The following is an 84,178-nucleotide window of genomic DNA, read 5'->3' on the forward strand; positions in this document are numbered from 1 at the left end:
GGCGGCGATGCCCCGCGCGCCCGTATTCGTGTCGGAATCCAACTGTCGCAACACCATTGCTCCCCTTTGTCGAACCGTTTCGGAGTTCGATGCGGAGACTAATGGAGGGTAGTGTGCGGAGGATATCGAAAATTGCTATGGCACAGCACTTTCAGCTGTTCACCGTCGCTTTTCTGATGTCCGGTCCGGACATCGGAGATGGCGATTGATCCGGCCTGACACTCCAGGTCCCGAAGTCGGTCGCCACCATGGGCTCAGGCCGTGGCAATTTGCCGCTACAGGTCGCCGCTGACCTGGGCGGAAAGTCTGTTGAGCTCGGCAAGGTGCCCGTTCAGTGCCCGCTTGCCCTTCGCGGTCAGACCCAGCCATGTCTGCGGACGGGAGCGCAGCACCTTTTTCACCACGCGCACGTAGCCCGCGTCGCGCAGTATCTTCACTTGTTTGCTCAGCACGGAGTCGCTGACATCGAGTACATCGCGGGCCGTCGCAAATTCGACCAGGTCTGCGCCCGCGAGAATCGCGCACAGTCGCAGCCGGTTCGGGGGGTGGATGATCTCATCGAACACGGCTGGACGGGCATCCTGGCTTGCCATGATGGAAAGTCTAGTCCTGGCCTTACATCATGACAAACGAGTGGTTCACACGGTTCGCGCCAGTGCTCTGGCGCGGCGTTCCTCGACCGCCGAACCCGATTCGCGACGAGCCATTCTCCGGAGCACGATCGGGGCGACGGCCAGACCGAGCACGGCCCACGCGGCCAGCGCCCCGAACGTCTCCGCCGTTCGCCACGACTCGCCGAGCTCGTGCACGACAGCGCTGTCCGGGAGTATCGCCGAGCGCAGGCCGAGCCCGATCCAGTAGACCGGGAAAGCCTCGCCGACGACCTGGAGCCAGCCGGGCAGCACCGAGAGCGGGAAGAAGATCCCCGACAGCGAGGAAATGCCCATAGTCACGAGCATGATCACGCCGAGGCTGCGGGGACTGCTCACCAGCGACCCGATGATCGCGCCCAACGGCAGCGTGGCCACCAGGCCGAGCGCGGCGACGAGGATGAGTGTCGCCCAAGCCCCGGGCGTGTTCAGCGCGAGCCCGCGGAGAAAGGCGAGCGCTGGCACCAACATGCCGAGTGCGCCGATGAGTGCGCTGCCGGATGACACCAGGACCTTGCCGATGAGATACGCGGGCATGCCGCCCGGCAAGGTCTTGGCTCGCAACAGGGTGCCGTCCTCCCGCTCGACCGCGAGGGCCTGCGCGATGCCGCTCATGCCGGTGGTGCCAAACGTCAAAGCCAGCAGGCCCGGCAGGATGAACGCGCCGACGGATCCGCCGGTGCTCTCGCCGGTCCGATCGCGCAGCATGAAAATGACGACGACCAGGATCGCGATCATGAGCACCTGATTCAGCAGATCGCGTCGTCTGCCGAAGGTGAATCCCAGTTCGATCCGGCCGCGTCGAAATCCATTGCGCAGCACGGAGCGCCATGTCTTCATCGGGTCGACCCTTCCGCCGTTTGTTCAATTTCAACTTCGGGAGCCGATGCCCGCACCAAGGCGAGATAGGTGTCCTCGAGATCGGCCTTGCGGATCGCGAGATCGGTGATCGCACCGCCGTGCGTCGTCAGCAGGTTGCGCACGAATTCCGTACTGTCCGAGGTCTTCTCGGAATGGTGTCGATCTTCGAACGTCCAGCTCACCTCGTCGAGGGCGGCGATTTTCCTGGCCAGCTCCACGGCGGCCCCGTCTGCGACGATGCGTCCGCCGACAAGGATGACCACGCGATGGGCCAGCTTCTCCGCCTCGTCCAGATCATGCGTGGTCAGTAGAACTGTGGTGTCCGACAGCGTCAATCCGCGGATCAGATTGTGGAATTCGCGCCGCGCTTCGGGGTCGAACCCCGTGGTCGGCTCGTCGAGGAACAGAACCTCGGGGTTGCCGACCAGGCCGATGGCGACATCGAGCCGTCGTCGCTGACCGCCGGAGAGGGTGGAGATCTGTTTGCCCGCATGGGCTTGCAATCCGACGGCTTCGATCAGTTCGTCGACATCGCGAGGCCGGGTGCGCTGTTCGGTGGAGTAGTCGCGGTAGTGGTCGCCCATATGTGCCAGCAGGTCACGGACCTGCCACTTGCCGTGGTCGCGCCAGGACTGTAGGACGATACCGATCCGTGCCCGCCACAGATTGTCGGCCCGGGCGGGATCGACGCCGAGCACCTCGACTTCGCCCGCTGAACGCAGCCGGAATCCTTCGAGAATCTCGATGGTCGTGGACTTTCCCGCCCCGTTGGGCCCGAGCAGTGCGAGCACTTCGCCGCGTCGCGCTTCGAAATCCACTCCTTGCAGCACATCTGTTGTGCCATAGCGCATTCGCAGCCCGCGGACCCGCAGTGTGACATCTGCGTGTATCGATTCGTCGTCCATCACTGTTGTTCCCCCGATTGCCTGACCGACTGTGAGCATTGGCATTCCATCGATGCGAGCACTGGCCGCCCCCCACTTTCCATTATGGAAAACGTAGCGTCAATTTTCTAACTTGGCAAGTGATGGATTGCCAACAAGCTCAGTGTCATTCGTGGCTTCCGAGACGAAGTGGCGCTTCCCTGGATGCTGCATCAGCGTGACTTCTTGGAACTCGAGCCCCGCTACGCTCCCCGTAGCCGCCAGTACTCGCGCGGATGATCCGAACAGCTCGTCCATTGCGACCGCCATATCGTCGCGCGTGACCGCCCGTAGTCGTTCCGGCAGCCGCAGCAGCCAGTTCGGCTCTCGCCCCGCGGCGGCGGTGAGTCGGACCGCGTCCGCCAGTCGGCTCGGCGAATCGAAACAGCCGAGCAGTTGACCACCGCAGTACGCGGCGGCCAGGTCGATATCAGGCGTGCCAGGCGGTTCGTCGAGTGCACGCCGTACCTCCGCCGCGGTCAGCGCGACTACGGCGTCGAGTTCAGCCCGGGAAGTCTTCGCCTTCAGGAACATTCGCGGCCGCCCGAGGAAGACATCGCGCCCTGGAGTCACCCACGCTCCGCTCACCTCGCTCATGCGCTCGGCGAATCGGATGCCGGCGACCGCGATCGCGAGGTACCGGGCCGGGCTACCGGTATTCTGCGCCGGTTCGCTCCAACTCCAGGCAAGCTCGATCCCGGGATGGGGGTTCGCGGCGATGATCACGTCGTCGGCGCGCCAGGGGGCGAACCTCCATGCCGGTTCCGCCCATGAACTCAAGGCTGTATGTGCCTGCTGGAGAAGGTAGTCCGGATCGAGATCGCCGACAGCGACCAGAACCGAGCCACGCGGTGACGGCCGCGACTGCTGCGCGGCGATCGACCAGTGGTGACGCAGCACCGCGTCTGGGCCGGATCCGAGAGGCGACGCAGGCGGCGGAACACATTCTGATACAGCCGCGGCCATATTGCTCAGCAGGTCGTCCAGTCCTGCGGCGGCGGCGGCCGAGATGTCGAGCCATTCGCTGTCGCTGGTCATCCGCATCCCGGTGTGGGTGGGCCCGACCGCCGCACCGTACGGGCAGCGCAATCGCACCTCGATGACGGGAGCCCTGTCATCGCGGATGGCGATCACTCGAAGTCCGTTGTCCAGCAGCGTTTCCGCGTATCCGGCGAAGGTGGGATCGGGCTGGAGGATCGGTGCGGGCAGCGGCCTGCTTTCGCGGCGAACCGCTGGCTCGGGCTCGCGGCACGGTGACTCCGAACTCCTTGCGATGGCCACGGCCGAGGCAGTGGGGTCGCTATCAGGTCCGTGCTCGATGACCACCACCGCCTTCGACGAGTTGCCGAGGTGTTGCGCCGCGCGGGCGATGTCTTCCGCGGCCAGCGTCGCGATCATGCCGGGTAGCCCGTCCAGGAGCCTGGCGTCATCGAACAGCAATTCGAACCTGCCCAGAGCCCGTGCGCGATCCTGCAGATCGGCGTGCCGACGGTGATGCTCGAGGATCAGATCGGCAAGGGCGCGCGGGAGCACCTCCGCCACCTGCGATGCGCAGGACAGCAACGACCAGTAGCGCTCCGCCATGTTCCGCAGCACATCCGGTTCCGTCATGCCGACCACGATGAAAACGTCCGGGTCACGGGCGTCGAACGGTCCGAACAGTCCGCACCCGGCGTCAACGGCGATCGGCGCTGTGGCACGGACGATCTCGGCGAGCGCCAGATGTCCCAGGTAGGCGGTGGTCGAGATGCCTGGGTCGGGCAGGCGGTACCCCAGCGCGACCGCGGGTGCGGTGACATCCGGCCTGGTCCGTCGCAGCCAGCGGTCGGCCTCCTGGTCCGGCTCGGCGAGGTTCGCAATCGCGGCGATGGGCCTTGGGGGTATGTCGCCGAAATGGCGCTCGATCATGGCCAGTACCGATTGCGGCCGGACTCCACCGACGACGGTCAGCACGGCGTTGTTCGGCGCGTAGTAATCGCGGTGGAAGTCTTCGAAGTCGCCGAACGGCACCGCGCGCAGGTCCTCGATACGTCCATAACCATTGTGGGCGTTGGCGTATGAGCGATACAGCGCCGCGGGCAACAGCGGCCACCGGAGACCGCCGTACGGCGGATCCGATATCGCCTCGCGGATCTCCTGCTCGATGCCATCCAACTGAACGGCCAGCGCCGACGGCGTGAATACGGGGGCGCGCATCCGATCGGCCTCGGCGAACAGCGCGCGCTCGAGCATGGCGACCGGCGTCACCTGGAAGAAGTCGGTGTAGTCCTGATGGGTGGTACCGCCGGATGAGCCACCGAACGGCACGATGTGGTCATAGAAGGAGCCCTCCGGCAGATTCTCGCTGCCTCGGAACATCAGATGCTCGAACAGGTGCGCGAAGCCCTCCCGAGCCGGTGGCTCGGAACGGAATCCCACGCCGTAGTGCACGGCGGTCGCCACGCGTGGGATACGGGCCGTGCTGTCGATGACTACCCGAAGCCCGTTGGAAAGTGTACGGCGAATCGGGCCGGGCCCTTGCTCTGAATTCAACTGCGACAACGCTTTTCGTCCCTCCCCCCGGATCCTGCGGTGACCGGGCGGAGTCTATCCATCGGCCTCGGTGCGGTACAACCGAACACCCGGCTCTACGGGATCTCGCACCTGGTCACGGCGTTGGTCTCGGGTGTCCGGAGCGGACACCGAGACGAACGGGAACCACTCACATGAAGCGCAGCAGGACCGCGGCGGCGATGAGTCCCACCACCACCCAGATCGTGATCTGCTTGGCGCGGGAGTCGCCCTTCAGCCAGGCGCGCACCCGGATCAGCCGCCGCTCCGCCCAGACCTGCGCGGGTATCGCGCGATCGAATTCGAGGGCGAGCAGCCGGAGGCTCACGATCAGTAATGGCAAACCGAGCTCAGGTGCCCAGAACAGGGCGACCGCGGCGACACCAAGTGCGATGCCGCCGACGACGACCAGGGCTCGGATCGGCACGGAACGGTTGTGGTGCCGCTCGCGTCGCTCGAGAACCCGGCGTCGGACGTCGTCTACGGTAGGAACTGCGGTCGAGTCGGTGTTCATGTCTGATCATCCCCCGGTCGGTAGGTCGATTGTGATCGGATCTCTAATACTGTTGCGGCCGAAGACCTTCGGCAATTTCGGTGATTCGCCTCAGCTTGGCGAGGTGACCGTCCAGCGCGGCGCGTCCGGACACGGTGAGTTCGAGCCAGGTGCGAACACGGGAACCCTTTGGCAGCTTGCTGATAGTTACATATCCGGCTTCGTCTAGAACCTTGATCTGCTTGCTGAGAACCGAGTCGCTGACGCTCATGGCGTCGCGCACGATGCGGAACTCCACGGCGTCGGCCGCGGCGAGGATGGCGCAAATCTGTAGCCGGTTGGCCGGATGTATGACCTCGTCGAAGACCGGCTCGACAGTCATCAGCTCTGTGCGCTCCGTGTCAGCGCTTTGTCGGCGGCCAATCCTGTCGCGAGAGTGAGTAGAAAGGCCACGACCGCACAGGCGATTGGGGCCAAGCGCAGGTCCATTCCCCAGCGCAGGACGATGGTCGCGGCGGCCAGTACGCCGAGCAGGGCCACATAAATACTCAGCAGCCTGCGTGCGGTCGGGGTAGCGATATAGCGGTCGAATGCGACACCGCTGACGCGGCGGACGATCAGGGACAGGGCGGTCGGAATGAGGCCGATACCGAAGATGACGCCGAAGGGGATGAACTCCCGCGGCAGGCCGGCCGAGGCGAACGCGCCGGCCACCGACAGCCCTGTGGCCGGGTGGTACCACGCTGGGGCGATGAGGCGCCCGGTCATTCGCTGGCGTGCCTGGGCGACCCCGTCCAGTGCCGATCGAGCGACGTCCGGTGTGAGGGAGGAGGATTCGTTACTTTCCATGTCGTCAAGCCTAACATTCACTTTCTAAGATGGAAAGTGGTTTGGCGGATTCGGAGCTCCTACCAGCGGCGCTCCGGCTCACAGATCGATCAGAAACTTGATGTAGTGCAACCGCCGCACGGCGGTGTCGACGCTCCAGTCGACGTAGGCGGTGAAGTCGTGGACGTGCAACAGCATCCGCAAGGCGGCCAGCACGGACCAGTCCCGGCCGAGGTCTCGGCCGTACCCGTCGAACAGCGCATCCAGCAGGAGTTCCCACGATGTCGGGTCCTGTTCGGTCAGGTGCCACCGGAACTCCACCAGCTCACCGACGATCCAGCCCATATCCAGATACCAGGGCGCGGCACAGACGTCCTCCCCGGTCAGCAGGAACGTCGCAGTGGCGTCTGTGCCACGGATCACCGATCCAAGCCCTGCCGCACCGTGTGAACACACCAGCGAATCCGTATGCAACTTGAGGCACCAGTCGCGTACCAGTGCCAGCCGGTCGCCGAGAATCTGCTCCAGCAGGGGCGCCGCGTGTGCTGCCACCGGAGAGCTCGCCCGGCCCGAGAGCCAGTCGTTCAGCCTCGATACCCCCCGCGCCGGGGCGCTCTCTTCGGGGCAGGGGTGTTCATGGATCGCCCGCAGTAGCCGACCGACGCCCCGCAGTTGCTCGGCGAGTTCCCTGTCGGGCCCGCCGCGCAGGATCGATCCCGCCACCGACTCATGCCCGTCGGCGCGGTAATTGCGCTCGTGCGCACCGCCTTCGCCGAGCACAAGCCGTGCACCGTCGAGTGCCGGGACCTCCCTCAGCGAAATTCCGCGCGTCTCGGAAGCGAATGGCACGGGGGCCAGCGGCCCAGGTCGTCGGGTCCACCGGTAACCGTCGTGCTCGCGGACGATGGTTGTCCGTAGCAGGCCGGTGCCATACTCCCGAACCAGGTTCGGTGTGGTCACGGCATGCCCCGGTCCGCCCGCGACGACAGCACCTGCCGCGCAATGGAATACGTGTTCACTCGGCTGATCCTGCTGCGGTCGGAGAGAATTCGAGCAGTGACCGAACCGGCGTGACCGGACCCTCGAACGTCACACGCAGTCCAGCCGCGGCGCCCAACGCCTTCAACTCCGTCACCGTGCGTACCGGGGTCGGCATCGTCGCACGGATCCACAACCGCTGACCGGCGCCCGGCAGCACGAGATTCACATCCGCGACCAGCACCTTGCCCTGCGGCCCTGCGGCCTCGGCGCAGCGCCGCAGAATCGCGATAGCGTCCTCGTCACCCCAATCGGCCAGGATGGCCGACAGCAGGTACACGTCCGCACCGGACGGCAGGGGATCGAAGAAGCTGCCGACAACCGCTTCGCATCTGTCGTTCAGGCCGTTGGCGGCGAAGGTATCGGCGGCGACTGTCGCGGCATTCTTCAGATCGAGCAGCGTCCCTTGCAGGTGGGTATGGTGCTTGGCCAGCTCGGTCAAGATCACGCCGGTATTGCCGCCCACATCCACGACATGCCGCACGGCGCTCCAGTCGTAGTCGTTGACGATCATCGCCGTATCCCAGCCGAGTGCGTCCAAACCGTCGTACCGTCTTGGCGTGAACGCATCCTGGAACGAGGGATCCTCATTGACGCTGTCCCAATACGACTGCCCGAATACCGATGCGTGACAAGGCTCGCCGGTTCGGATCGTGTGCAGGACATTGATCAGCGCTGCGTCCGATCGGCCGATCAGGCCGTCCATGGTCAACGAACTTCGCACCAACGCCGGATGTTCATCGCGCAGCGCTTGCCCCAGCTCGGTCAGCGCGAAACCCTCGATCGTGTTGCCACTCAGCACATCCAGTTCGACCAGGTAGTCGAGCAACAGCTCCATGACATCCGGCCGTGAATTCGTTCGCGACGCCAGCGCCGCGGGGGTGGCCGTTCCCGCCGCGATATGGTCGGCGATTCGGAGTGTCGCCGCCGCGCGCAGCGCGGACGGACGCACCATGTCCGCCATGTCGATCAGCTGCCGTGCTGATTTCAGCCCAGTCACCTCTGTCACCTCTGTCACTAGTTGTTCGGCCGGAGCCGTGTGCGGAGGCTCGACTCCGCACACGGCTCGCGGTGATCAGCAGCCGCCGTCGACGGTTTCGGAAATGAGCTGTCCGGATACCCAGCTGATGGACGCCGAGGCGCAGGGGGCCGATGTTGCCGGTGCGTCGGTGCTCGCCGGCGACTCGAGTTCTGCGGCGGAGCTGTAGGTTCGGTAGCTTGCCAGCAGTTCGGTGATGACCAGGGACTTCTTCATGTGGGTTACTCCTTGCTGAGGCCGGTTAGCGGGCCTGTTGGTAAGAATCCAGCCGGGTTACGTAGCGGTTGATACCGCGCAGTACACCGTGCTGTCGCCGAGGGTGTGTGCGGGGGCTCGACCCCGCACACACCCCTGAGTGGTCAGCAGCCGCCGTCGACGGTTTCGGAAATGAGCTGACCTGTCACCCAGCTTGCGGATATGGCACCGCATGGGGCCGAGGTTGCCGGTGCGTCGGTCCTCGTCGGCGACTCGAGTTCTGCGGCGGAGCTGTAGGTTTGGTAGCTTGCCAGCAGTTCGGTGATGGCCAGGGACTTCCTCATGTCAGCAGGTCAGTTCGTAGGAAATGCCGGTGGTGAGCGAAACGGCTCCGCCCGCGCACTCCGGCGAGCTCGCGGCGCTGGTGATAACGCTGACGGCACAGATGGCGGTCGTGGCAGGAGCGTCGGACGCCATCGCGATGTTCAACTCGCTCGGGGTGGCGTAGGACCTGTAGTTGGCCATCAGGTTCAGGATCGAAGCGCTCTTGGACATGGTGGTTCTCCTCATTGTGAGTGGTTGTCCGAGGTGGCGGCGGAACGTGTTGGCGCAACCCTTTTCACCTCAGAGTGTCTCGTTCGCCAGGATCGGCGGCGAGTTCGGATCGCGGGGCCTGACGATGGTCAGTGAACCGGTCCCGCAATTGATCTGTCGGTGATCTCGAATCAGGTGAGCATCCACGGTGAGGTGAATCGCTGCCGGATGCTCTCCGGCAAGTTTGCTATAAATCCCGCTCTGCATCTCGATCAACAACAAGGCAAAGCCTACAAACGGGATCGCGCGGGTGACAACACCGAATACATTCCTGCGCACGCCAATTGGCTGGTCGAAACCCCTATTCAGGTGTCCGGACCGGACACTCGAGCTTCTTTCCAATTCGGAAAGCGAATCTGGAGCTTTCCAATCTGGCAAGTTACGAATTCCCTCCGTAAACAAGCGGACCGGGCAATCGACGATTGTCCGGTCCGCTTATCCGCCGTGTCAGCCGGCAGGTCTCAGCACTCTGGTGGCATCACAACCGGTGGCGGCTGCATCTGGCAGATTGTCGGAAAGCCTTCGGCGTGGGGCTTTTCGCCGCCGCCGTCGGCAGAGGATGCCAACATGGCTACACCGGCGACTGCTAAGGTGCTGAGGGCTACGGCAATGCGTCGTGCGATGGTTATTGCGGACATGATGCCTTTCATTGTCGGATTTCGACAGAAACAACCTGTCGGAGCCGTGTAGTGCCGGCCACTACCGACATCAAGGTGTCGCGCGCGCGGTGTCCGTTGCAAGGCCAGAGCGGTGAATGTCCTGGCACGAGCAGCTGATTCGGTGTCCGGAGCGGACATGAATTGAGGTGCGGTGGCCTGCGGAGTTCGCCGCGGCGCGACAATCCTCGCTACTTCGATGGGGCGATGTCCGGATACCGTTTGCACAGAACCACAGAAATACTTCGCCTGGCAACAGATCTCGAAATCCATCCGCCTGGCATCCCGGTAGAAAGGATCAATCAGATGAATTCACGGATTGTTTCGGAGCTGCTGTCCGGCTACCGGACCTACGGGCCAGCTGCCGATCTGGCCGATGTGACGACGGTGGACATCCCTGCGACGACGACGGCATGCGGTGTCAGTGTGCTCACCGTGTCGATCACTGTGACCGGCACCTACGAGAACAACTGCTGATCACCCATGTTGGGGTCGGGTCACCAGGACACCGGCGGCAGCTCCGAGGACGCCGTGGTCGCCGGTCCGCCGGAACTGGGCATCTCTCGAATGCTGCTCGTGATAACGGGTTCCGCGTCGGCGACCGCCATGCCGTTCTGGGTGACCTGGCTCCGGGAGACCTATCCCGAGTTGCAGATCACCATCGTCGTAACGCGGATGGCGCAGCGGTTCGTGACCAGACAGGCGCTGGCCCTACGGATTCATGACGATGTCCTGATCGACGAATGGCCCGCGGACGCCGTGACCGCACGCCACGTCGAGCTGTGCGAATGGGCGCAAGCCATCCTGGTTTATCCCGCCACCATGCAGTTCATCGCGCGGCTTGCGCTCGGTATGGCCGACAGTCCGGCCTTGCTTGCCGCGCAATGTAGTTCGGCGCCGATCGCGATCGCGCCCGCACTGCCACCGGGCGGGCTCGACAGCGCGGCGCTGCGCAGGCATTGGGCCACGCTGGCGGAACGGGACAATATCGTCCTGATGCCGCCGCGCGAAGGTAAGAGTTTGACGACCGGTCGCATGGACGGATGGGTGCCTACGGCACTGCCCGATGTGCTGCGGAGACTGGAGGCTTGCCGTCACGAGCTCGATAAGCGGGAACGCGCGGTGGGACTGAACACGATCGACTGGAGGGCACTGTGAACGACACCCTCGTCGACGAATACGGCACGGGTCTGCTGCGTACCGTGATCAGCGCGGATCAGGACGGGTACGTCTGGCGGCGTACTCCCGGGTTGTGGGCGCCGGCCCCCTTCGCGTCGATCGAACACAGCGGGCTCGCATTGGGGGAAATCGAGAATGCGCGAATGGTTTTCGGTGGCACGGGGGACTCGCGGATCTACCGTGGGGTGCGCGACCATCGCTCGGCTGCGAGCCTATTGGCGGAGCCCGCGACACCCACGGAGCTGAGGTCGGCGTTGCGGGGCACCGGTGCGCTGCTGCGAGCCATGCACGAAAACCCAGCGCCGACCTCGGACCCACCCAAAGCGGTTGTCCGGCTGCGGCACTGGCTGTCCGGTCGGGCTCGAACCCCACGAGCGGCCTATGCGGAACAGCGGTTGTCCGGTGCGCTCGGGGCTGCTCGGATGGTGTTGCTGAATTCGTGGTGCGTGGACCTGCTCACGGCCTCCGAGATGGTCTTGTCCCATGGTGCGCCTGGGCTGGGTGTGATCGTGCCGGATGCCGAGCGGGATGGTGTGGACCTGTTGTCGGGTGAGGACTTCGGGGGTGCGCCCTGGTATTTCGATGTGGGCTGGTTGCTCGGGGAACTGTGCGAAATGCACCTGGCGGAACTCATCGATGCCGACAGTTTCGGCGCCTTGCACGATGCCCTGATCGAGGGCTACGGCCGGGATCTCGATGTGGACTGGAATCGTATGGTGGTGCTGCGCATCCTGCTGCGCCTGCACGATTCGATTGCCTATGTCGGGTGGAATCCGGGCCGGTTCGCCCAGACGGCGGGGTTGCTACGTTATCTCATCGACCGTTCGGTTCTCTGAATCACACCAGATTCTGGTATCCAACGCGGGGATGCTGTCCGAACCGGACACCCGAATTGTGCGCCCTAGCAGCGGAAAAGTCCGATCTATATCGCAGGAAATTGCGTCACTATGAGGTTCTGTCTAGCTTGTTTCCATACCCCTGAATAGGGGTTGAATGGAATGTCCGTGCTTCCCCCTATAGCAGAATGGGATAGATATATGCGATACAAGAATGGCCTTCTCGCGGATGCCGTAAACGAAGGATTTACGAATGTCGGCCCCGGCCTGATGGCGCAGAATGATCAATTTCCGTCGATGACGCTGACTACCTTCGTCACGATGACGGGAGTGACCATCGAAGGCCAGATCGTCACGAGCTATATCGGATAACGACGACCGCTGCTGCAGGCCTGACCGCGTACGAAAGGAGAGAAAATGTCGATCGAATCTGCGCACCGACAGGCGAAGCGAGTGCGTCGGATTGCCGCGATCGGACAGATCTCGAGCTGCGCGGAAGGGCTGCGCAGGAACGGTAGCCGCCGACATCGCGAACTGCTCGACAGCAGGGCGAGTATTGCCACCGCGATGCGTGGTCCGATTTCGGGCAGGGTCGGCGCGCTGATCGAGAATCCGCGCACCCCGGTCGTCTTGGATGTGACCGGTTTGCTGTGCGGCTGCGCGTCGTTGGTCGCGTCCGGGAATCCACGGGTACGGACGGCTACGGCGGTCGTCCAGTTGCTCGGCACCGCGGTCGCGCGGCGGCGGAATGTGTACGGGTGGGACGGCGCGGATCAGATGCAGCAGGTCATCACCCTGTATGACGCGATATCAGGGGTTGTTCCCGATATGCGTGCCCGAGATGATCTGTTCTTGCGATCGATCAATGCGCAGGCGGCCCTCGCATACTGCGCTTCGGGTCTGATCAAATTGGTTTCCGACGACTGGCGGTCCGGACGAGCATTCGGTCTGGTGATGCGAACGTCCGCGTACGGAAGTGCGGATGTATCCCGGATCGTCGAGCGTAGACCCGCCATCGGATTTCTGATGTGCTGGTTCACCATCGTATGGGAGACCGCGTTTCCGATAATCTATCTGCTGCCCGCGCCCGCCGCACGGATAGCGCTGCGGTTCACGAAACTGTTTCACCTGGCGACGGCGCATTTCATGGGGATACCTAGATTCTTCTGGGCCTTCACGGCGACGCATCCCGCCGTCGAATACCTGACCGCTCTCGATACTCGCGACCACACGGAAGCGATCTGATATGGCGGTGGACCGGCTGGCCCTGGGCGCCTTCGGACTATTGACCGCGACGTCGTCGGTCGTGGCGGCCGCACGACGCGGCAGCGCTCGCTCGGCTCGCCGTTCGGGAACGGCCGGAAATTCACTGTTCCCGACACACGATGGCGTCGTCGAATACCGGTATCTGCGCGCGCGTGGCACGGCAACCGCGACGGTGGTCTGCGAGAACGGTCTCTGCGCACCACTGGAGGGCTGGGATTGGCTGGCCACCGAGCTTGCCGGTACGTGCAACGTGCTGGTTTATCATCGCGCGGGCTACGGTGCCACGAGAACTCGGCACGAACCCGGCGAGATCATCGAAGCAATTCTGCGCGAGCGGGAGGCCTCCGATCCGCGGATCGTCTATGTCGGTCATTCGCTGGGCGGGTTGATCGCGGTGGACGCGGTGACCCGGTTCCCTTGGCTTCGCAACAGGGTTCGGCAACTGGTCTTGATCGACAGCACGGACGCGGCCGAGTTGGCGGTGATGTTCGATTCGCCGGAGCGGCGCGGCAAGGTCGAGCAGTCGTTCTTACTCGAGTACCTCGGCGGCATCCTCGGGACGCTGGCGATCGCCAATCCTTTTCTGCGGGAGGTCGATTACCGTGCCGGTGTGCAAAGGGCGTTCGGGGATTTCTCGATCGATACGCGCAACATCCGAAACGCTCAGCGCGAGCTGCGCCGATATGCCGCCAGTGCCGATGCCGCGACGCATCCACTGCCCTGTCGAGTACAGGTTGTCGCCGCGGAGTACGGGCCTGACGGACCGGATGCGCATCGTCGCTCCCAAGAATCACTGGCCGGTCGGCTCGGTGCGCCGATGAGTGTGGTGCTCGGATCGGCGCACCGGTCGATCATCGGCAGACAGGAGCACGCGTCGCAGGTGGCGGCGCTGATAAGGGACGGGGCTCGGCAATCATGACCACTCGCCGTGACAAGCTCCGGACAGTGCTGGCGACCAGTGTCGTTGCGACACATATCTTGCTGACGTTGATCGAGAACCTGCCCGATCGGCACCGCGTGCTCGCGAGGTTCGGGAATCGCCTCCCACACGCCCCGGACTGGCGGTTCTTCGGTCCGAATCCCGGTGTCGAAGACTTTCACCTGATGTACCGGCTCGCCGGTGACGATTCGACCACCGAGTGGAAAGAAATCGATCTGAGCTGCCGACGGCCGTGGCATGCGATGCTGTGGAATCCGGGCACCCGCCCGTCGAAGGCGCTCTTCGACGCGATTCAGAACGTCAGGCGAGCCGCGCATGAGTCGAATGGTGACTTCGGCAGGGTCCTCGAGGCCCCCGGCTATCGACTACTGGAAGCCTCTGTCGAGTCCGTAGTGGAACCGGCCGCGGGCGAACCCGCCGCTCGTTCCCAGTTCATGCTGCTCACGACGCGGCCGGAGCCCGAGGTGTCGACCCTCCAGGTAGTGCTCGTTTCGGAGGTCTCATCGGGCGCCGCTGCCGCGCGAGGATAGATCCGGTTGCGGCGCTGCGGATCCTGCCCGGCAGGATGGTGTGGTGGCCGAAGTGATCGATATCGTCGACCCCGCTGATCCGCGGGTCGATGACTTTCGTGACCTCAAGTCCGCTGACCGGCGGCCGGACCTGCCGGGACGCAAGGGGCTGGTGATTGCCGAGGGAGTTGTCGTGGTGCAGCGGATGCTCGCCTCGCGGTTTCGGCCCGATGCGTTGCTCGGGGTGGACAAGCGGCGCGAAGATCTTGTGGATGATCTCGACGGTGTCGACGTGCCGTATTACCGGGCCAGCGCCGACGTGATGGCCGAGGTGGTTGGGTTTCATCTCAATCGGGGCGTACTCGCGGTGGCGCGACGGCCTGCCGAGCTGACCGTGGCCGAGGTGCTCGAGGGCGCTCGGACGGTCGCGGTGCTGGAGGGGATCAACGATCACGAGAACCTCGGGTCGATGTTCCGCAATGCGGCAGGGCTGGGTGCCGAGGCGATTCTGTTCGGGGATCGCTGCGCCGACCCGCTGTATCGGCGGGCGGTGCGAGTATCGATGGGTCACGTACTCCGGGTGCCGTTCGCGCAACTTCCACAATGGCCGGGCGGACTGGATATGCTGCGAGACAAGGGGTTCCAGATCATCGCACTGACGCCGAGCCCAGCGGCGGTGAATTTGGCGACGGCGATGACCGGGGAGCGGGTGGCCTTGCTGTTGGGCGCGGAAGGGCCGGGGCTGACCGAGGAAGCCATGCGGGCCACCGATATCCGGGCCAGAATTCCGATGTCGCCCGGTACCGACTCGTTGAATGTCGCCACCGCGGCGGCCATGGCGTTCTATGAACGGGTGCGGACATCGTGAACGAGGGGTGGTCGTGAACTACTTGCCGAACGGGGCGTATCGGCCCTATCCGCCTTACCAGGACCCGACGCCGTGGGCCGCCGGGCTCACTGTCGCGGGCATGGTCGCGCTGCTGACGGCGGTCGCGGTGTATTCGTTCGGCCAGGCGTTGGCGCAGGTGCATCCGATACTCTCGGTCGTCGTAAACCTTGTCGCGGCAGGCGGAGCCACACCGACAGCCTGGCGCTGGCGTTTCGCTCCGGTGACCCGCTGGGTGCTCGCGGGCGCAGCGGCAGGTGTGCTGCTCGGCTGGCTGGCGCTGCTGCTCATGAGCCTGGCTGGGTAAAGCTCGTCAGGAGACGCGGTCGTGGCCACGCAGCCAACCGAACAGACCGCGCCGTGGCCTTGCCTCGAGGTCCGATTCACTGTCCTCGGGTACCAGGGTGGCCGGATCCGGTGCCTGACCCTTCGGATACAGGGTGAACCCGCACACCGAGATATCGCCGGGAACCAGCACGCCTTCGGTCGCCGGAGCGCGATAGTGGAATCCGAGCCATTGGTGATTGGCGGCATCGGCGAACTCGGGCGGATCGAACGGCAGGGTCTGCGGATTCGGCAGATCGCCCGGGCACCACAGCACCGGGTGTTCGCCCGCCCAATAGGGCCGCTCCCACACCAGCGGCAGGCCATCGTCCTCGAGGATGTTCACTCGCGTCGAACTGAACGCGCGACGGAACTCGCCACGTTCCCAGTGCGCGAACGCACCCCAGCCGTGCGCGGTGTCGAACGCGACGAGATAGGTGTGTTCCGACGCCAGCGGCCGGACGAGCAGTTCGGGCAACGCCGTCGGATGCACCAACGCCGCCTGGGTCGAACACACCACGGTGACACCGGGATAGCAGCCGATGTACACCTCGTCGAGGTCCGGACCCCCGCAACCGCCGAGTGTGCCGACCATGATCGGCAAGACATCGTGATCGGCGTGCAGCTGCTTGGCAAGGGCGAGCGCCGCATCCGGGTCGGGGTCGTGGTTGGCGCGGAGCACCGCCAACGGATCGGGTGCGTCGACGTACCAGAGGGAAGAAGCTTTGGACAGCATTTCCGGCACCTCCCGATAGTTGCACGAGCCAGTTCCGCGAACTTCTAGCAACTCTCGGTGATTTCGAAAACTTTCGTCACCGCGAACCGCCCAACGCCGACAAACCACTCGACGCACACCGAAAATCTACTCGCTCTTGGCCGAGAAGTGCGCAGCTTCCGCCTGCGAACACGCCAGCGGCCCAAGAAATTCGCCACAAATAGTATCCAGCAACCTCTGTGGTCGCGCTGGCAAACATGGTGAAGGTGCCGGAAACCGTCCCGATTGCGTGAAAACTAGCCGCCGAGACCGCATTCGGCAGGTGTCCGACAAATGCGCGAGGCGCATCGAACGTATGTATCAGGCGACTGCGAAAAGGGCTATGTGGCTGGACAACTCAGTGGCCGCCACGCTCAGTGACCGGAGCTGCGGACACCGAGCAGCACGTCTTCCCAGGACGGCATCGGGGCCTTGCCGCGCTTGGTCCGGTTGGACTTCGCGGGGGCTGCCTTGCCGTTGTTGGGCTTGGGGCTCTCCTCGGTGGACGCCGCGGGCGCCTTCGGAGCGGCCGGTGTCGTGGGCGCGGCGGGCGTGGACGGGGCGAGCGTGGACGGGGCGGTGCCCACGCTCGGCGCGGGGCTATCCGTGGTCGAACCACCACCGGCGGCGGGCGCCGCACCGGTTGCTGCTGCGGCGGCTGCCGCGGTGGCACCGGCGGCAGGGATGGCGTTGGTGTTCGCGGCGGCCGGAATCGCGTTGGTGCCGGTGGTAGCCGGAATCGCGGCGCTGCCGCCGCCCGCGACGACCGAACGCTGGTCGTAGTACTCGTCGAGCATCGGCTGGCTCTGCCTGGTCGCGGTGCGCGCGGCGGGGGGCGTGGATTCCCGAGCGGGGCGGGTCTCCACGGGGCGGGCTTCGGCAGGCCGAGGCTCCACCGGCGCCTCGGGCGCGGCAGGCGCCTCGAGCTCGGCCTGTGGCGGCAGGATCGTGGCCAGGCCGCGTAGCGCGCGGCCGAAGTCGGGATCGATCAGATCGGAGGCGGGGTCGTCCAGGGGCGACACCGAGCCGCCGTGCGCGTCGGGCTGGTAGCGCCAATGCGCGGTGATGTCGGAACGGCCGTTCTGCCACTGGAGTTGGGCAACCCAGAAGCCCTTCTCGTCTTTCCAGGCATCCCATTCGGCGCCCTCGATATTATGTCCGCGCTCAGCGAAGGCGGCGGTGACGATATCGATCAGGGTTTCCACGGCGGGGCCGTCGGCACGGACCGGATGTGCCTTCTGGGCAAGTTCGGCGGCGCGGGCCCGCTCCAGCAGCACGGGATAAGCGAAACGCTCGACCCGGCTCGCCGGCATCCCGGACTCTTCGGTGACTTGGTCGACGGAGGCTCCGGCACGGATGCGAGCTTGAATATCGCGAGGACGCATAGTTGCTTCCATTTCGATCTCAATCTGGCCGAATCGGGCAAGGTCGCCGCGGGCCGCGGCTCGAAGCTTGTCGTCGGCGGGCAGCCGGTACTTGTTGCCGGTCTCGGTGTCGATGCACACGATGTGCGTGGAGTCGGGCGTCACCCCGATCACTCGAAGCTCACGCACCGTTACCTCCTTATCGCGTCGGCTCGCGACACCGCCCACTTTCCGAAACAGTAGTGCACTACTGATGATCTCGGGGCAAGACACGCGGGGCGGAAATCGGGCAATAACCCGCCATACCCCGCTAATCTGCTCTGTTCGATTCGCCGCGCCTTCCGGCGCGGCGTGTCGAGTGTGGCGTGTCGCGGACCTCAGCCCAGTTTTTCGACGACGTAGTCGATGCTACGTGTCAATTGGCTGACGTCTTCCGGGTCGATAGCGGGGAACATGCCGACGCGCAGCTGGTTGCGCCCGAGCTTGCGGTAGGGCTCGGTGTCGACGATCCCGTTGGCGCGCAGCACCTTCGCGACGGCAGCGGCATCGACCGAGTCGGCGAGATCGATGGTACCGACGACCTGTGAGCGGTGCGCGGGGTCTGCGACGTACGGCGTGGCGTACTCGCTCGACTCGGCCCACGAGTACAGCCGCGAAGACGAATCCAGGGTCCGCTTGACCGCCCAGTCCAGGCCGCCGTTGCTGTTGAGCCACTCGATCTGGTTGGCGAACAGCAGCAGGGTGCCGAGCGCGGGGGTGTTGTAGGTCTGGTCCTTTGTGCTGTTGTCGATCGCGATAGGCAGCGAAAGGAATTCGGGCGTCCAGCGACCCGAGGCCTTGATTTCCTCGACACGGGCAAGCGCGGCCGGGCTCATCAGCGCGACCCAGAGGCCACCGTCGGAGGCGAAGCACTTCTGCGGCGCGAAGTAGTAGACGTCGGAGTCGGAGATGTTCACCGGCAGACCGCCGGCGCCGGAGGTGGCGTCGATGGCGATGAGCGCGTTCTGCGATCCGGCGGGGCGCTGCACCGGGATGGCGACACCGGTGGAGGTTTCGTTGTGCGCCCAGCCGATCAGGTCGACCGACGCGTCCGACACGGGCTCCGGGGCGCTGCCCGGCTCGGCCGAGATAACGATCGGGTCTCCGATGAACGGGTTGCCCTTGGCCACCGAGGCGAACTTCGAGCTGAACTCACCGTTGGTCAGGTGCAGCGAACGCTCGCGAATGAGGCCGAACGCGGCGGCATCCCAGAATGCGGTGGTGCCACCGTTACCGAGCACGACCTCATAGCCATCGGGCAGCGCGAACAGGTCGCGCAGTCCGCCGCGCACCCGCGCGACCACATCTTTGACCGGTTTCTGCCGGTGACTGGTTCCGAACACCGAGGCGCCCACGTCGACAAGGGACTGCAACTGCTCGGGCCGCACCTTGGAGGGGCCACAGCCGAATCGTCCGTCGGCGGGCTTGAGATCGTCGGGAATCGTCGGGAACGCAGTGGTCATGGCACACAGGGTAGTCGGTGGTATTGCTGTGTCGCTGACCACACTCCAGCTAACGTTGACGCCCATGAACATGGCGTCGGCTAACTCGGGGTGGCGACTGCGCAGTGGGCGGCCACGCAATTTCGGACTACGCGCCGGATCGATGTCGGATGCGCAGCGGCGGGAGCTGCTGATCCGGGGAACCTTCGGCTCGGCAACGATCTTGGGCGTGCGGCCGCGACGCCAGGAGCCCGGGCATGTGTTCTGGGTACGGGTGCAGATCGAAGGTGCGTTGCCCTACGAGACCAGGGTGTGCCAGCGCGTGCGCGAGGACGACCTGGAATGGATGCAGCCCGCCGATGTCGTCTGCTGTCGGGTCGATCCCGGCGATCGCGACCGATTGGTGCTGTACGTGCCGGATATCGAGGAGGCCGGCCGGGTGAGCATCTCGAAGATCCTGTCCGACGGCCGACGCGCCGACGCCACCGTGCTGGCCGCAGCACCGGTCGCGGCCGACTACGGCGGCCGAGACGACCCGGTGCTGCGCCTGGACATGGAGTTGCGCGCGTGGGACGAGCCGAAACCCTGGCACGTGCGCCTTGTCCAGCCTGTTCCCTTGGCCGCCATCAGCCTTGTCGACCTGGGGCAGCACCTGGAGGTCGCCTTCTTCACCGTCGACCACGGCGAATCGGTAGCCGTCGACTGGGCCGCTTCTCTCGGCGAGGATTAGCGCGCTGCGGTGGGCCTAGCGCGCTATGGCGGACAAGGGGGCTGTGACGGACCTAGGGGGCTGTGGCTGAGGGGGTTGTGGCGGGCGCGACTCGGCTAAGTGCGTAGCGGGTGACGGCGATGAGGGCGTTCTTCGCCGATTCGCGGTCGCGGGCGTCGATCATCATGACCGGGACCTCGTCGGGCACCGACAGGGCGTCGCGGATGGCCGCTTCCGGGAATCGCGGTGCGCCGTCGAACTCGTTCACCGCGACCAGGAAGGGCAGGCCCAGCTCCTCGAAGTAGTCGACCGCCGAGAAGCTCTCGTCGACGCGGCGGGCGTCGACGAGCACTATCGCGCCGATCGCACCGAGGCTGAGGTCGTCCCACATGAACCAGAATCGGTGCTGGCCTGGAGTGCCGAACAGGTAGAGCACCAGGTCGTCGGCCAGGCTGATGCGCCCGAAATCCATTGCCACGGTAGTGGTCTTTTTGTCGGGAACCGGCGATGTGTCGTCCACCTCGGAACTGAGGTCGGTGATCACCGCCTCGGTGCGCAGCGGCACGATATCGGACACCGCGCCTACCAGCGTGGTCTTGCCGACACCGAACTCGCCCGCAATCACGATCTTGGCCGAGACGGCGCGGGTGCTGGACGAGGGGACTACGGATTCGGGTGCGGTCATCGAATGTCCTCGGCTGCGAATGGTTTCGACGAACGAGTAGTCCGGCCGTCGCGTACTCCACGGTCATAGTTATTGAGGCCGGCCCGGATCGACGCTGGATCGGGACGGCTGTCGTTATCGTGCTCCTGTGCAACGGATGTCGGCTCCGCACCGCCCGGCACCAGCTGATTCCCCGGCTCCCGCAGTGGCAGGCCGGACCTGGTGCGCACGGTAACCGGCTGATCCGCGGCCCGCTGCGCGGCCGACCACCCTTCGTCCGCCGCCGAGTTCCAACTCGCCGGCGCCTGGTCCTGATTGGTCTCCGGATCGGAGAGCCATGCCGAAATCATGCCTGCGAAAATCGGGGTCGCCAACTCTCGCCTTGCGGCTGCGGGTTTCGCGGCAGCGGAGGCAGTTCCAGGTGTTGGAGGATTCATATTCACAGGCGCGGGAAATGCCTGGTCACCGGTGCGTCCCGTGTTCGCGGGTTGCGAAGCAGAGGGCGTCGGCGGTTGATCGACGTCGGGTGTCGTGGGTGAAGAAGCTGTAGACATCGAGGTTTGATCGTTGCGGGATGCCTTGGGCTCGGCGGGCGAAGTGATCGGAGCTGCTGCCTGTTCAGGCGCGGCGTTCATGGGTGTCGAGGTCTTCGCTGCCCGGTTGGTAGTTGTGGTGTTCGTCGGTAGTGATGGGGCCGACGATGGTGCGGTTTTCGTTGCCGGCGAAGTCGTGGGCGCGGCGTTACCCGCTGCGGGTGCGGGGCGTGTGGTCGGTGTCGCAGTCGCAGCGGCGGCCTGATCCGCGGCCTCCGCCAGCGCTGAGGAGATCGGTGTGGTGGCGCGATCCGCGGGCGGTACTGCCGGTGCGGACGGTGGCGAGGCCGGGCCCGGCTCGTCGGCGTTCGATACCGGCTTCGTCGGGGTGGCTCGAAAGAACTTCGCCGTCTGGGCAACCCGGTATCGCCGGGTGTCCATCTCGGCGAGATTCGGGGCGGGCCTGGTGGGGGAGGGCTTGTTCGGCGTGGTCGAGGGAGCTGCGGTCGGTACCGACTGTGCCGCCGTGCCCGGTGGTGCTTGCCTCCCCGTGCCCGGTGGTGTCGATTGCGCCGCCGTGTCTGGTGTCGATGGCGTAGTGGTGCCCGATGGTGTTTGCGTCGCTGTGCTCGGTGGTGTCGATGGCGTAGTGGTGCCCGGTGGTGTTGATGGCGTCGCTGTGCTCGGTGGTGTCGATGGTGTGGTGGTGCCCGATGGTGTTTGCGTCGCTGTGCTCGGTGGTTGTGCCGATTGCGCGGCTGTGCTCGGTGGTGTCGGATGCGCGGCCGTGTCCGGTGGTGTGGGTCGCGTCGCTGTGGTCGTAGGTGTCGGGCGCGTCGCTGTGCTCGGTGGCGTTGTCGGCGCCGATGTGGACTTTGCCGCCGTGACCGGTGCGGTCGGGCCCAATGTGGCGGTCGCGGTGCCCTGGCGGTTTTCTCCCGTTTTGCGGCCGCGTCTGCGGTTGGTACCCGGAACTCGTTTGGGCAGGCCATAGCTGGTAATCGCGGGTGCGGGTCGCGGCGTCTCGGCCGACGGTTCGGCAGCAGGAAGCGGCGCGAGCGGTTGTTGGCCTATCGCGCCCGCACGCGGTTTCGAGGGTCTGGACGATCCCGGCATCGGGCCCATCGGCTTGCTCTGTACCGCTCGGTTGCCCGACTGCGGCATCGGTGCGCGCGGTGGATGCAGGGTGTCCCGGTGGACCTGAAGGACCGGTTGCCCGCTTGCCCGAGTGTCTTGGTCCGGTGGCGGCACCGCCATCAGTGGTGCGGGAATATGCAGGCTCGCGGTGATGCCGGGGTTCAGCGCGCGGTCCTGGGTGCGACGCAGCCGCACGGTGATGCCGTGGCGCTCGGCAAGCCTGCCGACCACGAACAGGCCCATCTGCCTTGTCGTCGCCAGCGTGGCCGTCGCCAATGTCGCCAGCCTGCGATTGATCTCGTCGAGTTCGCCCGCCACGATGCCGATGCCCTGGTCGATGACCTCGATCAGCAGGCCGCCCTCGGAGGTCCTGCTGTAGGCGAAGGAGACTTCACTCTCGGGCGGCGAAGCGCGCAGCGCGTTCTCCATCAACTCGGCGATCAGGTGCACCAGATCGGTCGCCGCGGTGCCGGTGACCCAACCGTCGGGTGCCGCACCGGTTTTGACCCGCTGGTAGTCCTCGACCTCGGATCCCGCGGCGCGCAAAATGTCGCGCACCTCGACCGGCCCCGACCGATCGACGCGCGATTTCGTGCCGGCGAGCACCAGCAGGTTGGCGCTGTTGCGCCGCATGCGAGCGGCCAGGTGATCGAGTCGGAACAGCTGGTCGAGTCGGTCCGGATCCTTCTCCTCGAACTCCAGCGCGTCGATCATGCTGAGCTGACGATCGACCAGGGTCTGGTTGCGCCGGGCCATCGTTTCGAACATGTCGTTGACCTGGTCACGCAGCTGTTGTTGCTGGGCAGCGAGTTTGAGTGCCTGCACGTGCAGCCGGTCGACCGTGCGGGCGATCTCACCGATTTCCTCGCCGGTATGCACCGGCACCGGATTGACAACGATGTGTTCCAGCTGGGCGCCGAGGCTGATGCGCTCGACCTCGTCGGGTAGGTCGCGATCGGCGAGCGCGGCCGCGCCCGCGCGTAGTCGGCGCAACGGCCGCAGCAGCGATCGGGCGACGAGTAGACCGAATACCGACGCCGCGATCAGGGTGCCGAGCACCACCACGGACGCTTTGATCGCCGCGGTTCGGGAGGCATCGACCACCTGGTCGACGTCGGCGAAAATGCGGTCGACGGTGTCGCTCGCGAGCTTGGTGTATACGTCGCGGGTCCCGAGTGAGAGCCGGCGCACGTCGGCCACATTCACTTTTCCTGTGTCGATCGCCTCGTCGATCGACTCTTTCAGGAGGACGTTGTTGGGGCGTACTACCCGGTCGAGTTCGGGTTTGGCGGCGGGGAAGTCGCGTTCGACTGTGTTCGTCATCGTCAGGAAGGAGCCCTGAATGGTATTGAAGTCGTTGACCTTCGACGAATCCTGGATCGCTGACATCGCGACCATCAGCCAGTTGAAGCCCTCGAGCTTGCCGAGCAACAGGTCGAACAACTGGGTCTTGCCGGTGACGACCGAACTGATCTGAATCGGCGTGAGCAGCTTGTCGACGGTGCCGACCGCCTCACGGGCGACCATATCGTTCAATCCGACCGCTTTCATCGGATCGCCGCCACCACCCTTGCCGCCCGCGCGGATGACCTCGCTCGTCGCGATCATCTCGCGCAGGGAGGTATTGACCGTCGCGTCGATCCCTTTGCGCCCGGACCGTACGGTGGCCTCGGTGATCGCGGTGGACAGTTCGACCAGGTCCTGGTCGGTGGTCATGCCGTAGACCTGTCCGCCTGCGACGGTCGATGCCGCCGACTCGAGCGCGGTGATCGCGGGAATGTCGGAGATCCGGTCGGCCGCTTCGGTGTAGTTGGAGTAGTCGTTGAAGAACACCGTCAACCGGAGACTGCCGAGCAGCATGGCCGCGGCAAGTGGGACGGCCACGGCCGCAGTGACCTTCCAGCGAACGCGCCACTGCTCGAGGTTCCGCAACCGAGCGCGCGCGATCACCGTTTGCGCCACCCTCATACCGCCTTCCGCTCGAACCGCACTGATCCGGTCACCTCGCCACTCGGCGAAATATCCGATGAACAGCAGCGATCCGCCATACAAATACCGCAGGACATCGTGGGTCTTCAAATCCCGCGCGCGGACGGACGAAGGTCCGGCCACCGCCTATCAATACCCAGACATAGCCCCATTTCAACCCTGCGCGTGGAAGGACGAACGTCCGTTCACCGCCTGACCGATGCGGGCATGGCCGACCTCGATACAGCGTCAGCATCGGTACCCTACTGGCTGAATGCCCGCAGTTCCCAGATTTGGCCGGATCGTAATTGCGAAGCGCGCAACGAGTCAGAGGCGCCGAAGCCGGAGCCCGCCGAGTGCAAGGTGAGCAGCATGCATTCCCAACGGTGGTGTCCATGGTGGAACTCGATTGCGCGGTAGGCGTATTACGCTCTCGTCAGCGCATCCCAGGATGCTGCGCGAGCCGAACATCATGGCGGGCAACAAATCCCGCCGCGACATTCGGCTCGCGGATTTACCTTGTCCAGTTTCGCGCGGTCCAACCGCGCTCGAATCGGAAGCAGGCGTGGCCGAATCAGGAGTGCGCGACAGTCGCCCAGCCCTCGACGTCCTCGGGGCGGCGCGGCTCGGGACCGGTGTAGATGGCGGCCGGACGGACGAGCTTGCCGAGCTGCTTCTGCTCCAGGATGTGTGCACACCAGCCCGCGGTACGGCCACAGGTGAACATCGCGGGCATCATGTGCGCGGGCACCTCGGCGAAGTCGAGGATGACCGCGGCCCAGAACTCGACGTTGGTCTCGATGGCGCGGTCGGGGCGGCGTTCGCGCAACTCTGCGAGCGCGGCCTGCTCGAGCTCGGCGGCGACCTCGTAGCGCGGGGCCGCGAGCCGCTTCGCGGTGGCACGCAGCACGCGGGCACGCGGGTCCTCGGCCCGGTAGACCCGGTGGCCGAAGCCCATCAGCTTTTCCTTGCGGTCCAGGATGCCCTTGACCAAAGCCCGTGCGTCACCGGACTTTTCGACCGCTTCGATCATGGGAAGCACGCGTGCGGGTGCGCCGCCGTGCAGCGGGCCGGACATCGCGCCGATCGCGCCGGACAGCGAGGCCGCGACGTCGGCGCCGGTGGAGGCGATCACGCGCGCGGTGAAGGTGGAGGCGTTCATACCGTGCTCGGCGGCGGAAACCCAGTAGGCGTCGATGGCCTCGGTGTGCTTGGGGTCCGGGTCACCCTTCCAGCGCGTCATGAACCGCTCGGTGACGGTGTTGCACTCGTCGATCTTCCGCTGCGGCACCGCGGGCTGGTAGATGCCGCGCGCGGACTGCGCCACATAGGACAGCGCCATCACCGAGGCGCGCGCCAGGTTCTCGCGAGCGGTTTCGTCGTCGATGTCCAGCAGCGGCTCGTAGCCCCAGATCGGGGCGAGCATCGCGAGGCCGGCCTGCACGTCGACGCGCACGTCGCCGGTGTGCACCGGTAGCGGGAACGGCTCGGCAGGGGGCAGGCTGCGGCCGAAGTGGCCGTCGACGAGCAGTGCCCACACGTCCCCGAAGGTCACCCGTCCGAGGACGAGGTCCTCGATGTCGACGCCGCGGTAGCGCAGCGCGCCGCCGTCCTTGTCGGGCTCGGCGATATCGGTGGTGAAAGCCACCACACCCTCGAGGCCGCTGACGAAGTCGCTCGGTACGGTGGCCTGCCCACCGGGAACCGCGGGGCTGGTAGTCATGTTGTGACTCTCCTTGCACATCGGGTCGCATGTTCGCGGGGCAAGGGGATGTGATTCACCCAGCACATGCCGATCACGAAAACCTTAGCTCGTTGCTACCGCGGAGTAACGTCTGGCCCATGCGTGACCTGGACAATTCATCTGCCGGTCAGGAAACGGCCGAAGACCCTGCAGCCACGGCTGCCGCGGTGGCTCGAGCGGTGACGGATCCGGCCGTCCTGCGGGCGGCGACCGATCTCGCGGCGATGCGCGTCGAGTACGGCGGCACCCCGTTCGGCAGTGGTGAAGACACGGACCTGGACGAAACCTGGTTGGCCGGCGGTTGGGAACCGTTGCTGCGCCACTGGATCGAACAGGCCACCGCCGTCGGCATCGCCGAACCGAATGCGATGGTGCTCGCCACCGTGGCATTGACCGACGCGGGTCCGCGCCCGGTCGCAAGGACGGTGCTGTGTAAAGGCCTGTCACCCGACGGCGTCACCTTCTATACGAACTACGACTCGGCGAAGGGCACCCAGCTCGCCGCGGACCCGTTCGCCGCGGCCACGTTCGTCTGGCCCGCGCTCGGCAGGCAGGTCCATGTGCGCGGCGCTGTCGAGCTGGTGCCCGCCGAGACGACCGCTGTCTACTGGCGCTCGCGTCCGCGCGATTCCCAGCTCGGCGCCTGGGCCTCTCGGCAATCGAGGCCGATCGGGTCGCGGGCCGAACTGGATCGGATCCTGGCCGAGGCCACCGCACGCTTCGCCGATGTCGACGAGATTCCGGTGCCGCCGCACTGGGGTGGCTACCTGCTTCGGCCGGACGAAGTGGAGTTCTGGCAGGGCAGGCGCAGCAGGTTGCACAACCGAATCCGGGTCAGCGTCGAGAGCGACGGCATGAAGGTGCAACGCCTGCAACCGTGAACGAGTGCCGAATATCGAGTCGAGCCATCCGCGTTCGACTCGATACGCTCACGCCGGTGAAGCTGCTCGCCGACACCACCCCGCTGAAGTATCCGGACTATCGGCGACTGTGGTCGACCAACGTCGTCACCGTTGTCGGTTCGCAGCTGGCCGTGGTGGCCGTGCCGCAGCAGATCTATCAGATCACCGGCAGCTCGGGCTATGTCGGATTGGCCGGGCTGTTCGGCCTGGTGCCGTTGATCGTGTTCGGGTTGTGGGGCGGTGCGCTCGCCGACGTGATGGATCGGCGCAAGCTGCTGCTCATCACCAACGCGGGCACCGGACTGACCGCGCTCGCCTTCTGGGGGCAGGCCGCCGCCGGGCTGGACAACGTGTGGGTGGTGCTCGCGCTTTTCGCCATGCAGCAGGCCTTTTTCGCGGTGAACCAGCCGACACGCAGTGCGACCATTCCCCGGCTGCTGCCACCGGAACAGCTCGCCGCGGCCAACTCGCTGAGCATGACCGTCCAGCAGGTCGGCGCCATCGCGGGGCCGGTGCTCGCGGGCGCGCTGATCCCGATTGTCGGCCTGTCCACGTTGTATCTGATCGATGCCGTCGCCCTGCTTGCCACGGTGTGGGCGGTGTGGAAGCTGCCCGCGTTCCCGCCGACCGGAACCGCGCGTAAGGCCGGATTCCGAACGGTCCTGGACGGTTTCGCCTATCTGGCAACACAGCGGATCCTGCTCGCCTCCTTCGCGGTGGACGTGATCGCGATGGTATTCGGCATGCCGAGGGCGCTGTTCCCGCAGATCGCGCAGGAAACCTTCGGTGATCCGGCGACCGGCGGTGTCGCGCTCGGCCTGCTGTTCGCGTCGATGTCGGTCGGTGCGGTGCTCGGCGGGGTCTTCTCGGGCTGGATCCCGCGCATCCGGCGCCAGGGTCTTGCCGTGATCATCTGCATCGCGCTGTGGGGTATCGCGATGGTCGGGTTCGGCCTTGCCATCGGGTTCGCGGGGCACGGTCTCGGTCTCGGGCTCGCACTGTGGCTCGCGCTGGCCTGCTCGGCCTTCGGCGGCGCGGTGGACATGATCTCGGCGGCGCTACGGGTGACGATGCTGCAAACCGTTGCCACCGACGAGATGCGCGGCAGGTTGCAGGGCGTCTTCATCGTCATTGTCGCTGGTGGCCCGCGTATCGGTGATGTTGCCCACGGTTTCGCCGCTGCGAGCCTGGGTACCGCTGTCGCTGCGGCGGGTGGTGGTGTGCTGGTTGTTGTCGGCGTGGTGCTCGCCGCCCTCGTTTTCCCGGCGTTCATCCGTTACCGAGTGGGCAGGTCGCACTCCGTGTCGGTCCCCGTGGCCAGCGAATGAGTGATCGGCGCCGCACCGAAAACCTCACTCGATGACAACACGTTTGTGAGCTCACCCGGTGGGCACCCTCGTTCCCGGGCAGTGTGAGCAGCGACTAGCGTCTAGTTGAGAGCTCCGCCGTGCTGACGCACCCCGATGCCGACGGTCCTAGCCTGAGAGGGATCCTTCCGTGCCCGAAAAACACATCAACGACGCCAAGCCGGTGCTGAGCTACCCGGGTGGCGAGTACGCCATGACGGTTGCCGAAGCCAAAGAGGGCAATGACGGCATCGACCTCGGCAAAATGCTGGCGAGCACTGGATACGTCACCTACGACCCCGGTTTCATGAACACCGCGCCGACCAAATCGGCGATCACCTACATCGACGGCGAAGCGGGCATCCTGCGCTACCGCGGCTACCCGATCGACCAGCTCGCGGGTACGTCGACCTTCATCGAGGTCAGCTATCTGCTGATCTACGGCGAGTTGCCGACCCAGGCGCAGCTGGACGATTTCACCGATCGCATCCGCCGCCACACGCTGCTGCACGAGGACCTCAAGCGGTTCTTCGACGGCTTCCCGCGCAACGCGCACCCGATGCCGGTGCTGTCCTCCGCGGTGAACGCGCTGTCGGCCTACTACCAGGATTCGCTGGACCCGCGCGACCCCGAGCAGGTCGAGCTATCCACCATCCGACTACTGGCGAAACTGCCGACCATCGCGGCCTACTCGTACAAGAAGTCGGTAGGCCAGCCGTTCCTCTACCCGGACAACTCGCTGAGCCTGGTCGAGAACTTCCTGCGCATGACCTTCGGCTTCCCGGCCGAGCCCTATGAAGTCGACCCCGAGGTCGCCGCCGCGCTGGACATGCTGTTGATCCTGCACGCCGACCATGAGCAGAACTGCTCTACCTCGACCGTGCGCCTGGTCGGCTCGTCGGACGCCAACCTGTTCACCTCGGTGTCCGGCGGCATCAACGCGCTGTGGGGCCCGCTGCACGGCGGCGCCAATCAGGCCGTGCTGGAGATGCTCGACGACATCAAGACCCAGGGCGGCGACGTCAAGGAGTTCATCCGCAAGGTCAAGAACAAGGAAGACGGCGTGAAGCTCATGGGCTTCGGGCACCGTGTCTACCGCAACTATGACCCACGCGCCTCGATCGCCAAGAAGCACGCCGACTCCATCCTGAGCAAGCTCGGCGGCGACGACGAACTGTTCGACATCGCGAAGGCGCTCGAAGAGGCCGCGCTGACCGACGAGTACTTCATCTCGCGTCAGCTGTACCCGAACGTCGACTTCTACACCGGCGTCATCTATAAGGCCATGGGCTTCCCGACCCGCATGTTCACCGTGCTGTTCGCCATGGGCAGGCTGCCGGGCTGGATCGCGCACTGGCGCGAAATGCACAGCGAGCCACTGAAGATCGGGCGCCCGCGTCAGATCTACACCGGCTACGGCGCTCGTGACTACCACGAGATCAACAACCGCTGAGCGACCGCTGGCGACTGCTTTCAGGTCGCTCGCAATAACACTGCTGTTGTTACTCTTACCAACCATCACCTATCGAAGGGGATAGCCGAATGACCAAGCCGGAGATCGAGTTCCAGGCGGGCCCAGCGCCCACCGAACTGGTGATCAAGGACATCATCGAGGGCGAGGGCACCGAAGCTGTGCCCGGCGGCAACGTCGAGGTCCATTACGTCGGTGTCGAATTCGAATCCGGCGAGGAGTTCGACTCGTCCTGGAAGCGTGGCGAGTCCATCACCTTCCCGCTGCGCGGCCTGATCCAGGGCTGGCAGGAGGGCATCCCGGGCATGAAGGTCGGCGGCCGCCGACAGCTCACCATCCCCCCGGAGCTGGCATACGGCCCCGCCGGTGGCGGTCACCACCTCTCGGGTAAGACGCTGGTCTTCGTCATCGACCTGCTGAACGCCAGCTAAGTAAAACCGTACTCGCGGCCCGTGTTCCACTTCGGTGGACACGGGCCGCAGTCGTCGCGGGCGCCTGCGAGCGCAGGTCACTCGCGGACGATTTCCACCGGATCGGTGAGGGCCAGTGCGAGGGCGGCCTGTTGGCTGGTGCTGCGCTGCGGGAGTGCGGCCATGGCTTTGTCGGTTTGGGTGCCGAGGTTGCCGACGATCTGCTGGAGGCCGGTCACACCTGCGGTCATTTGGCTTATGGCGCTTGTCAATTGAGCGCCGCCCTGGTCGGCCAGCTGAGGTAGGCCCTCGGCGAGTTTCGCGCCCTCGTTCAATTGGGCGCTCGCGCCTTTCAACCGGTCGACCACGGTGCGCACCAGGGTGCCGAGATCGGTGTTCGGGTCAACGGCACCGCCTACCAGGGTGCCGAGACCGGTCAGCTGGGTACCGGCCTGACCGGAAATACCGCGCAGGGCTTCGAGTTTCCCGATGATATCGGCCAACTGGGGATCGCCTGCGAAGGGCAGTCCACGCAGCAGCGGGAGGATTTGGTCGAGGCCGCCGCTCACGGTGTTCGCGGTCTGCTCGACCTGGGCGATGGTGACTCCGGTCGAATCCAGTGCCGAGGCAAGCTGATCCGCCTGCGCCGCCGCACCGTCGACCGTCGAGTTCAGCGTCGCGATCGCCGAAGTCAGTTGCGCGGAGCCCTCTTTGGCGAAGCTGAGGAAGCCGAGCAGCTGGTCGGCTCCTGAGCTGAATTGGTCGGCGCCCGCGGCGGCCGCGTTCACCCCGGCGTTGAGCAGCTGCGTCGTGAACTGCACCGACGAGAGTTGGGTACGCGCTTGTGCGACGGCGGACAGCGCCGCGTCGACACCCGCCGCGCCGATCCGGTGCGTCACCTCCATCACCGCGCCGTTCACCAGCTGTGAGTCCGCGCCGGTGTGCGTGGCGACGGTGACCTTGGCGCGCTGCGGTTGCGCACCGGCCAGCGTGCCCATGGAAGTGGTGAGATCGGCGGGCAGTGTGATCACCGCGGCGTAGTCGTCGAGGTCCGCCTCGCCAGGCTTGGCCGCGGTCCACTCGTAGCCGCCCGCCTGTTCGAGGGCCTGCACGACGCGCGCACCGGTCGGCCCGGAGTCGGCGTTGACGAGGGCGATACCACTCGGTGCGTCGCCCGACCGTGAACATGCCGTGATGCCACTCCCGATCGCACCCGCTCCGACAATCCCGACAACGAGAAGTGCCCAACGGGCGCGTTTTCCAATCACATCCGCAGAGCCTATGACGCCGAAATGGCGCAACGGCTCGGGCTTCTCTGTGGGTTCACTAAGGAGAACCAGCTGCTCGGCCGCCGCCACCCGTCGGTGTCAAAGATGTCCTGTCGCCGGTGCGGCCGTGCAGGCTAGTGGGCCGTGCGGTTCGGCAGGTGCAGGACAAGGCGGATGCCGCCGAGCGTGCCATTGTCGAAATATGCTTGGCCGCCGTGTAATTGGGCCTGCTGGGCAACCAGGGCGAGGCCGAGGCCGGAGCCGCCTTTGCTGGCTTGGCTGCCGCGGACGAAGCGGTCGAATACCGCGGCGCGTTCGTCCGTCGGGATGCCGCGACCGTTGTCGTCGACGGAGATCACGATGTGCCCGTCCGGTGCGCGGTGTGCGGAAACCAGCGCCTCTGTGGCGCCGCCGTGGGTCGACGAGTTCTTCAGTGCGTTGTCGACGGCGAGGCGCAGTCCGGCGGGCAGGCCGCGGGTCACCAATTCGGCATCGGTGTCTATACGCACGGTCAGGCCGGGGAAATGGCGCATGGCGTCGTGCGCGGCCTGGTCGCACAGGTCGCCGACATCGGTGGCGACATGGTCGCGCTCGTTGGTGAGATCGCCGGTGGCCAGGCGTTCCAGCGCGGCAAGGGTGGTTTCCACCCGGCCCTGGCTGCGCGCGAGATCGGTGAGGATCTCGACGCGCTGAGCCTCGTCCAGGTCGAGGGTGCGCAGTACCTCGAGATCGGTGCGCATCGCGGTGAGCGGGGTGCGCAGTTCGTGAGCGGAGACGGCGGCGAAATCACGGGCGGTCTCGAGCGCGGCGGCGGTCTCGCCCTGCGCCTGGTCGACGCGGTGCAGCATGGTGTTCACCGCCTCGGCGAGCTCCTCGGCCTCCCGCACCCCAGAGCCGTCGACCGGAGACTGCGGGTTGTCTGGATCGGGCCGGCCGCTGCGGGTGCCGACCTGGCGGGTGAGGTCGGTGATCGGCCGCACCGCGCGCCCCGCGAGCAACCAGCCGAGCGCGCCCGCCGCGGCAATGGCCAGCAGCGCGCCCGCCAGCACCCAGCGTTGTTGCTCGGAAGTTGCGCGAGCCGCCTCGGCGGCCGGGATACCGAGCGCGACCGTTCGCCCTGGCGGCTGGTTCTCGCTCGTGGTGAGCATCCGGTAGCGGACCCCGCCCACCGTGGTGGTGCGGAAGCCCGTTGATAGATCGGGCAATTGGGTCGGGCCGCTGGCCGTGACGACGCCGTTGTCGCGAACCGTGACCGTCAGGTTGTTGTTCAACCCCGAAATGGTGACGAACCCGGCCGCGAGCTCTGGATTGAGCAGGACGATGCGCGAGACAATGGTGATCTGCTGATCGATCTGCTGCACATTGTTGCGCTCGATCGCGCGCACGCTGATGAGACTCAGTATGGACACGATGATGACCGCGCCGGCCGCCGCGGCGCCGGCCACCCGGGTGCGCAGCGAAAATGACCGGCGGCGACGCTTTTTCGTTGCGGCGACCGATTCATCGAGCGCCGCAGAGGGTTTCGCTGTCTCTGGATCGGGCCGAGTCACCTGGTACCCGAATTCATTTGGGTGTCCGCAACACGAACCCGACACCGCGAATCGTGTGCAGCAATCGGGGTGTGTCGTCCACCTCGAGCTTGCGACGTAGATATCCGACGAAGACATCGACCACATTGGTGTCGGCGGCAAAGTCGTAGCCCCACACCAATTCCAGCAACCGCTCGCGGCTCAGCACCACGCCCGCGTTCCTCGCCAGCGTGGCGAGCAACTCGAATTCCCTTTTGGTGAGCTCGATTTCGTTCCCGTGCAGTAATGCGCGATAACCCGCGACATCGATCTCCAGCGGTCCGACCGTCACCGCGCCGGGGGTGACCGGTGCGGGCGTGTCGGCACGACGGCGAAGCAGCGCCTTGATCCGCGCCACCAATTCCGCGAGTACGAACGGCTTGACCAGGTAGTCGTCGGCACCGGACTCCAGCCCGGAGATCCGGTCGTCGACCGAGGCGCGCGCACTCAGTACGCAGATGGGCACCTCGTTGCCGAGCGCGCGCAGCGCGGTCACCACACCGGCGCCGTCGAGCACCGGCATGTTCATATCGAGCACGATCGCGTCGGGTGCATGCTCGGTCACGCTGCGCAGTGCCGCGGCGCCGTCCCTGGCGACGAGCACCAGGAATCCGGACAGCCGCAGCCCGCGCTCGACCGAGGTGAGCACATCCTCATCGTCGTCGACAACAAGCACGGTCGGGGTCGTTCGCTCGCTCGTCACGTCATTCATTCTGCTCTCCCGCCTCTCCGAGTCTTCAGGTGTCGGCGGGAGTGCGCGCAGATTGCCAGTTAGTAGCTGTGGCAGGACTCGGCGACCTGGCGGATCGTTTCGCTCAGACCGGAGGCGCGCGGATCGTTCTGTGCGTCCTTGGCCGCGCCCGGGTTCTCGTCGATGGCGCGCTGGAATTCCACGCGGCGCTGTTCGACCGGCTGATCGAACTTGCGCTGCAACTCGGCCTTCTGGCTCGGATTCGAGTCGAGCATCGAGGCAAGCTGGGGTGCCTTGGCATGCAGCGCGGCATCGACCTGGGCGAAGGAACAGTCGGAGGTCAGCAGTGGCGCGGCCAGGTCGGTCATGGGGTCGGCCGAGGCGGCGGTCGGGGCGAGGAACATGGTGACGGTCGCAAGTCCGCCTGCGGCGAGGACGGCGTAGGCCGGCCGACTGCGCAAAACCTTCATAAATGTGCCTCCAGATCGTCGAGGGGGGGCGCCGATTATCTCGACGCTGTCTCGAGGCTATTGCCCTCGGTTGGCATCTGTGTAAACAAACTCTGAGGAACCTCTGAGTGGGACAACTGATTTCGTGAGGACATGGGTAACTCATCGGGTGCCGGCTCACCCAGCCGGCACTTCACCGCTGGTCGCCGACGTGGCTATCGCAGCGCCTAAGCCTGGCCTGAAGATTCGGGGAGGTGAGGGAGCTTCGCGTCGGCGATCTGGCGTTGCAGGGCGTCGAGTACCGACGGGTCCTCGATGGTCGAGGGGATCTCGTAGGCGTCGCCGGCGGTGATCTGCCGGATCGTCTTGCGCAGGATTTTGCCCGATCTGGTTTTCGGCAGCGCGGTGACCACCACGGCATCGTTCAGGGTGGCGATGGTACCGATCTGCTCGCGTACTCGTGCGATCAGTTCGTCGCGCAGCTGCGCGGGATCGATCTCGACGCCGGACTTGAGCACCACGTAGGCGATCGGCCGCTGGCCCTTGAGTTCGTCGGGAAGCCCGATCACCGCGCATTCGGCGATCGCGTAATGCCCCGCGATGGCGGCTTCGATGCTGCCCGCCGATAGACGGTGCCCGGCCATATTGATCACATCGTCGCTGCGGCCGAGGACGAAGAGGTAGCCGTCGTCGTCGAAATATCCGGAGTCGCCGGTCAGGTAGTGCCCGGGGAAGGCCGACATATAGGACCTGACGAAGCGGTCCTCGTCGCGCCACAGTCCGGTCAGGGTGCCGGGCGGCATGGGTAGCCCGATGACGATATTGCCCTCGGTACCGGGCGCGACAGGATTGCCCTCCGCGTCGAGCACGCGCAGCCGGAATCCCGGCACCGGCACCGACGCCGAGCCCGCCTTGATCGGAAGTTGCTGCAAGCCGAGCAGGTTCGCACAGATCGGCCAGCCCGTCTCGGTCTGCCACCAGTGGTCGACGACGGGGCAGTCCGGCCGATCGGCGAGCAGGACGTCGGTGGCCCATTCGTAGGTCGCCGGATCCAACCGCTCGCCCGCGCAGAACAGCGCCCGCAGCGAGGACAGGTCGTAGTCGTGGGCCAGCGCGGCGTCGGGATCGGCTTTGCGAATGGCGCGCAGCGCGGTCGGCGCGGTGAACAACACGCGGACCTTGTGCTCGGCCACCACTCGCCAGTAAGCACCCGCATCCGGGGTGCCGACCGGTTTGCCTTCGTAAAGGAGGGTTGTCGCGCCGACCAGCAGCGGTGCGTAGACGATGTAGGAGTGCCCGACGACCCAACCGACGTCGGAGGCGGCCCACATCACTTGGCCAGGTCCGACGTCGTAGATATTGCGCATGGACCAGGCCAGGGCAACCGCATGACCGCCGTTGTCCCTGACAACGCCCTTCGGCTTCCCGGTGGTGCCCGAGGTGTAAAGGATGTAGAGCGGATCGGTGGCGTCCACCGGTACCGGATCCGCTAACGGTGCGTCGCGCACGGCGTCTTCCCAATCGAGCCACTGCGCCGCGACCGTCTGCGCCGAGCTCGGTAGTGATTCGGTCGCGGCCTGCGGCGCGGGGAAGTGGATTGTCGGGAATTGCGCGCGCTGCTTCACGATCACGTTGCGCGGCGCAACGCTCTCGGCAAGATCCAAGGCGTGCAATACGATCGGCGGATAGTCGACCCGGCGGCCCGGCTCGAGACCGCCGGAAGCAGTGACGATCAACACAGGTTCGGCGTCGTCGATGCGTGCCGCGAGCTCGGGTGCCGCGAAGCCGCCGAACACCACCGAGTGCACAGCGCCGATGCGTGCGCAGGCGAGCATCGCGATCACCGCTTCGGGGATCATCGGCAGGTAGATGATGACGCGGTCGCCCTTGGTGACACCGAGTCGGGCCATGGCACCGGCGAAGCGGGAAACCTCTTCGAGGAGTTCGGCATAGGTGAAAACGCCTCTGGCGCCGGTCATAGCGGAGTCGTATATTAGAGCGGGTCGATTCGCCCCGCCCTCCTCGATCGCGGTGTCTCCGTGCACATGTCGGTCGAGAGCATTGAAGGAGGTATTGAGGCGAGCATCGGGGAACCACCTGGTCACGGGGCGTGCCATGGTGTCGACGATCTGGGTCGGCGCGACCTCCCAATCGATCGCCGTCGCCGCGCTGCTCCAGAACACGGCCGGATCGACCAGGCTTGTTTGATATACGGGCCGATATTCGTGCTTCGCGTGCGTACCCGTCGCCCGACCGCCGCCCCCCATCGAATCGCCATGCGATGCTGTACTCAAGTGACTCCCTAGCCTCGCCTCGATGCCCGCCTCGATAGATCAGCACGATTGTGGCAGACTTCACGCGACGCCCGGGTGGGTGCCGCGACCTCTGGTTATGCCTGGAACGGGCTGGTCAAGGCCCGTAGCCCTACTCGGAGTCACCCAAGAAGTTATTGATCCGTTAGAATCCGATGTCACTTATTTGGGCAGTCGTAGACGCGATTTCTCGGCCAGCCGCAGTTCCTCGGCCAGCTCTGCCCGTCGAGCCAGCATGCGATTGTGGAGGTTCGCTGATGGCACGTGGTTGGGGCCAGTTTGGAAAGTGAGTGGGAGATGCGTGACGCCGCTAGGTCCGGCAGAAAGCGCTGGGCGCTCGGCAACTGGGACCTGCGCTGGAAGGTTACGGCTGTTTTAGCTGTGCCGCTTGCAGTCGCGGTCGGCCTCGGCGTGTCCAGGATTGCTTCCGAGTTCGCTGAAGCGAACCGGCTCGCCAGTGCTGCCGAAAACATCGGTGCCATCCCGGCGGTAACTGCGCTCAGTGCGCAGACGGCGACGACGGCCAGCTCGCAGATGGTCGCTCTGTTTCCTGGTGCGCCGTCGATCGTGTCGGACAAGAACCTCGCCGACCTCGACGCCGCGATCGGCAATGCCGAAGCTGCCAGCAGCAAGCTGAGCGCCGTCCCCGGTGCCCGCGCGTCACTGGACAGCATGCTCACCCAGGCCAAAGCCGTTCGTGCGCAAGGCAAGGTCGCCACGACCCAGTCGGGTCCCGAGATCATCGCGATTATCGACCGGGTCCGCAACGACAGCGTGCACATCGTCGAGTCCACGGTCGGCCAGGTCAGCGACCCTGCCATCGATCTGGCGAAGCTACGTCTGGTCGACTCGCTCAATACCCGCGCCACGCTCGTCGGTGAGGTCGCCGCGTTCCCCGAAATCCTGCGCAACCCGCAGGCCGGCGTGCAGAGCTTCCTCACGGCGGCGAACACCGAGCGCTCGCTGCTCAACGTGCTCGCGCACCGATTCCCCGACGGTGATACCTCGATCGCTGACGTTCGAGTAGGCATCGACACCCGGATCGGTCTGCTGAGCAGCCCGCAGGCACAGGCCGGTCAGATCCCGATCAGCGACGTGAAGAATTCGCTCTCCGCCAGCCTGGATGTCTATGAGCGCATCGTCGGCAAGGCGACCAAGGACATCGACGCTGCGATGAATTCGCTGGTGTCGACGGCAAATGCCGACGCGTGGACTTACACCGCGGTCGTCATCGCCACCATCCTCGCCGCGCTGGTGCTCGCGGTGTTCGTCGCGCGCTCGATGATCGTGCCGCTGCACCGGCTGCGTCTCGCTGCGCTGCGGGTGGCCGAGAGTGATCTGCCGCACGAAGTCGCTCAGCTGCGAAATGGTGCTTCCCCCGAGGACGTGCCGCTGGAGCCGATGCCGGTGCGCAGCACCGAGGAGATCGGCCAGCTTGCCCGCGCCGTCGACGATATCCATGGTCAGGCACTGCGTCTGGCCAGCGATCAGGCGCAGATGCGTTCTCAGGTCAACGACATGTTCGAGACGCTGGCCCGCCGATCCAAGTCCCTGGTCGACCATCAGCTCACGCTGATCGAGGCGATGGAGTACGACGAGAAGGATCCACGACTGCTGGAGAACCTGTTCCGGCTGGACCATCTCGCCGCCCGTATGCGTCGTAACGGCGACAACCTGCTGATTCTGGCCGGTACCAAACAACGCCGCGCCAAGTCCGCTCCCGTCGAGATCGCCGACGTGCTTCGTGCCGCGATCTCCGAGGTCGAGGACTACGAACGCGTCAAGCTCGGTGCGACGCCGCGCGGTTCGCTGATCGAGCCCGCCGCCTCCGATATGGCGCACCTGTTCGCCGAGCTGCTCGACAACGCACTGCGCGCCTCGCCGCCGGAGACCGACGTGAAGTTCACCTTCGCGCAGGCCCACGACCAGGGCATGCTCATCGAGGTGGCCGACCGAGGTATCGGTATGCCGCCGTCGGAGATGGCCGATATCAACCGCAGGCTGGAGCAGACCGCCGAGCCGGGCCCCGATACCGCAAGGCACATGGGTCTTTTCGTGGTCGGCAGGTTGGCCGAGCGGCACGGACTCACCGTGCGATTGCGGCCGACCTTCGACACCGCGCGTGACCCGGGCGTCACCGTGATCGTGCATGTTCCCGTCGGACTCATCGTCATCGGACAGGGACAGAAGTCCGCCTTGCCGACGCAGGCCGCGCCCCAGGTGTCGGCCGGTCCGGGACAGCGGCAGACTCCGTCAGCGATGCAGATGCGGGGGATCACCAGGACTCCCGGTGGCAACGTGATGGTCACCGTCGATCCCGGTGTGAGCGGCCCGATTCCGGTGAGCAGCCCGGCCCCCGCGCCGTCGGCACCGGCTCCGGCCGGTGGTGGCTTGCCACAGCGGTCGCCGGGAACGTCGATCCCCGCTGGGACCGGCCCGAACTCGGCGCAGGGTGGTGCTTCCCTACGCCCCGCGCCAGGCCAGCAAGGGCAACCGCCGACGGGCCCGCAGCGCGGCAAGCTCGCCGCCGCGAACCTGCCCAAGCGCAACCTGAGCCCCGGTAGTCCGCCGCCTCGTCAGCTCGGTGGCGCCGAGCAGACCGTGACGGGTCTGCCGCCGCGCGATCCGAACTCCGGCGAGCTGCCGTTGCGTCAGCCGGGCGCCAATGCCGCGCCATCGCCGAACGCCGCAGGTGGTTTGCCGAAGCGTCAGCCCGGTTCCAACGGTCTGCCGCAACGCGACTCGGGCACGGGCGGTCCGCCGCAGCGTGAGCCGGGTGCCGGTGGTCTGCCACAGCGTCAGTCGGGTGTGAGCGGTGTGCCACCACGTGAACCTGGTTCTGGCGGGTTGCCGCAGCGTGATTCGGGCATTGGTGGGTTGCCGCAGCGTGACTCGAATACGGGTGGTTTGCCGCAGCGTGATTCGGGGATCGGTGGGTTGCCGCAGCGTGACTCGAGCACGGGTGGTTTGCCGCAGCGTGATTCGGGGATCGGTGGGTTGCCGCAGCGTGACTCGAGCACGGGTGGTTTGCCGCAGCGTGATTCGGGGATCGGTGGGTTGCCGCAGCGTGACTCGAATACGGGTGGTTTGCCGCAGCGTGATTCGGGCATTGGTGGTTTGCCGCAGCGTGACTCGAGCACCGGTGGTCTCCCGCAGCGTGAGCCGGGTGCCGGTGGTCTGCCACAGCGTCAGTCGGGTCTGAGTGGTGTACCGCCGCGTGAACCCGGTTCGGGTGGTTTGCCGCAGCGTGATTCAGGTTCTATCGGTGTGCCGCCGCGCGAGCCCGCCCCGGGTGGTCTGCCGCAGCGACCGTCCGGCCCGAACGGTCTTCCGCAGCGTGAACCCGGTTCCAACGGTCTACCGCAACGGGATTCCTCGCCGAGTGATCTGTCGCAGCGTGACCCGAACACCGGTGGTTTGCCGCAGCGTGATCCCGGTGTGGGTGGTCTGCCACAGCGTCAGCCCGCGGCAACGAATCTGCCGCAGCGTGATGCGCTGAGCGGTCTGCCGCAACGCCAGCCCGGCTCGCAGGTGCCGCCCGGTCTGCCGCAGCGCGATGCGGGCAGCGCGCTGCCGCAGCGTGAATCGGCGTCCGGACTCGGTCTGCCGCAGCGGGGCACCCCGCAGTCCCCGCCGAGCGGCGAACAGCCCGCGCTCACCGATCCCGGTGCACCGCTGGCGGGCCGTGACCCCGGTCGGCACAGCTTCAAGGCTGATCCCGCCAAGGCGGCGTCGTTCTTCCAGACCAGGCTGCAGCCAGCGGCCGAAACCAACTCGCCCATGGACAGCCCGATCTTCGCCGAAATGATGTCGGCGTGGCTGACGGATCCGAACCCGGATCGGTCCCAGGTGGCCGCTTCCTTCGAATCACCGGGAGACGAGGGATGGCAGGCGGCACAGCGAGCGAGCGAGGCGCAAGCCGAAACAAAGACCGCCGCCGGGTTGCCCCAACGCAATCCGGGCGGAAGGCTGGTCCCCGGCGCCGTCAATGGCGCCGCGGATCGGGCGGCCCGTCGCGATCCAGAAACGATCAGGACCAGCTTGAGTCGTCACCAGCAAGGCGTCCGGGATGGCCGCGCATTGAAGGCAACGAACCTAACCGGAGATAAAGGAGACCGATGAACCCCGATCTAGGTGGTACGAATCGTCAGCTGGATTGGCTGGTTTCGAACTTCGCCAACGAGGTTCCTGGCGTAGCTCATGCCGTCCTGGTCTCGGCTGACGGCCTACTCATGGCCGCGAGTGCCCAGCTGCCCGTCGACCGCGCCGAACAGCTCTCGGCCGTTACCGCCGGGCTTGCCAGCCTCTCGGTCGGCGTCTCGAACCTATTCGAGGGCGGCACCGTTTTGCAGTCGGTGGTCGAGATGGAGCACGGCTACCTGCTACTCATGGCAGTCGGCGACGGCTCCTACCTCGCGGTGCTGACCAACACTTCCTGCGATATCGGCCAGGTGGGATACGAAATGGCCTTGTTGGTCGAGCGTGTGGGGCAGACAGTTCAGGCCACACCACGCGTCACGATGGGTTCCTGATGGTGGGATGGACATAGACGATCACCGCGTGGGTAGCTCCGAGCCCAGCCTCGTACGCCCGTACTCGCTGACTGCGGGCCGAACCAGGCCCGCAGTCGAGCTGGCGTTGGAAGCTCTCGTGGCATCGCACCCGGTCGCCCTCGAGCGGCAGTTCGAACTGACCAACATCGAAACGTCCATCGTGGAGTTGTGCAGAGAATCGCCGTCCGTCGCCGAGGTAGCAGCGCGGTTGGGCATCCCGATCGGGGTGGCCAGGGTGCTGGTGGCCGACCTTATAGAGGCCGGGCATGTCCGAGTCTCGGCGACTTTGAAAGACGATTCCAGCGACGATGAACGTCGCGAGCTGATCGAAAGGGTTCTCAGTGGACTCCGGCGTATTTGATTCGACGGCGCAGGTCGACACCCGTACCAGCAAGCCGACTTCGGCGAAAATCGTCGTCGCGGGTGGTTTCGGTGTCGGCAAGACCACGATGGTCGGTGCTGTCTCGGAGATCGTTCCGCTGCGCACCGAAGCATTGGTGACCAATGCCAGTACCGGAATCGACAACCTGACGGGCGTTCCGATGAAGTCCACCACTACGGTGGCCATGGACTTCGGCCGGATCAGCCTTGCCGACGACCTGGTGCTTTACCTGTTCGGTACGCCGGGCCAGTACCGATTCTGGTTCATGTGGGACGACCTGATCCGCGGCGCCATCGGTGCCGTGGTGCTCGTCGACACCCGCAGACTGGAAGACAGCTTCGCGGCCGTCGACTACTTCGAAGCGCGCAACCTACCGTTCTTGGTGGCGCTCAACGAATTCGACGACGCACCGCGCTACCCGATCGAGGACATCCGCCAGGCACTCGCGGTGCCTGCGGATGTACCGATCCTGTCGATCGACGCACGGCGGCGTGAGCCTGCCAAGCACGCGTTGGTTTCGCTGACCGAGTACGCCCTGCGCAAGGTGATGCAGGGTTACTGAGTTGCTCGCGCGGCGCGCGTCGAATCATGACCGGGTAGTTATTCTGCCTCGGTGAGGATTTCGGCGCGCGAACTGCTCGGGCAATTACTCGACCCCGACTCGTTTGTCAGCTGGGACCGGTCACCCGTCGTGGTGGCCGCCACCCAGCAGTATGACGAGGATCTGCGCAAGGCGGCGCTGGCGGCGGGCACCGATGAGTCGGTGCTCACCGGCGAGGGACTGTTGCGTGGTCGCAGGGTGGCCGTAATCGCCTGTGAGTTCGGGTTTTTGGCTGGCTCGATCGGAGTCGCCGCCGCCGAACGGATCGTCTCTGCGGTCGAACGCGCCACCGAGGCCGGCCTGCCGTTGGTGGCCTCGCCGACCTCCGGGGGCACCCGGATGCAGGAGGGCACTGTCGCTTTCGTGCAGATGGTGAAGATCGCGGGGGCAGTCGCCACACACAAAACCGCGGGCCATCCCTATTTGGTATATCTGCGCGATCCGACCATGGGCGGGGTGTTCGCCTCCTGGGGTTCGCTGGGGCACATGACTTTCGCCGAACCCGGAGCGTTGATCGGATTTCTCGGCCCCCGGGTCTACAAAGCGTTGTACGGCAAGGACTTTCCCGAGGGTGTGCAAACCGCGGAGAACCTGTACCGCAGTGGTGTCATCGACGGGGTAGTGCCGGTTTCGGTCTTCCGCCGAATTGCCCACCGCGCCTTGAGTGTACTGAGTGGCGTACCGGATCCCGTTGCGGTGGAATCGGGTTCGGCCGCGCCGTTCGGCGGCGACGGTGCTGCTGTGGAAGACGCAGCCGCCGCTGATCACGCAGCTGTGCCGGAGCGAGCGGCCGAAGTCTCGGCGTGGGAGTCGGTGACCATCTCACGCCGCACCGGACGCCCCGGCCTGCGCGATCTGTTGCGCCATGTGACACAACGGGTTCCGCTCAGCGGTACCGGTCAGGGTGAATCCGATCGCACCATCGTGCACGCGCTGGCCAGGTTCCGGGGCAGGCCGTGCGTGGTGTTCGGGCATGACCGCTCCGGCCAGCAGGGCGAGCACACCATGGGACCCGCCGCACTGCGCGAGGCCAGGCGCAGCATGGCGCTCGCTCAGGAGTTGGGGCTGCCGCTGGTCCTGGTGATCGACACCGTCGGCGCGGCGTTGTCCAAGGAGGCGGAGGAGCGTGGGCTGGCTCCCGAGATCGCCCGCTGCATAGCCGATTTGGTGACCTTGGACACGCCGACCATCTCGGTGCTGCTCGGTCAGGGCACCGGCGGCGGCGCGTTGGCGCTACTGCCCGCCGACCGAGTCCTCGCCGCGACGCACGGCTGGCTGGCGCCGTTGCCGCCGGAGGGTGCGAGCGCGATCGTCTACCGCGATACCGAGCACGCGCCGGAGCTGGCCGGTTCGCAACGAATCCGCGCCGCCGACTTGTGCGCGGACGGCATCGTGGATCGCATCGTGCCGGAACTGCCCGACGCCGCCGACGAGCCCGTCGACTTCGCGCGCCGGATGGTCGCCGCCATCGCCGAAGAGCTCACCGACCTATCGGCCCGACCGCTCGCGGAGCTTCGCGAATCGCGCCACCTCCGCTACCGCAGGCTCGGCCTACCTGGGAATTGAGGCCGCGATCGAACCCGAATTGTCGGGTGTAAATCCCGGCCCGACCAGCGAATTGTGAGTCAACACGCTGCGTGGAGTCGTTGACGACTCGCGGCAGCACTTCTACCTTCGAGAGGTGACCTTCAGAAGCGAGACCAGCGCCACCCCTTCGATCGTGCTGAACGACGGCAACGTGATCCCGCAGCTCGGCTTCGGAGTGTTCCAAGTGCCACCCGATGACGTCGCCCCGGTGGTCACCGCAGCGTTGGAGGTCGGCTACCGCAGCATCGACACCGCCGCCATCTACGGCAACGAGGAGGGCACCGGCCGCGCCATCCGTGAGTTCGGCCTGCCGCGCGACGAGGTCTATGTGACCACGAAGCTGTGGAACGCCGAGCAGGGTTACGACTCCACGCTGCGCGCCTTCGACGCGAGCATGGAGCGGCTCGGGCTGGATTACCTGGATCTTTACCTGATCCACTGGCCCGCCGCCAAGGCCGACCGCTTCGTCGACACCTTCCGCGCCTTCCAGGCATTGAAGGCGCAGGGCCGCATCCGTTCGATCGGCGTATCGAACTTCACCATTCCCGACCTGGAGCGTCTCATCAGCGAGACCGGCGAAATTCCGGTGGTCAACCAGATCGAACTGCACCCACGCCTCACCCAGAGCGAGCTGCGCGCCTTCCACGACAACAACGCCATCGCCACCGAGGCATGGAGCCCGCTCGGCCAAGGCACCCTCCTCGACGACCACACCATTGTCTCCATCGCCGACGAGGTCGGCCGCTCCTCCGCGCAGGTCATCATCCGCTGGCACCTGCAACGCGGCACCATCGTCATCCCGAAGTCCGTCACCCCGGCCCGCATCGCCGCGAACTTCGACGTCTTCGCCTTCGAACTCACCCCCGAGCAAATGGACGCGATCAACGACCTCGACAAGGGCGCCCGCCTCGGCCCCGACCCCGCGACCTTCACCGTCGGTTTGGACTAGTCCGACGCCCCGCGGCAGTGTGTTCGAACCGCACCGGCTAACCGGGATGGCAGCCGGGGACCACCGGTACACCGGCGAATCGGTCGGCGAGATAGTTCATCGCACCGGCCGCCTCGCCGATGGCAGTCGGGTTGTGGCTCGGCAGCAGGGAATGCACGGAGGTGATGTCGGCGCCCTGGGTGCAGTATCGGCCGAGTAGGTCGGTGAAGCCTGCGACGGGGACTACTTCGTCGGTTGTGCTGTGGTAGAGGTACATCGGGACCGAAGGTGCGCTGGCGCCCAGCTCCTCGGGGGCGGTAGCTGCTCGGAAGTTCGGGTGGGAGAACAGGCTTGGTTCGGTGGTGTAGTCCTCGACGCGGGCGTTGCTGTACTTCACGACCAGATCCCAACCGCACGCGGCCGAGTCCTCGGCCAGCGCTGTACGACCGCGGTCGTTGAGCATCTCCACGATTCCGGCGTTCGGGTTGTTCTTCGCGACCGCGAGCAGGACCAGCATCGCGAGACCAGCTTGGGTGGTGCCGTCTGCACCCTGGGCGATGGCGGGCCAGTTCGAGGGGACGCCGCCCGCGGTGATTCCGGCGAGCCGGACGTCGGGCGCGTAGTCGGGTTGCATCTGCGCGGCCCATAGGGTGGCGTACGCACCACCCGAATAGCCCCATGCCCCAATGGGACTTGTGGGCCCGAGGCCGCCGGGGGCGAGGGCGCGGGCGGCTCGGATGCCGTCGAGGACGCCGCGTCCCGAGTTCACCCCGTCCAGGAATCGGGACTGTGGGCCCTCGTAGTCGGTGGTCACCACCGCCCAGCCGCGGCGCAGCGCCTCGGCCATGAAGGGGGTGTCGATCCAAGTATTGATGCCGCCGATCTCCCATCCGCCGCGCAGAGCGTAGGACGGCGCGCAACGGGTTCCGAGGCTGTCCTCGGCGACCTGATAGGACAGCAGCGGCCGCTCCCCGGGCCCGAACCACGGCAGGTTCGGCACCATCACGCTGGCCATTCCGGGCACCGGCCGGTCGCTGGCGTCGTTGGTCCGGTACTGGACCTGCCACGCCGAAACCGGAAGGGGTAGGCCGTAGAGCGCGATCTGCCGCGATCGCGTGATCGCACCGTCCGGATAGACGGCGAGGTCGGCCGGCGCCGCGTAGAACGGATCGTTGTCCGGTCGGGGCACTTCGGCTCGCGCGGTGGGAGACAACGTCATCGAGGCCAGCACCACGACCGCGATGGCAGCAAGCAGCGTTGCCGGTCCGGTAGTACCCGACCTTCCTTTAAGGAGTTTCATCCGGGGCCTCCAGTGTTCCACGCGGCGCGACGCAATGGTGGCCGGATACGCGTCGGCTCCGACCCCGTCCGGCCCCGGGGGCACCAACGGTACTGCCGAATAGCAGGCCCTGCAACGGTCACCACAGGGCAGACCCACCGCCGCAGGTGTCCTGGCCTTCTCTGTTTACAGTTGGTCGAAAGTGCTGTCCGCACAATCGAATAGCAAGCGCGACCGAATCGCCGCCAGGGCCGGGCCCGGATGGTGATCGGTGTATCGAGGATGGAGTTGAGCCGACCATGCGACACGGCAATGGACTGGACATTCCCGAAGGACTCGCCGATGTGTGTGCGCCGCACCGCATGGCCGTCATCGTCTACGACATGCAGGTCGGTGTGCTGAGCCAACTACCGGACAGCAAGGAGATCATCGAGCGGGTCGCGCGGGTGGTCGAGGCGGCGCGCAGGGGCGGGTATCCCGTGATCTTCCTGCGGCACTTCTTCCTGCCACGCAGGCTGAGTGGAACCTTCGCGCTGCGGATGGCTATGACCTGGCAGCAGGCGGATTCGGTCGACGACCTGAAGTTCATCCTGCAGCGCGATACTCCGGCCTTCGAGCTGGTTCCCGAGCTCCGTCCGACCGCGGACGAGGTGGTGTTCGACAAAACGTCGATGTCGGCGTTCGAGGGCACACCACTCGCCGCCGTGCTGCGCGATCTCGGTATCGGCGCCTACGCGATCGTCGGGGTCGCGCTGGAAATCGGCATCGCACCGACGGTCACCCATTCGACCGATCTCGGTTTCGTGCCGATTGTCGTCAGCGATGCCTGCGGCGGTCGCGACAAGGACGCGATGACGCGGGCCTACGACGACTTCGAGTTCCAGGGCCACGCCATGGTCACCGATACCGCGTCGCTCATAACGCTGTTGGCGGGCGCGCAGTAGTCAGGTAGTCGTCGACCGGGGAGCTTCCCGGTCGACGACCGCCCGGCCCGATCACCCGTCTTTGCGCACCGCCTTCTTGGCGGCATCCTGTGCGCTGTCGACCTGCCCGACGAACTTGCCGCCGGTCTTCTCATCGACCAGGTCGCCCGCCTTGTCGATGACCGTATCCACCTTGTCCGCGTTCTTCTGGGCCAGGTCCATCGCCTTGTTCGCCAGGTTCTTGAAATCCACAGGTACTCCTCCTTCGCGAGCCGACACAGTGTCGAGCCGATACAGCGGATCAACCGTACCCAGCGCTATGCGAATTTCACGGACATGACGGTGCTCCACCGGGTCGGTCCGACAGGCCCAACCAGGCCGGGTGCCAGAGTCGGCCGGTCTCGGTCCAGTTCATGAACCGCACGGTGCCTGTGAGTTTCGGACTCACCCAGACCGCTTCCTTGCGCTCCTCGGCGGTCAGTTCGTTGTCGAAGGGGCTGGTCTTGCGTTCCAGCTCGGACAGACGGGCCGCGAGTCGCTTCATGTCGGATTCGTTGAAGCCGGTGCCGACCCGGCCCACGTAGTACAACCTGTCCTCGTGCGGGATACCGACCAGCAGCGATTTGAAATCCCTTGCCTCGCTGCGCCGCCAGCCGCCGATCACCACCCGCTGGGTGCGCCAATTGCGCTCCTTCACCCAGGAGTGCCCGCGCTTTCCCGGTAGGTACACGGAGTCCTTCCGCTTGGCGATCACGCCCTCCAGCCCCTGCTCCTGGCTGTAGCGCAGCGCGTCGGCGCCGGGACCGTCCAGCCGCGGCGGGACCAGCATCGAGGGCGCGTTCGCCGCGAGTGCCTCCAGTACCCGACGGCGATCCGAATAGCGTTTGCGGACAAGGGAAGTGCCGTCGAGATACAGCACGTCGAAGGCGACGAAGACGGCCCGCGCCGCGTCGGCCCGCAGCAGTCCGAGATTGGCGACTCCGTGATCGTCGAACACCACGGCTTCACCATCGAGTACCACGCTGTGGCCCGCCAGGTCCGTGGCCAGCGCGGCAATCCCCGGGTACCGGTTCGTCACCACATTGCCCGCTCGACTGTGCAAAGTGAGTGTGCCGGAGTCGATTTCGGCGATCAGCCGGAAGCCGTCCCATTTGGTCTCGAAACACCACTCGGCGGCGTCGAGGTCGGCGACCTCACCCTGGGTTGCCAGCATCGGCTCGAGACCGCGTGGAAACGGTGCGGCCCCGCTCGACCGCTGTGGCACCGCGGCGGCGGTCGACCGCGCTCCGTCGTCGACAGTGCCATGGTTGGACCCGCCGTCCTGGGCCCGAGGTGACTGCTCTCGCATCAGATGCATCAGCCACTGATTGCCGTTGGTCTGGATAAGGGCGTATCGCCCCTGTAGCTTGCTGCCGTGGAATGCGACGATCACCTCGTCGTCGCGCCATTTCTCGGTCTCGTAGGTGCCGGAATCCCAGATCGTCATTTCCCCCGCGCCGTACTGGCCCTTCGGGATCGCGCCGTGGAAGTCCAGGTATTCCAGCGGATGGTCCTCGGTGTGCACGGCGAGGCGGTTGTGCTGCGTCGAGGTAGGTGGCCCCTTCGGCACGGCCCACGACACCAGCACCCCGTCGCGTTCGAGCCGCACATCCCAATGCAGCCGCCGCGCATGATGCTCCTGAACGACGAACCGGTCACCGGTGCCCGCGCCCGCCACCTCGGCGGGCACCGGCTCCGGCGTACGTGCTGGGTCGCGCATGGACCGGTACTTCGTGAGCGCGTCGGTGCTCGGGTGTGTTGTCTGGAGCGACCTGTCAACAGTCACGTCGAGCTCGGCAAGTAAGTCACCGTCGTCCCGCCAGCGCGCGAGAACTTCATCGAAACGCAAGTGCCGCAGTTTCTTTCGATTCTCGATCTCTGCCCAGCTTCGCGGTGCGGCCGCATTGGGGTGGGTCCTGCCGCGCATCGAGTAGGGCGCGACGGTGGTCTTCGATGGGTTGTTCTGGCTCCAGTCCAGAAAGACCTTGCCGGTGCGCACCGCTTTGGCCATGGTCGCGGTCACCAGATCCGGGTGCAGCTGTTCGAGATTCGTGGCCACCTGCTTGGCCACCGTCGACGCGCCACCGGAACTCAACTCGCGGTCCAGCGGCACATAGATGTGAATTCCCTTGCTACCACTGGTCACCGGGAATGCGTGCAGCCCGATGCCCTCGACCATATCGCGGACCGCGAGCGCGACCCTGGCGCACTCGTCGAGCCCGGCGCCGGGTCCTGGGTCGAGGTCGAAGACCAGTCGGGTCGCGGGGCCGACCTCGTCACCGTCGAAACGCCATTGCGGCACATGGACTTCCAGCGCCGCCTGCTGCCCGAGCCAGGCCAGGCCCGCCTCCGAATCGATCACCGGATACACCACGTTGCGTTCGGAATGTTCGATGGCGTGCCGCTCCAGCCACGATGGAGCGTGTGCGGCAAGGTTTTTCTCGAAGAATGATGGCTCGTCGACCCCGTTGGGCCAGCGCTTCCGAGTGACGGGGCGGCCCTCGATGTGTGGCAGCATGGCCGGTGCGATCGCCGCGTAGTAGGCGATGACCTCGCCTTTGGTGGTCCCGGTTGCCGGGTACAGCACTTTGTCGAGGTTGCTCAGCTCAACCTCGATGCTCGGTAGGCCCGAGCTGTCACCGAACTTGCGGCGGGTCGCCATGGACGAATTTTAATGGCGGGGACCGACAACAACAGGCCCCCGCCGCACATCAGGCCTGCGGGCCGGGCTTTCCCGGCTGCTCCGGCGGGACCACCTTCTTGGCGGCCTCCTTGCCCTTCTCGATCTTGTCCGTGTACTTGCCCTTGGTCTTGTTGTCGATGAAGTCACCGGTTTTGTCGACCGCGTCGTTGATCTTGTCGGCGTTCTTGGCCGCCGCGTCCTTGCCCTTGCCGACCAGGCCCTTCAGGGTGTCCACGAGACTCATGCCACCGTTCCTTTCTGTTGCCTAACCGAGGTGTTCAACCGATATCTTCCCACCACGAATCCCGTGCGGGGCGGCCATCGGGATCTACCCGCTGCCCCGGCATCGGCACCGCGATCGCAGTGCCGGCCGCCCGTGCCGCCTCGACCATCCTGCGCACCGGCTCCGACCATCCGTGGAAGGCAAGATTGAAGGTCGCCCAGTGGATGGGAACGAGCATGCCGTGGCCGGGGTCGCCGACGCACAGATCGCCGTGCGCGCGCACCGCTTCCTCCGGGTTCATATGCACATCCGGCCACCGATCGTCATACGCGCCGATCGGCAGCAGCGTCAGATCGAACGGACCGAGCGCGGCACCGGCCTCGGCGAATGCCTTGGTGTAGCCGGTATCTCCGCCGAAGTACGCCCTGCGGGTCGGTCCGACGATCGACCAGGAGGCCCAGAGCGTGGTGTTGCGCACGAGACCACGGCCGGAGAAATGCCGCGCCTCGGTACAGGTGATCACCAGATCGGTGCCGTCGCGCTCACGACCGAGGGCGGCGAGGGAAATCGAACCGCCCCAATCCAATTCGATGATGCGATGCTCGGGGACACCCCAGTGGCGCAGGTGCGCGCCGATGCCGATCGGCACCAGGAACGGTGCCGCCTGGCTGAGGACGAGCTCTCGGACTGTCGCCTTGTCCAGATGGTCGTAGTGGTCGTGCGAGATGATCACCGCGTCCACCGGTGGCAGCTCCGACAGCGGTGTCGGTACCGGATGCATTCGTGTGGGGCCGACCATGGACGACGGCGAAACCCGTTCGCTCCATACGGGATCGGTGAGAATCCGGTAGCCGTCCACCTCGACGAGCGCGGAGGCGTGCCCGTACCAGGTGACCGCGATATCGGCCGCCTCCGCGGGCACCTCGGGGGTCTCCAGCGGGATCACCCCGCGAGGCTGACCGGCGTTACGCCGGGTCAGCGCGGAGTACAGCAGCGAAAGCGCCGAACCCGCGATGATCTGACTGCTCGCTTCGGTGTTGTGGAACTGGCGATCGCGGTAGCTGGCCGCACCGGAGGCGTAGGGCTGGATGGCCGACATCGAGGCGCCGATCGCGGACGGGATATCCCAGACCGCGCGCACCACCCATGCGACTCCGAGTACGCCCGCCGCTGCGCCGAGGATCTTCTTCACGTTCATATCATCGTCCAACGAACTTCGCGGAGCGCTTTTCTTGCCTGGCCAAGCGGCCCTCCTTGGCATCTGAGCTTGTCCACGCGGCCTCGAGGGCCGCGCGCTGTAAATGGTTATCGGGGTCGCGGGTGCCGTCGTCGTTGAGCACCAGCTTCATGTGGCGCAGCGACAGCGGCGCCAGCTCGGCGATCGATTTCGCCCATGCCTGGGCGTCGGCGAGCGTGCCGAGCTTGTTGGCGAAGCCGAAGGAGTAGGCGTCGGCGGCCGATACCCGTTCCGCGCCGAGCAGGATGGTGCGGGCTGGCCCACCGCCGATCAGCGTCGCCAGTCGCCGGACGGTCCAGCGGTCCACCGTGATGCCGAGTTTGGCGGCGGGGATCGCGATGTAGGCGTCCGGTTCGAGCACGCGAAGGTCGGAGGCAAGTGCTATCTGCACGCCCGCGCCGAGGGCGCCGCCGTTGATCGCGGCGATGACCGGCACCGGAACGGACTCGATGGTGTGCAGCATGTCCATCAGACCGCCGAGGAAATCATCGGAGTAGACGCCGGACAGATCCGCGCCCGCGCTGAAGATCGGACCCTGTCCGGTCAGCACGATGACCCTTGCGTCCTGTGCCGCCGTCCGCACGGCGTCGCGCAACTGTGTGACCAGTTCGATGTTGAGCGCATTGCGGCGCTCCTCGCGCTGCAATTCGATGGTGACAACGTCGCCATCGCGGCTGACTCCGAGCATGCATTCTCCCCAACTGACCGGTTCGAGTGGTTACAGTCAACTCTGCCACAGTCGGCGGCACAGACCGAGCAGGCACTGGCTTGGGGAAGCGATACGATCTGCGGCTGTGCCGACTGATTTCGATATCCTGGTGATCGGTGCCGGTCAGGCGGGGTTGTCGGCCGGTTATCACCTACAGCGTCTCGGATTGCGTCCGGAGCGAGACTTTCTGATCGTGGATCACGCGCCGAGGCCCGGCGGCGCCTGGCAGTTTCGCTGGCCGTCGCTCACGCTGACCACGGTTAACCGGGTGCACGACCTGCCGGGTATGTCCTTCGCCGAGACGCTGCCGGAGGGATCGGAGTCCGCGCCTGCGGCCACTGCGGTGCCGCGCTACTACGAGCTCTACGAAAAGCGTTTCGATCTGCGGGTTCGACGGCAGGTGTCGGTGGAAGTCGTGTGCGATCGGGGCATGGACGGCGCTCGAGAGGGTGCGCGAATTCTCAACGCCGAGACCGACTCGGCCGGGATGATTCGGGTGCGCGGGCTGATCAACGGCACCGGAACCTGGGAGCGCCCGTTCATCCCGCGATACCCGGGCGCGCAGACCTTCGCTGGGCGGCAGCTGCACACCCGCGAGTATCACAGCGCCGATGAATTCGCGGGCAAGCATGTCGTGGTGGTCGGCGGTGGCATCTCGGGCGTGCAGTTGCTCGACGAGATTTCCCAGGTCACGACGACCACCTGGGTCACGAGGTCGGAACCGGTGTTTCGGGAAGCACCCTTCGCGGAGGAGGACGGCCGCACGGCCGTCGCCATGGTGGAGGACCGGGTGCGGCGCGGTCTGCCACCGGGCTCGGTGGTCTCGGTGACCGGATTGCGGCTCGATGACCGGCTGCGTGCCGCGCAGGCCAGAGGTGTCTTGGAGCGGCACCCGATGTTCGTGAGCATCGAATCGAACGGTGTGCGCTGGGCCGACGGATCGTTCCAGCACGCGGAGGTCATCCTGTGGGCCACTGGATTCCGCAGTGCACTCGATCATCTCGCGCCGCTGCGCCTGCGCGGTCCAGGCGGCGGCATCACCATGACCGGACGCCTCGCCACCCAGGTCGCGAACGATCCACGCGTGCACCTGATCGGCTACGGCCCATCGGCGAGCACCATCGGCGCGAACCGTGCGGGTCGCGCGGCCGCCGTCGAGCTCACCGGGCACCTGGGTCTGCCCGCGCCGGGCAGTCCGGCAGGCAGCTGAAATGACAAGGCGCGCACCGAACTCGAACGAGTCGGTGCGCGCCTTCGCCGTGATTTTTCGAGCTAGCGAACGGATGTCGCAGGCTTGGCGAACTTCGTGGTTCCCGGCGGCGCGGTCAGCGTGCTGACCAGGTCGATGCCCGCGATCACCAGGGCTGGTCCGCCGACCACGATGGTGCCGATGATGCCACCGATCGCAGCCCCCGCGATGACGCTGGCGATCACCGTCGGTCCACCGACGATGCCGGTCAGCCCGACCAGGGCGCCGATCACGGTGCCGACGAAACCGCCTATCGCCGTGGCGATTCCGAACTGTGCCAAGAAGGTGTCCTGTGCCTCCTGGTTCTCGGTGGTCGACGCGATCGCGGTCAGCGGCGCCGGGCGGGCCTGTGCGTAGTCCTTGACCACGGTCAGCTCGAGCACTCGTCCCTCGTCGTGCACCGCGTGCGGCATCGGGAACTCGAGTCCGTCCTGCCGGAACGACAGCGGCAGCGTGACCACCGTGTTGCCCGTCGTGTCCTTGATATCGACCGAGTTGCCGGTCACCTCGAATGCCCCCTCGGTAAGCGTGGTGACGACCTTGTCGCCCACCAGCTTTGTCGCGTACCCGATGTCGGGTGCGGGTGCGGCCGCCGGTTGCGCGTGGGAGGTGCCCGCGCCGACCGCGACTGCGGCGACGATCGGGATTGCGGCCGCAGTGATCTTGCGGAGAATCATTGGGGTTGTTCCAATCTTCATCAGGTTTCAAGCCCTACCCAACACCACGCACGCCGAATTTCTTTCCCCCGAACGCGCGTGCAGAGACTTGATGTGATCTAGAAAACAGATACTGCGAAGATCACCGTACCGTGCACGAGATGGTTTCGAACCATATTTTAAGGGTAATCATTTCTGTTTCATGTCACGAATTCCGTTATAGCGCTCAGCTATACGGCCAGGCGTGACCGACGGCACGTTAGTGCAATACATTGATCGCCCTCGCGATGACCAACGCCGCCAGGACGAGCGAAATCGCCGACTGGGCCATCATCATCGTCTTCGCCCACCGCGACATCGGCATCACATCGGTCGGGCTGAACGCGGTCGCGTTGGTGTACGCCAAGTACAGGTAGTCGATGAACTGCGGCTCCCACTCCGGCTCGGCCAGTTCAGGGTTCTGCATCTGCACGAACAGGAAGTCCGGCAGCGTTTGCCGCGCGTGTGCCCGTGCGGCGGGTCCGCCGCGGTCGAACTCCCAGTAGCCCAAACCGAACACGACCACATTCGTCAACCAGATCGCCCCGCCGGAGCCGAGCAGCCCTGCCGGGTCGTCGCTGAGCGTCCCATCGATCAGCCCGACCACCAGCCGATTTGCCGACCATGCGGTGGCCAGTGCCAACAGTCCGATGAGGGCCAGCCCGCCCCACCGCAGCCACGTCTCCTCGCGGTCGATCCGCACTGGATCGGCCACCACCAGGAATCCCAGCAAAACCACCTCCAGTGCGGCCAACAGCCAGGTGGGCTCGGGCATGAACTGATTCGGAAGTAGCACCTGCAACACGACGATCGCCAGCACCGCGACGGTCGCCGCAACCCGCGACTCGCCTGCCGTCCGTCGCTGCCAGGCCGGAACGTTGTCGTCGCTGTCGGTCACATCGGCCAGTATCTCCCCGCCACGGTCGAATCAGGCGTCTGCCACGCGTTGTCCGCGCCCTCGGCGCCGCCCGGCGAAGCAGACCTGCCGCTGTCCTGACGTGCACCGATGTCAGATCAGGAGATCGAGCCCGATCGCGCCGACGCAGACGGCGGCAACGATGGCCAACGCGATCACATCACGGCGGCCGGGAGAGCTGGGGTGCGCGGTGAGTTGACCGGTACCACCGCGAGCGGTGATCGCCTCACCCAATTCGCCTGCGCGGCGCGTGGATACGGCCATGGCGGCGGTGAGGATGTCGATGAGCGGACTATCGGCGGCGCGATGCAACATGCCTTCCTTCGGCCGCAGCTTGCGTGCCGCACGCAGCACCCGCATCTCGTCCATGAGCAGCGGAAGACCGCGCAGTGTCAGCGCCACGACGACGGCCCATTCATCCACGGGCACTCGCAGTTTGCGCAGCGGCGCGGCCAGCTTGGCGAGCGCGGGTGCGATATCGCCGAGCGGAGTTGTCCAGGCGATCATCAACGACGCGGCGATCAGGATCAGAGCGAACGCCGCGAGCTGGGTGTAGCGCAGCACGGCCGTAGCGCCGATCGGGACATTGATCAGCGCGCCGACGGCGAGCAGTGCCCAGAACCACCACGGCAGGCGCGGTAGCGTGCCGAGCGGCAGCCGCGCGACCATGCCGATCAGCAGCAGGAAAGCGACAAGAACACCGAGTACCGGCCAGGACGGCAGGAACATCAGCAGCAGGCTGATCAGGAACGCCGCGATCATTTTGGTGCCCGCCCAAAGGCTGTGCACCGGGCTCGACACCGGAACTTCGCGGAACAGGACTGCGCTCATCATCGCTCTCCGTGCTCGAGGCGCCACATCGTGGCGGCCCGTGGATCGAGTTGGTGCGCAGGCGCATCGGACGCGTTCGCTGGATCATGTACCGGTGCGGCCCCGAGGATCCGCCCGGCCTGTAGATGTACCGTGCGGTCGCACACCCCGGCCAGATCGTCGATATCGTGTGAGATGACGATCAAGGTGAGACCTGAATCACGGAGGCGGGCAAGAAGTTCCACGACATCGGCGCGACCCTCGGGATCGAGACCGGCCAGCGGCTCGTCGAGCACGACCACCTGCGGGTGGCTGGCCACGATCGCCGCGAGCACAACCCGCTTCGCCTGTCCGCCGCTGAGTTCCTCGATGGATCGCGCGGCCAGTCGCCGATCGAGCCCGACCGCGTCCAATGCGCGCCCGACCGCGCCGGAGCCGGTGGCGCCGCCACCCCAGTCCGCGATCTCCGTGCCGACCGTCTGCTTCTGCATCTGGAGCCGAGAATGCTGGAACGCCAACGCGACTCGGCCGATCCGTTTGGAGATCCGGGTGCCCGCGAGTTCGCAACGGCCCGAACTGGGTTCGATCAGTCCGGCCATGATCCAGGCGAGCGTGGATTTGCCCGACCCATTGCCACCGACAATCAGCAGCGCCTCACCGCGGCGAACCGAGAGGTCGACGGAGTGCAATGCCGGTGCCTCCCACGGTGTTCCGCGGTTGTAGGTGTGCCGAACGCCGTGTAGCTCCAGCACCGCCTCGCCCATCGGGCGGCGACGCGAATCGCGCACCGGCCGCGGCCAGGCGGGCAGGTGCTCGACGGTACGTCCGCTCGACAGGTGCACCACCCGATCGGCGGCCGCGGCGTCGGCTTCGTGGTGGGTCACCAGCACCACCGCCATCTGGTGTCGTTTCGGCAGTCCGGCCAGCAGCGCGACCAGGTCCCTGCGGCCGTCGGGATCGATCATCGCGGTGGCCTCGTCGGCGATGAGCAGCGCGGGGCGTCGTGCCAGCGCCGCGGCGACCGCGAGCCGCTGTTGCTGACCGCCGGAGAGGGTGGCGGTTTCCTTGTCACCCATGCCGTCGAGACCGACCTCGCGCAGTAGAGCGTCGATCTCGACGGCCGCGGCGAGTTCCTCGGAAAGGCCCCACACCACGTCGTCGGCGACGAGCACGCCGAGGGTCTGGCTCTCGGGCCGTTGCAGGACGAGAGCGGTCCCGCCGAGGTGACCCAGGCCCGCGGACCCGGGACGGTGCACGGTGCCCGAGGTGGGCGGTAGCCCGGCGAGCAACCGGGTCAGCGTGGACTTGCCGGAGCCGTTGTGGCCGACGATCGCCACGAACTCATCGCTGTCGACGGTGAGGTCGATGCCGTGCAGTGCATCCACCGTCGCACTCGGATAGCGGAAGGCGACATCGCGCAGCGTCACCGGCAGCGGCGCGATGGGCCGTTCATCCAGCGGCGCGTCGAGCTGATCGCTGCCGGGCAGGTCCGCGAGTCGGTCCAGGATCGAGCCGAGCACAAACCAGGAGAACACCGCGGTCATCACCAGCCCGGCGATCACCGCCGCCGCCATCCAGAGCCACCACGACGCGATCACGGTGTCGGTGAGGTCGGCGGCCAGGCGACCGAGCGGCTCGAGTGGCGGCACCCGAGCCGCGAGGTCCTGTAAACCATGGGCGAGGTTGCGGATGCCGTCGAACAGCAACTCGCGTGACCGGGCGAACACCAGCAGGGTTCCGACCGCGAAGGCGGCCCATACCAGCCCGGCGATCACCGCGAGTCCGAGCACCGCGACCAGCCCGCCGCCGCGCCGTTTCACCGTGCCGATGATGCCCGCGAGAGTGGCAGAACTCACCAGGCCGATGGCTGGCGCGATCCCCGCAGCTACGAAGGTGACCAGCATGGCGGCAACGCTCGCGGTGAGCAGGGCACGCAGCCGAAAGCGGTAGGCGAGCATGCCGAGCGGCACCGCGGCGACCAGCTGCAATCCGGCGGCGAACGGGACCACCGATCCGATGGTGACCAGCCCGACCGTGACACCGCCGAGCACCGCGCCGGTGGCCAATTCGATCGGGCGCAGCGGGCCGCGGTCGATAGGGCCAGCGGCCGACGGCAGATCATTCACGCAACAAGTCTGCCTGCTCGAACCTCGCCGCGCTCGGGCCCGCCGAGGTTGGGCTCGATCGCCGGGGCGTCGCGGCGGGGTTGCGGGTGCCCGCGCGGCAGGTGTTTCGTGCCGGTGAAAGGGTCAGGCGACGGGGGTGAGGACGTAGTCGGCGGCGGCCACCTCGCGCAGCTTGCGGCGGTAGCTGATCTGGGTGCCCGGCCAGTTGTTGGTGATGCGGCCCGACGCGTTGCGATACCAGCTGGAGCAGAAGTTCCACGGGGTTTTGGCCAGGCGTTGTTGCAGGGCCGCGTTGAACCGCTGCTCCGGCTCCGCGCGGACCTCGAGGTAGTGGCCGGGGCGGCTGGCGAGCAGTTCGATGACTTTGCGGATATAGCGGGCCTGGGATTCGATCATGTAGATGATCGAGCCGACACCGAGGTTGGTGTTCGGGCCGTAGACCATGAACAGATTCGGGAAGTCCGGCACGGTGATCCCGTAGTAGGCATGTGCGCCGCCCTCCCATGTGTCACAGAGCTTGCGGCCCGCGCGCCCGTAAATATCGATCGGCCACAGGAATTCGGTGCCCTTGAAGCCGGTCCCGTAGATGATCACATCCACTTCGTGCACCGTGCCGTCGGCGGTGCGCGGGCCTTCGGGGGTGATCTCGGTGATCGCTGTGGTCTCCACCCGCACGTTCGGCTGGGTCAGCGCCGGGAAATAGTCGTTGGAGAACAGGCCGCGCTTACATCCGATCGGGTAGTCCGGGGTGAGCTTGGCGCGCAGCTCCGGATCGGTGACCTGATTTTTCAGGTGTCGCGCGGCGATGCCGGCGACCAACCCGGCGATCCGTGGGAACTCGACGAGCCCGAGTGCCACGAACTCCGCGATGGCCCACCACCCGAATCGCTCGGCGAGCAGTGCGCCGGGCATCCGCGCGAACAGTTTGTGCTGGATCGGCTTGTAGTCGGTGTCGAACTTGGGCAGTACCCAGGCCGGGGTGCGCTGGAACAGGGTCAGGCTGCTGACCGACGGCTGGATCTCGGGGATGTATTGGATGGCGCTCGCGCCGGTCCCGACGCAGGCCACCCGCTTTCCGGCCAGCTCGACGCCGTGATCCCATTCGGCGGAATGGAAGGCATGACCGGCGAAGGTATCGATGCCGGGAATGTCGGGCATGGCGGGGCGCGACAGCTGACCGACGGCGGGGATCAGGATGTCGGCGGTTCTCGCGGTGCCGTCGGCGGTGCGCACCGTCCAGCGGCCCGTGGCGTCGTCGAACTCGGCGTCGGTCACCTCGGCGCCGAAGTGGATGCGCTCCAGCAGGTGGTGGCGGTCGGCGACACCGCGGAGGTAGTCGTGGATCGCGACCCGGCCGGAGTAGCGCTGCGGCCAGTCCGGCTTCGGCTCATAGGAGAACGAGTACAGCGGGGACGGCACGTCGCAGGCGGCGCCGGGGTAGGTGTTCTCCCGCCAGACACCGCCGATATCGGCGGCACGTTCCAGGATGGTGATGTCGTCGAAACCGTTGCGTCGCAGCTCTATCGCCATTCCGATGCCACCGAAGCCGGACCCGATGATGATGACCGACGGCCGTTCGTCAGCATTCATAGGACACCCCTTTACCGCAGTGCGTTGAGTCCACTCTAGGACGATCCGGCGTAGGTGATCGAGATTTTCGGCCATAATGGCCACTGTGGAACGGGTGCAGGATCCGGGAATTCGCGACTGGAACTTTCCGCGAGGGATAGCCAGCGTGGTTTTGATGGTCGGCTACGCGGGTGAGCACGGCTTGCAGGCCGGGCGGATGCTCGCGGGCACCGGGCTGACCGAGGCGACGCTGCGGGACCCGGACGCGCAGATCGACGCACACATCGAACTCGCCGTGGTGCGAAATCTGGTGCGCGATCTTGCCGACCGTCCCGCCCTCGGTATCGAGGTCGGTCGCCGCTATCGGATCACCACCTTCGGGATCTTCGGCTTCGCCTGCGTCAGCAGTCCGACCCTCGGCGAGGCGATCAGTTTCGCGCTGCGGTATCTGGAGCTGAGCTTCACCTTCTGCCTGCCCGTCGCGGAATGGCGGTCCGGTGAGTTCGTCGCTTGGGTGCACGATGAGTCGATACCCGCCGATGTGCGGCAGTTCCTTGTCGAACGCGACGTGACCGCCATGCATCAGGTGATGAGCGACCTGCTCGGCAAGAATCTGCCGCTCGCCCGCGCCGAGTTCCGTTTCGCCGAACCGGCATATGCCGACCGGCTCGCCGAGGACCTCGGGGTACGGCCGGTGTTCGGGCAGGTGCACAACCTGTTCGCCATCGACCCGGTGATGCTGGAACAGCCACTGCCGCAAGCGAATGAGCACACCTGGGCGATCTGCTTGGCGCAGTGCCGCGACCTGGTGGATCGACGTCGCGCTCGCACCGGCATCGCGGCCGAGGTGCGCGAGCTGCTGGTGCCAGGCGGTGCCGACGGTTTCGCCGCGCCTGCCGGAATCGACACCGTCGCACGCGATCTCAATATGAGCACCCGCACCCTGCGTCGCCACCTCGATGCCGCCGGTACCAGCTATCGCGCGCTCCTCGACGAGGTGCGCCGCGCCCTTGCCGAGGAAATGCTCACCGCCACACCGCTTTCGGTGAGTGATGTCGCCATCCGGCTCGGCTACGCCGAATCGTCGACCTTCATATTCGCCTTCAAACGCTGGACCGGTGCGACGCCCGCCGCCTACCGGCGCGAGCGCGCGATCCGGCGATAGGGGTCAGAAGGGTAGGACGCCGATCCAGCCGCCCATCGGGACGCTGCGGAAATGCGTCGTCATGCGGTGGTTGTCGTCGATGGCGTGCAGGGCGAGGGCGGGATCCGGCGCGTAGTCCATCACATGGTCGGGGAGCTCGAGTTCCCATTCGCCGCCGAGTACCGACGCGGTGCTCGGCGCCACCAGCAGCGGTCGCCCCGCGAATGTCGTCGCCACCGCGGAGTGGGCGTGGCCGGTGACGACGCCGACGATGCGCTTGTCGCCCGCGACGACTTCGGCAAGGCGGTCCGGCTCGGCCAGCGAGATCTTATCGATGACGGGACTGAATAGATGTGCGGGCGGGTGGTGCAGCGCGAGCAGCACCGGCGCGTCGGCAGGCGCCGCGGCGAGCACGCCGCGCAGCCAGTCGTAGGTCTCGTCGCTCAGGCGGCCGCTCGGCTCGCCGGGGATGCTCGAATCCATCAGGGCGACAGTGAGTTCGCCGACGCGGTGTGCGTGGTTGATCGGTGCGTTGGAGGCCGGTTCGCCCAGTAGCGTGGCGCGGAAGGCGGCGCGATCATCGTGGTTGCCGGGAATGGCGTACACCGGAATGTCGGCTTTGAGCGCCATCCGCGCCTCGGCGTACTGATCGGGCGAGCCGGAATCGGTGACGTCGCCGGTCAGCAGGATGGCATCCGGCCTGCGTCGCAGGTCGGCGATGAACGCGAGCACGCGCTCGACGCGTTCGACGTTGCGGGCGCCGAGATCGAAATGGGTATCGCTGACCTGAGCCACCAGGATCATCGGCATTCGCTTTCTCTGGGGGGATCGCTCCGTTGCGTCAGAGTGTGCCCGCGTCGCGTTGATGGCACGTAATCAGGCTAGATGACCTGCGTATTACGCGTCGCCATGAGGCTCGCCACCGGCCGAAACCATATCGTCGGTCTGTGTCACCACTCACCAGGGGCGCGCCGCCCCAGCCGGTGTCATTGCTCGGCGGTCAACGCGGCCAGCGTCTGTAAGGCGCGTAAGAACACCCGCCGATCCGCCGCACTCAAGTGGGTCAGCAGTTGATCCTCTTGCTCTTGGATCTCGCGTTGTGCGCGCTCGCGGGTGGTCCGGCCATCGGGCGTCAGCGACACCAGATGGGCGCGCCGGTCGGCAGGATCGGGCGCACGGTGGATGAGCCCGCGTCGCTGCAACTCGTCGAGTACGCCGATGATGCGGGTCTTATCGGCTCGGATCGCTTTGGCCAGCGCGGACTGCGTGTAGACGGGTTCGTCGCCGAGCCCGAGCAACACCACATAGCCCCACATGGTGAGGCCGTTGCGTTCGAGTACGGGCAGCTCCGCCGCGACGAGCGCGCGGCCGAGTGGCGCGAGCATCGCGGCGAGATCCGGTCGCTTGGCTTCGGACATAGATAGAAAGTACTGCTTGGCAAATCATAAGCTCGTGCATATGATAGGTTTGAGCTTATCATTAGGGAGAGGATCAAGGCATGACGACCGATTCGGGAACCGCCGAACTGCACAGCCTCGATGCCATCGGCACCGAGATTGATCTGGTCGCGTTCGACGCGCAGGCGGTGCGCACCAGCATCGAACTGGTTTCGCACGTCACCACCGCCGACCTCACCAAGCCGACACCGTGCGCCGACTGGACACTGCACGGCCTGCTGACGCACATGATCACCCAGCACTACGGCTTTGCCGCCGCGGCGCGCGGCGAGAGCGACCTCGCGCTGTGGAAGCTGCGCCGCCTCGGTGACGACCCGGTCGAGAGCTACCGGATAGCGGCGGAGCATGTGATCGCGGCCTTCGCCGAAGACGGTGTGCCCGAACGGAAGTTCCCGCTACCGGAATTCACCACAGCCTTCGAATTCTCCGGCGCCCAAGCCGTCAGCTTCCACTTCATCGACTACGTCGTGCACTCCTGGGATGTCGCCCGAACCATCGGCAGGACAGTCAGCTTCGACGACGATCTATTGGCGGCCGCCCTCGGCGTCGCCGAAGTGGTCCCCCGCGGCAAAGCCCGCCTGGCTCCCGGCTCCGCCTTCGCCCCCGAAGTCGGCTGGTTCGGCGACTCCATCCTGGACGACATCGTCGCCATGCTCGGCCGTTCACCCAACTGGCCCAACTGAATCGAAGCGCCGGTATCGGACCACGGAATTACTTGTCGCGCAGCATTTCCTGGGCTACACCGAGGATCGCCTCGGTGTCGAGCCGGTCGGCGCGCAGTGGCTCCCAGAAGTCCGTGCCCGGCGTGGCCGCGAGCGCGAGCTGCGGGGGAGTCCGCCATGATGCGGCGAGGCCGAGCTGCCATGAGTGCAGGTGGGCGCGTGGGTGGCGGCCGGATTTGTCGAACAGTGGGTCGCCGACGATCGGGTGTCCGATCCAGGCCAGGTGCACGCGGATCTGGTGGCGGCGGCCGGTGATCGGCCGCAGCGCGAGCACCGTGTGGTCCTCGGTGCGGTGGACCGTCACGAACTGGGTCACCGACGGATAGTTCTTGGTATCCAACAGGTCCGTGGTGTCGACGAACCAGCGGTTCGCCTCGGTATGAATGCTCTCCCGTTGCGCCGCGATGCGGACCCGATTCTTCCGCCCAACGCTGAGCGGTAGGTCGATCACCCCACGCTCGGGCAGCCCGGTCGACTCGACGATCGCCAGGTACGCCTTCTCCGCGGTCTGCTTGTTGAACTGCCTGGTCAGCTCGCCGTGCGCGGCGAGCTCCCTGGCGAAAAGCACCAACCCGGAGGTCACCTTGTCGATCCGGTGCACGGGATACAACGTCTCGCCCGCCGCCCCGGCCGCCGCGACGATATCGCTGTCATGCCGCTCCCCGGTCACGGAGATCCCGGTCGGCTTGTTCAACGCCAACACCGCGCCGTCCTCCAGGACAACGCACTCCCGCCGCAACTTCTCCCACTCCACATCCACCCGGACGAGCTTAGGGGCCGCCGCTGGCCGTGAGTGACACCCGAGGCCGGTGGCTATCTCTTGTCGTTGCGGCGCAGGACGTGGGGGCGCAGGCGGTTGAAGCCGCGGACGCGGACGCTGCGGAGGTTGCGGATGTCGAACTCGGGGTTGTCGGCAAGGGCCGCGGCGGCTTCGTCGTCGATCATCACGGTGCCGGGCCGGGCGACGCCGGTGAGCCGGGAGGCGATATTCACCACGGAGCCGTACAGGTCGCCGAAGCGTTGCAGGACAGGTCCGTAGGCGAGGGCGACGCGCAGCTCGGGGGTGCCGCCGACCATCATCGTGCTTTCCTGGATGGCCAGCCCGATCCGTGCGGCGTCGGCCGGGTCCTCGGCGGCGAACATGACCTCGTCGCCGACGTTTTTGATGACCCAGCCGCCGTTTTCGGTGATCGCTGCGGTGGTGGTCGACTCGAATGCCTCCAGCAGCATCGCGAGTTCATCGGGGTGCAGGTGCCTGGTCAGCCGGGTGTAGCCGACCATGTCGGCGAAGCCGACCGCCAGCTCGCGGATGGTTTCACCCGCCGTCGTCCCGGGGTCGAGGGAACGGGCGAGCGCTGCCGCGAGGTGGCGTCGCCAGGCGTAGGCGTTGAGCTGTTCGAGTGTCGAAATCGTGGCCTCGGTGGCGGTCCGGACCGCCTCGGCTTGGTCGGCGGCGGGATCGGCGTTCGCGACGCGAGCGTTGATCTCCGCCAGCACCAGGTCGACCTGCCACTCCGCGAGCCTGGCCATGCCCTGGCCGAGCGTGCGCGCCGTAGCGGCCTGCTGCCGAGAGTCGGCCGAGGACAGCACATTCAGCGCACGAAAATTGCTGACCGCCGCCACATCGGCGTCGGTGTAGTCGACGGCGTCATCGTCGTGTCCGGCCGGAAAGCCGAGTGCCATCCACAGCCGCTGGGTGAGTTCCGTCGACGTCCCGGACTGCTCGGCGACCTCGCTCCTGCTGTATCGGCGCTGGCCGTGGAGCAGATACGACTCCACGACCGACTGCACCAGCTCGGAATTCTCGATGGGAACCATGGTCGGTACCTTACGGCCAAGCCGCCGGTGCAGGGCGTCGACCAGCCAGGAAGGCGCCGCGGAGCCGGACGGTCACAGTCCTTGCGACAGCTGATCGTGGTCGATCACAAGGTCGGGCAACCGCCAGGGGCCGGGGTTCGAGTGGCGCTGATGCTCAGCTCAGGTGCAGCCACTGTCCGTACGACGGAATGCCCTGCTGGTCGACGACGGTGATCAGGTACCAGCCCGGCGGTGCGAGCGCAGGATTCGTCGGAAGCGTCAGGGTGACCGAACCCGGTGCGGTAGTGGTGAATTCGAGATCGATGAGGCGTTGTTCGTTATCGCAGGAATGGGTGCAGGCGCTGGGGCGCATGAGTGCCGCCTCGCGGATGTCGGCCGCGGTCGTCGCGGTCACCGTCGCACCGTAGTTCGCGGTGGAGGTCGATAGTACGAGCTGCGGCTGATCGCCACGGAATAGGTATGGCGGCCAATAGATTTCGATGCGGAGCTCTTCGGTCTTGCGGGCCGGGTTGGACCCGGCGGTGACCACTTTGCCGTCCGGGGTGAGCAGCGCGATCGAGTGGTAGAGCCGGGGAACTCGCGAGGGGCCGGTATGCATCCAGCTGCCCATCGCCGGATCGAAGATCTCGGCATGTGGCGGCGCGGCGTGCGCCATCTCCTCCATGCCGGAGCCGCCGGTCGCCAGCACCGTCCGGTCCGGAAGGAGGACGGCGCTCAGATGCATCCTGGCATGGTCCATCGGCGGTGCGGGCTGATAGGCAGGCGCCGCCGCGGTGCAGTCGACGATCCTGGTATCCGCCAAAGCCGGTGCGGGACTGTGCATATCGAATCCGCCGCCACCGAAGATCATCACCTGCTGGTTTTGCGCCGGTGGCAGCAGCACGCTGGCGGCCTGATTGCGGGAACCGGGCTCGGCCAAGCCGGGCACTTCCACGGTGGCGCCGGTCGTCGGATCCCAGATCGATGGGCGCATACCGTTGTTGCCGCCGTACTGGCCGCCGCTGTAGAAGAACCTGCCGTCGGCGAGCAGTTGCAGGTGCCCGTACATCGGGATCGGGCCGGGAATCGGCAACTGTGACCAGGTTTCGGTCGTGGCGTCGAACAGTTCCGGCACCGTCGAAAGGAAGTTGTCGGCGCCGAGGCCCGACACCGCGAGCACGTCACCATTGGGCAGCGCCGCGAGCGTGGGATACCAGCGGCCGAAAGCCATGTCCGACACCATTTTCCAGTTCAGCGTGGCCGGATCGAAAATGAGTGCGTCCGGCAGTCCGTAGAACGGGTCGTATCGTTCGGTGCCACCGGCCGCGAGCAGCCTGCCGTCGGGAAGGAATGCCTGTCCGACACAGAACAGATCGATCGGGGTGTCCGGAGCGCTCAGGCCAGGATCGGGGTAATGCCATACGCGCGTGCGAAATTCGTGTGCGTCGTGGCGGTCCGGGTCATTGCCGGAACCGGCGAAGAACAGCACATCTCCGGTATGCAGCAGGGCGGCGTGCACCGGGTTGATCTCGGTGCCGAAATCGAGGATCCGCCACACCCCGAGGTGTGCGGCGTGCATCAGGTCGGTTTCGAGTTCGAGGACGCGGATCGAACCCGCGTTGACACCGGGCGGCGCATCGATGGTGAACACCACCAGCTCCGGTGCGGCGTCCTGCACGCTCAGCACCGTGATCGCCGCACCCTGGTTTTCGTAGAGCCCCCACTGCGGAACCGCGGTCCAGCCGCTCCAGCCGTCGATGGCGTGCCCGGTCCCGTCCAAGCCCCAGCCGACGGTGTACAGGCCCGCGTTGACTCCGTCGGGATTGTTCACCGCGAACACGATCAACTCGGGTCTGCCGTCACCGTCCAGGTCCACGGCCGCGACACCCGCACCCTGGTTCTCCCAGCCGTACCAATCGGGCACCGCGACCCATGGCGTCCATTCGCTCACCACACCGTCCGCGGTCAAGCCCTTGGCCAGCCGGAACTGCCCCGCATTCTGGCCCGGCGGATTGTCGACCGTCAGTACGACCAGGGTCGGCTGCCCATCGATGCTGGTGAGGCAGATGTCGGCGCCTTGGCTCTCCCAGCCGTACCAGTCCGGCACCGCGATCCACGGTGTCCACCCGCCGGTCACCGCGCCGTCGGCGGCCAGATCGCGCCCGATCCGGTAGTAGCCCTGATCCTGGCCCGGCGGATTGTCGACCACGAACACCACCAGATCGGGTGTGCCATTGCCGTTGAGGTCCGCGACGGCGATACCGGCGCCCTGGTTCTCCCAGCCGAACCAGTCCGGCACCTCCAGCCACGGCCCCCAACCCCGCGCCGACCCGTCGGTCGCGAATCCGGTCCCGACCCGATAGCGCCCGATGTTCTGGCCTTGCGGATCGTCGACCATGAGCACGACGACATCCGGCGTGCCGTCGCCACTGATATCCGTGATCGCGATCCCACAGTCCTGGTTCTCCCAGGCGGCCCAGTCCGGAACCGGAACGAATTGTCCTGCCACGGAATACATCGTGGTCGGTCGTGTCGAATCCGGTGTGATGTTCGCTCGATCTGCCGCAAAAGGCGGTCCGATCGCGATGTTGCGGCGCAGATGCTCGGTGCTATGGACTCTCGGGATGGTTGTTTTGGTGTGGGGCAAGGGATTCCCAGGACCAGGTGAGAGTTCCCGTGGCCAGATCGGCGATAACGCTTTCGAGCCAACCCAATTCGGCCCTCGTGATGGCGAGCAGGTACTCGTCCTCCAGCATCACCACGCGAGGTAGCTCCATGGTGGCCGCCTGCTCGGCATCGGTGACCATCTCGGCGACCTTGGCGCGCAAGGACTTTGCGCGACGCTCCAGTTCGGCGCGCGCGGCGTCGGGTCCGAGCAGCATCAGAAATGACAGTGCCGCAGGGAATTCCGGGTACTCGTTGCGAGGATCGCCGAGCATGTCGGCCAACCAGGTCGCGCAGGCGGCGCGGCCCGCATCGGTGATCTCGTAGACGGTTCGCTCGGGGTACTGCTGGTCGCGACCTGTCTCGCGGACGGCGACGAGTCCGGCTTCTTGGAGTCTGCCGATCGTCTTGTAGAGCGCGGCTCGCTGGCTGACGTTGACGACCTTGTCCTTGCCCCACTCCTTGATCCGCCGCTGGATGGCGTAGGGGTGCATCGGCTCCAAATGCAGGATGCCCAGCAGCGCCATCGCCAGTGGAGACCGTTTGAACTGCGTCGATGCCGTCATGGGTCCAGTGTAGTGGTTCCTGGACAACTAGGAATCAAGAAACTAGTTGCCAAGAGACTAGTTTGCATGCCACTATTGATCTATCAGTAGAGCCACCGCCCGAAAGGACCACCGAAATGAAGACCGAGCTCACCGCCGCCACCCGCATCCACGTCGACCACGAGGCCGCCAAGCGCCTCGGCAACTGGACCGACGCCAACACCTTCGAGGTCACCGCCCGGTACGGCAGCCTCGTCATCGACCTGCGCTCGCCGCAGATCACCGGCGACATAGCGGTGCACGCCAACCTCGACCATGCGATGGTCAAACTGCTCGTCCCCGACGACGCCGTCATCGACCAGGCCGATCTGGAGTGGACCGGCCGCGGCCGGGTCAAGGACTTCGCCCGCCCGCGCGAGGTCGCAGGTCGTGTCATTCGCCTCACCGGCACCAGCACCCGCAGCGAATTCCGCATCCACCGCGCGGGCATCGCCGTTCTCTCGGCCATGTTCTCCCGCGAGTTTTTCGAGGACGCTCGCCGTGCCAACCGCGAAGGCCGCACCCCGACCGTCGCCGACCCGGCCAGCACGCCGGCCTGAAATGCCGAGCGCCCCGGCCTCGAACCCATCGAGGCCGGGGCTATCGTGGCGAGGTGAACGTGCCGATGTCCGAGGAGCGATTGCCGCGCGGCCCGCATCGGCTGACCCGCGCGGAGGTGGCCGAGTCGCAGCGGGGGCGGTTGTACATCGCGATGCTCGACGCAGTCGCCGAGCGCGGCTATCACCCGGTCACGGTCGCCGATCTGGTGGCTCGCGCCAAGATCTCACGGCGCACGTTCTACGAGCTGTTCGACTCGAAGGAAGCATGTTTCGCGGCGGCGTTCGAGACCATCGTCGAGGTCGTGCAAATCCGCCTCACCGATGCCATACGCGCCGCCGGGCAACTGGATTGGCGTCAGCTGGTGCACACTTCACTGTCCGCGTATCTCGAGATACTTTCCGAGGAACCCGCGATCGCGCGCGTACTGCACATCGAGGCGCTCATCGCGGGCCCGGTGCTCACCGGCTACCGAAACCGCATGATGGCGGTCTTCGTCGACCGGATGCGCGCGGCTAGGGAGCTCGGGGGCCAACAGGGCGAGCTGACCGGATCGCTACCCGAAATGGTCTTCGAATTTCTGATCGGCGGCATCGACGACCGCGTCCGCGACTGCTTGCAGACCCGTGGCTCCGCGGCGCTGCCCGACCTCGCGCCGATGCTCGCCGCAGTGTCGCTCACGCTGCTCGGCGACACCTCCCGCGCCGGTATCGTCGCGCTGACCAACGGTGATCGTGCTCCGCTGCTCGGTCACGCTCCGGCAGTCGGAAGCCGTGACAGCGCCTGATTCCCACCGATGGGAGCGAGCCTCGGCGGCGGTAGGTGTTGTGTCGCAATAAGCTTCCGGCAGCCGGTTGGACGGCATGTCGACCGGCAGTCGAGACGGCTCGGGCGAGTAGCCCGGACCGCTGGGCGTAGACCCCGGGTGGCCTGGTGCAGGGCCCCTCGGGGTCCTTCCGGCACGGCCGATCGCCGGTCGGTACTGACGTCGAATCTTTTAGTGGCAGAACCGGTTTGGCTGATACTCAGTGCGAGTTCAACTGCGAACGGGGGGAAAGGTGACCGGCAGGGCCGCCAAGGACCGATGGAAGGGACCAGGTCGCCAGGTCGGTGCGTCGCCCGGACTGGCGAGCCGCATTTCGGGCAGCGCGTCGAGCAGTTGATCGATGGCGTCCTGAGCGATCAGATAGGCCATGGACTGCGCCGGGCAGGTGTGTTGGCCGATGCCCCAGGCCAGATGCGAGCGATTGCCGGTGTGATCTCCGGCTCGGATCTCGGGGTCGTTGTTGCAGGCGGCCATGCTGATGAGGATCGGCTGATGTGCGGGTAGCCAGACACCCTCGATGAGGATCGGCTGACGTGGGTAGGTGGTGAGGAGATTCGCCAGTGGCGGGTCGTTGAACAAAACCTCGTCGAGGGCGTCGCGGGTGGATAGGTTTCCGCCGAGGACATCTCCGCCGAACCGGTCGTCGGTGAGGATCAGCTGCAGGGTGTTGATGATCAGGTTCTGCTGGAGTTCGATACCCCCGCCGTAGTGGCTCGCCACCTGGTGGACCATCTCCTGCTCATCGAGTTCGGCCGGATGCTGCAGCAGCAGTGAGGTGATGTCGTTGCCGGGTTCGGTCCGTTTGAGGGTCACCAGTTCCAGGATCGCCTCGCTGATCATCTTGTTGCCGTCCTCGGCATCGACGGCCTCGAAGAGCGCGGCCATACCGGTGGCGACCCGCTGTCCGATCTCGGGCGGGCAGCCGAGGATGGCATTGACGAGCTGGAACGTCAGCGGGAACGCGTACTGGCCGATCAGATCGGCCGTACCGGTCTGGCTGAAGGTATTGATCAACGGGACGGCGATCTGCTCCACGGTGGCATGCAGAGCGAACAGATCTACCTTGTTGATGCTCGCGCTGATGGCCTGCCGGTAGCGCTCGAAGTCCGCTCCGGAGTTTCTGCTCGCGGTGGGACGCCACTCCATGATCGGAAGGACGGGGCAATCGGCCGGGATGTTCCGCTGCCAGGCGCGCGGATCGGCGGGGAAGTGCTCGGGATCGTTGAGGATCCGCACTGCGGTGCTATACCCGATCACCAACGTCGCCGGAACGCCCGGCGACAGTTCTACCGGTACCAAAGAGCCGTACTGCCTGCGCATTTCACGGTATGCGTGGTGTGGGTCCGAGGCGAAGTCCGGCGTGTACAGCGGCATCCGCGGGTCGTCGGAATCGGTCGGTGAGCCGTGGACGACCGGGCAGGACGTGGCATGCGCTCGGGACTGCGGCGTACTCAAGAGTGGAGCTCCAGACTGTTCGCGTGTACTGCGGGCACGGTTTGCATTCTGTCCCATAACAATTCGATGACGACATTGTCGCAGCCGGGCTCGGCTCGTGCAGCGTTGTCACCCCCAGGTGTGGGCGTTTCCCGCCGGACCGGTGCTGCATACTTGGCGCCTACCAGGCTGGCTGTAGGGGCGAGCCGAGCCGAGGAGGTAGGCGCGTGACCGAAAAGTCAACGGATGGTTCGGAAGTCGGGGTGGTGCCCGGCATGCTGAAACTTGGTGGTCAGGTACTGGCGGAGAAGGTTCGCCGGCCCAAAACGGTCGAGATTCCGATGAAGAAGAGCGAGGTCGACGCGCGGTGGCTTACCGCGGTGCTCGCCGTTGGGCATCCCGAGGCGCAGGTCGAATCGTTCGAGATAGCCGACGCGAGTACCGGTACGACAAGCCGGTGGCGGGCGACGGTGCGTTACAACGAGGCCGGTCGGCAGGCGAAGCTGCCGGAGCATCTGTTCGCCAAGACGACCTTGACCTTTACCCAACGCTTGACGCAGTACCTGGCACACGCGCTGCCGGGGGAGCCCGGCTTCTTCCAGCACTTGCGCCCCCAGCTGAATATCGAAGCACCGCACGGTTATTTCGGTGCCGCCGATACACGCACCGGTCGGTCCCTCACGTTGCTGGAAGACATCAGCGTCACCAAGAAGGCGCGATTCTGCACCCCGATGGAGACGGTCACCCGGGAGCAAATGCAAGATCTGCTGGCGAATATGGCTCTGTGGCACGGGCATTACTGGGAATCCCCGGAACTGAAGACCTACGACTGGCTCAAGACCCCCGGTGCGCACTTCCGTAACTTCGACCGCCTGCTCGGAATGAAGAAGCGGGCGATCGTCGGGCTCCAGCGCGCACCCGAGATCGTCCCCGACACACTGCCTCCCGTGCACGACAAGCTCTATGCGGCGTGCGAGCAGTCGCTTCTGATCGCCGAGCGGGGCTCGCAGACACTGCTGCACGGTGACCCGCACATCGGCAATGCGTACGAGACCGATGACGGCAAAATGGGTTTCACCGACTGGCAGCTGGTCCTAGGCGGCAGTTGGGCTTTCGACGTGGCCTACACGGTGACCTCCGGGCTGGAGGTGGAGGACCGCAGGGCGTGGGAGCGCGAGCTCATCGAATTCTATGTGGACCGACTGCATGCGGCAGGCGGACCCGCCTTGCCTTTCGAGGCCGCCTGGCTGGCCTACCGACAGCAGTGCCTCTACCCGTATTTCGCATGGATGATCACGATCGGACGCAGCGCCATCATGCCGAAATTCCAGCCCGACGATGTATGCCGTGCGATCGTGCACCGCACGTCGACGGCGATCATGGACCTGGACGCGCTACAGGCGGTCAACGGCTAGAAAGGGGGCGCGCCTCGGCGGAGACGCCGGGGCCGCAGTCCCAAGCCGAACTATCCAACGGCCGCCGGTTCGCGCCGGTGGGTGCGGGCCGCCATCCGCCTCGATGGGGATCGCTGTCGGTCTTCACAAAATCTGATTTTTATGTAAACATCTTTGTGTGCGAGAAGTCATGTACCTCGATTCGGTCGAGCGGGCTGAAGCCCTACTCAAACCCCAGCGGATCGATATCGTGCGGTCGCTGGCAGATCCGGCGACCTGCACCGAAGTGGCCAGGCAACTGGATCAGTCGCCGCAGCGGGTCAACTATCACGTCAAACGGCTCACTGAGCTCGGCCTTGTGCGGCAGATCGCGGAGCGTAAGGTGCGAAATCTCTACGAGGGGATCTATCAGGCGAGTGCGCGTTCGTACTGGTTGTCCCCCAAGCTCGTCGGCCAAATCGGCGCTCGCCGCTCGTCTGACGTGCTGAGCCTCGGGCATCTTCTGGATCTGACCGAGGAGGTCCAGAGGGATGTCGCGGCCATCGATCAGTTACACGCGGATCTGCCTTCCCTCGGGATTTCCGGTCAGATTCGCATCCCATCGCACGACCGCTCGGCGTTTCTCGCTGACCTGCAAGCGATGCTGCAGGGCCTGTTCACGAAATATGGTGGCAGCGAAGGAGATTCGTTCAAACTTGCTGTCACCTGCTATCCCTACAGAACGGATGAATCATGACCGAACCGCTCATCATCAGGGTTCGCACCACCGCATCTTCCGACGCGGCCTACGCGGCACTGACCCAGCCGGACCGGCTGACGGCCTGGTTTGCAGGTAAGGCCGAAGTCGAGCTGCCGCAGCGCTATGAGTTCTGGGGGCCCTCGATCCCCGAAGGGGACGCGCCCCATCAACGACTCCTCGAAGTCGGCGAGAACCGTCTGAGTTTCGCGTGGCTGCTCGATGGGGTGGAAACCACCACCGAGATCGCCGTGGGCACCGACAACGATCACACCATCATCACCGTCACCCAAAGCCATTTCGACTTCAACGAGATGATGACCGGATCAAGTATTCGCGGTGTGCTACAGACCTTTTGGGCTCTCGCGCTGGCTAACCTCGTCGACTATCTCGAGGACCGGGCTCGCACCCCGGGAGCCGACCTGACCAGCAGCGCCCTGACAGCCACGGTCGACATCGACGCTCCCGCCGACCGGGTTTACGACTCGCTGATCGCCTCAGAGGAGGTGTCGCAATGGTTCGGATACCCCGTCGAGATCGAACCTCGGGTCGGGGGACGATTCGCCTTGGGCGGTATCGAGAACAACCCACAGCCCGCGCTGATCGTCGACCTGGTCCCCGGCGAACGCGTCAGCGTCGACTGGGGCCACGGCGGCATCAGCACCTGGGAGCTCGACGGTTCCGACGGCAAAACTCGACTCACCCTTGTTTCGAGCGGCTTCGACCCCGATAACCCGCCCTACGCGGCATGGATGGGCATTCTCGCCGGTCTCGCCGAACTGCGTCGCTACCACGAGATCGAGAACTGGACCCCGCTGGCAGTCGCAGCGTGACGAGCCTCGGGCACCTCGACTCCGCAAATTTGTAAGCGCACCAACCAGATTCACCGCAAGCGAGGAATACGATGGACGAAAAATTAGCGGCATACTTCGCCAAGATTCTGCCGTGGCAGAACGAGCTCTGCCAAAAGCTACAGCTGCTGATCCATGACACCCTGCCCGACGTAGACGCGCAACTCCTCTACGGAAAGCCCCACTACCTGATCAACGGCCACTACGCCGCGGTGATCGCCGTCGCCAAGGACAAGGTGTCGTTCATGGTTTTCAACGCAGCCGACATCCCCGAAGTAAAGGGAGTCCTGCGATCACTCGGCAAGGGTGAACGTAAAGCCGTGACCATCACCGAAGGTCAAGATGTCGACTACGCGCAGCTGGCCGAGTTGTTGACCAAAACCACTGCGGGTATCCGATAATCGCACCGAGCGGGAGGACCTGAAGGATTTTTCCCGCCCATCCCGCTGGTGAGCCGGGTTCTGACCGTCGATGCCGCCTGCTGTGGTGTCGGTCGAGCTGATCGACCGTTGGACGCTGGTCGGCAACGAGCTGGAACTCGTTGCGGGCAAGCGGGTGTGACGAAGCTCGGGTTCTCGGTAATGCTGCGGTTCTATACCGAACATGGTCGGTTCCCTCCTGGTCGGGCCGAGGTCCCGGACAACGCGGTGGAGTCCGTGGCGCAGCAGGTCGGGGTCGCACGGACCGAGATCGCCTTCCATGAGTGGTCGGGTCGCACGAATAGGTTCCACCGCAATCAGATTCGCGGTTCGCTGGGATTTCGCGAGTGCAGCGTCGCTGACGCGGACGCTGTCACGGACTGACCCAGAGCGAACGATCGGCCGACCAGGTCCGTGTACGCCACCCGGAGCTTTGCATGCCGAGCGGATCGAGCCGCCCACCGGCGGCCGAATCGAGCGCGTGGTTCGGTCGGCGTTGAGCTGCGGGGAGGAGCTGTTGTTCGAGCGGTCGCGTCCCGGCTGCCCGATGCGGCGCGGGATGCAATGTTCGCGTTGATCGGCGTCGGTGAAGGTGACGCCGAGATCGAGGACAGTCCAACGGTATTCGCCGCGATCCGGTCGGACCCGGGCGCGGTTGGTTTGAACACGATGCTCACCGAGATCGCGAAGCTGGAGGCGGTGCGGGCGATCGGCCTGCCCGACGGCGCGTTCGCCGATGTCGCGCCGAAGATCGTGCCGCGACTCCGGCGTCCGTTAGACGAACCCTCAACGGACACTTCGCCGGGACTGTGACTGCAGGCCGCCACAACGGCGATCGCTGTCTCGTATAGGCCGTACGGAAAGTTTCTCGATGAGGGGATGTTATCCGTTACACTTTCGGTCATGTCCGGCACGTTGATCGGCTGTGCCCGCTGCTCCACCGACGTCCAGGATCTCACCGCCCAACGCGACCGGTTGAGTGAGCTCGGTATCGCAGAGCAACGCATCTATCTCGACCACGGATTGACCGGCACCAACCGTCAGCGCCACGGCCTGGATCAGGCCGTCGCGGCAGTCCGCGCCGGTGACACTCTCGTCGTGCCGAAGCTCGACCGGCTGGCCCGCTCGGTGCCGGATGCGCGGGCGATCGGTGACGACCTGGCCGGGCGTGGTATCAAGCTGTCGCTCGGCGGGCAGGTCTACGATCCGCAGGATCCGATGGGCAAGATGTTTTTCAACATCCTGGCCACCTTCGCCGAGTTCGAAGTCGACCTGCTGCGTATGCGTACCCGCGAGGGCATGGCCGTGGCCCGCGCCAAAGGCCGCCTCCGCGGCCGACAACCCAAACTCTCGGCCAAACAGCGCACCGAGCTGCGACGCATGCACACCACCGGCGAGTACACCATCGCCGACCTCGGCGAACTGTTCGGCATCTCCCGGCCCACCGTCTACCGCACCCTCCAACAGGACCGAGCCACACAGCCGCAGTGACACCGCCACGGATAGCAGCCGTCATACCGAACAGATACGCAAGGAAGCATCCCTGATGGCTGTGAGGGCTCGGCGCGGGCGCAACCTCGGGCAAACACGGACTCTCGCGTAGCTGTGGAGAGAAGGCCGAGGGCGTTGTTTTGCTGATCCGATCCGAGGAAATTGCGCGAGCAGCTCTTCAAGCCGCGCGAGAGGTGAGCAGCAGCATTACGAGAATGGCAAGAGCTGATGCCGAACACGGCATCAGGCCCTTCGCTCGTCTATTCAAGGATGCAGCCGAACAACTTCGAAACGCCGACAAGGGGTTTCGCCATGAATTCCACACCAGTGACTCGTCGCGCTCGCGATCTGCTCATCCGGACCGTCTTGCGGAAGGCCCCAGCGGCGGTTCCGGCGATGCACCCCCGCCTCGCAGCCGACCGTCGGACCCGTATCCGAAGATCGAACTACACGTTCACCTCGAGGGCACGATTCGGCCGAGGACGTTACTGGATATGGCCCGCCGTAACGGTGTAGTCCTGCCTGCGGACAACGTCGAGGCACTGTCCGAGATGTATCAGTACCGCGACTTCGATCACTTTCTCGAAATGTGGCGCACCACAACCGGCACCATGCGCACCGAAGACGACTTCCGCCAAGCCGTGATCGATTACGCCCGTGAGGCGAAGTCACACGGCGTGGAATACGTCGAAACCACCTTTTCTCCCATCAACCGAAATAAATGGGACGGCATCCCCTACCCGGCGATGTTCAACGGCGTCGCAGACGGCATCACCGCAGCAGCCGAACGTTACGGTGTCACCGTGCGGGCAATGCCTTCCATGATCTGGGGAGGGCCACCTGACCTGGCCGAAGAATGCGCCAAGTGGGCTGTGCGCTACCGAGAACGGGGCATTGTCGGTTTGGACGCCAGTGGCAACGAGCTTGGGCGTGGCGACGTCTCTCAGTTCGATCGGGCGGTGGCCATAGCCCGCGACGGCGGGCTGGGGATCGTGCCACACGCGGGGGAAGCCGGGGGCATCGACGCCATCCGAGAGGTCCTGCGCTGGAATCCAGACGGGCTGCAGCACGGGATCGCTGCCGCCGGCGATCCCGCCCTGATGGCCGAGCTTGTGGATCGAGGCACCGTGCTTCGCGTAACCCCGACCTCGAACGTGGGCACCCGTGTCGTGGCCGACATAGCCGAGCATCCACTACCACGACTGCGCGAGGCCGGCGTCCGCTGCAGTATCGGTACCGACGACCCGGCTCTGTTCAATACCACCCTCGGCCAAGAATACGAACTGGCCGAGCAACTCGGTATCAGCCCCGCCTCCGCATACCAAGCCGGGGTCGACGGTGCCCTATGCGACGACGCCGTGCGACAACAACTGCAGGAGGTCGGTGAGGCAGCGTTCGGCGATCACCCCGCCTAGCCTCGCGCTACAACATGCCTGCCAGTCAACGGCACACGAAACTGGTCAATCAGCTTTCCCGATCCGGGTTGTCCACCGAGCACCAGCACTTCGGGGTTGTCGACACCCTCCAGCGTCGAGCGACCGAATAACTTGGGACGGACCCTTGTCCGAAAGACTTCCTCCAATTCTTCGGTGGACAGGGAAATCGGCCCGTTCGATCCCTCGATCTGACGCGAGCCCACTCCGATCGGATCGGTGTCGTGCCGTGCAGCTGCTCGAATCCCTCGACTCAATTCGAAATCTGCGGTGGGGGTGCCCCGAGCGACCGAACCGAGATCGGACACAACGCCGTCAGCATTGGACCGGTACGCCCTGACGAAGTTGTGCACTGCGGTGTTGACCGCACCGGTCGCACGTTTCAGCGCGTGAGCTACGGCGAAGTCTCTACTCAACGTGAGGTTGAAGCTAGCAGTGCGGCAATGCGGTTCCCAGTGACGGGAAACGTCGCGCCGGTGACAACCGGGCTCCCGCCGACTCGACGAGAGTCCCGGCAGGTAACCGTCTTTCGCGTCTTCGCAGACAATCTGCCCGCATTACCGGGCCGCGATTGCTACGTCAGCCTGTTGCGCCGGGCATAGTCGATGGCGGCGGTACGGTCCCGCGAGGCCGTCTTGGCGAAAATCCGGTTGATATGGGTCTTGACCGTGTTCGAGCTGAGGAACAGTGTTTGGCAGATCTCGGTATTGGTCATCCCGCGAGCGACGAGCGAGAGGATTTCGGCCTCGCGACGGGTCAGCCCGTCGGGCAGCTGGGCCGGCTCGGGCCGGCCTCGGGCGGCGGCCAGCAGCGTGTCCTGCACTCGCGCATCCAGCACTGCCATACCGCTGGCCGCGGAGTGCAATGCCCGGACGATGCCGGCCCGGTCGGTATCTTTGGTCAGAAAGCTGCGGGCACCCGCTCGCAGGGCGGAGAAAACAGAGGTGTCGTCGGCGTAGGTCGACAGAATCACCACTGCGACGTCCGGATAGTCGGCGGCCAATCGCGTTGCGGTCTCGATCCCGTCGAGGACCGGCATCTGCAGATCCAACAGCACGGCGTCCGGATGGTGCTCGGCGACCCTGATCAGAGCCTGCTGCCCGTCGGCAGCGGTAGCAACCACGTCGATGTCGGGCAGCACATTGAGCATGAGGGCCAATCCCTCACGGACGCTGGCTTGGTCGTCGACAACGATGATCCGCAGCGGTTCTTCGGCATCCATCGCCGCGTTCACGTACCACCCCTTCGTGTCGGACATGTCGTGCACGGATCGGTCGGCTATGGGCAGGGTAAGCGACGTCGACAGTACCTGTTCGGTGATCTGGACCGATGCGAACGGGACCTCCAGTGACAGGTTCACCTCTTCATCCTTCGCAACCGGCCTGACTGGCGTGACTGACGGCAACCGAACTCTCCTCGCCTGTCGGATAGGGGCTCGGTACCGTAGTCGGCCGGTTCGGCCGTTTCGTTACCGTGCGATTGTCACCGCACGGCGTGACTGTCGTCTCTTTATGCCGGGGTCAGGAGCGCAATTCGCAGGACCGGCACTCGACTTCAGTCGGGCACTTGCGCGGTGACAACCCACCGTCCCTGCCGGGGTCCGGCGGTGACTGTTCCCCCCAGCGGCAACAGTCGCTCGCGCATGCCGAGCAATCCATAGCCACCGTCGACCGTTCGATAACGCTGATCGGGCACGCTGTGGCCCAACGGATTCTCGATAGTAAGCACGACTTCGCCCATCTGGTACCGCAGCACCACGGTGATCGACTGTTCGGGTGCGTGCTTGGCGGCGTTCACCAGCGCCTCACCGGCCACGCGCACGAGCGCCAGCGAAGTCTCCGGCGACAGCCACGGCGGTGCGTTCTCGACGGTCAGAGTCACCCGAGCGTGATGTACTTCGCGATGCCGGTCCACCAGCGCGACGAGTTCCTGGTCGAGCGGCAGGAGCTCGGACCGCAGCCCATGCACTGCCCTGTGTGTTTCCCGCAGCCCTTCCTGTGCTGTCCGCTGGAGGTCGGTCAGCAATTTCAAAGCACTGTCCACATCGCCCAGTTCGGCCAGCACGGTGTGCAGGACCTGGAGCTGAATTCCCAGCAGTCCCAGCGAGCCTGCCAGCACGTCATGGATCTCCCGGGCCATCCTGGCCCGCTCCGCCAACACGGCATCCTGCTGTTGCTGCGGTGCCGGGCAGGTCTCCGTCTGTCTTGTGAGTTCGGCGGCGCGGTCCGAGCCGCCGAAAACGCGAGGAGTACTGTGTCGCTCACTGAGCTGGCTGAGGTGGAAATTCCGGTCACCGCAATGGTCGGCAGGGGAGTCCGACCATGACGAAGCTGACGTATCGGCTGCGTGCATGGTTCCACCACACCTCAGCCGAGCCGGTTTTGTCAACGTGAGGTCGGCTGGCTGACTGGTAGCCAACTCCGTCCCTGTTTATCGGGCCTGCGCTATATGCTGGTTCGGTCCTCAGGTGTCATCGAATGGGATCGAGGGGCAACTATCCGGACCACCGTGACCGCGCCGACCCGGGCACAAGTACTCCGGTGGCGATCAAGGTGTCCTTGCACACGACGATCATCATGGTCCGCGATCGGTGTGACGTCGTCACCCCGGCGGGGTGATTCGTCCGCCGCAGCCGAGTCACACCGGTCTGCGCTCGGGTCACAACCGGTCATCGGAGGTGGCGAAGCGCCCATAGTCGGTGGGCACCCCTGTGTGGGCGCGCGGACTGCGGTCTCCTCCTATGCACCTCACCCTGTGCGGCGATGCAATCACCCTGGCAGTCGGGGCATGCTGCCTTATGTACCTGGACTCTGCGATCGAAAGGGGGGCCCGTGTCCGCTGCTGAGATGCAAAAAGTAACGGCTCTCATCGCGGAGTTCCGGTGATCGACGTGTTGATCATGGGAGCAAGCTGGGCCTCGACGCAGCAGCCGGTGACCAGCGCGTTTGCCGCTGCGCTCGATCCGACCCGTTTCAAGCCGCGTCTGGTCTCGCACTCCGGGACCGTAGCGAGCGGCCGGACCGAACTCATGTGTGAAATCATGCGCTGTCGCGAACCGGTAGTGCTCGCGGGTTACGCGCAGGGCGCTGCCATCGCGGGTGATGTCGCGTCGGAAATGTGCCGAGGCGAGATGTCCGGAGTCGAGATCGCTGGTTGCGCGCTCATCTCGGACCCGTATCGGCCGGTCGGCATGTCGATAGGGCCGGATCCGGGGGGCTACGGAATTCTCGGCCAGCGCAAGATCGACATGGTGTCGGCTTATTGGGTGGCTGCTCGCGGCGACCTGACGTCCGCGCTGCGTGTCGGCAGTTCGCTGCGCATGACTGCCGAGGCGTTCGAATACTCCGACCTTTCGACCGAGGAAGAGATGGTCGGGTGGGGTAGAAGGCTCGTGGACGCGGATATTCGAGAACAGCTCCGAAAATTCCCGTTCGGTTTGCGGATGTGGAATGCCCGGAGTGACGAACTCAGCCAGCTGAGCGCTTGTCTGTTCACCAAACCGTACGTCGATGAATATCTCGGTGCGGATGGCGCGGCCTCGCTGGCGAAAGTGCTGAACCGCGAGCTGAACGTATGTTGACGCGTACTGCAGGCCCCTGTCGTCCTAACAACCATCGACCGATCTGGTCGAATTTTCGAATCGACGTCGAAAGTAGCCCTGAATATCGGGTGTCGCATCCGTACGGTTGCGCGCCCGTATCGGTGCGCTATTCGGCAGAGCGCCCCATGGCGCTCCAGAAGTGAGGGATCGGGTGGATCGGGTGGATTTCGACGGTAACGGCGAGCTGGAGAACGTGGTCGTGCCGGGACCGGGCTCGCGGGAGGACCTCTTCCCGCTGTCGCCGGCACAGCTGGGTATCTGGTACGCCCAGGCGCTGGATCCGCAGGTCCCGATATCCATCGCCCAATACGTCGATCTCAGCGGCGAGCTCGACCGGGAGTTGCTGTATCAGGTCGCCGTCGAGGCGTCCCGCGAGATCGGTTCCGGCCTGATCTGTCTCACCGAGGTCGACGGCGAGCCGAAGCAATACATCGACCACACCATCCCCGACCGCGACAGCTTGATCTACGTCGACCTGCGTGGGGAGGCCGATCCGGAGGCTCGCGCGCACGAGTGGATGCGCGCCGAATACAGCCGTCCCATCGATCTCTTCCGCGACCGCCTGATCCGGCAGGCCGCTCTTCAGCTCACCGACGATCGCTGGTTCTGGTATCTGCGGGCGCACCACATCATCCTCGACGGCTTCGCGGCTACGACGTACGTGGCCCGCCTCGCCGAGCTGTACACCGCCGCTGTCACCGACGCCGAGCCGTCGCAGCCGAAAACGACAGACCTGCGGGATTTGGTCGAGACCGAATTCGCCTACCGCGACAGCACTCGGTTCGAATCCGACAGGCAGTACTGGGCCGAGCGGGTGGCGGGCTTGGAGGAGGGGACCAGCCTCACCGGTCGGTCCGCGCCCCCGGCACCGCTGAACTTCGTGGCCAGCGCGGCGTTGTCGCGGACCCGGCGTGCGTTGCTGGATGCGGCAGCGAAGCAGCATGATTCGTCCCCCTCGGCGCTGTTGCTCGCGGGTTTCGCCGCGTACTTGGCGCAGTGGACCGGCAGCCGGGAGGTCATTCTCAGCCTGCCGGTGACCGCGCGGACCACCGCGGTGATGCGGCGCGCGGCTGGTTTCACCTCCAATATCGTGCCGTTGCGTCTGCACGTCGGTTACGACATCGACGTCGCCGCGTTGCTGAAGGCGGTGCAGGTGGAGGTGTCCGGCGCGCTGCGGCACCAGCGCTACCGGCATGAGGACATCCGCCGTGACAGCGCGGGTGCGGGCGCGGTCACCAAGGAGTTCTTCGGGCCCTGGGTGAACATCATGCTGTTCAACAGCCAGGTCGCGCTGGGGAAGACGACCGGCCACATGCATGTGTTGTCCACCGGGTCGATCGAGGATCTGAGCGTCAACTTCTATCAGTCGATGGGTGGGGATAGTTTCCACATCGATTTCGAGACGAATCCGAATCTGTACACCGTGGCCGAGGCGCGTCGGCATCACGAGCGGTTCCTGGAGTTCTTCGACCGGTTGCTGGCTGCGGAAGCAGGCGATCTGGTGTGGGGCCTGCCGATCACGACCGAGTCGGAGCTGGCTCGCACGCTGACGGTGTGGGGCGGGGCGGGTCATCGGGTGCGTGACACCACGCTGCCGGTGTTGCTCGATGCGCAGATCCCGTTGTCGCCGGGCAATATCGCGGTGGACTTCGAGGGGGCGACGCTGACGTATGCGGAGCTCGACGCACGGGTCAACAGGTTGGCGCGGTTTCTGATCGCCGACGGGGTGGGTCCGGATTCGCTGGTGGCGCTGGGCATGCGGCGGTCGCTGGAGCTGGTGATCGGCATGCATGCGGTGCTGAAGGCCGGTGGCGCGTACGTGCCGATCGATCCGGATCATCCGGCCGAGCGGACCGCCTACATTCTGGAGTCCGCGGCTCCGGTGTGTGTGCTGACCACGTCCGTTGATGGACTGGAGTTGCCGGAAACGGTGCGTCGGGTGGAGATCGACACCCTGAATGTGTCCGATTTCTCCGATGTTCCGGTGACGGATGCGGATCGGTTGGCGCCGTTGCGGCCGGATAACGCTGCCTACGTTATCTACACCTCGGGTTCGACGGGCCGCCCGAAGGGTGTCGCGGTTACCCATCGCGCGATCGTGAATCAGCAGTTGTGGATGCTGGACAAGTACCGCCTGACCGCGGACGACGTGTATCTGCAGAAGACCGCGACGACGTTCGATGTGTCGTTGTGGGGGTATTTCCTGCCGTTGCTGGTGGGCGCCAAGCTGGTGGTGGCTGCTCCGGACGGGCATCGGGATCCGTTGTATGTGGCGGAGACGATCGCGCGTCATGGCGTGACGATTACGGATTTCGTGCCGTCGATGCTGACGGTGTTCGCCGCGAACGCGACCGTGGATCAGTGCGTGTCATTGCGCGCGGTGTTTGTGATCGGTGAGGCGTTGCCGCCGGAGACCGCCGCCGGGTTCCGTGCCATCAGCTCTGCTGGTCTGCACAATCTGTATGGTCCGACCGAAGCGGCAGTTTCGGTGACCTGGTGGGAGGTCACCGCCGCTGACACGGTGACGGTGCCGATCGGCGTGCCCGAGTGGAACGTCGACGTGTACGTGCTGGATGCGCGGCTGCGGCCGGTCGGGATCGGCGCGGAGGGGGAGTTGTACCTGGGCGGGCGGCAACTGGCGCGTGGGTATCGCGGACGGCCGGACCTTACGGCTGATCGGTTCGTGGCCAATCCGTACGGTGCGGATAGTGAGCGGATGTATCGGACCGGTGATCTGGTGCGGTGGAACGCTTCGGGTGTGCTGGAGTACATCGGCCGCACCGACTTCCAGGTGAAGTTCCGTGGCCAGCGGATCGAACTTGGTGAGATCGAGACCGTGCTGCTGGCGAACCCGGCCGTGTCGCAGGCTGCGGTTCTGGTGGTCGATACCGCGACCGGTCAGCAGTTGGTCGCGTATACGGTTGCCGCGCCCGGCCTGTCGATTGATCCGGTGGAGCTGACCCGATTCGGTGGCGAGCGGTTGCCGTCGTACATGGTGCCGGCGGCGGTGGTGGTGCTCGAGGGGTTCCCGCTCAATACCTCCGGCAAGCTGGATCGGAAGGCATTGCCGGCGCCGGTGTTCGCCGCCGATGCGGCTGATTATCGCGCCCCGCGGACGCAGGCCGAGCAGGTCGTGGCCGCGGTTTTCGCCGATGTGCTGAGTTTGCAGCTGGTCGGCGTCGATGACGATTTCTTCGATCTGGGCGGTAACTCGCTGGTAGCCACTCAGGTGATGGCGCGGGTGTCGGCGGCATTCGGTGTCCGGTTGGGGGTGCGGGCGCTGTTCGAGACCCCGACCGTTGCCGGTATCGCCGCGCGGGCCGAGGCCGCGGGTGGAGCCGAGGTGGCACTGCGGCCGCCGCTGGTGGTGCAGCAGTTACCGGATCGGGTTCCGTTGTCGCTGGCGCAGCAGCGGATGTGGTTCCTCAACCAGTTCGATCCCACCGCGCCGATCTACAACCTGCCGTTCGTGGTGCGTTTGCGTGGCGAGATCGAGATCGACGCGTGCGCTGCGGCATTGGTGGACGTGATCGAGCGGCAGCAGTCGCTGCGCACGATCTTCCCCACCTCGGGTGACGGCGGTTACCAGCAGGTGCTGCCGATGGACCAAGTGAACCTCGACATCGGCGTGCACAGCGTCGATGAAGATCAGCTGCGCTCGCACCTACTCGAGTTCGCGCAGGTCGGGTTCGATGTGTCCCGAGAACTGCCGATCCGGGTCCGGATCTTCGAAATCGCCGGTGGTCGGGACTATGCGGTCGCTGTCGTCACACACCACATCGCCGTCGACGGGTTCTCGTTCGGACCTCTCGCGCAGGACATGGCGCAGGCCTACCTTGCCAGGGCCGTGGGACAGGCGCCGAGCTGGGCGCCTCTCGCCGTTCGATACCGCGACTTCACGGTGTGGCAGCGTGCGGTTCTCGGTTCGGAGGATGATCCGGAGTCGTTGATTTCTCAGCAGATTCGTTATTGGTCTGTTGAGTTGGCGGATTTGCCGGATGAGTTGGTGTTGCCGGTGGA

At 65.7% G+C, this 84,178-nt stretch carries 82 protein-coding genes (1 of these 82 running past the window's edge); 38 read left to right on the forward strand and 44 right to left on the reverse strand.

What is annotated here, in order from left to right; translation table 11 throughout:
* The 13 genes from lxmK to ACLMAJ_RS31035 form a co-directional block, all read right to left on the reverse strand.
* On the reverse strand, positions 1-57 hold the start of the coding sequence (gene lxmK, locus ACLMAJ_RS30975; protein WP_412017400.1) for a class V lanthionine synthetase subunit LxmK. Its footprint begins 1,134 nt before the window's first position; the window shows 57 of its 1,191 coding nt (coding positions 1-57); the start codon lies at positions 55-57; its stop codon lies off the left edge, out of view.
* Between the two features lie 218 nt (positions 58-275).
* On the reverse strand, positions 276-593 hold the full coding sequence (locus ACLMAJ_RS30980; protein WP_412017401.1) for a transcriptional regulator: 318 nt from the start codon (positions 591-593) through the stop codon (positions 276-278).
* A 45-nt stretch (positions 594-638) separates the two neighbouring features.
* On the reverse strand, positions 639-1,490 hold the full coding sequence (locus ACLMAJ_RS30985) for an ABC transporter permease (RefSeq protein ID WP_412017402.1): 852 nt from the start codon (positions 1,488-1,490) through the stop codon (positions 639-641).
* Positions 1,487-2,455 carry an ABC transporter ATP-binding protein gene (locus ACLMAJ_RS30990; protein WP_412017403.1) on the reverse strand — a complete coding sequence of 323 codons (969 nt, stop codon included), beginning with the start codon at positions 2,453-2,455 and terminating at the stop codon, positions 1,487-1,489. The genes ACLMAJ_RS30985 and ACLMAJ_RS30990 overlap by 4 nt, the downstream gene beginning before the upstream one ends.
* Before the next feature lie 60 nt (positions 2,456-2,515).
* Positions 2,516-4,975, reverse strand: a complete 2,460-nt coding sequence (locus ACLMAJ_RS30995) for a M16 family metallopeptidase (protein ID WP_412017404.1) — start codon at positions 4,973-4,975, stop codon at positions 2,516-2,518.
* 160 nt (positions 4,976-5,135) lie between these two features.
* The gene (locus ACLMAJ_RS31000; protein ID WP_412017405.1) at positions 5,136-5,498 is read right to left on the reverse strand and encodes a hypothetical protein; all 363 of its coding nucleotides are present in this window, start codon (positions 5,496-5,498) and stop codon (positions 5,136-5,138) included.
* A 43-nt stretch (positions 5,499-5,541) separates the two neighbouring features.
* Complete coding sequence (locus ACLMAJ_RS31005; RefSeq protein WP_412017406.1) at positions 5,542-5,859, reverse strand: transcriptional regulator; 318 nt, start codon at positions 5,857-5,859, stop codon at positions 5,542-5,544.
* On the reverse strand, positions 5,859-6,326 hold the full coding sequence (locus tag ACLMAJ_RS31010; RefSeq protein ID WP_412017407.1) for a hypothetical protein: 468 nt from the start codon (positions 6,324-6,326) through the stop codon (positions 5,859-5,861). Before ACLMAJ_RS31010 ends, ACLMAJ_RS31005 begins: the two co-directional genes overlap by 1 nt.
* Positions 6,327-6,404: 78 nt before the next feature.
* Complete coding sequence (locus ACLMAJ_RS31015) at positions 6,405-7,265, reverse strand: hypothetical protein (protein WP_412017408.1); 861 nt, start codon at positions 7,263-7,265, stop codon at positions 6,405-6,407.
* A 55-nt stretch (positions 7,266-7,320) separates the two neighbouring features.
* Positions 7,321-8,343: a methyltransferase gene (locus ACLMAJ_RS31020; protein ID WP_412017409.1), complete on the reverse strand. Its 1,023-nt coding sequence runs from the start codon at positions 8,341-8,343 to the stop codon at positions 7,321-7,323.
* Between the two features lie 75 nt (positions 8,344-8,418).
* On the reverse strand, positions 8,419-8,598 hold the full coding sequence (locus tag ACLMAJ_RS31025) for a hypothetical protein (RefSeq protein ID WP_412017410.1): 180 nt from the start codon (positions 8,596-8,598) through the stop codon (positions 8,419-8,421).
* Between the two features lie 143 nt (positions 8,599-8,741).
* Entirely contained in the window at positions 8,742-8,921 is a 180-nt protein-coding gene (locus tag ACLMAJ_RS31030; protein ID WP_412017411.1) for a hypothetical protein, read from the reverse strand.
* Between the two features lies 1 nt (position 8,922).
* Positions 8,923-9,132, reverse strand: coding sequence for an LxmA leader domain family RiPP (locus ACLMAJ_RS31035; protein WP_412017412.1), 210 nt, complete (start codon positions 9,130-9,132; stop codon positions 8,923-8,925).
* Positions 9,133-9,291: 159 nt separating this feature from the next.
* Between ACLMAJ_RS31035 and ACLMAJ_RS31040 the strand changes: the two genes are divergently transcribed.
* From ACLMAJ_RS31040 to ACLMAJ_RS31085, 10 genes are all read left to right on the forward strand, one after another.
* Positions 9,292-9,861, forward strand: a complete 570-nt coding sequence (locus tag ACLMAJ_RS31040; protein ID WP_412017413.1) for a hypothetical protein — start codon at positions 9,292-9,294, stop codon at positions 9,859-9,861.
* Positions 9,862-10,133: 272 nt separating this feature from the next.
* Positions 10,134-10,304 carry a hypothetical protein gene (locus ACLMAJ_RS31045; protein ID WP_412017414.1) on the forward strand — a complete coding sequence of 57 codons (171 nt, stop codon included), beginning with the start codon at positions 10,134-10,136 and terminating at the stop codon, positions 10,302-10,304.
* A gap of 6 nt (positions 10,305-10,310) precedes the next feature.
* Positions 10,311-10,985, forward strand: a complete 675-nt coding sequence (locus ACLMAJ_RS31050; RefSeq protein WP_412017415.1) for a flavoprotein — start codon at positions 10,311-10,313, stop codon at positions 10,983-10,985.
* Positions 10,982-11,842: a hypothetical protein gene (locus tag ACLMAJ_RS31055; RefSeq protein WP_412017416.1), complete on the forward strand. Its 861-nt coding sequence runs from the start codon at positions 10,982-10,984 to the stop codon at positions 11,840-11,842. Before ACLMAJ_RS31050 ends, ACLMAJ_RS31055 begins: the two co-directional genes overlap by 4 nt.
* A 201-nt stretch (positions 11,843-12,043) precedes the next feature.
* Complete coding sequence (locus tag ACLMAJ_RS31060; RefSeq protein ID WP_412017417.1) at positions 12,044-12,214, forward strand: hypothetical protein; 171 nt, start codon at positions 12,044-12,046, stop codon at positions 12,212-12,214.
* 45 nt (positions 12,215-12,259) lie between these two features.
* Positions 12,260-13,087, forward strand: coding sequence for a hypothetical protein (locus ACLMAJ_RS31065; protein WP_412017418.1), 828 nt, complete (start codon positions 12,260-12,262; stop codon positions 13,085-13,087).
* Between the two features lies 1 nt (position 13,088).
* A complete protein-coding gene (locus ACLMAJ_RS31070; protein WP_412017419.1) occupies positions 13,089-14,027 on the forward strand; it encodes an alpha/beta fold hydrolase in 939 nt (312 codons plus the stop codon).
* Entirely contained in the window at positions 14,024-14,578 is a 555-nt protein-coding gene (locus ACLMAJ_RS31075) for a hypothetical protein (RefSeq protein ID WP_412017420.1), read from the forward strand. The genes ACLMAJ_RS31070 and ACLMAJ_RS31075 overlap by 4 nt, the downstream gene beginning before the upstream one ends.
* A 43-nt stretch (positions 14,579-14,621) precedes the next feature.
* Positions 14,622-15,425 (forward strand): TrmH family RNA methyltransferase, encoded by an 804-nt coding sequence (locus tag ACLMAJ_RS31080; protein WP_412017421.1) that lies wholly within the window; start codon positions 14,622-14,624, stop codon positions 15,423-15,425.
* A 13-nt stretch (positions 15,426-15,438) separates the two neighbouring features.
* A complete protein-coding gene (locus tag ACLMAJ_RS31085) occupies positions 15,439-15,750 on the forward strand; it encodes a DUF2537 domain-containing protein (protein ID WP_412017422.1) in 312 nt (103 codons plus the stop codon).
* A gap of 6 nt (positions 15,751-15,756) precedes the next feature.
* Here the strand turns inward: ACLMAJ_RS31085 and ACLMAJ_RS31090 are convergent, their stop codons facing one another.
* The 3 genes from ACLMAJ_RS31090 to serC all read right to left on the reverse strand — a co-directional run bounded on the left by ACLMAJ_RS31090 (position 15,757) and on the right by serC (position 19,387).
* Positions 15,757-16,503, reverse strand: coding sequence for a DUF6928 family protein (locus tag ACLMAJ_RS31090; protein ID WP_412017423.1), 747 nt, complete (start codon positions 16,501-16,503; stop codon positions 15,757-15,759).
* Positions 16,504-16,895: 392 nt separating this feature from the next.
* Entirely contained in the window at positions 16,896-18,074 is a 1,179-nt protein-coding gene (gene sepH / locus ACLMAJ_RS31095; RefSeq protein WP_412017424.1) for a septation protein SepH, read from the reverse strand.
* Positions 18,075-18,262: 188 nt separating this feature from the next.
* Positions 18,263-19,387 (reverse strand): phosphoserine transaminase, encoded by a 1,125-nt coding sequence (serC, locus tag ACLMAJ_RS31100; protein ID WP_412017425.1) that lies wholly within the window; start codon positions 19,385-19,387, stop codon positions 18,263-18,265.
* Positions 19,388-19,451: 64 nt separating this feature from the next.
* On the opposite strand from serC, the gene ACLMAJ_RS31105 reads away from it, so the two are divergent.
* Entirely contained in the window at positions 19,452-20,096 is a 645-nt protein-coding gene (locus ACLMAJ_RS31105; protein ID WP_412017426.1) for a hypothetical protein, read from the forward strand.
* 52 nt (positions 20,097-20,148) lie between these two features.
* Here ACLMAJ_RS31105 and ACLMAJ_RS31110 read toward each other — a convergent pair whose 3' ends face one another.
* The 3 genes from ACLMAJ_RS31110 to ACLMAJ_RS31120 all read right to left on the reverse strand — a co-directional run bounded on the left by ACLMAJ_RS31110 (position 20,149) and on the right by ACLMAJ_RS31120 (position 26,100).
* Positions 20,149-20,760 (reverse strand): GTP-binding protein, encoded by a 612-nt coding sequence (locus tag ACLMAJ_RS31110; protein ID WP_412017427.1) that lies wholly within the window; start codon positions 20,758-20,760, stop codon positions 20,149-20,151.
* The gene (locus ACLMAJ_RS31115) at positions 20,757-24,521 is read right to left on the reverse strand and encodes a HAMP domain-containing sensor histidine kinase (protein ID WP_412017428.1); all 3,765 of its coding nucleotides are present in this window, start codon (positions 24,519-24,521) and stop codon (positions 20,757-20,759) included. Before ACLMAJ_RS31115 ends, ACLMAJ_RS31110 begins: the two co-directional genes overlap by 4 nt.
* Positions 24,522-24,951: 430 nt before the next feature.
* Positions 24,952-26,100, reverse strand: coding sequence for a citrate synthase 2 (locus ACLMAJ_RS31120; protein ID WP_412017429.1), 1,149 nt, complete (start codon positions 26,098-26,100; stop codon positions 24,952-24,954).
* 245 nt (positions 26,101-26,345) lie between these two features.
* Here ACLMAJ_RS31120 and pdxH point away from each other — a divergent pair, with 245 nt between their 5' ends.
* The 4 genes from pdxH (at position 26,346) to ACLMAJ_RS31140 (ending at position 30,271) form a co-directional block, all read left to right on the forward strand.
* On the forward strand, positions 26,346-27,002 hold the full coding sequence (gene pdxH / locus ACLMAJ_RS31125) for a pyridoxamine 5'-phosphate oxidase (RefSeq protein WP_412017485.1): 657 nt from the start codon (positions 26,346-26,348) through the stop codon (positions 27,000-27,002).
* A gap of 56 nt (positions 27,003-27,058) precedes the next feature.
* On the forward strand, positions 27,059-28,351 hold the full coding sequence (locus ACLMAJ_RS31130; protein WP_412017430.1) for an MFS transporter: 1,293 nt from the start codon (positions 27,059-27,061) through the stop codon (positions 28,349-28,351).
* 169 nt (positions 28,352-28,520) lie between these two features.
* Complete coding sequence (locus tag ACLMAJ_RS31135; RefSeq protein WP_412017431.1) at positions 28,521-29,822, forward strand: citrate synthase; 1,302 nt, start codon at positions 28,521-28,523, stop codon at positions 29,820-29,822.
* 89 nt (positions 29,823-29,911) lie between these two features.
* The gene (locus ACLMAJ_RS31140; RefSeq protein ID WP_412017432.1) at positions 29,912-30,271 is read left to right on the forward strand and encodes an FKBP-type peptidyl-prolyl cis-trans isomerase; all 360 of its coding nucleotides are present in this window, start codon (positions 29,912-29,914) and stop codon (positions 30,269-30,271) included.
* A gap of 77 nt (positions 30,272-30,348) precedes the next feature.
* On the opposite strand, the gene ACLMAJ_RS31145 is transcribed toward ACLMAJ_RS31140, so the two are convergent.
* From ACLMAJ_RS31145 to ACLMAJ_RS31165, 5 genes are all read right to left on the reverse strand, one after another.
* Positions 30,349-31,518, reverse strand: a complete 1,170-nt coding sequence (locus ACLMAJ_RS31145; RefSeq protein WP_412017433.1) for a YhgE/Pip domain-containing protein — start codon at positions 31,516-31,518, stop codon at positions 30,349-30,351.
* Positions 31,519-31,652: 134 nt separating this feature from the next.
* Complete coding sequence (locus ACLMAJ_RS31150) at positions 31,653-32,963, reverse strand: sensor histidine kinase (protein ID WP_412017486.1); 1,311 nt, start codon at positions 32,961-32,963, stop codon at positions 31,653-31,655.
* Positions 32,964-33,081: 118 nt separating this feature from the next.
* A complete protein-coding gene (locus ACLMAJ_RS31155) occupies positions 33,082-33,798 on the reverse strand; it encodes a response regulator transcription factor (protein ID WP_412017434.1) in 717 nt (238 codons plus the stop codon).
* A 59-nt stretch (positions 33,799-33,857) separates the two neighbouring features.
* Positions 33,858-34,247, reverse strand: a complete 390-nt coding sequence (locus ACLMAJ_RS31160) for a hemophore-related protein (protein WP_412017435.1) — start codon at positions 34,245-34,247, stop codon at positions 33,858-33,860.
* A gap of 206 nt (positions 34,248-34,453) precedes the next feature.
* Positions 34,454-36,493, reverse strand: coding sequence for an AMP-binding protein (locus tag ACLMAJ_RS31165; protein ID WP_412017487.1), 2,040 nt, complete (start codon positions 36,491-36,493; stop codon positions 34,454-34,456).
* Positions 36,494-36,835: 342 nt separating this feature from the next.
* On the opposite strand from ACLMAJ_RS31165, the gene ACLMAJ_RS31170 reads away from it, so the two are divergent.
* The 6 genes from ACLMAJ_RS31170 (at position 36,836) to ACLMAJ_RS31195 (ending at position 44,610) form a co-directional block, all read left to right on the forward strand.
* Complete coding sequence (locus ACLMAJ_RS31170) at positions 36,836-40,660, forward strand: HAMP domain-containing sensor histidine kinase (protein ID WP_412017436.1); 3,825 nt, start codon at positions 36,836-36,838, stop codon at positions 40,658-40,660.
* Positions 40,657-41,070: a roadblock/LC7 domain-containing protein gene (locus ACLMAJ_RS31175; RefSeq protein ID WP_011207200.1), complete on the forward strand. Its 414-nt coding sequence runs from the start codon at positions 40,657-40,659 to the stop codon at positions 41,068-41,070. Before ACLMAJ_RS31170 ends, ACLMAJ_RS31175 begins: the two co-directional genes overlap by 4 nt.
* A 7-nt stretch (positions 41,071-41,077) precedes the next feature.
* On the forward strand, positions 41,078-41,452 hold the full coding sequence (locus ACLMAJ_RS31180; RefSeq protein ID WP_412017437.1) for a DUF742 domain-containing protein: 375 nt from the start codon (positions 41,078-41,080) through the stop codon (positions 41,450-41,452).
* Positions 41,433-42,035 carry a GTP-binding protein gene (locus tag ACLMAJ_RS31185; protein ID WP_412017438.1) on the forward strand — a complete coding sequence of 201 codons (603 nt, stop codon included), beginning with the start codon at positions 41,433-41,435 and terminating at the stop codon, positions 42,033-42,035. The genes ACLMAJ_RS31180 and ACLMAJ_RS31185 overlap by 20 nt, the downstream gene beginning before the upstream one ends.
* A gap of 51 nt (positions 42,036-42,086) precedes the next feature.
* The gene (locus ACLMAJ_RS31190; RefSeq protein ID WP_412017439.1) at positions 42,087-43,640 is read left to right on the forward strand and encodes a carboxyl transferase domain-containing protein; all 1,554 of its coding nucleotides are present in this window, start codon (positions 42,087-42,089) and stop codon (positions 43,638-43,640) included.
* Positions 43,641-43,755: 115 nt separating this feature from the next.
* On the forward strand, positions 43,756-44,610 hold the full coding sequence (locus ACLMAJ_RS31195; RefSeq protein WP_412017440.1) for an aldo/keto reductase: 855 nt from the start codon (positions 43,756-43,758) through the stop codon (positions 44,608-44,610).
* 37 nt (positions 44,611-44,647) lie between these two features.
* Here the strand turns inward: ACLMAJ_RS31195 and ACLMAJ_RS31200 are convergent, their stop codons facing one another.
* Positions 44,648-45,889: a lipase family protein gene (locus ACLMAJ_RS31200; protein ID WP_412017441.1), complete on the reverse strand. Its 1,242-nt coding sequence runs from the start codon at positions 45,887-45,889 to the stop codon at positions 44,648-44,650.
* A 278-nt stretch (positions 45,890-46,167) separates the two neighbouring features.
* Here ACLMAJ_RS31200 and ACLMAJ_RS31205 point away from each other — a divergent pair, with 278 nt between their 5' ends.
* The gene (locus ACLMAJ_RS31205) at positions 46,168-46,812 is read left to right on the forward strand and encodes a cysteine hydrolase family protein (RefSeq protein WP_412017442.1); all 645 of its coding nucleotides are present in this window, start codon (positions 46,168-46,170) and stop codon (positions 46,810-46,812) included.
* 51 nt (positions 46,813-46,863) lie between these two features.
* Here ACLMAJ_RS31205 and ACLMAJ_RS31210 read toward each other — a convergent pair whose 3' ends face one another.
* The 5 genes from ACLMAJ_RS31210 to ACLMAJ_RS31230 form a co-directional block, all read right to left on the reverse strand.
* A complete protein-coding gene (locus ACLMAJ_RS31210) occupies positions 46,864-47,043 on the reverse strand; it encodes an antitoxin (RefSeq protein ID WP_412017443.1) in 180 nt (59 codons plus the stop codon).
* Positions 47,044-47,119: 76 nt separating this feature from the next.
* Positions 47,120-49,492, reverse strand: a complete 2,373-nt coding sequence (locus ACLMAJ_RS31215; RefSeq protein WP_412017444.1) for an ATP-dependent DNA ligase — start codon at positions 49,490-49,492, stop codon at positions 47,120-47,122.
* Positions 49,493-49,541: 49 nt separating this feature from the next.
* Positions 49,542-49,757 carry an antitoxin gene (locus ACLMAJ_RS31220; protein WP_412017445.1) on the reverse strand — a complete coding sequence of 72 codons (216 nt, stop codon included), beginning with the start codon at positions 49,755-49,757 and terminating at the stop codon, positions 49,542-49,544.
* Positions 49,758-49,791: 34 nt separating this feature from the next.
* Positions 49,792-50,934, reverse strand: a complete 1,143-nt coding sequence (locus ACLMAJ_RS31225) for an MBL fold metallo-hydrolase (RefSeq protein ID WP_412017446.1) — start codon at positions 50,932-50,934, stop codon at positions 49,792-49,794.
* Between the two features lies 1 nt (position 50,935).
* A complete protein-coding gene (locus tag ACLMAJ_RS31230) occupies positions 50,936-51,661 on the reverse strand; it encodes an enoyl-CoA hydratase (protein WP_412017447.1) in 726 nt (241 codons plus the stop codon).
* Positions 51,662-51,767: 106 nt separating this feature from the next.
* Between ACLMAJ_RS31230 and ACLMAJ_RS31235 the strand changes: the two genes are divergently transcribed.
* Positions 51,768-52,892: an NAD(P)-binding domain-containing protein gene (locus ACLMAJ_RS31235; protein WP_412017448.1), complete on the forward strand. Its 1,125-nt coding sequence runs from the start codon at positions 51,768-51,770 to the stop codon at positions 52,890-52,892.
* Between the two features lie 62 nt (positions 52,893-52,954).
* Here the strand turns inward: ACLMAJ_RS31235 and ACLMAJ_RS31240 are convergent, their stop codons facing one another.
* The 5 genes from ACLMAJ_RS31240 to ACLMAJ_RS31260 form a co-directional block, all read right to left on the reverse strand.
* Positions 52,955-53,608 (reverse strand): DUF8020 domain-containing protein, encoded by a 654-nt coding sequence (locus ACLMAJ_RS31240; RefSeq protein ID WP_412017449.1) that lies wholly within the window; start codon positions 53,606-53,608, stop codon positions 52,955-52,957.
* A gap of 238 nt (positions 53,609-53,846) precedes the next feature.
* Positions 53,847-54,524 (reverse strand): hypothetical protein, encoded by a 678-nt coding sequence (locus tag ACLMAJ_RS31245; protein WP_412017450.1) that lies wholly within the window; start codon positions 54,522-54,524, stop codon positions 53,847-53,849.
* Between the two features lie 111 nt (positions 54,525-54,635).
* A complete protein-coding gene (locus tag ACLMAJ_RS31250; protein WP_412017451.1) occupies positions 54,636-55,373 on the reverse strand; it encodes an energy-coupling factor transporter transmembrane component T family protein in 738 nt (245 codons plus the stop codon).
* Positions 55,373-57,478 carry an ATP-binding cassette domain-containing protein gene (locus ACLMAJ_RS31255; protein ID WP_412017452.1) on the reverse strand — a complete coding sequence of 702 codons (2,106 nt, stop codon included), beginning with the start codon at positions 57,476-57,478 and terminating at the stop codon, positions 55,373-55,375. The genes ACLMAJ_RS31250 and ACLMAJ_RS31255 overlap by 1 nt, the downstream gene beginning before the upstream one ends.
* A 123-nt stretch (positions 57,479-57,601) precedes the next feature.
* Positions 57,602-59,068, reverse strand: coding sequence for a flavin-containing monooxygenase (locus ACLMAJ_RS31260; RefSeq protein ID WP_412017453.1), 1,467 nt, complete (start codon positions 59,066-59,068; stop codon positions 57,602-57,604).
* 76 nt (positions 59,069-59,144) lie between these two features.
* On the opposite strand from ACLMAJ_RS31260, the gene ACLMAJ_RS31265 reads away from it, so the two are divergent.
* Positions 59,145-60,212 (forward strand): AraC family transcriptional regulator, encoded by a 1,068-nt coding sequence (locus tag ACLMAJ_RS31265; RefSeq protein ID WP_412017454.1) that lies wholly within the window; start codon positions 59,145-59,147, stop codon positions 60,210-60,212.
* Between the two features lie 3 nt (positions 60,213-60,215).
* Here the strand turns inward: ACLMAJ_RS31265 and ACLMAJ_RS31270 are convergent, their stop codons facing one another.
* Positions 60,216-61,001, reverse strand: coding sequence for a metallophosphoesterase (locus ACLMAJ_RS31270; protein WP_412017455.1), 786 nt, complete (start codon positions 60,999-61,001; stop codon positions 60,216-60,218).
* Positions 61,002-61,177: 176 nt separating this feature from the next.
* Positions 61,178-61,609: a MarR family winged helix-turn-helix transcriptional regulator gene (locus tag ACLMAJ_RS31275; protein WP_412017456.1), complete on the reverse strand. Its 432-nt coding sequence runs from the start codon at positions 61,607-61,609 to the stop codon at positions 61,178-61,180.
* 80 nt (positions 61,610-61,689) lie between these two features.
* On the opposite strand from ACLMAJ_RS31275, the gene ACLMAJ_RS31280 reads away from it, so the two are divergent.
* Positions 61,690-62,331 carry a TIGR03086 family metal-binding protein gene (locus ACLMAJ_RS31280; RefSeq protein ID WP_412017457.1) on the forward strand — a complete coding sequence of 214 codons (642 nt, stop codon included), beginning with the start codon at positions 61,690-61,692 and terminating at the stop codon, positions 62,329-62,331.
* A 28-nt stretch (positions 62,332-62,359) separates the two neighbouring features.
* On the opposite strand, the gene ACLMAJ_RS31285 is transcribed toward ACLMAJ_RS31280, so the two are convergent.
* From ACLMAJ_RS31285 to ACLMAJ_RS31300, 4 genes are all read right to left on the reverse strand, one after another.
* Positions 62,360-63,130, reverse strand: a complete 771-nt coding sequence (locus ACLMAJ_RS31285) for an RluA family pseudouridine synthase (protein WP_412017458.1) — start codon at positions 63,128-63,130, stop codon at positions 62,360-62,362.
* A gap of 53 nt (positions 63,131-63,183) precedes the next feature.
* A complete protein-coding gene (locus ACLMAJ_RS31290; protein WP_412017459.1) occupies positions 63,184-64,188 on the reverse strand; it encodes an adenylate/guanylate cyclase domain-containing protein in 1,005 nt (334 codons plus the stop codon).
* A 154-nt stretch (positions 64,189-64,342) separates the two neighbouring features.
* Positions 64,343-66,676, reverse strand: coding sequence for a galactose oxidase-like domain-containing protein (locus ACLMAJ_RS31295; RefSeq protein WP_412017460.1), 2,334 nt, complete (start codon positions 66,674-66,676; stop codon positions 64,343-64,345).
* A 100-nt stretch (positions 66,677-66,776) separates the two neighbouring features.
* A complete protein-coding gene (locus ACLMAJ_RS31300) occupies positions 66,777-67,397 on the reverse strand; it encodes a PadR family transcriptional regulator (protein WP_412017461.1) in 621 nt (206 codons plus the stop codon).
* A gap of 116 nt (positions 67,398-67,513) precedes the next feature.
* Between ACLMAJ_RS31300 and ACLMAJ_RS31305 the strand changes: the two genes are divergently transcribed.
* Together ACLMAJ_RS31305 and ACLMAJ_RS31310 are read left to right on the forward strand one after the other, a co-directional pair.
* On the forward strand, positions 67,514-67,975 hold the full coding sequence (locus ACLMAJ_RS31305; RefSeq protein ID WP_412017462.1) for a hypothetical protein: 462 nt from the start codon (positions 67,514-67,516) through the stop codon (positions 67,973-67,975).
* 53 nt (positions 67,976-68,028) lie between these two features.
* Positions 68,029-68,760 carry a TetR/AcrR family transcriptional regulator gene (locus ACLMAJ_RS31310; RefSeq protein WP_412017463.1) on the forward strand — a complete coding sequence of 244 codons (732 nt, stop codon included), beginning with the start codon at positions 68,029-68,031 and terminating at the stop codon, positions 68,758-68,760.
* A 249-nt stretch (positions 68,761-69,009) separates the two neighbouring features.
* Here ACLMAJ_RS31310 and ACLMAJ_RS31315 read toward each other — a convergent pair whose 3' ends face one another.
* Entirely contained in the window at positions 69,010-70,254 is a 1,245-nt protein-coding gene (locus tag ACLMAJ_RS31315; RefSeq protein ID WP_412017464.1) for a cytochrome P450 family protein, read from the reverse strand.
* Positions 70,255-70,460: 206 nt separating this feature from the next.
* On the opposite strand from ACLMAJ_RS31315, the gene ACLMAJ_RS31320 reads away from it, so the two are divergent.
* The 8 genes from ACLMAJ_RS31320 (at position 70,461) to add (ending at position 76,539) form a co-directional block, all read left to right on the forward strand.
* Positions 70,461-71,648 carry a phosphotransferase gene (locus tag ACLMAJ_RS31320; RefSeq protein ID WP_412017465.1) on the forward strand — a complete coding sequence of 396 codons (1,188 nt, stop codon included), beginning with the start codon at positions 70,461-70,463 and terminating at the stop codon, positions 71,646-71,648.
* A 169-nt stretch (positions 71,649-71,817) separates the two neighbouring features.
* Positions 71,818-72,363: a helix-turn-helix domain-containing protein gene (locus tag ACLMAJ_RS31325; RefSeq protein ID WP_412017466.1), complete on the forward strand. Its 546-nt coding sequence runs from the start codon at positions 71,818-71,820 to the stop codon at positions 72,361-72,363.
* Positions 72,360-73,196: an SRPBCC family protein gene (locus ACLMAJ_RS31330; protein WP_412017467.1), complete on the forward strand. Its 837-nt coding sequence runs from the start codon at positions 72,360-72,362 to the stop codon at positions 73,194-73,196. Before ACLMAJ_RS31325 ends, ACLMAJ_RS31330 begins: the two co-directional genes overlap by 4 nt.
* A gap of 71 nt (positions 73,197-73,267) precedes the next feature.
* A complete protein-coding gene (locus tag ACLMAJ_RS31335; protein ID WP_412017468.1) occupies positions 73,268-73,615 on the forward strand; it encodes a DUF1801 domain-containing protein in 348 nt (115 codons plus the stop codon).
* Positions 73,616-73,771: 156 nt separating this feature from the next.
* A complete protein-coding gene (locus ACLMAJ_RS31340) occupies positions 73,772-74,017 on the forward strand; it encodes a DUF4158 domain-containing protein (RefSeq protein WP_412017469.1) in 246 nt (81 codons plus the stop codon).
* A gap of 180 nt (positions 74,018-74,197) precedes the next feature.
* Positions 74,198-74,446, forward strand: coding sequence for a hypothetical protein (locus ACLMAJ_RS31345; RefSeq protein WP_412017470.1), 249 nt, complete (start codon positions 74,198-74,200; stop codon positions 74,444-74,446).
* Positions 74,447-74,536: 90 nt separating this feature from the next.
* Entirely contained in the window at positions 74,537-75,124 is a 588-nt protein-coding gene (locus tag ACLMAJ_RS31350) for a recombinase family protein (RefSeq protein ID WP_412017471.1), read from the forward strand.
* Positions 75,125-75,339: 215 nt separating this feature from the next.
* Positions 75,340-76,539: an adenosine deaminase gene (gene add, locus ACLMAJ_RS31355; RefSeq protein WP_412017472.1), complete on the forward strand. Its 1,200-nt coding sequence runs from the start codon at positions 75,340-75,342 to the stop codon at positions 76,537-76,539.
* 592 nt (positions 76,540-77,131) lie between these two features.
* On the opposite strand, the gene ACLMAJ_RS31360 is transcribed toward add, so the two are convergent.
* Both ACLMAJ_RS31360 and ACLMAJ_RS31365 read right to left on the reverse strand, forming a co-directional pair.
* A complete protein-coding gene (locus ACLMAJ_RS31360; RefSeq protein ID WP_412017473.1) occupies positions 77,132-77,917 on the reverse strand; it encodes a response regulator in 786 nt (261 codons plus the stop codon).
* 194 nt (positions 77,918-78,111) lie between these two features.
* On the reverse strand, positions 78,112-78,909 hold the full coding sequence (locus ACLMAJ_RS31365) for a sensor histidine kinase (protein WP_412017474.1): 798 nt from the start codon (positions 78,907-78,909) through the stop codon (positions 78,112-78,114).
* 125 nt (positions 78,910-79,034) lie between these two features.
* Here ACLMAJ_RS31365 and ACLMAJ_RS31370 point away from each other — a divergent pair, with 125 nt between their 5' ends.
* The 3 genes from ACLMAJ_RS31370 to ACLMAJ_RS31380 all read left to right on the forward strand — a co-directional run.
* A complete protein-coding gene (locus tag ACLMAJ_RS31370) occupies positions 79,035-79,175 on the forward strand; it encodes a hypothetical protein (RefSeq protein WP_412017475.1) in 141 nt (46 codons plus the stop codon).
* Positions 79,176-79,438: 263 nt separating this feature from the next.
* A complete protein-coding gene (locus ACLMAJ_RS31375) occupies positions 79,439-80,137 on the forward strand; it encodes a hypothetical protein (RefSeq protein WP_412017476.1) in 699 nt (232 codons plus the stop codon).
* 172 nt (positions 80,138-80,309) lie between these two features.
* A partial coding sequence (locus ACLMAJ_RS31380) for an amino acid adenylation domain-containing protein (RefSeq protein WP_412017488.1) occupies positions 80,310-84,178 on the forward strand: 3,869 nt, incomplete at its 3' end.

Origin of the sequence: Nocardia arseniciresistens (genome assembly GCF_046764875.1) — a bacterium.
GTDB lineage: Bacteria > Actinomycetota > Actinomycetes > Mycobacteriales > Mycobacteriaceae > Nocardia > Nocardia arseniciresistens.

Excerpts from the sequence above, each read along its gene's own strand:
- ACLMAJ_RS31280 (WP_412017457.1), top strand. The coding sequence starts at position 61,690 with ATGACGACCGATTCGGGAACCGCCGAACTGCACAGCCTCGATGCCATC.
- ACLMAJ_RS31050 (WP_412017415.1), top strand. The coding sequence starts at position 10,311 with ATGTTGGGGTCGGGTCACCAGGACACCGGCGGCAGCTCCGAGGACGCC.
- ACLMAJ_RS31325 (WP_412017466.1), top strand. The coding sequence starts at position 71,818 with ATGTACCTCGATTCGGTCGAGCGGGCTGAAGCCCTACTCAAACCCCAG.
- ACLMAJ_RS31270 (WP_412017455.1), bottom strand. The coding sequence starts at position 61,001 with ATGCCGATGATCCTGGTGGCTCAGGTCAGCGATACCCATTTCGATCTC.
- ACLMAJ_RS31250 (WP_412017451.1), bottom strand. The coding sequence starts at position 55,373 with ATGAGCGCAGTCCTGTTCCGCGAAGTTCCGGTGTCGAGCCCGGTGCAC.
- ACLMAJ_RS31230 (WP_412017447.1), bottom strand. The coding sequence starts at position 51,661 with ATGCTCGGAGTCAGCCGCGATGGCGACGTTGTCACCATCGAATTGCAG.
- ACLMAJ_RS31335 (WP_412017468.1), top strand. The coding sequence starts at position 73,268 with ATGGACGAAAAATTAGCGGCATACTTCGCCAAGATTCTGCCGTGGCAG.
- ACLMAJ_RS31240 (WP_412017449.1), bottom strand. The coding sequence starts at position 53,608 with ATGATTCTCCGCAAGATCACTGCGGCCGCAATCCCGATCGTCGCCGCA.
- ACLMAJ_RS30985 (WP_412017402.1), bottom strand. The coding sequence starts at position 1,490 with ATGAAGACATGGCGCTCCGTGCTGCGCAATGGATTTCGACGCGGCCGG.
- ACLMAJ_RS31180 (WP_412017437.1), top strand. The coding sequence starts at position 41,078 with ATGGACATAGACGATCACCGCGTGGGTAGCTCCGAGCCCAGCCTCGTA.
- ACLMAJ_RS31065 (WP_412017418.1), top strand. The coding sequence starts at position 12,260 with ATGTCGATCGAATCTGCGCACCGACAGGCGAAGCGAGTGCGTCGGATT.
- ACLMAJ_RS31215 (WP_412017444.1), bottom strand. The coding sequence starts at position 49,492 with ATGGCGACCCGCCGCAAGTTCGGTGACAGCTCGGGCCTACCGAGCATC.
- ACLMAJ_RS31105 (WP_412017426.1), top strand. The coding sequence starts at position 19,452 with ATGAACATGGCGTCGGCTAACTCGGGGTGGCGACTGCGCAGTGGGCGG.
- ACLMAJ_RS31175 (WP_011207200.1), top strand. The coding sequence starts at position 40,657 with ATGAACCCCGATCTAGGTGGTACGAATCGTCAGCTGGATTGGCTGGTT.
- ACLMAJ_RS31140 (WP_412017432.1), top strand. The coding sequence starts at position 29,912 with ATGACCAAGCCGGAGATCGAGTTCCAGGCGGGCCCAGCGCCCACCGAA.
- ACLMAJ_RS31305 (WP_412017462.1), top strand. The coding sequence starts at position 67,514 with ATGAAGACCGAGCTCACCGCCGCCACCCGCATCCACGTCGACCACGAG.
- ACLMAJ_RS31275 (WP_412017456.1), bottom strand. The coding sequence starts at position 61,609 with ATGTCCGAAGCCAAGCGACCGGATCTCGCCGCGATGCTCGCGCCACTC.
- ACLMAJ_RS31370 (WP_412017475.1), top strand. The coding sequence starts at position 79,035 with ATGGGATCGAGGGGCAACTATCCGGACCACCGTGACCGCGCCGACCCG.
- ACLMAJ_RS31330 (WP_412017467.1), top strand. The coding sequence starts at position 72,360 with ATGACCGAACCGCTCATCATCAGGGTTCGCACCACCGCATCTTCCGAC.
- ACLMAJ_RS31075 (WP_412017420.1), top strand. The coding sequence starts at position 14,024 with ATGACCACTCGCCGTGACAAGCTCCGGACAGTGCTGGCGACCAGTGTC.
- ACLMAJ_RS31120 (WP_412017429.1), bottom strand. The coding sequence starts at position 26,100 with ATGACTACCAGCCCCGCGGTTCCCGGTGGGCAGGCCACCGTACCGAGC.
- ACLMAJ_RS31110 (WP_412017427.1), bottom strand. The coding sequence starts at position 20,760 with ATGACCGCACCCGAATCCGTAGTCCCCTCGTCCAGCACCCGCGCCGTC.
- ACLMAJ_RS31070 (WP_412017419.1), top strand. The coding sequence starts at position 13,089 with ATGGCGGTGGACCGGCTGGCCCTGGGCGCCTTCGGACTATTGACCGCG.
- ACLMAJ_RS31090 (WP_412017423.1), bottom strand. The coding sequence starts at position 16,503 with ATGCTGTCCAAAGCTTCTTCCCTCTGGTACGTCGACGCACCCGATCCG.
- ACLMAJ_RS31005 (WP_412017406.1), bottom strand. The coding sequence starts at position 5,859 with ATGACTGTCGAGCCGGTCTTCGACGAGGTCATACATCCGGCCAACCGG.
- ACLMAJ_RS31225 (WP_412017446.1), bottom strand. The coding sequence starts at position 50,934 with ATGAACGTGAAGAAGATCCTCGGCGCAGCGGCGGGCGTACTCGGAGTC.
- ACLMAJ_RS31060 (WP_412017417.1), top strand. The coding sequence starts at position 12,044 with ATGCGATACAAGAATGGCCTTCTCGCGGATGCCGTAAACGAAGGATTT.
- ACLMAJ_RS31045 (WP_412017414.1), top strand. The coding sequence starts at position 10,134 with ATGAATTCACGGATTGTTTCGGAGCTGCTGTCCGGCTACCGGACCTAC.
- ACLMAJ_RS31290 (WP_412017459.1), bottom strand. The coding sequence starts at position 64,188 with ATGGTTCCCATCGAGAATTCCGAGCTGGTGCAGTCGGTCGTGGAGTCG.
- ACLMAJ_RS31035 (WP_412017412.1), bottom strand. The coding sequence starts at position 9,132 with ATGTCCAAGAGCGCTTCGATCCTGAACCTGATGGCCAACTACAGGTCC.
- ACLMAJ_RS31010 (WP_412017407.1), bottom strand. The coding sequence starts at position 6,326 with ATGGAAAGTAACGAATCCTCCTCCCTCACACCGGACGTCGCTCGATCG.
- ACLMAJ_RS31205 (WP_412017442.1), top strand. The coding sequence starts at position 46,168 with ATGCGACACGGCAATGGACTGGACATTCCCGAAGGACTCGCCGATGTG.
- ACLMAJ_RS31350 (WP_412017471.1), top strand. The coding sequence starts at position 74,537 with ATGTCCGGCACGTTGATCGGCTGTGCCCGCTGCTCCACCGACGTCCAG.
- serC (WP_412017425.1), bottom strand. The coding sequence starts at position 19,387 with ATGACCACTGCGTTCCCGACGATTCCCGACGATCTCAAGCCCGCCGAC.
- add (WP_412017472.1), top strand. The coding sequence starts at position 75,340 with ATGGCAAGAGCTGATGCCGAACACGGCATCAGGCCCTTCGCTCGTCTA.
- ACLMAJ_RS31200 (WP_412017441.1), bottom strand. The coding sequence starts at position 45,889 with ATGAAACTCCTTAAAGGAAGGTCGGGTACTACCGGACCGGCAACGCTG.
- ACLMAJ_RS31025 (WP_412017410.1), bottom strand. The coding sequence starts at position 8,598 with ATGAAGAAGTCCCTGGTCATCACCGAACTGCTGGCAAGCTACCGAACC.
- ACLMAJ_RS31000 (WP_412017405.1), bottom strand. The coding sequence starts at position 5,498 with ATGAACACCGACTCGACCGCAGTTCCTACCGTAGACGACGTCCGACGC.
- ACLMAJ_RS31300 (WP_412017461.1), bottom strand. The coding sequence starts at position 67,397 with ATGACGGCATCGACGCAGTTCAAACGGTCTCCACTGGCGATGGCGCTG.
- pdxH (WP_412017485.1), top strand. The coding sequence starts at position 26,346 with ATGCGCGTCGAGTACGGCGGCACCCCGTTCGGCAGTGGTGAAGACACG.
- ACLMAJ_RS31170 (WP_412017436.1), top strand. The coding sequence starts at position 36,836 with ATGCGTGACGCCGCTAGGTCCGGCAGAAAGCGCTGGGCGCTCGGCAAC.
- ACLMAJ_RS31365 (WP_412017474.1), bottom strand. The coding sequence starts at position 78,909 with ATGCACGCAGCCGATACGTCAGCTTCGTCATGGTCGGACTCCCCTGCC.
- ACLMAJ_RS31030 (WP_412017411.1), bottom strand. The coding sequence starts at position 8,921 with ATGAGGAAGTCCCTGGCCATCACCGAACTGCTGGCAAGCTACCAAACC.
- ACLMAJ_RS30990 (WP_412017403.1), bottom strand. The coding sequence starts at position 2,455 with ATGCTCACAGTCGGTCAGGCAATCGGGGGAACAACAGTGATGGACGAC.
- ACLMAJ_RS31265 (WP_412017454.1), top strand. The coding sequence starts at position 59,145 with ATGGCCACTGTGGAACGGGTGCAGGATCCGGGAATTCGCGACTGGAAC.
- ACLMAJ_RS30980 (WP_412017401.1), bottom strand. The coding sequence starts at position 593 with ATGGCAAGCCAGGATGCCCGTCCAGCCGTGTTCGATGAGATCATCCAC.
- ACLMAJ_RS31345 (WP_412017470.1), top strand. The coding sequence starts at position 74,198 with ATGTTCGCGTTGATCGGCGTCGGTGAAGGTGACGCCGAGATCGAGGAC.
- ACLMAJ_RS31260 (WP_412017453.1), bottom strand. The coding sequence starts at position 59,068 with ATGAATGCTGACGAACGGCCGTCGGTCATCATCATCGGGTCCGGCTTC.
- ACLMAJ_RS31165 (WP_412017487.1), bottom strand. The coding sequence starts at position 36,493 with ATGGGGGGCGGCGGTCGGGCGACGGGTACGCACGCGAAGCACGAATAT.
- ACLMAJ_RS31220 (WP_412017445.1), bottom strand. The coding sequence starts at position 49,757 with ATGAGTCTCGTGGACACCCTGAAGGGCCTGGTCGGCAAGGGCAAGGAC.
- ACLMAJ_RS31160 (WP_412017435.1), bottom strand. The coding sequence starts at position 34,247 with ATGAAGGTTTTGCGCAGTCGGCCGGCCTACGCCGTCCTCGCCGCAGGC.
- ACLMAJ_RS31155 (WP_412017434.1), bottom strand. The coding sequence starts at position 33,798 with ATGAATGACGTGACGAGCGAGCGAACGACCCCGACCGTGCTTGTTGTC.